Genomic DNA, 101,965 nt, shown 5'->3' with positions numbered 1-101,965 from the left:
CACTTTTGTCATTCCTGCGTAGGCAGGAATCTACCTTCGCTTTTGGATCACTTCGCGTACGTTGTTAAAATACTTTTGAATTCAACATTTATAATTTCAAGCGCAGTCGAGAAATCTCTGAATTATAAAATATGAATCAACTAGAAATGAAGTTTATGTGTGTAAGTGTAGTAATTTACGTTTGTATATAAAATTTTGAAACAGTATTTTCAAGACCCAAGACCCAAGACCCAAGACCCAAAGACCTAAACCTTATACGCTCCAATTTTCCAATACGTTTTTTCTTCGTCGGTTTTCACAACTGTAAAATCGAGTTGTTGTAGTTTTTCAAAATATTCCCAACAGCCAATTCCTTCACGATAAATAGATACAATCAAAATTCCATCAGCATTCAAATGGTGTAACATTCTGTCTAAAACGTTTTGTTTTTCAGAATCATGCACATAATAAAAAGCTTCATTAAAAATAATGACATCAAATTTTTGACTTGGCGTATAGGTGTGAATATCCGCAGTTACAAATTCGGCTTTTGGAAACTTTTTTGCTTTTGCTTTTTCAATCGAAACATCGGAAAAGTCCATTCCTAAAAAGTAACTAAACAAATCAGCATCCATATATTCATTTAGTACGCCTTCGCCAGCACCTAAATCTAACACACTTGGTTGCTGTTTGGCATGTGTTGTAATATAATTGATAATCGTTTTGTAACGATCTGCTTCAATTGGCTTGCGCAAATTGTCCCAACGACCTTTGCGGTATTGTTTATTCCAACGTTGTTTTCTGCGCCAATTATGAAATTTATCTATAATATTCATGTTATTTTTTTAAGTGTAAAGCTAAAAACTGTTCCAATTTTGGAATGATCATTTCTGGCGTTAATTTTTTATATAAATCGTGTGGATTTTCCTCAATTTTTTTGCGCTCTTCAAATGTAAAAGTATCAAATAAATCGGGTTTTTCCTCTAATAAATGTATAGATTCGTGCTGTTTTCTATCTTCAAAACTCGCCCAATGGTCTTTATTAACATATGGCGAAAATATCGTAAACGTTGGTTTGTTCAGCGCTTTTGCAATGTGAACAATTCCACCTTCATTTGCAACCATAACGTCGCATGCATGCATCAGTCGTACAAAACCACGAATACTATCTTCATAAATATCTAAAATGATATTTTCTTTTTGTGAGCACATTTGATAGATTTTGTCAGCTTCCGCTTTTTGCTTTGGCGCATAATTAAATAAAATATGAACCTTGTAATTTGAAGTAATATAATCTACAATTTGAGCAATATATTCGTACGGCATTGATTTTTGCGGCGTACTTCCTAAAATCCCCAACATTACAACAGGATGTTCGTATGCTTTAAGTTTTGGATATACTTTCTCTTCTTCTAGCAGCGTAATTTTTGGTTCGTAATCAGGGTTTCCTAACGGAAAAACAGACGTTATTAAATTGATTCTGTCTTCAATGGCTTTTCCACACGGTTGTGTTTTTTCATCCAATAAATTAATCGGATGTGAGTAGAAGGGAAGCGGTAATTTTTTATGCTTTCGTTTATTTCCAATACGGTATTTCGCTTTTGAAAAATAACAAATCAAGCGACTTTGTAATTTAGAATACGGATCGAAAATAATATCGTAACGTTCTTTTCGTACTTTACGAATCATTTTGATCAAATTTGGAATCTTTTTCAATTCCTTTTCATTAATCGGAATAATCGTATCAATATTCGGATTGTGTTCAATGACGCCTGTCGTAAAATCATACGCCATAAAATCTACACGACTTTCAGGATATAATTTTTTAATATTATTGGCAATTACAGAACTAATCAATACATCTCCAATACGTTTATTCTGTATAATTAATATTTTTTTCATGTAGTTTTCTTATAAATACAGGCGGTTGGTGCAAAATATTATTTTTTCGGCTGTTATTAAAATTTCACTTCATGTATTTGATTTTTTAATGTCAAAAATTAAAAAAATATGTTATTTATCATCATTTCATATATCTTTGAAAAATAATCATCCATCATGCAAGTCGTACACATTAACGCTCACTATGAAGCAAAAAAAGAGGAAATCCTCCATTTTGTAAATGCTTTTGATACTACAGGAGAATATGTAACCCAAGGCGAACGAAACGTGATTAAATCCTTCGATTTAGATGGCGAAACGATTAATATAAAATCGTTCAAAGTGCCAAAAAATGCCAATAGTTTTGTGTATAAATTTCTAAGACCTTCCAAAGCAAAACGCTCTTATGAATACGCCGAACGATTAGCTGTAAATGCCATTCGAACGCCAACGCCAATTGCATATGTGGAAAATCATACAGCACTTGGTCTCAAAGAAAGTTACTACATTAGCAAGCATATTGAGTACGATTTTGATTTTCGTGCGCTCATTCACGATCCGTTATTTGAAGATCGAAGAAACATTTTAGAACAGTTTGCCGAATTTTGCTTTCAATTGCATGAAAACAATGTCAATTTCTTAGACCATTCACCAGGAAATACTTTGATTGTAAAGCGTGACCATCATTACGATTTCTATTTAATTGATCTCAACCGAATGCGTTTTGAACCGTTAAATCTTGATCAACGTATGGAAAACCTAAAACGACTTTGGTTGTCCAAACAAATGATTCACATCATTAGCAAGCGTTATGCAGAATTGGCAAACAAAGAACTGCACGAAGTCCAAGATGTATTGCTAAAACACAGTCAAAACTTCAAGCGAAAAATCAATCGCAAAAAATATTTGAAAAAGAAATACTTGAAAAAGAAGAAGTAATTTTAGTATTCGGTATTCGGTATTCGGTATTCAGTGTTCTACATTGTCATTCCTGCGCAGGCAGGAATCCATAATTTAATAAAAAAAGCGAACCTCGATTTCCTCAGTTCGCCAATTGTATTTATTTTCCAAACATCCAAACATCCAAACATCCAAACATCCAAACATCCAAACATCCAAACATCCAAACATCTAAACATCCAAGTAGTCTAGAAACTAAACCGCTACATCATGTTCGCGTAATGCGTCATTTAACGACGTTTTTTTATTGGTACTTTCTTTACGTTTTCCAATAATCAATGCACATGGAACTTGGTATTCTCCCGCTGGAAACTTTTTTGTATAACTTCCAGGAATTACAACTGATCGTGCAGGAACTCTTCCTTTCATTTCTACAGGAGCATCGCCCGTAATATCTATAATTTTCGTAGAAGCAGTCAACACAACATTTGCGCCCAAAACGGCTTCTTCTTCCACACGAACACCTTCCACAACAATACATCGTGATCCTATAAATGCGTTATCTTCAATAATCACTGGAGCGGCTTGCAAAGGTTCCAAAACGCCACCAATTCCGACACCGCCAGATAAATGTACATTCTTCCCAATTTGCGCACAACTTCCCACAGTTGCCCACGTGTCTACCATCGTACCTTCATCTACATACGCGCCAATATTTACATAACTTGGCATCATGATTACACCTCTTGAAACATACGCTCCGTGACGTGCAATGGCATGTGGTACTACACGAATTCCTTTTTCCTTATAACCGCGTTTTAACGGAATTTTATCATGAAACTCAAAAATTCCAGCTTCTAGTGTTTCCATTTTCTGAATTGGGAAATACAAAACCACTGCTTTTTTTACCCATTCATTCACTTGCCAGCCATCTGTAGTTGGTTCGGCAACGCGCAATTCGCCAACATCTAACAAGTCAATTACTTTCCGAATTGCGGCTTGTGTATCTTCTTTTTTCAATAAATCTCGGTTGTCCCAAGCATTTTCAATAGCTTCTTGTAATGCGATCATGTTTTTATAAATTTTGTAGCTTTTGTATATTTTTTTGGGTGCGTTAACAGGCTATTCACTATATCTCCCGTAAAAAAAACGGGAGGATGCCGTTGCTATCCTTCGCACGAAATGTCTGCATCATTAGACATGTACAAATATAAAATCTTCCAATGGATTATTTATCAAAATTTACACATCTAACATAATTTTATAAATACAACAAAAAACGATACAAATTCTTGAGTAGTGCGATGTGCAAATAGGTCAATTTCAGTTGTAATTAATGAGTTTCCCATCAATTTTGTTGCGGTTCACATTTAGAAAATAGCAACAACGTATTTATAAATACGGTGATACTTAAGTTGCACGTTGTTAAGTATTTACATAATATTGATCAACGTTTAACATATAAAATAGTAGAAATCATGAAAAAAAGAGACATTAAAAAAAATCTAAAATTAAACAAAAGATCAATTTCTGATTTAAGTAAGAAAAACATCAAGGCAGGAGCTGCTGCAAGTGTAACAATAACAGCAATTTCATGTTGGTCATGTTTATCTTGCCCAACTATCGACTGTACAAATGGAGCAATATGCTCATCAATAAAATGTTTGGAAGATGTTATAGGTGGTGCACAATAGTCATACCAATTTAAACATAAAAGCGACTGTTTAAAAAACTAATTAAAATCGTTATCTTGAATCTCATTATCTTGATTTTCAATGATTATGAGAAACCGAATGAAGTTCGGTACTACGAAAAATTAACTTTTTGGACAGTCTCTTTTTTATATGTTTTTTATCTTTTGAAAGATAATGTTGTTATACTTCTTGCATTTTTCGAATGCGTTTCAACATAGTTTTCTTAGGAATAAATGGTAATAACTTCATGAGTATTTTTTGAGAAAATGTAATTCCAGATATGACATCTAAATCGCTTTCTAGCATCGAATTATAACCATCTTCTGCCACTGTTCTTGGACTTGCCGTATTTTCAAACAATTCTGTTTTGTCCATTCCTGAAGTTTTTCCAAAGTCAGTTTCGGTAGCACCAGGCATTAAAGTTGTCACAGAAATGTTTGTATCGTGCAGTTCTTCCGCAATGGCATTGCTAAACGAAGTTACATATGCTTTTGTGGCATAATAAACCGCTTGCATCGGACCAGGCATAAAACTCGCCGTAGAAGAAACATTCAATATTTTCCCTGTATTTCTTGCGACAAAATCTTGTAGAAAATAGTGTGTCAAAGCAGTTAACGCAGTAATGTTTAACTGAATCATTGAAAGGTCTTTCTCCAAATCACGTTTGTCAAAACGACCAATTCCACCAAAACCTGCATTGTTAATCAGATAATCTACTTCAATATTTGCAGCGTTGAGTTCTTCGTATATTTCTTTCGGAGCGTTTGTATCTGTGAGGTCTTTTGCAATAACAATTACCTGCACATTATGCGCTTGTTGAAGTTCATTTTTTAATTCGTTGAGTTTGTCTTCGCTTCGAGCCACAATAATTAAATCGCCGCCTTTTTCTGCATGTATTTTTGCAAATTCTTTTCCAATTCCACTGCTTGCTCCTGTAATTAACGCTGTCTTCTTCATGTATGAGTTATTTATTTTTTACAAAATTACGGGAAGCGTAGAAATTCAGTTTCCTCATATAGAATAATTATTAATCCAAAAGAAAAATGGAAGGAATAAGAGCGATTAACGTTGTGAAGGATATTTTCTTCCATTCAAAAACTTTCCAATAAATGTATTTCGTACACAAAAATGATATGTTACAAAACAAACAATTCCTGTGGCTGTGGTAACGATCAAAAATTTTGGAATTCCACCAATTGGTATGTTTCTCAATAGTATCGGAAACAAAGCTGTCAGTGGCAAATGAATTAAATATACCCAATATGAAGCATCAGAAATGTAACGCATTCGCTTTGAATAGTTGCTTCCATACCGAATAAAAAGGCCTGTAATTCCGAAGATAAACAACCAAACAGTCAGTGAATTAAAAGAAATTAGTAGAAAAGAAAAACTATTCGGTTTCAAACCAAGATTTGTATATTCAAGAATAACTCCTTGACTCATCACTAGTAAAACGGCAAGAATGGTGCTTAACCAATCATATTTTTTAAGTGTTTCCAAATGTTCCTTGGACGTATATAAGATCCATCCGACAAGGTAGAAAGAAGTATAATGTACAAACGTGTTTGTGTCTGGCACTAATGCTGTAGAGGAAGCAATCATTGGCGTTTGTAACAGTGTTAAAAGTATAAAGGTAATTGCTGAAAAGACCAAAATTCGAACAAGCGGTTTTTGAAAAATCCAATTGCCAATTCTTTTTATTTTAGAGGTTACTTTTGGTGTTTGCTTCAATAAAAATGCTAGTACTACTGCAAAAGCTGTCGCGTAGATTAAATAATATAAAAACCACAAATGCGAAGTGCTTTTGGGTATATAAAAGTAGAAATCTGAAAAAGGCGCTAAGCTAGTTGTCAACGCGTTTTCATTTCCTTCAAAAATTTTGCTAGCATAACCAAAAGAAAACTGCACTATAGGAGTAAGGATGATTAAAAATACGATGAATGGAAACACAATACGCGAAATTCTATTGTGAATCATTTTCCATGGTTTTCGTTCATAAAACAGCATTGCGCCAAAAAATCCTGCAATTAAAAAAAAGACGGGCATGCGAAACGAGTGAATCATCAATACTAAAAAATCGGTTACAATAGTTGTGGATGCTGTATCTTTTATACTCCAAACACTTCCATGATACGTTACATTATACGTCAATGCGGAATGCAATACCAAACCAAGCAGCATCATGATGGCGCGTAAAGAATCGAGTGAATGTATGCGAGCAGTTTTTAGCAAGATTTATCGTTAAATATAGAAATACCAAGTTCTTATTTTTATTTGAAATGAATAGTGATTTTAGAAAATAATTTAAATTTTTATTCTCAACTAAAGAAGTACTTACATAAATAGAAAAATATCGCGATATATATCGTATACCAAATAGCAGAATACCAAAGAGGAATGATTTCTTTTCGTTTTCCAAGAATAACATTTTGATCGTAAACTTTGGCAGGATAATTATTTTTTTCAATATAAATAGATTGTAAAATCTCAATATATTTCTTGCTATTAGGAACAACGGATAATTCTACAATTTCATTGGGTTCAAGATTCACAGTACTTCTTGTATACTTATGTTTGGTAATTTCTTTTTGTAAACTTTTAAAATGAAATACTACAGATGATATCTCGTGGTTACTAATATTTTTAATGGTAAATTTCCAATAGTTGCATTCCAGTGGTTTTGGCTCTGTTTTTCTTTTTAGTTCTGTTATGTAAATTACTACTTCTTCTAGTTCTATTGTTTGTACCATAAATATGAAATTATATTTCATCAAAATACTTGATCTGAAATTGATTTCAATACGGTTTTCCGTAACGAAATACATCTAGCAAGTCCTGTGTGTCTAAGCTGTCTAATTAAACCCAATTCCCATCCTTACAGTAATAATTCTTTTAATTTTTATACACATTGAAATATAAACCTTATTTTTGCCAAAATTTTATATGGCTCGCATTCTTGCAATTGATTATGGAAAGAAACGAACGGGAATTGCCGTAACCGATGAAATGCAACTAATTGCATCTGGTTTAACGACAGTTCGAACGCACGATTTGATCAATTTTTTAAAAGAATATGTAGCGAAAGAAAATGTAGAATTGTTCTTAGTAGGAGAACCAAAACAGATGAATTATGAAGCTTCATCAAGTGAAGTGTTAATCAAAGAATTTATACGTTTGCTAACCAAGGCAATTCCGACAATTCCAATAAAACGTGTTGACGAGCGTTTTACATCAAAAATGGCGTTTCAAACCATGATTGATAGCGGACTAAAAAAGAAACAACGTCAAAATAAAGGTTTAATAGATGAAATAAGTGCAACCATAATTTTGCAATCTTATCTATACAAATAATACGAATATGATATTACCAATTGTCGCTTTTGGCGATCCAGTTTTACGAAAAGTAGCAACGGATATTACACCAGATTATCCAAACTTAGATACGTTACTCGAAAATATGTTTGAAACCATGTACAATGCATATGGCGTTGGTTTGGCTGCTCCACAAATAGGTTTACCAATCCGTTTATTTATGGTAGATGCTACTGGTTTTGCAGAAGATGAGGAACTTGATGCTGAACAAAGAAAGCAATTAGAAGGCATGAAAAAAGTGTTTATCAATGCAAAAATTGTAGAGCGCGATGGTGATCCTTGGGTATTTAATGAAGGTTGTTTGAGTATTCCAGATATTCGCGAAGATGTATTCCGTCAGGAAAGTATCAAAATTGAATACATGGATGAAAACTTTGAAAAGCATGTAGAAGAATATGATGGGTTGGCAGCGAGAGTTATTCAACACGAATACGATCATATTGAAGGAATTTTGTTTACAGATAAACTATCTCCGTTAAAACGTCGTTTATTAAAAGGACGCTTGGCAAACATTTCTCGTGGACGCATTAAAGTAGATTACAAAATGCGTTTTCCTGATGCTAAAAAAATACGTTAAGTAAAAAATATAAAAACTAAGTTAAAAAAAGTGATGCAATAGGTACAATATGTATATTTGCCATCCTAAAGTTAGAAAAAATACAGTATGAGTTTAGAAAAAATATTAGCTATCTCTGGGAAACCAGGACTTTATGAATTGAAAACCCAAACCCGAAATGGTTTTGTGGCAGAATCTTTAGCTGACGGAAAAAAGATATCAGTAAGTTTACGTCACAATGTAAGTTTACTATCTGAAATTGCTATTTACACAAATACAGAAGAAATTCCATTAGCAGAAGTATTAGAAAAAGTAAAAGCCAAAGAAAATGGCGCAGCAACTTCAGTAAATCATAAAGAATCTAAAACAGTATTAGCGAATTACTTTGAAGAAGTTTTACCAGATTACGATCAAGATAGAGTATATCCAAGTGATATTAAAAAGGTAATTCAGTGGTACAATTTATTGCATTCTAAAGGAATGACCGATTTTACTGCAGCAGCTTCTAACGAAGAAGAATAAAAACACACCGAATAAGTTTAGTCAAAAAAAATCCAGCAAATTGCTGGATTTTTTTATTGTATTCTATGCGTAGATATTATTTCTTCACTACAGAATTTGCTGCTACTTTAATAGCGTCCGCATACTTTTTATCGGCACCATCTTCTAACATTCCCATAAACATAATACAAGTTTCTGCATCACGTTTTAGGCAATATACAGTACTATTGATGGTAACGCCTTGTGCTTTGCTGCTTCCTTCTAAGTAAACTACATTTACACCATTCATTGTTTTCTCGCCTTTGTCCGATACTTTAAACTCTGGTGGTAAGTTACTTTCTAACTTGTCTTTAGCATTTTGATACGTTTCAGGAACAATCATAGCCATAATTACAGCTTTTGGACTTTCTGATACAAATGTATTAGGCGTCACTTCCATGAAAAGATTAGGGTCAATTGTCATATCTATTTTAATAGACATGAGCTCCATAGCTTTTTTTTGTTTTTCTGCTTCTGTTTCTTGAGAAACAACTTCTTGTGCTTGCACAGTTAATGCTACAAATAGCATACATAGTGCGATAAGTGCTTTTTTCATTATGATTATACGTTTAATAGTTCAAAAATACGGAATAGTTTTAGCAAAATTGCAAATCCGTACCATTTTGTACTCCTAAAGGCATAAAGCGTGCCACTTTTTAATATATGAGATATGTTTTGGGTGTTGGGTGTTGGTTTTTGGGTTTTGGGTGTTTGGTGTTGGGTTTTTGGGTGTTGGCTCTTTGGTCTTAGGTGTTGGGTTTTAGGTTTTGGGTCTTAGGTCTTTGCTCTTGGGTCTTGGGTTTTGGATCTTAGCTCTTTGGTTTTTGGGTCTTTGCTCTTGACTCTTGACTCTTTTCTCTTGGATCTTTTCTCTTTGCTCTTGACTCTTTTCTCTTGGATCTTTACTCTTGACTCTTGACTCTTGACTCTTTACTCTTGATTCTTGGGTCTTTTCTCTTTTCTCTTTTCTCTTGGATCTTAGCTCTTGACTCTTCAATCCAACAATCGTCTGTGGTAATTAATTTGTCCCACATGATAACTCAAATGCCATAATAAATGTAATAACATCAATTCATACGAAGGAATTTCGCCATTTTTTTCTATTGGATATTGTTCTTGTAATTTTTCTTCGGGAAAGTTCTGCAATGCCGCGATCACGATTTCTTTTACTTTGGCTATTTCAGAAAGTAAAGTGGCTTTAGGAACATTTTTAGTGGAAAATTCAGCTTCACGTTGTCTAACATAATTTGTATTTCCCATATGTTTCCCAATAAAATGATTCAGATTTCCAATCAGGTGTAAACATAAATTTCCAGCACAATTAGAAATGTTTTTATCAAGTTTCCACAAAGCGCTTTCATCTTGATATTGTTCAATTTCAGAAGTTAACCGATCAATTTCTCGTATAAATAATTTTGTAATGGAAGTTTTCATTTTAATCGTTTTTGGTTTTCAATAAACGTATACATACATATGTAAAGAACATACAAAAAAGCCAATCATTTACACCGTAAATTGCATAAAAAATTCCTGCCATTGCATCTTCTTGATACACTTCAGCAACACTAGAAGTAGTAATCCATTGCAGCCAAATATATCCATAAATCAATTTTTCAAGGGCAAAAACAGCTACTAACCATTTCACATGTTCATACGTTTTTGCTACTGAAATGTATGCCAATCCCCAAATTAAAATCATCAACAGTCCAAAATTTGACATCACTTCAGGATCATATTTAGGAATGGTAGTGTTGGTAAAAAATCTTGAAAATAGCAATACACTGGCATTCATGAGTCCAGCCATGATAAATCCTTTGGTAATCAACTTTTTTGAAATGGTCATAGGTTATTTTTATAAAATTAGAAGTTTGGCGTAGTTGTATTAAAATCTGATCTAAGTTAGTGAATAGAAAATGAACCGACAGAAAAACGAAATAGTATTTGTGTTCGGCAGTAAAAATAGGAGAGATTGCCGCTAAAATTAGTAGTTTTGTCAATCTTGATACAAAACAGATATGAACTCCAGAAAAGCACAATTAGCCGCCTTTGATCGTTTACTTACCATAATGGATGAATTGCGTGAGCAATGTCCGTGGGACAAAAAACAAACCATGCAAAGTTTACGTCATTTAACTATTGAGGAAACCTACGAATTGGGCGACGCGATTTTGGACAACGATTTGGAAGAAGTCAAAAAAGAATTGGGCGATGTATTGCTACACATTGTTTTTTATGCAAAAATTGGAAGTGAAACCAACGATTTTGACATTGCTGATGTTGCCAATGAAATTTCTGACAAACTCATCAGTCGTCATCCGCATATTTACGGCGATGTTGAGGTAAATGATGAAGAAGATGTAAAACGCAATTGGGAGAACCTAAAACTCAAAGAGGGAAAAAAATCGGTGTTAGAAGGTGTGCCAAAAAGTTTGCCTGCGTTGGTAAAAGCCAATCGTATTCAAGATAAAGTAGCTGGTGTTGGTTTCGATTGGGAAGAACCACAACAAGTTTGGGAGAAGTTGCAAGAAGAATTAGGAGAATTTCAGGAAGAAGTTGCCAAAGGCGATCAAGAAGCTATGGAAGCCGAATTTGGAGATGTGTTATTTTCGATGATTAATTATGCACGCTTTTTAAAGATAAATCCTGAAAATGCTTTAGAACGTACCAATAAGAAATTCATCAAACGCTTTCAATATTTAGAAGAAAAAGCAAAGTCAAAAAATAAAAAACTTGCAGATATGACACTTGCCGAAATGGACGTTTTTTGGGAAGAAGCAAAAAGCTTTGATAACTGTTCGCTTTGATTTACAGAATGTTAGAAACGCTTCGCTTAATTTAAGGTTCAAAGTTTAAAGTTTAAGGTTGTAAAACCTTTACATTTAGCATTTTACATTTAAAATTCAACATTTAAAACCTCACTACCTTTTTGCAATATTCAAAAAAACAAAAAGCCACTTAGTTTCCCAAATGGCTTTGTGTATTATATGTTTGCTTCAATCAAATGAAAGTTTAAAGTTCAAGGTTCAAAGTTTTATGTTCAACGTCAGTAAAAACTTTTACATTTAGTATTTTACATTCAACATTCAACATTCAACATTCAACATTCAACATTCAACATTCAACATTCAACATTCAACATTCAACATTTCTCAATACTAATATCTCACTTCTCAATACTTACTTACAACGATTTCAACTGTTGCAACTTCGCTTTCCAAGTATCTAATGCTCTTTTGTGTTTCTCAATATCTTGATGTACTTTTTTCAACATTGGACTGTTCGAAGATGAATTAGAGAAAAACTGTAAGTTGTTTTCCAATTGGCGAATTTCAGCTTTGATGTCATCAATTTTTCTACGAATAAAAATACGTTCCGAATTGATTTTATGTTCATCTAAGTTTTCTAAACGATTGCTATATTTAATCAATTCAGATTCTTGCTTGTCAATGTTTAGTTTCTTAAATAAACCATCAACAACTTTATTGAATTTCTGATCAATATTTTTCTTGTTAAACGGAACTCTTCCAATACCTTTCCATTCTGCAATTTTCTCTTTGATCGTTTCTACATCTTTTCCAGTATCGCCAGATAATTCAAAGTTTTCCGTAGCTTCCAACAACGCTTGTTTTTTCTCTAAAGCTTCAACTTCGCCTTCATTAGCTTTGTTTTTCTCAGCGTGCATTCTGTCGAAAAAGTGATTACAAGCATTTTTAAACTGCTTCCAAACCTTGTCAGAAATTTTCTTTGGCACATGTCCGATCTTCTTCCAATCTGCTTGTACTTTTTTCATTTGTGGCGTTACAGTTGCCCAATCGTCACTATCTTTTAAAGATTCAGCCAATTCAATTAGCGCCAATTTTTTCGTTAAATTATCTTGCTGCTCTTTCTTTAACGATTTGTAAAATGTATTTTTATTTGCGTTAAATTCACGCACAGCTTGTTTGAATTTTGCCCAAGTAGCTTCATTCACTTTTAACGGCACTTTTCCAGCATTGAAAAACGCTTCACGCAATTTTTCAATCTCTTTAATTTTATTTTGCCATTGATTATGAACGGTGTAAGATCCAGCAGAAATTTCTTTTATTTTTTCAATGATTTCTTCTTTTACGACTAAGTTTTGCTCGTAAATTTTATCAATATTCTTGAAATATTCCTGACGTCTATCATGAATAACTTTCGTTGCCGCACTAAACTGATTCCAGATGTCTTCACGAAGTTCTTTTGCAACAGGACCAATATCTTCTTTCCAGATTCGGTGTAAGTTTTGCAATTCTCTAAAAGCGTGAATTACATCTTCTTCCTGCGCTAATTCTTCTGCATGTGCTACAATTTTTTGCTTTTCAGCGTAATTGTGCTTGAAATCTAAATCGCGTAAATCTCTGTTTAAATGTAAAAAGTCATAAAAACGTTCTACATGATGATGATATGTACGCCAAACATTGTTGTATTGTGTTTTCGGAATAGAACCAGCATTACGCCATTCTTCCTGAATTTGCTTGAAATGTTTATAGGTATTGTTGATGTTTTCTTCCACGTTCAACAAACCTTTGAGTTCTTCAATTAAAGACAATCGCTTTTCTAAATTTGCGTGTAAATCTTTCTCTAAACTCTTGTAATAGTCAGTACGTTTTGTGCGATATGCATTGTACGCAACATTAAATTTTCCTTTGATCGGAAGATGAAATTGAAAGTCAATAATATTTCCGCCTTCTGCTAAAAATTCTTCTTTGCGTTGCTCTAAAACTTCGTTAAACTTTAGGTTGAATTCCGTTTTAATGCCGTCAACATGATCTTTTATCGCTTGAACTTTTTCATTTTGAACCAATTTTTCCAACTCAGCAACTAAGTCGTCCATGGTCATGGAATGATAATCTAGTACAGGAATTTTATGTCGCACATTAGCACTGTCATCTTCTGCTTCTTCGGCAACATTTTCATGAACTTCATTTACAGCTTCTTGGTGTTCCTCAATAGTTTGCTCTGATTCATCTACATCTTCAGTCGCTTCATTTTCAGTTGCTACCGCTTCAACAGTTTCTACGTCACTCTCTATTTCAGCTTCCACTTTCTCAGTTGTTTCTGCTTCAATTTCAACTGCTGCTTCAACTTTTTCAGTCGTTTCCGCCTCAATTTCAGGGTTCGTTTCTGTTTCTGGAGTTGGCTGTGATTCTAAATTTCCTTCTGCTTCTGGCAGGTTATCATTTTTGTCTTCTAACATCATTAAGAAATGTTTGGGTTCGTTCTTTTTCAAGCTTTAAAGTCCGAATATACTAACAACAAACAAAACGACAAAGTTTTACAGATGGGAAACTGCATTAAAATGAGGAAAAAATATAGGTTTTAGTGAGAATTCCAGATTTTCCAAGCTTTTTCTGCTTGAAATTCCAACATTTTGTAACCATTTGCAATTTGCGCACCTTGCAAACGACCGAGTTTTAAAAAGGTAGTTTCAGACGGATTGTAAATCAAATCGAACAATAAAAAGTCTTTAGAAACATACTTGTACGGAATGTCTGGACAGTCTTCAATTTTTGGAAATGTGCCCAATGGTGTGCAATTGACAATTACGGGATGCGATTTCATGATTTTTTCACTTAAATCTTGATACGAAATCGATTGTTCATTTTTTGGCTTTCGCGAAACAAATTTGTACTCAATATTTAATTCTTCAAACACAAAAGCAATTGCTTTAGATGCGCCACCAGTTCCTAAAATTAGTGCTTTTTTATGATGTCTTTTTAAATACGGTTTGATCGATTTTTTGAAACCATAACAATCAGTATTATATCCTTTTAGGCTTCCATCTTTTCGAATTTTGATCGTATTAACAGCGCCAATTTTTTTCGCCTTTTTGTGGACGTCATCAAGAAACGGAATTACGTCTTCTTTGTACGGAATCGTTACGTTCATTCCTCTGAGATTGGGATACTGTTTGATGATTTTTGGGAAATCTTCAATCGTAGGAATATCAAAATTTGTATAATGATAATCGGAAAGCTGTAATGCTTTAAATTTTTCTTTAAAATATCCTCTAGAAAACGAATATGCAATGTGTTTTCCGAGCAATCCGAAAAGAGAATTATATGTTTCGAGTTCGTTTTCCATACCAATCTAAGGCTAATACAATTGAGATTCCAATCAGAATAAAAAAGATGGCAATCCAAGTTTCGCTATTGGCAAAATCTGGAATCATACGTTTGTAATTCTGAATGATTTGTTTATTGTTTGAATCGAGTAAAAATATACCTGCTTCATCAGTTTTATAAATGGTTTCTTTCCATGGCCACACGACTCCAAGTGAACCAGAAATGAACCCAATAATGAGCGCAGTTGTGATGTTTTTATAATGTTTTAAAACGTAGTTTAATAGATGTGAAAGTGTCACCAAACCTACCGTAGAACCAGCTGTAAATACGGCAAGAATTTTTAAATCTCGAATGCGTTCAGGATTGTTTGTAAATGAAAAATCTCCTTGAAACATGTCTGCAAAAGTATCAAACAATGCATTTACAGAATCTACTAAAAGTAATACGTAATTTCCTAAAAGAATTAGTATAAACGAACCTGAAAGTCCAGGTAATGTCATGCCTGAAACACTAATGATTCCGCAAACAAACACAAATGCTAAGTGATCATTTTCTTTGGCAGGATTCATTAAACTGATGGCGATTCCGATGGCAGTTCCGACAACTAAACTTAAAATTGTAGCACGATTCCAATGTTTAAAATCTTTTCCGATGTAATAGATAGAACCTAGAATCATTCCAAAAAAAGCAGACCAAACGTACAATTGAAAGTGTTGTATGAAATAATCTAGGATTTTGGAAACGCTAAAGTAACTGATTAGCATACCTAAGATGAGCAATCCTAAAAATCGTCCGTTTACGTATTGGTAAAAACTTTTAAAACGTCCATTAAATAGTAATTTGAAGGCTTTTCCGTTGATTCGTTGTAGCGAAAAGATAAATTCTTCATAAAAGCCAGCTACAAATGCTACGACGCCACCTGAAACACCAGGCACTTTGTTTGCCGCGCCCATTGCCAATCCTTTGATGATAAGGAAAATTTTGTCTTTGAGCGTTCGAGTGCTTTGCATTTGTTTTACCTATTGAACATTAGTTAGCTTGTTTTTTGGTAGCGAATTTCTCCATCATAAAAATAGTCAGAAATCCGACAACCATCAACACAATTGCCAAAAGAAGTTGCGAATCTTTTTGTGTGAGCGTTTCAAACGTATTTGGTAAAATGCTTCTTTCTAAAAACGGAACTTCAACTCCATGAGAGTTTGTACGTGTTGTTAGTACTTCTTTCCACGGCCAAATTTTGTTTAAAGAACCTAAAATGAAACCTGTTAAGATGGCTAATGTTAGATTTTTATAGTTGTTGAATAACCATTTTAAGAGTTTTGAAAATGATAATAATCCGATGATTGCACCAACGGCAAAAATGGCAATGGTTTTAAAATCTCTGTTGTCAATTGCAGTTAAAACAGGTTCATAAGCGCCCAAAAGTACTAAGATGAACGCGCCAGAAATACCAGGGAGAATCATGGCACAAATTGCCAATGCACCTGCTAAGAATATAAACCATGAAGCGCTTACACTTTCTTCTCCACCAGGTAAGGTGGTAATGTAGTAGGCAACTATTGCGCCAAGCGTGAAGCCAAAAATTGTTTTCCAATTCCAAGCTTTTATTTGTTTTCCGATGAATAGAATACTTGCAACTACCAAACCAAAGAAAAACGCCCAAAGCAATATCGGTTCGCTGTTGAGTAAAGATTTGATGAGTTTTGCTAAGGATAGAATACTGATTCCGATTCCGATGAGTAATGCAAATAAAAAGTTTCCGTTGAGTTGCGTCCAAGCGGCTTTGAAACCATCATTTTTTAATGTTTTTAGCAAGTCTAAATTTACATTGTTTATAGATGTGATGAGTTCTTCGTAAATTCCAGAAATAAAGGCAATTGTACCACCTGAAACGCCAGGAACAACGTCTGCCGCGCCCATGGCGAGTCCTTTAAGCGTAATTATTACGTAATCGAATAGACTTCTATTCATATGTTGCGATGTGTTATGAGTTTTATTCGATTCTTTACTTTGAATTGATTTTCATAGAAAGAATACACACGCAAAAGTATGGAATTTTATGTGGACGATTTTTTAAATTCTGAAATAATATTTTTTACCGAAGTTCTCATGAATACACCTGGAAACAGTTTTTGAAATTGTAAGTGCATTTTAAAGTTATTTCGCAATGCATTTTTTAAGTGAAATGTGCCTTTGTTTTGTTCGCCAAGAATGAAATAGATACCTGCCAATCGGTATTCTATTTTTGCATGATCTGGATAAAACTCCAACGCTTGCAATAGTACATGTGTGGTATTTTCATATTCGCCTAAAAGCTTTAAAATATCTGCCCAAGCAAGCCAAGTATTTAGTTCATAGTTTCCAAGTTCTACTGTTTTTTGATACGCTATGTCTGCTTCTTCATACAATTGTAACGCTCTGTGAATTTCGGCACTGCGTTTCCAATACGAAACATTTTCTGTATCAATATTGATGGCTTTGTTGATATAATATAATGCTTTTTGAAAGTTTTCTTCCTTTACATAAAAATCAGTAATGGCTGTCCAGCCTTTATCTAATAATGGATCTTCATGTACCGTTTTGTAATAGAATTTTACGGCCAAGTCTTTTTGACCTAGTTTTTCGTAGCATTTTCCCATGCGTAAGTAGGCAAATGAAGTTGGATCGTCTAATTCTAACGTGGTTTTATAATTATGGATTGCTTCTTTATATTCTCCTAATTTTTCTAAAACTTTTCCTTTTTCAAGATATGCGCCAATAAAATGATCGTCTGCAATGATAGCAAAGTCAAATGCTGCCAATGCTTCTACATACATTTTTTTGATGTAGTATTGCTTTCCGAGTTGATGCCACGCAACTTCTGAATACGGATTTTTGTCAATATATTCGTTAAGATAACTGATAGCGCCGTCAATATCTTCTAAAAATTCAAAGCAGTAAATAACGTTGTATAACGAAGAATAATCATCAATATCAAGTTCAATACACTTCATAAAGTATTTTTTCGCTTCCTTAAAGTCGTCGATGAAAAGGTATTCCATTCCAATTAACGAGTTTACATCTGCTAAATCATTGCTGTATTCCAGCGCCATTTTTAGCAATTCGATTGCTTTGTAATGCTGATCGCGTTTGGAAAGAATATTAGCTTTCTGAATGTATATTTCTGCATTTGATGTTTCTAGGAGGTACAATGCGTCTAGTAGTTTTTCGGCTTCATCTAGTTTGTTTTCAAACACCATCAATTCGATTTCCATGAGTTTTAAATTCACAGAACTCGGATGTTGTTCCAATCCAATTTTGATGGCTTTTTTTGCCAAACCTACTTTTCCAGTATCGAGATAATGATGAATGATTTCTTCAAATTCAGCAGAATCGAAAAAGAAAACATTATTCGTTTTCAACATCGATTCAAATTTCGATAACGCAAAGTTTTGATCTTCATTAGCGCTAAATAGCATAGGCAATACGCGTTTTTAGTTTTCTATTACTTTAAATGTAGTTGAACATTCTGTTGTTTTGAAATGAAATCATTTTTGTTTTCAACAAAATAATCAACAATAATTATAGTTGCTTGATTGACAACTATTTGATTTTGAATTGGTTGTTTTTTATGGTTGGTTAGATCAGTATATATAACGAATACGGGAGTTGTTTAGTCTTCAATACGCTGTAAAACTTTCATAATAATGGCACAACCTTGTCGTATTTCTTCCTCAGAAATGGTTAAAGGTGGCGTAATTCGAACGGCTTTTGGTTCAAAAAGTAGCCAAAATAGAATTAATCCTTCATCTTGACAACCTAGAATGACTTGATTTGCAATGTCTGAATTTTTCACAATTAGTGAAAGCATGAGTCCTTTTCCACGAATTTCTTCGATGTATTTGTGTTGTAATAAGTTTCTAAATAGTGTTTCTTTTTCTAACGTTTGTACCATTAAATCACTTTCCGTAATTTCTTGTAAGGTTGCTAAACTTGCCGCGGCAATAACTGGATGCCCACCAAATGTGGTGATGTGTCCAAGTTTTGGTTGGTCTTGTAAACGATCCATAAGTTCGGCTGAAGCTGTAAAAGCACCAACGGGCATTCCGCCGCCCATACCTTTTCCCATGACTACAATATCAGGAACAACGTCATAGTTTTGAAAGCCAAATAGTGTTCCTGTGCGACCAAATCCAGGTTGAATTTCATCTAATATGAGTAATGCACCAACTGCTTCACAACGGTGTTTTACTTTTTGTAAATAGTTGTTTGTTGGTTCAATGAATCCTGCGCCACCTTGAATGGTTTCTAAAATGACACCAGCCGTTTTGGAGGTAATTTTTGCTAAATCGGCTTCGTTATTGAATTCAATAAAATTAATATCAGGTAACAAAGGTCTGAAAGCACTTTTGCGCTCTTCAAAACCCATAATGCTCATCGCGCCTTGCGTATTTCCGTGATACGCGTGTTTGGCAGCAATTAATTCTGAGCGACCTGTCGCACGTTTGGCAAGTTTCATGGCGCCTTCAATGGCTTCCGTTCCTGAGTTTGTTAAATATGTTTTTTCTAATGGTTTTGGTAATTGCGAAGCGAGTAACTTTGTAAATTCTACGGCAGTTTTTTGCACATATTCTCCATATACCATTACATGCAAATATTTGTCTAATTGCGCTTTGATTGCATTGACAACTCTCGGATGTTTGTGTCCTAAACTACAGGCAGAAACGCCCGCAACAAAATCTAAATAGGCTTTGTTGTTTGCATCATAAATGTAGCTTCCGTCTGCATGGGAAATTTCCATTGCTAACGGATGCGGCGTGGTTTGTGCTTGATATGTGAAAAAATCTTCTTTCATGTACAATCTCCTTCAAAAAAACTGTTTGCAAAGATACGAAGTTAATTGTTCAATCTAACGTAATAAACACTAAGAATACTTTTCTGAAGCAGTAAGCAATAGCTGTTCAATTTCTTCTATTTTTTTGGAGAGTGATGAGGTATTTATAGCTATTGGAGAGCCATAGTGATTGAAATTATACATTAAACTTTGCCTGATAATACTATTTTTTGCTTTTTTAAGATATGTTTTGGGATTCTTTACATGGATAATTAAAAAGTTATTAGATGCAATTTTGAAAGGTTGAAAATCTGTGACATCTTTCCAAGGAATAAAACCAACATTTGTAAGTGTAGAATTGTCTGTAATTCCTTCTTCATTGATGATTAATGCCGCTTTGGAACTAATTAATTTTACGATCGCTATTACGAGTCCGAGACCAAAAAAAGATACTTAGGCAATACCAAGAACTATAGCAGGAGTATCACTTTTATCGGTTTCATTAGTGAAGATTGAATAAAATATGAATACACCACCAATGACAAACATGAGACAACCGAATGCTAGAAGTATCATTTTTTTCTTGCTGAAATGAATTTCAATTTGATCTTTCATATTTAGACATCAGGAATTAAAATATTGAAACGAAGATTTTAGTGATGCCAACTTCTAAGAATCTATCCATCTAAACCATCAAACTATTGTTTTTCTAACTTCTTTTTTTCATTCACAACAGGCTGTGCAACCAACTTTTTCTTTTGAGATACTTTTTCTTTTTTTGGAGGAATTGCTTTTGCTTTTGAGACAGTTTTGTCTTTTTCTTCGTCAGAATCGTTTTCTTCTTCCAACGGATCCATTGCATTATTGACACCGCGAATTACAGGCAACACAATATTGTTATCATCTTCATCAAAAATGTCATCCTTAGTATACATACGTTCATCGCCACGCCAAATAAAACCGCGCAGTTTACGAGCGTTTTTTGGTAAATCTTTGTCTGGATAAATAACGCCATCAGGTCGTGTAAAAAAGGTAATATCTTCTATTTGATTGTTATTGAGTTTCAAGTTAATGGCACTACAAATGGTTTTGTCAATTCCAATAAATTCATTTGCATCATTGTACATAAAGTAGACAACTTCGGTGTTTTTGACAACATCGACTTCATACAATTTGTTGTCTTCAAACTTTCCATACAAGTTTTTTCCTTTCACTTGATTGTATCCTTCGCCAAGCGTATCTTTTTGTACAATAAAAGAATTATTGATCACCTTTAACGAGTCTAATTTTTCAGTTTTCACATTGGAAATTAAGAAAATAGTATCGCCCGTCATTTGACTGTCGCCATTCCATAGAATAGGTTTACGCAACATTTTGGTAATTCCAGATTTGTTATCTGCAAAAAGTGAATCGCACTTTCCGCTCATATCTGTTTTAAAAAACTTTACATTATTATACGCACGAATTACTCTGCTTTCTGGTGGTCCAGTAACCAACAAACGATCTCCGTGAATGTACATGGAGTCTGTTTCTACCAAACTAATCGCGACGGCTCGTTTGGTAATATATGCGGAATCTTTTGCTTTGTACACTTCGCCATAATGACCTTTTAAGATCATATTATTAATGGTGTCCGTAATTTTTATATTGTTGGTGGCGGAAGCAAATTCGGTACTTTTTTCAAAGTATAAACTATCTCCATTGATAATTCGGTTGTCATAATCAATCCGTGATTCTTTTACAAAATAGCCTTTTTCAGTAATCGTATTGTAAAATCCACGTTTGCAAAATATAGTATATTCTTCCCCTTTTATGGTAGAAGGTCCGTACATATAGGCATGTTTTGAATCTGTGTAATAATCTAATTGTGCCGAATTGACCGTGTATTCAGGATTCACAATTTCTACATCTTTTAGAAACTGATATTTATTTTTTGGCATAAAATAGCGACCTTCAATACTTGTTAGCGTTGTAGCACTATCTTTTACAACTCCTTTGGTGGTAAAATAGGCTTCTTGCAGATTTCTATCAAAATACAACGTATCTGTAGTAAGCGTCATATCTGTATTTTGCAATCGTACATTCCGTTTGGAAACAGCTAATTTTGTATCGCCATCGTATTCAATATATTCGCTTGTCATTTCCACTGAATCGCCCTGTTGAATAAACACATTTCCATAAGCTTTTACCCAGTTTCTATCTTGAAAAAGCACAGCTCTATCACACCACATGTCCATTCCTTCGTGTTCAAAACGAACTTGACCTGTTTTGGTTTTAGAAAATATCTTAGCACCAGGAAATTTATTTTCATCCACTTTCAAATCGCCACCATAAATAATTTTGATGACAGTTTCTCCATTTTTGGAAGTCGGATTTTGCCCAAATGCGATCTGTACTAAGAAAAATAAGATGAATATTTTTTTCATATAAATGTTACGCTAGTATCTGTAATCATAATTATTTTTTAAATATACTATGATTAAAAATTCGCTCAAAAATAAACTTTTTTGCTAGTAATGTTTGAAATTTGTGATTTTTTAACTTCGTAGACGTTGCATGAGTTATAGTTGACAACGAAATTGCATAAAGATTGTGTGAATATATTTTTATGAGGAAACTTCAAAATATTTCTATTTTTTAACTGGTAATTAGTTGTTGTGTTAACTTGAAAATCGAATAGCAAATCACTGAAAATCATGTTGTTTTGTAATTCTTCACTCACAATTTAATGTTAAAACCTTTAAAATTGTAAAATTATGTATGTAACATTATAGGTTGTTTTCAAACATATGAAGTAATCAAAACCAAAATTATGAAAAAATACATTCTTCTCTTTGGACTCGCTTTTATCGTGAGTCTAGGCAGTTCGTATCAAGCAACTGCGCAATCAAAACAAAGTATTCAGAACGATAGTAAAATCACTACGGTAGATGGAAATGAGATTCCAACCGATCCTAATGTGAAAATTGGAAAACTTTCAAATGGATTAACGTATTACATCCGAAATAACGGAAAACCTGAAAACAAAGTTGAATTACGTTTGGTAGTCAATGCAGGTTCTATTTTAGAAGATAACGATCAACTAGGATTGGCGCATTTTATGGAGCATATGAACTTCAACGGAACGAAAAATTTTAAAAAGAACGAACTTGTAGATTACCTACAAAGTATTGGAGTAAAATTTGGCGCACATTTAAACGCGTATACCAGTTTTGATGAAACGGTGTACATTTTACCAATTCCAAGTGATGATCCAGAAAAACTTGAAAAAGGATTTCAAATTATTGAAGATTGGGCGCACAATGCTTTACTAACCGAAGAAGAAATTGACAATGAAAGAGGTGTCGTTTTAGAAGAATATCGTTTAGGAAAAGGAGCTAACGAACGCATGCTTCAAAAATACTTGCCTAAAATAATGTACGGTTCTAAATATGCTGAACGCTTGCCAATTGGAACAAAAGAAAACTTAGAAAACTTTACATACGAAAGCTTACGCAGATTTTACAACGATTGGTATCGTCCAGATTTAATGGCAGTTATTGCTATTGGTGATGTTGATGTTGCTGTGTTAGAAGAAAAAATAAAATCGCACTTTGGCAAGATTCCAGCAGCTGAAAATCCAAGAGAAAGAGTGACACATGATGTAAAAAACCATGATGAAACGTTTGTTGCCATTGAAACCGACAAAGAAGCGTCATTTACGCAAGTACAAGTGATGTTTAAAGATTTGGGAACTTCAAAAAAAATGAAAACTACAGATGATTACAGAAATCAAGTAATCAAAGGATTATTTTCTCAAATGATCAACAATCGTTTGGGCGAATTGGCAGAAGCCGAAAATCCACCATTTGTATTTGGTTCAAGCTTTCATGGCGGAACATGGGCGCGTACCAAAGAAGCATATCAATCGATGGCAATGTCTGCGGCAGATGGACAATTGACAGCTTTATCTACCTTATTAGAAGAAAATGAACGTGTTCGTAAATATGGTTTTGGAAAAGGAGAATTTGAACGTGCTAAAAAAAGTGTCATTGCACGACTTGAAAAAGCATATAAAGATAGAACAAAGGTAGAATCAAGCAGATATGCTGGACAATACATACGAAACTTCTTGTCAGGAAGTCCAATTCCAGGTGTAGAATGGTCGTATAATTTCTATAAAGAAGAATTGCCAAAAATACAATTGGAAGAAGTCAATACACTCATCAACGAATATTTACGCGATACCAATAGAGTAATCGTGTTGACAGGTCCTGAAAAAGAAGACACGCCAAAAATCACAGAAGCGGAAGTTTTAGCTGTAGTGAACAACGTAAAATCTAAAGAAATAAAGCCTTATGAAGACACTGAAGTTGCAAGTTCTTTAATCTCAAATCTTCCGCCAGCAGGAACAATTGTAAGCAGAACAACGAATGATGAAATTGGTGTAACGACTTTAACGCTAAGTAACGGCGCAAAAATCACGTACAAGAAAACAGACTTCAAAAATGATGAAGTATTATTTTCAGCTTTCAGTTTTGGCGGTTCGTCATTATATTCTGATGAAGAATTTAAAGCCATTGGTTTTGCAAATCAAGGATTAGCGCAAGCTGGTGTCAATGGATTTTCAAAAGTAGACATTCAAAAAATGATGTCAGGAAAAATTGCACGTGTAACTCCTTATATTGGTTCGTATCGAGAAGGATTTAACGGAAGTGCTACTCCAAAAGATTTGGAAGAACTATTTCAAATGACACATTTATACTTTACAAAATTGAACAAAGACGAAAAGGCGTACAATTCGTATGTTTCAAAACAAAAAGGATTCTTAACCAACATCATGAAAAGTCCACAATTTTACTTTCAGTTTAAAATGGGAGAATTTATGAATGGCAAAAATCCAAGATATCAAGGTTTTCCAACACCTGAAATGATGGATGCAAGCGATTACGATTTAGCATATGAAAAATACCAAGAACGTTTTGCTGATGCGGGCGATTTCAATTTTTACTTTGTGGGGAATGTTGACGAGGAAAAATTAGAAGCATTTGCAACTAAATATTTGGCAAGTTTACCAGGGAAAAACTCAAACGAGCAACCAAAACTATCTTCATTCCGACCATTAACTGGAAAACATAAAAAAGTAATCGAAAAAGGAGAAGATCCAAAAAGTTCGGTGCAAATTGTATTCAATGGAGAAACTACCTATGATGGGAAAGAAGCAAGAGCCATGCAATTTTTAGGAGAAATTCTAAGCATTAAACTCATTGAAAAATTACGCGAACAAGAAGGTGGCGTTTATGGTGCAGGCGCTAATGGAAGCATGCGTTCGTATCCGTATGGTTGGTACAGTTTGCGAATTTCGTTTCCATGTGGACCTGAAAATGTTGACAAATTAACAACTGCGGCATTGGCAGAATTGCAAGCGATTATTGACAATGGACCTACCGAAAAAGATGTAAACAAAGTAAAAGAATCGAACTTGTTGGAAAACAAAGAAGATATAAAAAAGAACAACTTTTGGTTACGTTACTTATCCAACTCCGATTACATGAACAGAGATGTAAACAGAATTTTAAAATTTGAAGCATCTGTCAATGAAATTACGGCAGCTGACATTCAAAAAGTAGCTAAAAAATACGCAAATGGCGATTATATTTTAGGAATTCATAATCCTGAGAAATAGAAGTCTATAAACCATGAAAACCGCTTGGAAATTTCTAAGCGGTTTTTTTATGCTTCGTTTTAACGAAACATTATCATGTTTGTTAATAATTTTCATTTCATTAACTCAATAATAATTGTATTTTTATCGCTTAAAATCCTCAAACAAAACATGGGCAAAATAATTGCTATAGCAAATCAAAAAGGTGGCGTAGGAAAAACTACAACATCTGTAAATTTAGCAGCATCTTTAGGCGTTCTGGAAAAGAAAGTTTTATTGATTGATGCTGATCCGCAGGCAAACGCAACTTCTGGTTTAGGAATTGACGTGGAAGCTGTAGAAAAAGGAACCTACCAAGTATTAGAGCATACCGCAAACGCAGCCGATGTAGTTGTAGAAACAAGTTCACCAAATTTGAGCATCATTCCAGCACATATCGATTTGGTAGCCATTGAAATAGAATTGGTCGACAAAGATCAACGTGAATATATGTTGCGAAAAGCACTCAAACCCATCAAAGATCAATACGATTATATTTTGATAGATTGTGCGCCGTCGTTAGGATTGCTAACATTAAACGCATTGACAGCCGCTGATGCAGTGATGATTCCGATACAATGTGAATATTTCGCGTTAGAAGGTTTAGGAAAACTATTAAACACTATAAAAAGTGTTCAAAAAATACACAATCCTGCATTAGATATTGAAGGATTATTACTGACCATGTACGATTCGCGCTTACGCTTATCAAATCAAGTGGTAGAAGAAGTACAAAAACATTTCAATGATATGGTTTTTTCAACCATCATTCAACGAAATGTACGATTGAGCGAAGCACCAAGTTATGGCGAAAGTATCATTAACTATGACGCAGGAAGCAAAGGTGCAAGCAATTATTTAAGTTTAGCACACGAAGTGATTAAAAAAAATAGTGGGAAATAAGATTTATGGCGAAGGCAACAAAAAAACAAGCTCTAGGAAGAGGATTGTCCGCATTACTAAAAGATCCTGAAAATGATATTTCATCAGTTTCGGATAAAAATGCTGACAAAGTCGTTGGAAATATAGTAGAATTAGTAATTGATACGATTGAAGTAAATCCGTTTCAACCACGAACCAATTTCAATGAAGAAACATTGCGCGAATTGGCTTCTTCTATCAAAGAATTAGGCGTTATTCAGCCTATAACGGTTCGTAAACTAGGATTTGAAAAATACCAATTGGTTTCTGGAGAGCGCCGTTACAGAGCTTCCAAATTAATAGGTTTAGAAACAATTCCTGCCTACGTGCGAATTGCAAACGATCAAGAATCGTTGGAAATGGCATTGGTAGAAAACATTCAACGTTCTGACCTAGATCCAATAGAAATTGCATTATCATACCAACGTTTAATTGACGAAATTAGCCTAACACAAGAAGAAATGAGTCAGCGTGTTGGAAAAAAACGTTCTACCATTGCAAACTATTTACGTTTACTAAAACTCGATCCTATTGTACAAACAGGCATGCGTGATGGTTTTTTAAGTATGGGACACGGACGTACGTTGGTAAATGTTGAAAATACAAACGATCAATTAGAAATCTATGAGATGATTTTGACCAAATCATTATCTGTTCGTGAAACAGAAGAATTGGTGAAAAATTATAAAAAAGAGCATACCATTGAAGCGCCAAAAAAAGAAACTTCGGATGTTCCAAAATATATCAAAAAAGGAATTCGCGATTTCTCAGAATATTTTGGACACAATGTAGATGTCAAACTAAGCGCTAATGGAAAAGGAAAAATAACCATTCCATTTCATTCCGAACAAGATTTTGCACGAATCAAAAAATTACTGAAAAGTGGGAAATAAAATCATCATATTACTCTGTTGCTTATGTTTTGTAACCAATACATGGTCGCAAACAGAAGAAGAGAAGAAACCTGAAAAAACAGAGGAAAAAACAAATACAGCAGAAGAAGCGCCTTTAAAAATTGAAAATGCAACCGTTGTGGAGGAAAAAAAAGGCATCGATCCGTTGTCACCTTCAAGAGCAGCATTCTATTCGGCAATTTTGCCAGGGTTAGGACAAGCTTACAATAAAAAGTATTGGAAAATTCCTATTGTATATGCAGCGATGGGAACAGGAATTTATTTCTACATCAGCAATAACAAGCAATACAATCGCTATCGAACGGCGTATAAACAGCGTTTGGCTGGTGTGAAAGATGAATTTAGCTTGTTGGTGCCAGATGAAAACGCGCTGATTGACGCACAAGAATTTTACCAACGAAACAGAGATTTATCACTATTACTCACGGTTGTTGCGTATGTGTTAAATATTGTAGATGCCAATGTTGACGCGCATTTATTACAATTTAACGTAAGTGACGATTTATCGTTTCGTCCACACATTGATCAAAATGAAATTGATTTCAATCGAAATTTAGGTTTGACATTAAATTTCAAATTTTAGCGCACTTCACGTAGATTCAAAAAAGTATACTTATGAATATTGCATTGCTCGGTTATGGTAGAATGGGGAAGGAGATTGAAAAAATCGCACTACAGCGTGGACATACAATCATTCATAAAATAGCGAAAGACATTGAAAACTATGACTTCACTACGGTAGATGTTGCCATAGATTTTAGCATTCCATCTGCGGCTTTTCAAAATATATCACATTGTATTTTACATCAAATTCCTGTCATTTCAGGAACGACAGGTTGGTTAGATCGTTATGAAGAAATTGTTTCGCTGTGTAAAACTGAAAAAGGAGCATTCATATATGCATCAAATTTTAGTTTAGGTGTCAATATTTTCTTTGAGATGAATGCCTACTTGGCAAAAATGATGTCGCAATTGGAAGATTATAAGGTGAATATTGAAGAAATTCATCATACCAAAAAGCTTGATGCACCAAGTGGTACGGCAATTACATTGGCAGAAGGAATCATTCAAAATACACACTATACCGATTGGAAACTTGCAGAAACGACAAAGGAAACTGAAATTCCAATCGTAGCAAAACGAATTCCTGAAGTACCTGGAACACATCAAATTACCTATAGTTCTTCCATTGATACGATTGCTATTCAGCACGAAGCGCACAATCGTCAAGGATTTGCTTTGGGTGCAGTTGTAGCAGCAGAATGGATTCAACATAAAGAAGGTGTTTACACAATGAAAGACGTGTTAAACATTTAATAAACATAAAAATAGATTAATTTTCACAGTATATATTTGTGAATAACCAACAAGATTCAGTATTTATGCACTACTGAATTACAAAAAATACAACAAATGACCTTTACGCAAGCATTATTACTATTTTTCTTATTCGTTCAAGTTGTTCATTTCTTAGGAACGTGGAAGCTCTACATTAAAGCAGGAAGAAAAGCTTGGGAAGCAGCAGTTCCAATATACAACGCGTATGTATTGATGCAAATTATCAACAGACCAAAAGAATGGTATTGGGTAATTTTGTTATTCATTCCGATCATTAACTTGATTGTATTTCCAGTACTTTGGGTAGAAACAATTCGTAGTTTCGGACGTACAGAACGTTATGAAACTATTGCAGTTGTCGTCACTTTAGGTTTTTATATTTATTATGTAAACTACATGTTAGATGTGGAATATGTAGAAGATAGAAGCTTAAAGCCAAGAACTTCAGCAGGCGAGTGGATTGCCTCTATACTTTTTGCAGTTGTTGCAGCAACATTAGTACATACGTATGTGATGCAACCATTTGTAATTCCATCTTCATCTTTAGAAAAAACCTTATTAGTGGGCGATTTCTTATTTGTGAGTAAAATACATTACGGAGCAAGAACGCCAATGACAGCTGTTGCCGCGCCAATGGTACACGATGCCATTCCATTTATAGGATTAAAATCATACATGTCTAAACCACAATTGCCATACTTTAGATTCCCAGGATTTGAAGCGATTGAGCGAAATGATATCGTGGTATTCAACTGGCCGGCGGATACGTTAAGTGTTATAGATGATGCAAATAGTCCAACATTATACAAACCGTTAGACAAACGATCGAACTATGTAAAACGTTGTGTAGGTTTACCAGGCGATAAGTTAGAAGTGCGTGATGGATTTGTGTATACAAACGGAATTCAAAACGATTTGCCAGATAGAGCCAAGTTGCAGTTTAAATATATTGTACGTACAAAGGGACAAGGTTTTAATGCGCAATATCTACACGATCGTTATGATATTACAGATGCATTTGGACCGTCTTCTGATAATCCAAATGTATATATATTCTTTGGTTTAACGGAAACCACTGCGGAAGAACTTAAAAATCATCCAAATGTAAGGACTGTCGAAAAATATCTTGAACCAAAAGATTTGAGAGATGTATCTGTATTTCCTCATGCTAAAAATTATGAGTGGAATAATTACAACTTTGGTCCACTAAACATTCCTGCAAAAGGTACTACAGTTAACTTAACAAAGGAAAACTTACCATTATACAAACGCGCGATTTCTGAATACGAAGGACAAAATCTGAAAGTAGAAGGCGATCAAATTTTAATTGACGGAAAAGTGGTAACTTCATATACCTTCAATCAAGATTATTACTGGATGATGGGAGACAACAGAGGAAATTCGCAAGATTCTAGAAGTTGGGGATTTGTACCGTTTGATCACGTTTTAGGAAAGCCAGTATTCGTTTGGTTTAGTTGGGATACAAAAGCTACTGGACTTAACAAAATACGTTGGAATCGACTATTTACAACTGTTAGTGGAGAAGGCGCGCCCGTTTCATACTTTAAATATTTCTTAATCTTATTAGCTGGTTGGTTTGTGTTCAATCACTTTAGAAAGAAAAAGAAAGCAGCAGCTAAATAAATATTTAATGTGAAAATATAGCAATGTAGCAATGTGTTAATTTGATAATTTGACGATTTGTTAATATAGTTCATTTGATACTTTATTACTGAAAAAGAATCTTCATAATTCATAATTCATAATTCATAATTCATAATTCATAATTCATAATTCATAATTCATAATTCATAATTCATAATTCATAATTCATAATTCAAAAATTGAAAACCATTCTCCATCCAACATATTTCCCAAGTATTTCGCATTATGTAGTTTTTGCGAAAGCGGAAGCGATTGTATTTGAAATGGAAGACAATTTTCAGAAACAAACCTACCGAAATCGTACATATATATATGGCGCAAACGGAAAACTAATGTTGAATGTTCCGGTGCGACATTCTAAAAAAGACAAGAATCAAAAGTATAAAGATATCAGAATTGCAAATGAAACAGCTTGGCAACGTTTGCATTGGAAATCGTTAGAATCGGCATACAGAACCTCTCCCTTTTTTGAATATTACGAAGATGAATTGCGCTCATTATTCGAAAAGCGTTATGAGTTTTTAATGGATGTAAATTTGGAAAGCTTTCAATTGATCAACGATTGTTTGCAGTTAGCTGTTAAAACGTCTAAAACCGATGCATATCTTCGGAATATTGTACAAATGAAAGATCATAGAAAATTAGTTGATGTAAAAAAAGAACCTGATTTTGGTTTTGAAACATATACCCAAGTATTTGAAGACAAACATGGTTACATTCCAAATTTGAGCATTTTAGACTTACTCTTCAATGAAGGCACCAACGCACTTAGCTATTTAGAGCAACAAACCATTTTATAATGCTTCGGACGATTGTACATTACGGATTGCATTTTATTTTCCCGTTACTCATTGCGTTATTTATCTACCGTAAGCAATGGAAAACTACGTATTTTATATTTGTATTAGTCATGCTTATTGATCTTGATCATTTGTTGGTAACTCCAATATTTGATCCAAATCGTTGTAGTATCAACTTTCATCCATTGCATACCTATTATGCTATGGCTGTGTATGTAGGATTTTTATTTTTCAACAAAACACGTGTTTTAGGCATAGGTTTGTTACTTCACATTTTAGCAGATACGGTAGATTGTTGGATGATGTAGATTGAAAATAGATCGCTACGCTGTTAGATGTTAGATCGCTGGCGCTGTTAGATGTTAGATCGCTGACGCTGTTAGATGTTAGATCGCTGACGCTGTTAGATGTTAGACTTTTGTTAGGTATTAATTACACCATTCTGAACTTGATTCATATTTTAGTAGAAAAATGGAGATAGCTACGCTGTTAGATGTTAGACCGCTTACGCTGTTAGAATTTAGACTTTTATTTGGTACTATTTACGTCATTCTGAACTTGATTCAGAATCTCACAAACAAAAAAAATATCGATCAAACCTTTAAAAGATTTGATCGATAGTATGTTACACAAATTTAAATTATACCAATTTTATAATTTAATTGGTATTAACGATTAATGATAAGTACTTCCGCAACACGTGTTGCCCTGAGTGCAACATTTTGATTTACAATAGCGGAAGCTCGTAACCAATTCGTTTGTGTAATAAGCGCCTCCTAAAGCAGCTTCATTTTGAAACTTCGAAATTGATTTTTTGTTTAGTGCTAGTAATGTAGCTTTCTTTTTCATAATGTGATTATTTAATTGTTTATACAACGAAAGAATGAAATAATAGCAAACAGTAAGTAAACCCCGATAAATGATTACTTAAGAGAAAATGTATAGGGTAACAAGAAAATTAGTGCAGATATACATTGTACATGATTTTGTCTACCTTTCTAGGTACGATGCTTATTTTCAATCAGTATAGAAAATTGAATCCAGTCCGATTTATCGGGCATATTACTTTGTACGTAGTCTTATTTCTTAAAACATGCCACAAAATCTTGGTTCTGTAATGCACGCTTCGTACGTAACAGTACAATCTTGATAGTATTTAGATGAGCAGCATCTTGTTTTACAATAGCCTATACTTGTTAAATACCCGAAATTTTCAGCATTTCCACCTGAAATAGCAGTGTTTTGAAGTTTTGAAATAGACTTTTTGTTTAGCGGTAATAATGTAGTTTTTTTCTTTTTCATAACAGTGGTTTTAATTGTTTATGAGTCAAAAGAATGAAAAAGAAATAGGCACAAAGTGAAATCCGATAAAAGATTACTTGCCTGATTTTACAAACGTTGTAAGAAAAATAAGTGCTTAATTACGTGTTTGGAATGCTACGTTGTACAGTATAAAAGTAAGAACTAGTAAAATCCGATAAAACGTTACTAGCGTTTATAATTAGTAAATAGCGTATCTTTTTTTTGAATAAAAAGCAGAATGAATTGACAAATCCATAAAAAGTTATTTAACGTCAGTTCGATATAAAAGTCAAGAGTATTTTTTAACTTTTCCGCAGTATAGCAGAGATTTTTCGTTAAAAATTTTCGAATCCTTGGAGAAAATTTAGAAAAATCTATGCGGTTTTAGTTTTTTTCCAAAAAGAAAAACTAAAAATACCTCTGGAAATGTTTACATTCATGAATACCATAATTTAAAATATAAATGACATGAGCTAAAAGCGCACTTTCTTTTGTTACTTTTCTTTGTGCGAGCAAAGACATCGAAGATTCACGAATTCTTATTTAATAAAATAGAAAACATATGAGCTAAATAGTAAATAATTAAATGAAAATCAAGTGTTTATTGATATTTCTAAATATGAGTTAGAAATTTTACTATAATAAACTTATATCTAACTCACGTTATTCACTTAAAGAAATGACACTTTTTATAGGAAAGTGATCAGAATAGTGTTGTGAGAAGGTTTGAAATTTATGAATGGTAAAATTTTCATCAGTCAAAATGAAATCAATTCGCATTGGAAAGAAAGGATAATCCAATGTTTTTCCAAAACCGCTTCCAGCTTCTACAAAAGCATCTTTCATAGTTCCTTTGATGGTTTTATATACGTTTGAGAATTGTGTATTGTTAAAATCGCCTAAAATAATTTTCTTGTACGGACAGTTTTTCCGATTCAACTCAAATAATTCCGCCTGCGATTGCTGCATTTTAAAAGTATTAGCCATACGTTTCAGCAAACGTTCTGAATTTTCTTGTGAAAACTCTTCTTCTTTCGGATTGATACGTAACGATTCCAAATGTAAGTTGTACACGCGAACAGTATCTTGTTGCAGTACAATATCAATATAAATTGCATTGTTTGGCGTATTTGGAAACTGCAAAGAACCTTTATGTATGATTGGAATTTTTGAGAAAATAGCTTGTCCCGTATTTTTATTTTTTCCTTTTAATGAAACATGTTTGTACGGATACGCTGTAAAATCGGCTTCTTGTTTCTTGTGAAATTCTTGAAACGCAATAACATCAGGCGATTCCGTTTGAACCAAATCTACAATTTTATCGTCTACATGCGCCTCTTTTATCCAATCGTAAATATTAAACAAGCGTACATTATAACTCATTACAGAGATTGAATGTTCCGCAGCTTCTGTTGTATTTCCTGAAAATTTATATAAAGAAGTCACATGCGAATAGCCAATAACCAACACGAAAAGTGAAAGGAGAAATTGTTTTCGCACATTCAAAATCCAATAAATCAAAAAGATAAAATTGATAATGATAAATACAGGCACTAACAAACTCAGTACTGAAAGAATTGGAAAACTTTTAGGAACAGCATAAGGTAAAATATACGAAAGTAGGAGTAATGCGGCGAATACCGAATTGAAGAAGAAGACAATTCTACCAAAAAAACCTAATTTTTTTTGCTGCTCAGCCATATATTAATTTTCCTTTCCTGCTTTGAACAGAAAATCTTTTTCTTCTTTGGTCAGACTTTCGTAACCCGACTTGCTAATTTTGTCTAAAATTCCATCAATTTTACGTTGTTTTTCGGTTGGCGATGAAACAGACGTTTGTGTAGAACGGCTTTTTTGCTTGTTTTTGTATACCGTTTTTAGCGGAGATTTCTTTTTTGGTGTAAAATAACTCACGAACATGTCCATAATTTTTTCAAATCCGCTACCAATATCGCTTCCTTTTTGCAGTCGCTTAGCATATATATATCCCAACAATGCACCGCCCAAATGCGAAATGAATCCACCTGCATTGGCGCCATCATTCATCGGAATTCTGATCAAATCTAAAATGACAAAAAATGCTCCGAGTTTCCATAATTCTAATCGGAATGTAAAAACTTGAATCATCATATTGGCACGAATCGTAGCAATAAAAATTAAGATTGCCATAATTGCGGCAGAAGCTCCAACCAAAGGCGGCGTACGTTCTATAAACGCTGGAAAAATGTTATAACTCAACAGGAAAAAACAACCACCAACAATAGCACCTAAAAAGTAGACATTTAGGAAACGTTTGGTGTTGTAAACGGATAAAAATAAACGTCCAATATAGTACAGCGCAATCATGTTAAACGCTAAATGTAGCAAATTGCCATGCAAAAATGAATAGCTCAGAATAGACCAAGGTTGCAAAAAGAAATCGCCAAATGTCTTTGGAAGATACAACCATCGTGAAATTAAATTACTCTTAAATAAGTATTCAAGTATATACAAACTTAAAAATATCGTCACGTTAATCGCAATCAACTTTCCGATAAATCCGAGTCGTGCATATCTATATTTTATATCATCCAATAATCCCATAGTTATCTATCCCAACGATTTTGATTAAATTGTGTTTTGTTCCAATACCACATCAATAAGAAGCCAAACAATGCGCCTCCTAAGTGAGCAAAATGGGCAATATTTCCACCGCCAAATAGTCCTGTACTTCCTGCAATTCCTGAAATAAAGTCATATACTAACAATCCTGGAATAAAGTATTTTGCTTTTATCGGAATAGGTATAAAAAGCATCATTAGTTCCATATTTGGATACAACATACCAAAGGCAACCAACACACCATACAACGCTCCTGAAGCTCCTAAAGCGGGAACTAAAAAGGATTCTACCATAGTATTAAATTGCGCATCGGTAAGTACATTTTTCCAATTGGGATTGTACATGCCTTCTTTAAGCAAATCTAAAATTTCTGTTTGACTAAATCCAGCTTCTACTAAAATATTCATGTTGCTGTACAAACCGTAATAATTTACCAATGTATGAACTAAAGCTGCGCCAACGCCTGTAATCATGTAAAAACATAGGAATTTTACTTTTCCCCAACGCATTTCTAGCGCCGAACCAAACATCCACAAACCAATCATATTGAAAAGAATGTGCATTGGACTCGAAACCGAATGCATAAACATGCTACTTACAGGCTGCCAAAATTTAAAGGTCGGATTTTCTGGAAAATACAGCGCAAAAAGTGAAACCAAGTCAATATTTCTTTCGGCTAACGCTAATGTAGCGATCCAAAATATAACATTGATGATAATTAAATGTTTTACCGTTTCCGTAATTCGCATCATAACTTATATAAATTTTTTGTCTAAATCATCTACGCTAAGAGTGATGAAAATGGTTCGTTGAAAAGGTGAAATCATAGGTTCTTTGCACGCAAAAAGATTATTTACCAATGCTTCTTGTTCTGCTATTTCTAATTTTTTTCCGGTGCGAATTGCCATGCTTTTTGCCAATGATTTTACCAAAACATCTGTTTGACTGAATCCTGTATCTGGAATTTCTCCCTGAAAATCGTTTAGCATTTGCTCAATGATAATTTGCAACTCACTTTCCGAAATATTTGATGGAATTCCAGAAAGTTCAATCGTTTCATCTGTGATCGCACTAAACATAAAGCCAATGTTTTCTAAACTTTCTTTGACTTCTTTTAGCAATGCAATTTCACTCGTTGAAAACGTAAACGTCACGGGAAATAACAATTGTTGACTTACGGCTTCGCTTACGGTTATATTTTTTAATAATTGCTCATACAATACACGTTGATGTGCTCGGTGTTGATCTATAATTACAATGCCTGATTTTATAGAACTTACAATGTATTTTCTGTGTAATTGATACGTTAAGGTTTCTCTTGGTTCATCATTTGTAAACAGTGAACTCGTTACTTCTTCCGATTCAAATTCGATATGTTCTCCAGAATATCGAGTTGTATCATTTTTAGAAGATTCTAAACCAACATACAAACTTTCCCAACCTTCTGTAGATTCTTTTTTAAAGTTCGTATATCGTGGTGCAGTTGCAGTATTTCCTGTACTTTTCTTTTCGTCTGCGAACGGATTAAAACTACGATCGACTTGAATATTTGGAACAGCCGCTTGTTTGTTTTTGTAATTGTATGGTGTGTCTAAATTTGCATCACGTTCAAAATCGAGCACAGGCGCAATATTAAATTGCCCCAAACTATGTTTTACCGTTGCGCGCAACATGGCGTACAACGAATGTTCATCGTCAAATTTTATTTCTGTTTTTGTAGGATGAATGTTGATATCAATCGTTTCAGGATTTACTTCTAAGTAGATAAAATAACTCGGTTGCATCTTTTCTTTCAGTAACCCTTCAAACGCTGCGTTAATGGCGTGATGTAAGTACGGACTTTTGATAAATCGGTTGTTGACAAAGAAAAATTGTTCGTTTCTGCTCTTCTTTGCAAATTCTGGCTTTCCGACAAAACCACTAATTTTTACAATGTCTGTATCTTCTTCAACAGGAACCAACTTTTCATTGGTTTTTCCTCCTAAAATATTAACGATCCGTTGTCGTACATTACTTTTCGGAAGATTAAAGAGTTCATTTCCATTATGATACAACACAAATGAAATATCTGGATGAGCTAAAGCCACACGTTGAAACTCATCAATAATGTGACGTAGTTCTACTGTGTCTGACTTTAAAAAGTTTCGTCGTGCGGGAATGTTATAAAACAGATTTTTTACTGCGATGGAAGTTCCTGTTGGTGTTGTTACTACTTCTTGCGTTACGACAGTACTTCCTTCAATTTTGATGCGTGTGCCAAGTTCGGCAGCTGCTTTTTTTGTTTGTAATTCTACATGGGCAATTGCGGCAATAGACGCCAAAGCTTCCCCACGGAATCCTTTCGTGCTTAAATTGAATAAATCTTCTGCGGCTTGAATTTTGGATGTTGCATGACGTTCAAAGGAAAGTCGCGCATCTGTTTCGCTCATTCCAAAGCCATTGTCAATCACATGTATAAGAGTTTTTCCAGCTTCTTTTACAATAAGTTTTAGTTCTGAAGCTTTTGCATCAATCGCGTTTTCAAGTAGTTCTTTTACCACTGATGCAGGGCGCTGTACTACTTCTCCTGCGGCAATTTGGTTTGCAACATGATCGGGTAAAAGCCTTATTATGTCTGCCATGTATTATTTTCTAGTAAAAATTGATAGGTCGAAATCAAGAAAATAGAGGGCGATAAAAACGAGTACTGCAAATATGATCACTAAACGTATAGATACTTCTGCATTTTTTTTAGTTCTACTTGCTTTTCCTGCCTCTTCCCAAGCTTTTCTATACTTAGCAAAATTATTTTCAGGTAATTGACGTTCTGCCTCACGTTCGTAATATTGAGGTATGTAATTGAATGTTCTATTTTTTCGAGATTTAAAGAAGCCACCTAACATAATAATTGCTATTTTAAGTTTATATCAAAGTTACCTAAAAAGTAAACAAAAACCATTCCTAAAGCTATAAAAATTGTTAAAATGATGTTGAGGAAAATTAAAAAAAGCTCCCATTTGGAAGCTTTTTTCGTGATTATCTGTGTATTGTTTGTGTTCTATCGGGTCCGACAGACACAATTTTAATCGGTATTTCGAGTGCTTTTTCTAAGAAATCAATGTAATCGTTGAGTTCTTTTGGAAATTGTGAAGGATCTGTCATTTTCGTCAAATCTTCTTTCCATCCTTTGAAATCTGTATAGATTGGCTCTATATTTTCAGGTTCAATATTGTATGGAAGATGTGAAATTGTTTCTCCTTTGTATTTATATGCGGTACATACTTTTAGCGTTTTAAACCCTGAAAGTACATCGCCTTTCATCATCATTAATTGTGTGACACCATTTACTTGTGCGGTGTATTTTAAGGCAACTAAATCTAACCATCCGCAACGTCTTGGTCTTCCAGTTACGGCACCAAATTCGTGTCCAATACGCGCCATATCGGCACCAACTTCATCAAATAATTCTGTTGGAAACGGACCTGAACCTACGCGAGTCGTATAGGCTTTGAAAATTCCGAAAACTTCTTTTATCTTGTTAGGTGCAACGCCTAAACCTGTACATGCGCCAGCCGCTGTTGTGGTAGAAGAAGTTACAAACGGATACGTTCCGAAATCGATATCTAGTAACGAACCTTGCGCACCTTCGGCTAAAATAGTTTTTCCACCTTTTTGTGCTTGGTGTAAATATTCTTCACTATCAATGAATTGCAATGATTTCAAGACTTCTACCGCTTCAAAGAATTCAGCTTCCATTTCTTTTAAATCGTACTGAACATCTACGTTGTAGAAATTAATCATGGCTTCGTGCTTGTTTGTCAGCGCACGATATTTTTCTTTCCAATTATCTAATTCTAAGTCTCCAACGCGAATTCCGTTTCTTCCCGTTTTATCCATATATGTGGGTCCAATACCTTTTAGTGTAGAACCAATTTTAGCTTTTCCTTTGGATGCTTCCGAAGCTGCATCTAATAAGCGATGTGTTGGAAGAATAAGGTGCGCTTTTCTAGAAATGATCAATTTGGTTTTAATATCCATATTAAACTGTGCCAAACCGTCTAATTCTTTTTTAAAGACTACAGGATCGATCACGACGCCATTTCCGATAACGTTTGTGGCATTTTCATGAAAAATTCCTGAAGGAATGGTGCGGAGTACGTGTTTAATTCCGTCAAATTCTAATGTATGTCCTGCGTTTGGTCCACCTTGAAAACGAGCAATAATATCGTAGTTGGCGGTAAGAACGTCAACAATTTTTCCTTTGCCTTCGTCTCCCCATTGAAGTCCGAGTAGTAAATCTACTGCCATTGTAGTTGTATAATTGAGTTAGTGTGTTGTTTGTTATTTGTCTTTTTTGGTAGCGTAGAAATAGAGTGAATGATTGTGTATGTCAATGTCAAATATTTCTTCGATGGTTTTTTTGATAATTTGAATTCGCGGGTCGCAAAATTCCATCACTTCTCCTGAATCTGTGAGGATGATATGATCGTGTTGTTTATCAAAATATGATTTTTCATAGTGCGCTTGGTTTTGTCCAAACTGATGTTTACGAACTAAGTTGCTTTCCAATAAAAGTTCTATAGTGTTGTACAGTGTTGCTCTGCTGACTCTATAGTTTTTATTTTTCATTTTAATGTACAAAGACTCGATATCGAAGTGTTCTTCGCTTTCGTATATTTCTTGAAGTATGGCAAAGCGTTCTGGAGTTTTTCGATGTCCGTTATCTTCTAAAAACTTTGTAAAAACGTTTTTTACAATATCTTGGTTATTTTCCTCCGTTTGTTGTTGCATCTTAGCTGAAGATTTAAGTGACAAAGTTACACTTATTTTTGAAATTTTTGGATACAAAAACGTATCGGAATGTAAAACCATGTGAAATGTTTCACAATTTTAACAACTGTTCATAAGATTAGTTTTGTTTTTTTATATTTAAAAGTGTACATTTATTCAATATGTTTTTGATTATCAGAAATATATACTCTCCTGAATATGATATAAATAGTATTGCGATGAACGCCTTTTTGGTGTAGGTTTGAACGCATTTTAACGTAACTATTTTATATATCATGAAAAAAAAAGACTTCACTCATAGACTTAATTTAGGGAAGAAAGTAATTTCCAATTTACAGCAACGCACCCTTTTTGGTGGAACCGATGCAGTGTCTGATCCTATTCAAATTACAACCATTAAATGGACAGATAAACGTATTTGTACAGGCGGCGATACAGAAGATGTTTGTCCTATAGATACCACTAGAGTTACTACTATTCCGCCAACATGTATGGACGCTTGTCATACGGAAGCTTGTTCAAATTAAACCTTTAAAAAACCAATAGATCATGAAAAAAAGAGACTTTAGCAACAATCTTAAATTAAGAAAACAAGTCATTTCCAATTTACAAGAACAACACATTCAAGGTGGTACGGATTCTGTCGGAACTACTACATATGTTATTATTACAACGGTTAAGATTCTTACAGAATACGTTACAGATCCGCGTATTTGTAGAACGACAGATGCTACAGAATGTACGATGACTGGTGTTACAACATCGACGCCTGTACCTGCCACTACTACAGAATAATTTAAGTTACTACTAGTTATTGTAACTCGAAAGCTGCCTAGATATTTTTAATGATATCGTACAGGCAGCTTTCTTTTTTTGTGGATACTTTAAAATTTTATCTTAAGCACGCGTTACTTTTTCAATTCCATTGATTTTTGTAAGATTGGTAATCAAGCGTTTTAAAATATTGTTGTTTTTTACAATTACCGTAATGCGTCCTGTAAATATGCCGTCATTGGTTTCAAAACTGATGTTTCTAATATTAACGTGCATATTATTGGAAATGACTTTAGTAACATCATTTACGAGTCCCATATTATCAATTCCTGTAAGTTCGAGCAATGCGGTAAATTCCTCCTGAGAAGAATCAATCCATTTTGCTGTCATAATTCGGTATGCATAGTTTGCTTGTAAACTCACAGCATTTGGACAATCTTTTTTATGCACTTTTATACCTTCATTCACCGTTACAAATCCAAAAACAGCATCGCCAGGAATTGGGTTGCAACAGTTGGCTAGTTTGTAATTGAGCTTTTCTTCTTCTTTCCCAAAAACAATTAAATCGTAGCGATTGGAAACTTCTGGTTGATTGATTTCTTCCGTAGGAATGCTTGGCGCTCTACGAATTTTATTTTTAAAGAATTTAAAGATACTATTGCTTCGTTGTGATGCAAATTCTTTTAATTTTTGATTGTCAATGGTGCCAATTCCTACACGATAGAAAAGATCTAAACTTGTTTTCAATTTGAAATGATTGACCATTTCATTGATTGATTTTTCATCAAGTGTGATTTTTAACTGCTTTAGTTTTCGGCGTAAAATTTCTTTTCCATCTTCGGCAATACTTTTCTTTTCCTCGCGTAATGAAGATTTTATCCGAGAACGTGCGCGGGAAGTTGTGGCATAATCCAACCAGTTTGCATTTGGTTTCGATTTCTCAGACGTAATAATTTCTACCTGATCGCCGCTTTTTAGTTCGTGACTCAGCGGTACTAATTTTCCGTTTACTTTGGCGCCACGTGTATGATATCCTACTTGTGTATGAATGCTAAATGCAAAATCGAGTGGAGTGGCTCCTTTTGGCAACGACCGTAAATCGCCCGTTGGTGTAAATACGAATATTTCTTTCGCATACAAATTCAATTTGAATTGCTCAACAAAATCTACCGCATTGGCTTCTTGATTTTCGAGTGCTTCTTGTAGTTTATTCAACCACGGTTCTAAACCTTGCTCTTTTTGTTCTCCTTGCTTGTATTTAAAATGTGCCGCATAGCCTTTTTCTGCAATTTCATGCATACGATGCGATCGAATTTGCACTTCAACCCAACGACCTTTTGGTCCCATAACGGTAATGTGCAAAGCTTCGTAACCTGTAGATTTTGGAGAGGAAATCCAATCGCGCAATCGTACCGGATTTGGTCTAAAGTGGTCAGTTACGATGGAATATATTTTCCAAGCGATAAATTTTTCGTTTTCAGGGATCGCCGTTTCATAAATGATTCTGATGGCAAACTTATCATACACTTCATCAAATGTAACGCCTTGTTTGACCATTTTTCTACGAATAGAAAATATAGATTTAAAACGGCCTTTGATATCATATTTAAAATCTTCTTTGTCTAACGAATTTTTTATAATGGCAGCAAAGTTGTCAATATATACTTGTTGTTCTTCTTTGCTTTCTTCAATTTTATTTTGAATATCATTAAAAACTTCTGGTTCTGTGTATTTTAAGCCTAAATCTTCCAGTTCTGTTTTAATATTATACAGTCCAATACGATGTGCCAACGGCGCATAAATGTATAGTGTTTCAGAAGCAATTTTGACTTGTTTGTGCGCAGGCATGGAACCCATGGTTTGCATATTGTGCAAACGATCGGCAATTTTTATGATGATTACGCGCACATCATCATGAATAGTTAGCAGCATTTTACGGAAATTTTCCGCTTGCATCGACACATCTTTGTCTTTCTTAAGATGTGAAATTTTGGTCAAGCCATCTACAATTTTAGCAACCGTAATGCCAAACATACGCTCAATATCTTCCAACGTATATTCGGTATCTTCAACGACATCATGAAGTAGTGCTGCAACAATAGACGTCGCGTCTAGTCCAATTTCAGAAGCTACAATTTTGGCAACAGCAATCGGATGAAAAATGTATGCTTCGCCACTTTTTCTTCGCTGAGTTTTGTGCGCATCAACAGCTACATCAAAAGCTTTTCGGATGATTTTTTTATCGTCATCGGAAAGGATTTGATAGCTAATTCGCAACAGTTCTTTGTACTGCCTTGCTATCGCTGCATTTTCTTTTTCAATATCAATTTCTGCCATAGAATTAAAATTAAGCTAAAGAAATGGAAGAAACAAGTATGTCGAATGAATTTAAAAAAATAAGTGAAACTTACGATAGTAATGTATTCCCGTAGTAATCGTATGTGTTTGTTTTACAGTGAATACGCTTGAATTTGTTATATTATAATTGAACCTTTAAATTATACATCATGAAAACGATTTTAAACATTTCAGAAATTCAAATTTTAAGTAAAAACGAGCAACGAGGAATTACAGGAGGTGGATTTGGTCCTTGTTCGCAAACTTCAGATTGCGGAACGCCAGATTGTTGGGTTTGTGTACCATTTGCAAATGGAGGCGGCAGATGTTTGCTTTTATTTAGTTGTCCGCAATAGTATTATTTAAAATCTCTTTGTCGTTTGGCTTCAAAGATTAAAACAGCGGCTGCTACAGAAACATTCATGGAATCTATTTTTCCTTGCATCGGAATGATGATATTTTGGGTAGCATTTTGCAACCATTCATCACGCAATCCTGTGGCTTCTGTACCAACAACAATGGCTGTTGCTTTTTTGAAATTTTGTGTGTGATAATTTTCAGAAGCAGTCAACGCCGCACAATAAATGCCGATTTGGTTTTCTTGCAAGAAACAGATGATTTCTGTTGTACTTCCCATAGCAACTTGTGTAGTAAAAACGCATCCTACACTTGATCGTACAATATTAGGGTTGTACAAATCGGTTTTCGGATTGGCGATAAAAACAGCATCTACATTGGCGGCATCTGCTGTACGAAGCAATGCACCAATATTGCCAGGTTTTTCAGGAGCTTCCGCTACTAAAATTAAGGGATTTTGGTTGTGAAACGTGATGTTTTTTAACGAATGTGCTTTGGTTTGCATAATTGCCAAAACACCTTCTGTACTTTCGCGATAGGCTATTTTTTGGTAGACTTCTTTTGAAATTTCTATACATTCAGGCGCGTTTGTAGTGTTTTTTAACAACTCTTGCACGCGTTCGTGTGAACAAATTTCAGGATAAAATAATAAGGTGTTTATGATGTAATTTCCATCTAGCGCAAGCGTTAACTCGCGAAAACCTTCTAAAATGCATTTTCCTTCTTTTTTGCGAATTCTTGATTTTTCTTGCAGTTGAAGAACATGTTTTACGGTAGCATTTTGCGTGCTGGAAATCTGTTTGTACATGTTGCAAATATAGTAAAGCAATATGATACAAAATGACGGTTTTTTAAAGCGGTTTGTAATTTTTATTCAATTTTGACGCAACTATTTGACAATCTTTACATCTGTAATTAGTAACTTACACAATCAAAACCGAAAACTATGAAGAAATTTTTACTATGTACCTTCCTTTTAATTGCTCATACTTCTCTTGCATACCAACTAACAGATATTGTTCTTTGCGATGACGACAATGACGGATCAGTTTGTGTTGATTTAACATCAAAACTCCCAGAAATTCTGGCAGGATTAGATCCAACGGAGCATGTTGTCACATTTCACGAAAGCTTCACTAATGCAAACAATGGTACAAATGCCATTGCAAATACATCAAACTTTTGTTCAAGTTCTCAAATTGATACAATATATGTACGACTTGAAAATACTGTGAATAGCACAATAACACAGTTAGATTTTATAATTTACGCAATCAATACGCCAGCCAATCAGCCAACGCCTTTAATGGGATGTGATGATAATGTAGATGGCTTTGGAGTGTTTTATTTGGCTACCAAAATAGATGAAATAACAGGTGGTCCATACACCAACAGAATTGTTACTTTTCATGAAACGCAAGCAGATGCAGATACAGGAAATTCGCCTGTAAATCTTGTCTATGGAAATATATCGCCGTTTGCACAAATACTTTACGTAAGAGCCGCAAGAGTTGGCAATAATCCTATAACAGGTTGCTATGAAACCACAACACTAGAATTATTTACTTCAACAGCTGCATGCAACAATCCTCCACCTGTAGATTCTTATGAAGTTGAAGCCATCCCATTTAATTTGTATACTATAAATGCAACGAATACAGGAAACTTGGACGATGTTTTTACAGATGTAATCAACTTACCTTTTGATTTTGACTTTTTTGAATATACATACAATCAATTTACTATAGGAACGAATGGATTAATTTCCTTTGATCTTACAAATGCTAATGGATATTGTGCTTGGGCGATCAATAGCACTGATTTTATCCCAGATGCTAGTTTATATGAAAATTCAATTTTTGGAGTATACCACGATCTTCTGAATACGGAATCAGGAGCACTTGGTTATGGAGTGATAGGAGAAGCGCCTTTTCGAAAAATGGTTGTTTTCTTTGACGATATCAATCAATTTGGAGGCTCTTGCGATGATCATTCTACCTCACAAATTATTTTATATGAAACTTTTAATATTATAGATGTGCAAATAGCACAGAAGATTTCTTGTATTGATTGGAATGGTGGCTTTGGAATATTAGGTATTCAAAATATCACGGCAACAGAAGGATATGCTCCCGTAGGAAGAAACACTGGAATGTGGGATGCTTTTGATGAAGGACATCGTTTTAGACCGACAAACGACTATGAAAATATATTTTCTGTGTTGTGTGATTCAGATTTAGACGGATTTGTGGAGTTCGATTTGCAAAGTATCAATCCTGACCTTTTAGATGGTGTCACTGGGACCGTATCGTATTTCGCTTCTGAAAATGATGCAATTAACAATACAAATGCATTGCCTCAATTATATACCAATATCACGAATGCGCAAAAAATATATGCTAGTATTATAAATACGACAACCAACGAAGTGACGATAAAAACGGTAACACTTGCAGGAATATCATGTGCGGAAGATTATGATTTAGATGGTGTAGCTACGCTAGATGAAGATGTAAATCAAGATGGAAATTTAGGAAACGATGATACCGACGGTGACGGAATTCCTGATTTTATTGATGAAGATGATGACGGCGATTATGTGTTGACGAATTTAGAACTAGTTAATACTGCAACAGGTTTGCCAGAAAATGGTTTCTTAGATACTGATAACGATCAAATTCCGAATCACAGAGACAATGATGATGACGGCGATGGAACATTGACTGTTGATGAAGATTACAACGGAAACAACAATCCTGAAGATGACGATACCAACAATAATAACATTCCTGATTATTTAGACAATACGGTTTTCCTCAGTGTAACGGAGTTTACAACCAATAATATACGCATGTATCCAAATCCTGTAAAAGACAAATTTACTATTGAAACCAATGCAAGCGTACGTATTCAACATATAGAAATATATAGTGTTGAAGGACGTTTGGTACATGCACAAAAAATGACTTCACAAAGTGACACGATCACAGTGGATGTTAGTGAATTTGCATCAGGTTTCTATGTATTACGCATAAAATCAACAGAAAATACAGTTGTTACGAAACAGTTTATTGTAGAGTAAACGCTAACCTGCAAACTAAAAAAATCCAATAACCGACATCATTCTGTTATTGGATTTTTTATTTTGAATACTTTGTAATTTTAAAGCGTTCTGTTCGACAGAAATACAACTAAAACAAACTAATTCATGAAAAAAATTACGCTAATCCTATTAGGATTGTTCTTAATGGTTGCTTGTAAAAGCGAAAAAAAAGATGCGAAAACAGCAGATATACCGCAAGAAGAAGTAAAAAAAGAAACTAAAAAATATCCTGAAAAGCTACAAAAAGTGTTTGATGCTCATGGCGGAATCGACAACTGGAATGCTGCACAAACCTTAATTTACGAAATGGTAAAACCGAAGCAAACGGAAAAGCATATTACCGATTTGCATTCACGTAAAACTCGATTGGAAGGAGAAAACTTCACCATTGGTTATGATGGAAAAGATGTTTGGTTAGCTCAAAAAGATACAACTGCCTTCAAAGGAAATGCCCGTTTTTATCATAATTTATACTTTTATTTCTATGCGATGCCTTTTGTATTAGGCGATGATGGAATTACATATGATGAGGTTGAAAGTTTATCGTTTGAAGATGTACAATATCCTGGATATAAAATTTCATATGGAGATGGAGTAGGAGACTCGCCAGAAGACAATTACTTCATTTATTACAATCCCGAAAACTATCAAATGGAATGGTTGGGATATACAGTAACGTATTTTAACGGTGCGCCAAGTACAAAAATTAGCTACATCCGTTACAGCGATTGGCAAAAAGTTAATGGAGTCGTATTACCTAAAACATTAACATGGTATAAAAGTGAAGATAACAAAGTAACCGAAGTGCGCAATTCAGTAGAATTTATAAATGTAGTCTTGACCAATAAACCAATGGAAACTAAAATGTATTCACGTCCAGAAGGAGCTGTCATTGTTCCAAAAGGATAAGAGATATGAGTAAGAATTATATGGAAAAGAAAAATCCTCTTCAACACGAAGAGGATTTTTTTGTATGTAAATATTTACGTTTTTAATTTCCTGTTGCTCTAAAAGCATTATTACAATGTAACTGTGTAATATCAAAACCAGTAAACATAATAGTGTTTAAACTATTTCGTAATTCAAACCGTTTTGGACTGATATTCGGAAGTATTGAATTTGGCTCTGTAAAGTTTCGAACCGTATATACAGTACTATTTTCATCAATAAAAGATCGTCTTAATTCTTTATCAACAAAAGGTCCAATAGTCGTCAAATTTGGTAATGACTCTACAACTGATACGTATTCGCTTGCAATATCAGCAGATAATTTTGAAAATGTCGGCAGTTCGAAATCTTCAATATCATTGAAAACAATAGGTGTTTCTTGTGTGACTTCTTGTGCAGAAATCTGTAACGTAACACCCAAAAATAATAAGAACGCGAATTGTGTTATATTTTTCATAATAAATCTGTTTAATATGCTATGAGTAGCAAACTTCTATCTAAAGTTACTATTTTCCTTCGAATTTATTCATATAGCGCTTCCATAATTTAGTTTGATGCGTCTCTAAACTCAGCATTCGCCCTTGAATGAAGGCATATGTTAAAATATTTGTACGCATGTCTAAAGCGTCGCCTTCACTAATAAAAAGTGTGGCATCTTTTCCAACTTCTAACGTTCCAAGTTGATCGTCAATTCCTAAAATTTTAGCCGTGTTAGACGTAATTAATTGCAATGCTTTTTCTTTGTCTAAACCTTGTGCAGCAACAGTTCCTGCCAAGAAAGGCAAATTACGCGTGTTCATACGTTCCATTTGTCCGCTATTCTCTAAACCTACCAAAACACCAGCATCTGTTAAGATTTTTGCTTTCTTATACGACAAATCATAATCTTCGTCGTCCGTTTTTGGTACCGAATGTGTTCTGTGCAACAACACAGGAACATTGTTTTGACGTAATGTCGTTGCAACTTTGTGTGCAGAATAACCTCCGACAATCACTAATTTCAAATTGTTTTTCTTGGCAAATGAAATTGCATCTAAAATTCCTTTTTCCGAATCGACATGAACAAACAGTTTTTGAGTTCCGTTTAGTAAACCTGCCATTGCTTCAAAAGGTAAATGTTTTGGACTTTTAGTGCCATTCAAATAGCTTACAGCATTATTAAATACATCTTGAATGTCTTGTAGTTGCTTTGCGTAATTTTTATTAGGACGCAAACCTCTTGGTTCTCCCAGCCACCAACGACCACGACTTGAACTTCTTGGCCAGTTCATGTGAATTCCGTCATCTTCTTTAATAACTGCATCTTCCCAATTCCAAGCGTCTAATTGTACAATAGATGACGTTCCTGAAACGCGTCCACCTCTAGGTGTAACTTGCGCCGTTAGAATACCATTTGGTCTACAACTTTCAATTACTTTCGATTCTGTATTGTACGCAATTAAACTACGTACATGCGGATTGATACTTCCTGTTTCTTGTTGATCGCGTGAAGCACGTACCGCATCAACTTCTACCAAACCTAATGTAGAATTTGGTGCAATAAATCCTGGATATACATGTTTTCCTTTGGCGTCAATTACTTTTCCTGCGGTTTGTGTAGTTCCAGCAGCGCCAATTCGTATAATTTTTCCGTTTTCAAATACAATGACTGCATTTTCAATTACTTGCCCATTTCCAATATGTGCCGTAGCACCAACAATAGAAATTGTTTCCTTTTGTTCGGACGCAGGCGTTTGTTGTGCAAAACTTAAACTGCTACACAAAACAGTTAAGCATAATGTATAGATATAAATATGTTTTTTCATGTCTGTTTTGTTTAAAAGTTTACGGTATCACAGTGATTATGTACTTTATCTTTCTTCTTTGCGGGTTGTGTTTTCATGCCTTTGTTCTTTTCTAACAGCATCATATTTATCAACTCGTTTCGTTCTTCTTTAATTTGTCTTCGCAATGCTACATCACGTTCTATATCAAAATAAAATGTTCCTTCAATCATTGTTTTTTCTGCTTTTGCATATACTGACATTGGATGTGTATTCCACAAAACTAAATCTGCCTGTTTTCCAGTTTTGATACTTCCTACTTTATCATCAATATGTAATAATTTTGCAGGATTCAAGGTCACAAACTTCCATGCTTCTTCTTCTGAAACACCTCCGTATTTTACTGCTTTTGCCGCTTCTTGATTCAATCTACGAGACATTTCAGCATCATCCGAGTTGAACGCTACAACAACACCTTGACTATGCATAATAGCGCCATTGTACGGAATTGCATCATTTACTTCATATTTGTAAGCCCACCAATCTGAGAATGTTGATCCACCAGCACCATGTTCTTTCATTTTATCAGCCACTTTATAACCTTCTAAAATATGCGTAAACGTGTTGATTGTAAATCCAAACTTGTTTGCCACTTTCATCAACATATTTATTTCACTTTGAACATATGAATGACAGGAAACAAAACGCTTACTGTTTATAATTTCAAGAATCGTTTCCATTTCTATATCATAACGATACTTTCCTGTTTTCTTTTGTGCTTCGTATTCTTTTGCTCTCTGGAAATAATCGGTAAATACTTGCTCAACTCCCATACGCGTTTGTGGAAAACGTGTCGTTTCGGTATCGCCCCAGTTGCTTTGTTTTACATTTTCTCCTAAAGCAAATTTGATGAATCCATCTGCATTTTTGAACAGCATTTCGTCAGCTGTGCGTCCCCAACGTAAGCTTAAAATTGCGGAGCGTCCACCAATCGGATTGGCAGAACCGTGCAATAATTGAATTGTAGTAACACCACCAGCTAAGTTTCTATAAATGTCTACATCTTCCGGATCAACTACATCTGCCATATTTACTTCGGCAGTTGAGTTGTGTCCTGCTTCATTAATAGCAAAAGCCGCGATATGCGAATGTTCGTCAATAACTCCAGCTGTTAAGTGTTTTCCAGTAGCATCAATCACTTTAGCATTTCCTGCGCTGAGGTTTTTGCCAATGCGAACTATTTTACCATCTTTTACCAATACATCTGTATTTTGCAGAATACCATCTTTTTCATTCGTCCAAACGGTTGCATTTCTAAACAATACATCTTCTTGTTGCGGTAGTGTTTTTGAGCCAAATGCGCCATTAGGATAGGAGATAGGCATTACAGTTGGTGTATTTTCCTTTTTATCATCCTTGGCTTTTGTGGTAGATACTTCTTTTTGTGTTGCCGTAAATGTAGTTTCAACTCCATTGGCTAAAATGGCTTTTCCAGAAAAATAAGTAGCAGTATTAACACGAGAAATCAAACGAATAAACTCAGTTTTTGTCGTGTCAGGTGTTGTAAATTGCAATTGCAACCAGTTGTCTTTGTATGAAATTTTAGAACCTAGTTTTAAAGCATTTTTTTGTACTTGTGCTTTAAGTTTTTCTGGTGTGCCTGAAATTGTAACATTGTACGTATCTCCAGCAACTGTAACATCATATTTTCCGCGAACGTCTTTCATAGATTTATCGTTAAAAACCGTCGGATTCCCTTGAACCCAATTTTCATAAATGATGGTTTTCTTTTCGAAGATATCACCAGAAGTAATTAAAAAGTTAGCTTGTTTTCCTTTTTGAAGCGTTCCAATTTTATCATTTTGCTTCAATAATTTTGCAGGAATTGTCGTTAAAGCCTCCAAAGCTTTTGTTTTATCTAAGCCATACGAAATTGCCTTTAGTAGATTGTTTTTAAAATCCTTAGGTGTTTTTGTATCATGCATTGTAAAGCTAAACATAATTCCTTTATCCGCCAATGCTTTCGGATTTGAAGGCGATTGATTCCAGTGTTTCATCGCTTCTAATTCTACAAGATCTGCCGCATACGGATCAGAAACATCGTAGGCTTTTGGAAAGTTAATCGGAATAATAAAAGCCGCATTTGTAGCTTTCATTGCATTTATATTTTCGTATTCAGTTCCATCGCCAACTAATACATATTGAATTCCAAAATCGTCTCCAATAGCATCCGTTTTAATACTATTATGTTTATTTCCAGAATGGAATATTTGTACTAAGTTTTTATTGGCTATCAGTGCTTCTAGCGCTAAATCTTGTCGTTTAGCATTTCCTTTTGCGTACCAATCTGCATCGTGATACATTTGACGAATTAATGCCATGCTTCCCATAAGCGACGTAGGATACGATTGTTTTGAAGCATTACTTTTTTGATATGATAAGTATTGCGCTGAGCGATTGTCTAAAATTCGAATACTGTTGTCATCTTTAGTATTTAGTGCAACGAGCATTCCGTTTCCGCGGACAATTCCATCTTGTAAATGTGTGTTTACAGTTCCAAAACCAGCTTTTAATAAGTTGGTTGCTTTTTTGGTGTCAAACACGAAACTTTGTATTGGATTTGTTTCTGGACGAATATGATCGTTCCAGTAATATCCTTCACGACCAGCGTCGTATTGTGGAGCAGCTCTCCAATTTCCGTTTCTTTTGGGTTTCTTAAGTCCAAAATCTGAAAACGGATCTATAAAAGAAGGATACACACTTTTTCCTGTCAAATCTACTACAGTAGCATTTTTTGGAATAGAAATGTTGGCTCCCGATTGTAATACTTTACCATCTTGTATTAAAAGAGTTCCATTGTCAATCACTTGAGTGGGCGTGACGTAAATTTTAGCGTTTGTGAATGCTGTTATGGTATGTTGTTCTGTTTTTACACCATCATTTTTAGGAAAGTAATCCTGAGCAAATGTTGGTAGGCTACATAAAACTAATAACAGCAGCAAATACGATTTTCTCATTGCTTTTAGTGTTAAATTTAGGTTGATCTAGTTTTAACTCTAAAGATAAGGTATCAATGGACTTTATTGGTTTTGTTGTGGATTTTTTAACGTTTATTTATGAATTGGAATTGGTGTTTTTTGAATCCATTTCTGAATGAGCTTCCGATTCGTAGTAATTTCTGCAAAGACATATATATCGCTTTGAAAACAAGGAGAAATTTCTGCTTTTTCAATGAGTACTTTGTCATCGTAATAGCTCGAATGTAAAAAGTAGAGTTCTTTATTTTTGATGAGCACGTAGCCAACATGATTGCTCAATCCAACAAAATAAATGCCATCTGTATACGTTTTGGTCAACGCTGTTTTAAGTTCACTTTGCGAAATGTTTCGGAAAATTTTTAACTCCGAACGCGGTTGTAATGTTATGGCTTCGTTCATGCCACCTTCTTGCGCCATTTTGTAACGATTGAGTTGAAAACCAAGATGTTTTAAGGTTGTGGAAACAAAATAACCACAGGCAATTTCGCCATTATTTGGAATGTCGGTATGTCCATTAAAATCCCAAGGTGTTCCATACCAATGTGGCACTAATTCGTTGATGAGTTTGTCGTAAATATATTTTGAAGCCGAATCCAGCGCTTTTTCTTCGTTTCGCAGTAATTGTCTTGCAAAGTATTCCCGATCATGTCGAATAGTTTGTTTGATGGTATTGTAATTTCCTTTGGGTATAAAGTTGATCGCTAACTTTAATGAATCAAGCACGTTCGGATGGGGAGAAATGGTCGTTGGTTGCTCAGCACTTTGCGAGGAAGTTACAGATTTTGAAGTAGTTCTGTGTTCTTTCGCGCAAGCGATACAACCTAAAAACGCGAACATAAGTATTGCTTTATTCATGTAGTACAAACGAAAAAATGACTGCTTTCGTATTTAGAAATCCATACGATATTTTTTGTCATAATTGACCAATAAAGAAACCACGTAGCTGTAACTCTGAATTCCACTTGCTTGATTGTTTGCCTTTAAAAACTGATCAAACGTAAACTTAAACATCGGTTTCAATGGGTTTTTATGTGCATTCCAAAACGCACGAACTTCATCATAATTTTTCTGAATTCCAGGATGTAAAGTTGCTTTTAGGCGTTCGTATTCCTCAGGATTTCGGTTGTAAACCTCTTTCAAACAGTGCCACGCCATAAAGTTGTACGCGCCATATTTAAAATACATATCGTCATTGTGTAAGGCAGCCATACAACCAATGAAATTCGCTTCATTTTCAGCAGAAAACCCAATTTGATGCGCTTCTTCATGACTTGCCGTTACTGGAAATTTGTACATAGGAATTTTACTGTTGACTTGTGCTTCATTGGTAAACGGATTGAGATATCCGCTAAATCCCATAATTGTTAAAAAACCACTGTAGATAGACTTTTTTAGGCTTCGATGCGTAAATGCAAATTGTGGTTGTGTTGCGCTAAAATTATCATATCCGTTGTATGTTTTCTCGAAAATTTCACTCGTTTTGTATGGAATTTCAACTTTTACCGTATCATTTTGTGTAATTTGATATTGAATTTTGTTTGCTTTCGCGATGACTCTTTCGGTAAAATCTACAAGTTCTTCTGTGGTGTATTTTCGATCTAAATCAAGTGATTTATAAAGTGGCAATCGGTAATAATTCATTCCCCAAAGTAAGTGAAAAGTAAAATACGTCAGTGTAATGACAATATAGGTATCCAACAAAATTCGCTTATATTCTGTTTTAACTAAACGAAAGTTTTTGTAAATGTATCGAATGATTAAAATTCCAGCAATTGTATAGAAAATATCTCCGATAGAAAACGGAATCCAACCAAAAATTACTCTAAAAATTTTTGAAATTATAGGATAAAAACCGTTGCTGTAATAGGTTTCTACAAATTCAGGATATCTTGCAAGTATCTTAATAGCAATAAATTGTATAGGAAAAGATACTGCAATCAATAGTTTTGTTCTCTTGGTCATAGGCAATACATTTGAACATCATTCGGGAAAATGATACTGAGCTAATGTAAAAAAACTATAGCATTATTTCTAAAATGCAACCATATTTTTATTGTATGTCATAGTTTAGAAGCTATTTCGTAAAAAAGAGCGCGCAATTTTGCCGTCAAACATTTACCTTTGCAAACAATTAATTCAATCCATAAATAAAATAGAATGAGTCAAGAAATAAGAACTTTAGAGCCTAACGGACTTTGGAATAAATTTGCAGATTTAAACGCAGTACCACGACCTTCCAAAAAGGAAGAACGCGTCATCGCTTTTATGAAGAAATTTGGAGAAGATTTAGGCTTGGAAACTGTGATAGATGAAGTTGGAAATGTGATTATTAAAAAGCCAGCTACGGCAGGAATGGAAGATAGAAAACCGATCGTAATGCAATCGCATTTAGATATGGTACACCAAAAAAATGCAGATACAGATTTTGACTTTGATACGCAAGGAATTGAAATGTTTGTGGATGGCGATTGGGTAAAAGCTAAAGGCACGACACTTGGAGCCGATAATGGACTTGGAGTAGCCACCATTATGGCAGTTTTAGAAAGTAATGACATTGCGCATCCTGCTTTGGAAGCATTGTTTACAATTGACGAAGAAACAGGTATGACAGGCGCTATGGGACTCAAAGGCGGTTTGCTAAAAGGCGAAATTCTGTTGAATCTTGATACGGAAGAAGATGACGAAATCGGAATTGGTTGTGCAGGAGGAATTGATGTAACGGCGCGACGTTCGTATGTTGTTGAAGAAACTCCAGAAGCCGTTGTAGCCTACAAAATTGTGGTTAATGGATTGCAAGGTGGACACAGTGGAATGGATATTCATAAAGGATTTGGAAATGCCAATGTGTTGATGAATCGTTTGTTATTTGATGGATTTGAAAATTACGGATTACGCATTGCTGAAATCGATGGCGGAAGTTTGCGAAATGCAATTCCACGTGAAAGTGTAGCAACCGTTGTGGTTGATAAAGTACACAAAGAAGCGTTTGAGTTTGAAATGAACATACAGATTGATACAATCAAAAAAGAATTTGCAAGCATAGAAGCTGATTTAGCTATTGAATGTACGCCTACTGAAATGCCAGAAGGTGTAGTAGAGTTAGGTGTGCAAGAAGGTATTACACGTTCTATATATGCTGCGCACAACGGTGTATTTCGTATGAGTCCAGATATTGAAGATTTGGTAGAAACATCAAATAATATTGCGCGAGTGATTGTAAAAGATGGTGAAATTAAGATTGGATGTTTAACGCGTTCTTCTGTTGAAAGTGGAAAAATGGACTTGGCTACAAAGTTGAGAGCAAGTTTTGAGCTTTCAGGTTGCGAGGTAGAATTTTCTGGTTCGTATCCAGGTTGGGCACCAAATATGAATGCTTCAATATTGCCTGTTATGGTCGATTTGTATAAGAAATTAAACAATGGAGAAGAACCACATGTTGCCGCTTGTCACGCAGGATTGGAATGTGGGATTTTAGGAACCAACTATCCAGAAATGGAAATGATTAGTTTTGGACCAAATATTCGTGGAGCACATTCGCCAGACGAGCGTGCAGGAATTTCTTCTACTCAAAAATATTGGAAATACGTATTGGAAATCTTAAAGAACATTCCAAAGAAATAATTTTTGAACATATTTCAAAAAAACACAAAAGCTCTTCATTTTCTGAAGAGCTTTTTTTTGTATTAAAATGGCGTTTACTAACAAACCAATCTTGAAAGTTCGCAGCATCCTGTTTGATTTGTCAATAGTGTTGTCTGACATTCAATTCCACAATACGTTTGTAATGTAACACATTGATACGGATTGTTTGTTTGATAGTTTCTTCCACCGGAAGCTGTTTTTTGAGCAACTAACGAAATTTTCTGTTTCCCTAATTGTAATGAGATTTTTTGTTTTTTCATGATACGATTAATTTTTAGGTTATATTCTTATCATAAAGATACATTAAGAAGCTGTCACAGAATTACGGTAAAGCCGTCAAAAATGCTTCTTTTTTTTGAAAAAAATCTTTCTCAAAATCAGATTAGCACAACATAAGTCTGCTCTGAAAGCATACTTTAGAAATGTCGTTAGTGAGGTCTGTTGTTGTAATAATCACTGTATTACAGGTTATTTGTCCGCATTGTGTAATTTCAGTAATTCTGCATCTTTCTATTACGCGTGTATACGTATACACACTCCTCCTTGTGTTTGGTTTGAAGCTAATGAAGAAATTTTCTGCTTGCGCAATTGCAAAGAGATTTTTTGTTTTTTCATGATATTGTTTTATTGGTTTATGATGGTGCAAATATCATAGAATATTGATAGTGAAGATACCGTGAAAGCAATAGAATTCTTACCGTGTTTTCCCTAAAAGAAAAGCCCCTACATTGAGGAGCTTTTCATTGTTTTTAGTATTATTTTTTACAACCAAGTTCCACATTTAATGCAGACAGAAGTTCCAGTTTGTGGTCTTGGATCTTGCGGTACTGGATTACAGCCTTGCTGACTTACGCAACCTGCGTGCATCGTAATTAAACTATGTGTTGTTGGCGCGCCACCTTTCAATAATGTTTCCTCTAACGAAGAAATGGTGTGCTTTTTTAATCCTAAAGTTTTCAATTGTTTTTTCATGATATGTGTTTTTTGTTTCGATGCAAATATCTTTCATGTATGAATTTTTCAAAACGGGAAAATAGATGAAAAGGATAAGGTGTTTTTCCTAGTGTAAATGCCCCTTTTTGATAAAATCGTTAAAGTGTGTACTACTTCGTTTGGTTTTACGATCATAAAAAAAGCTCATTACAAATCTGTAATGAGCTTTTATATATGTTAGTGCAATTGGTTTCTTATTTCTCTGCAACAACTACTATTTCAAAAACTAAATCTGTTTTTGGTGGAATTCCACGTGAACCTCTTTCTCCATAGGCTAAGTGATATGGTAAAAATAATGTTGCTTCATCGCCAACACTTAATTGCTGAATTCCTTCTTTAAAGCCAGGAATCATTGCAGCATCAGGACTTAAGTCTGCAGGCATAGGCGCATAACGTCCAGCAGCTTTCATTTGTGGATTCACAGCATCTAACGCTTCTGCAGTTTTTAAATTGTTTGTCTGCAATAAATTTCCATCAGCAAAGTAAACAGCATAATACACATCAACTTTAGAGTTTGCCGTTAACTTTTTTCCGTCTCCTTTTTTAGTCACAATATACTTTAAACCAGAAGGTAAATCAGTAGCTTTTGCCTTCAACTCAGTGAATTTTTGTAAGGTTGCAGCGGTGATTTCATTTCTCTTCTGCTCAGCAGCTTCTTTCGCTAATCTTGCTTCTGTTGTTTTTTCTTCAAAAACTTTAGGCGCATCAAAAGCGCGCGCTTCAGAACCTTGACGAATAATTTGAACTTTATTCATTTTGATCGTATCTACAGGTCGATTCATCGCTTGTGGCGTTTTTGTAACAGGCGTTTTTGCAATCAAATCAACAGTTACCATCTTTACAGAATCAATCGCTTTTTGCATTGCTTTTTCGTCTAAGTTTTTAGCCATCAATGCTTTTTTATCTTCAGGATGAATGACAACTTTACCAAAAACAGTATATCCACCATTTAATGAAGGATAAGGTACGTGCGTAATGTAAAATTGACTTCCATTGGTATTTTTACCTGAATTTGCCATCGCTAACGTTCCTGCCTGATTATGATTTAATGATTCTACAATTTCGTCATCAAACTTATAACCAGCATCTCCCATTCCACTTCCTAATGGATCTCCTGTTTGAATCATAAAGTTTTCCATAACTCTGTGGAAAATAATACCGTCATAAAATGGTTTTCCTTTTTTATCGTCAGCTAATAACGGATGTGTTCCTTCTGCTAAACCAACAAAGTTTGCAGCAGTTGTAGGCGTATTTTTATAATCTAATTCTAAAAATATGTTTCCTTTTGTAGTTTCTATTTCAGCGTAGAGTCCATCTGCCAAATCTGGATATTTTGAACTGTTACAAGATGTAAATCCAATTGCTATGATTGCAATAAGTATCGTGATTTTCTTCATGATAAAATGTATTTTAATTTTTTGTTTCTAGATTTTTTTGATTTGTTTTAATTGAAAGTAATGTTATTGTAGATTGAATAGGAACATTGGATCCTATTTTTTTTGTATCTCCGTGATATCCAAAGGCAACATGTGATGGAAACAAAAACGTTGCCGTTTCTCCTTTTTTCATCAATTGTAAAGCGTATCGAAATCCAGGAATCATTTTTTGTTTATCCACAACATATTCTTGGATGCCAATTTCTTCTTTTGTGTAAATAGTTTCGCCAGTAATTTTTGCTACATTATATTCAAAACGTAGCGTATCTCCTTTTTTTGGCGTGTATGTTTCTGCTGGAGAAGTACTATTATAAAAATACCAAAATCCATTTTCTGAAGCAGTATATTCATGTACAGAATCTTTTTTTATAAGCTCTTGAATTTGAGCTTCTTCTTGTGCAATTAAGGCTTTATTTCTATCAACTGATTCTTTGATAAAAGTACCCGAACTTTGTGTAATAGGTCTCCGCGCTTCTTGTTGCGAACACGAAACGATCAATATAAGAATATTACTAAAAAGAATTATTTTTCTGTACATCATTTAGTTCAATTCGTTTTTGTACGCAGTTAAAATTTCTTTAAATTTTTTAACAGTATCTTCCATAGAATCATCACTTCTTCCGCCGGCAGCATTTGTATGTCCGCCACCATTAAAATGTGTTCGTGCAAATTCGTTTACCGAAAAATCGCCTTTTGAACGCAATGACATTTTAATATAAGGTTCTTGTAAATTTTCTATAAAAATTGCCGCAAATTTAATGCCTTTTAATGATAAACCATAATTTACAAAACCTTCTGTGTCTCCTTTTCTAAAATCGTATTGTAAAAGTTCTTGTTTAGATAGCGTAATATATACCGTATTATATGCTTCCAAAACAACCATGTTTTTTAACGCACAACCTAATAATTGTAATTTGGTTGGACTATTGGTATCATAAATTGCATTGTGAATTTCTGAGTTGTTTGCACCTTTATCCATCAAGTTGGCAATAACGCGATGTGTAGTACTTGTAGTTGCCGAAAAACGAAACGATCCTGTATCAGTCATAATTCCAGAATACAAACAAGAAGCCATTTCAGGTGTAATGTCATCTTCATCTTCTAAAAAACAAATAAAATTATACACCATTTCACATGTTGAACTCATGCTGGTGTCAGAATACGTATAGGTAGCGTATTCGGCAGGTTGTTGATGATGATCAATCATAATGAATGTAGCATCACTTTTTGAAACTGTACTTGCCATTTCGCCAATTCGACTCAAATCGTTAAAATCTAACGTAAAAATAACATTGGCAGCTTCAATATATTTTTCAGCTTCTTCTTTTTGGGTATCAAACTTTACAATTTCGGTTTCGCCAGGCATCCATTTTAAAAAATCAGGATAATCATTTGGTGCCACAATAATTGCTTCTTGTCCTTTATTTTTCAAGTAATGCCATAGTGCCAATGTAGAACCAATAGCATCGCTATCTGGATTTTTGTGCGGAATAATAACAATATTCTTAGGCGTTTGAAGTAAGGTTTTAATGGCTTTTATATCAACTTCGTTCATTCGTTTGGGTTCTCTTATATGTATCTAACAACTATAAAAATAGCGTTGAAATAGCTACTTCTTTTTTCATAGGTGGCTAATATACTAAAATAGAGTTGCAAATAAATTGTATTTGTGTACTTTTGCACCGAAAATCAACATTGATTTTACAAAACACGAACTTATAATTATTTATACATACCACAAATGGCTGGAAAAAGAACTTTTACCATGATTAAGCCTGATGCTGTTGAAAACGGACACATCGGTGCTATTTTAGAAAAAATTACTGCTTCAGGATTCAAAATTGTTGCAATGAAGTTAACACAATTAAGTAAGCGTGATGCAGAAGAATTTTATGCAGTTCATAACGAAAGACCTTTCTTTGGTGAGTTAGTAGAATTCATGACAAGAGGACAAATTGTTGCAGCAATCTTAGAAAAAGACAATGCAGTTAGCGATTTCAGAACATTAATTGGAGCTACAAATCCTGCAGAAGCAGCAGAAGGAACTATTAGAAATTTATATGCAACTTCTATTGGAGAAAATGCAGTTCACGGTTCTGATAGTGACGAAAATGCAGCTATTGAAGGTGCTTTCCATTTTGCAGGAAGAGAGATTTTCTAAGGGAAATTTTCAATAATACTATATAAGAAAGCTTCAATCAACCGATTGAAGCTTTTTTTATGTCAAAAGTATGGTAGTATTGTCGTTAGCGAAGTAACAACTTAGTGTTCGTTTAGTCTAAAATCTGCATATGCCTGCATTCCATGTTCGTGAATGTCTAATCCTTCAATTTCTTCTCGTTTTGAAACTCTAATGCCCATCGTTTTCTTGATGAGAAAAAGAATTCCGAATGAAGTCGCACAGCAAAATGCCGCAACAATTAAAATTCCATATACTTGATGTAAGAACTGTGACCAACTTGCCAAAGCTCCAAAAAGTCCAACGGCTAGCGTTCCCCAAATTCCACAAACTAAATGTACAGAAATGGCGCCTACAGGATCATCAAGTTTTAATTTATCGAGCCAAACAACGGCGAATACAATTAAAATTCCTGCAAAGAAACCGATGACAATAGCACTTAAAACGCCCATTTGGTCAGCACCAGCAGTTATAGCAACCAATCCTCCTAAAATTCCATTTAGCAGCATTGATAAATCATTTTCTTTATACTTTATGTATGAAAACGTAAATGCGCCCAATCCGCCAGCCGCAGCCGCCAAACATGTAGTAACTAAGACTAACGATGTTGCGCCAGGTTCCGCGGAAAGTACAGAGCCACCATTAAATCCAAACCATCCAAACCAAAGTAAAAATACACCAGCTGTAGCTAGCGGTAAGTTATGACCAGGAATTACACCTGAAATACCTTTCTTGAATTTGCCAATTCGTGGACCTAATAAAATTACCGCCATCAATGCTGCCCAACCGCCTACAGAATGCACAATGGTAGAACCAGCAAAATCATAAAAACCTAAGGTTTCTAAAAATCCGCCTCCCCATTTCCACATGCCAACAATTGGATATATCAATCCAACATAGACCAAAGAAAACAGAATGAAACTTCCTAATTTTATACGTTCTGCGACAGCGCCCGAAACAATAGTAGCAGCCGTAGCGGCAAACATAGCTTGAAATAAAAACTCTGTCCAATATGTATATTTTCCTTCGGCGTAACTAATTGCCAATCCATCTTCAGGAAGTACCAGTCCAAATGATTTGAAACCAATCCAGCTGCCTTCAAAAGCTTCGCCAGGATACATGATACTAAATCCGATGACTGTATATGTTAGCAATCCGATGATGATAATGATGATGTTTTTGAATAATATATTAATGGTGTTTTTTGCACGTGTCAATCCAATTTCTAAAAAAGAAAATCCTAAGTGCATAATGAAAACCAAGGCGATGCAAAGCATCATCCATAAATTGTTTGCGGTAAATAATGAAGTGTCCATGTCCGTTTATTGAAGTGATGAGGTTCCTTTTTCTTTCGTTCTAATTCTGTATGTTTCTTCTATAGTAGAAACAAATATTTTTCCATCACCGACTTCTCCAGTGTATGCATGTTTTAGAATCACATCAATGGTTTTTTGTAAAAAGTGATCAGAAACCACAATAGAAATATGACGACGAGCAATATCGCGTGTGCTATAACTGACACCGCGATATACATGTCCTTTTTTTTCGTTTCCGATTCCTGTGACGTCCCAATATGTAAAAAAGTTTACTTCAATTTCATGAAGAGCATCTTTGACATCTTCAAATGTAGATTTGCGAATGATTGCTTCTATCTTTTTCATCTAAAAAAAATATTTTATAGGCTAAAGATAGTTAGGTGTGTTTTAAAATAGGGTAGAAGGATTTATTTTTGTGAAAATCTATATTTTACCCCTATTTTTTTAAGGGTATAATTTTTAAAAGGTACTTTTTTTGAAATTCTTCTAATGATTTTTAAGGGTAAATGTAAAAATTAGAAATATTTTACAAGATACATTCCTAAAAATACGGCTGAGAAACCGATGATAAAACTGGCAATCGTGTACAGGAAGAAGGTCATGAAATCTCCTGACTTTAAAAAGACATGGTTTTCGTAGGCAAACGTAGAAAAGGTAGTGAATCCGCCACAAAAACCGGTAGCAAGTAGTAATGTGTGTTGCTGACTGATGGCTTCATTCTTGGCTGCCATTCCTAAAATGATTCCAATTAGTAAACTTCCTAAAATATTGGCAGCAAAGGTTCCATAGGGAATTCCTGTTGTTGCGCTGTTTAGGTATTTCCCTAAGAGAAATCGCAAAGCACTTCCAAATCCGCCACCAATAAAAACGAGAAAGAGTTGTTTCATGTGTAATTTATAAAAATAAAAGATTGTCTAAAAGTAATCATTCTTACTGTTCAGACAATCTTCTTTAAAAGTTTTATACTGTTTACTCCGCAGCTTTTACTGCATAATATATATCAGTTTGTATGTCTTCAGGTTTTACGTTTGCTGGATCGTTTACATATAATTCCCAAACAGGACCTGCTTGTACCAGTTTGTTTTTAGCCATAAATTCTGCAATTTTTCCGTGTGCTTCCATATCTCCAACGCCATATGCGCCAAATTTTGAAATTTTGACAACTGTTCCTGCTGGCATAGGAGTTGTAACCATTCCGTCTGATTTTGGGAGTGCTTCGGTACTGTTTACCATCAATCCGATATAGAATTCGGCTTCTTTAGTTTCTTCATCCCATTTCATATATAAAGAACTTGGAACATAGTTTTCTAGCGCATTTACGGCGGCATATTGACCTGCTTTTGGCATGTACTGCATAAAAAGCTGTGTCATTTCTTGCATAGCTGCATCCGTACTTGTTTTTTGGAAATATCCAATGAATTGTTTCGCTTCTTGGTCATGTTGAGAAACGTCTCCTAAACGGAATTTTCCTGGCGGATTCTTCTCCAAATCGGCTAACACTTCACGTTCTATATTATTTAGTCCTTTTTCTTCCATATCGCCCAACATTTTATCCATTCCGCCACCGATGGCAGCAAAAAGTTTAAAAATAAATGCTGTATCATCACTTTTCATACGCCAAGTTACCTTTGTACCTTCAGGAACTTTCTCAAAAGTCCAATAAATGTCTGTTGGTTCATAATCTCCAAACTGCATTTCTTGCTGTATAGATGTGTTCGGTACTATAGCAACGGTTTTCATCTTTCCAGGACCATCTTTACTAGTCCATGAATAATTGGCACCTACTCCAGAAGTTTGTTCATTATACGTAACCACTATTGTAGAATCTTCATCATGCCAAGGTCCCCAAGCTTCCCAATTTTTAAATTCATTGATGTTATTAAACACGCTTTCTACGGGAGCATTGATAACTTTGCTTCGTGCCACATCATAGTCATTAGGTCGTGTGGCAACATAAATGGCGCCTGCTACAAGTACTACTAAGAGTAGTAAAAGTAAATACTTTAAGATTTTCATATTGTTTCGGTTAATTAAGTTAGTAATGCTAATGTACAAATTTTTAATGTTTTAGTGAATTGTTTACATTTGTGGCAAAAGAATAGCGATTTTACATAAAAAGATGCTTTATTTTTTAGATTTCTAAAAATCGAATGAATTACACACGAAGCATTCAACATTTAAAAAAGATGATGAATGTATCAACGGACCAAACAAAAACAATAAAATCAAACAAATGAAATTAAAATCAATTGCAGGATTAGCGTTAGCCGCAGGAATGCTATTTTCTTGTGCAGAACAAAAAGAAGAAGTTAAAATTGATCCATATGAAGCTCAATATATAGAAGTAGCTGAAGATGGAAAAATGGATTTCAAAGTAGAAGAATTTGGTGATGTAGATATTCTACGTTATGAGATTCCTGGATTTGATGAACTGACATTGAAAGAGCAAAAATTAGTGTATTATCTAACACAAGCTGGACTTTCTGGAAGAGATATTATGTGGGATCAAAATTATCGCCACAACTTAACTATCCGAGAAGCGTTAGAAAATATTTATGTCAATTATGAAGGAGATAAAGCATCTGACGATTGGAAAGCATTTGAAGAATATTTGAAAATGGTTTGGGTTTCAAACGGAATTCATCATCACAATTCAAACGATAAGTTAAAGCCTGAATTCTCAAAAGAGTATTTGCAAACGTTATTAACTGATACAAATACTTCACTAACAGGAGAAGCGCTCGAAGTAATCTTTAATGATAAAGACAACAAGAAAGTAAATAAAAAAGATGGAGTAGACAATGTACTAGCGTCAGCTGTCAACTTCTATGGTCCAGATATTACAAGTGCTGATGTAGAAGAATTTTACAAAACAGCCTACAAAGGACCAGAAGGTCAGCCAATAGAAGCAGGATTGAACTCAAAATTGGTTCGTGAAGATGGAAAACTCGTTGAAAAAGTTTGGAAATCTGGCGGAATGTACGGAGCTGCCATTGATAAAATTATCTATTGGTTAGAAAAAGCAAAAGGTGTTGCCGAAAACGAAAAGCAAGCGGAAACCTTAGGATTACTAATTGAATATTACAAAACAGGAAGTCTTGATACTTGGGATCAATACTGTATTTCTTGGGCAACTGCTACGGAAGGAAATATTGACTGGATCAATGGATTTATAGAAGTATACAACGATCCAAAAGGATACAGAGGCTCGTATGAAACTATTGTTCAAATTACAGACTTAGACATGTCTAAAAAAATGGCAGTATTATCCGAAAATGCGCAATGGTTTGAAGACAATTCTCCTTTAATCGACAGTCACAAAAAGAAAGATGTCGTTGGTGTTTCTTATAAATCAATAAATGTCGCAGGAGAAGCAGGAGACGCTTCACCAAAAACACCAATCGGTGTAAACTTACCAAACAACAATTGGATTCGTCAAGAACACGGTTCAAAATCAGTTTCGTTAGCAAATATTATCAACGCGTATGCACAAAATGGCGGTTCTGGAAGATTGAAGGAGTTTGTACATGATGATGAAGAATACGAGTTAGAAGAAAAATATGGGAAATTAGCTGACAAATTACACACTTCTTTACACGAAGTAATTGGTCATGCTTCTGGTCAAATCAACCCTGGTGTTGGGCAACCAAAAGAAACATTAAAAAACTATGCTTCTACGATGGAAGAAGGTAGAGCAGATTTAGTAGGATTGTACTATTTAATGGATCCGAAATTAAAAGAACTTGGATTGGTTGAAGATACAGAAGGTGTTGGAAAAGCAGCGTATGATGGTTATATCAGAAATGGTTTAATGACACAATTGATTCGTTTAAATCTTGGTGATGATGTTGAAGAAGATCACATGGTAAACAGACAATGGGTTTCTGCGTGGGTTTTTGAAAAAGGACAAAAAGATAATGTAATTGAAAAAGTTACACGCGATGGTAAAACATATTTTAATATTAAAGATTATGCAAAGCTTCGCGAGTTATTTGGCGAATTACTACGTGAAACACAACGTATCAAATCGGAAGGAGATTTTGAAGCAGCACGTGCTTTGGTTGAAGGATATGGAATTAAAGTAGATCAAAAAATACATGCGGAAGTATTAAAGCGTAACGATCAGTTTAAAGCAAATCCTAACGGAGGATTTGTAAACCCTTATTTGGTTGCCGAAACAGATGATAAAGGAGAAATTACTGCAATTAAAATTGAGCAACCAGCAGCATTTGACAATCAAATGTTATACTATGCTAAGAATTATAGTTTTTTATTAAAGTAACGTTAGAAATCATATCATAATTAAATAATAGGCAATCTGATTTATTAGATTGCCTATTTGTTTTTTAACAGAAAATACAAGTAATATTTTGACTATATGTACAGAGAAGACCAGAACCTCCTGGATTTGGATCAATAATTGGACAACCTTCTGTAGGACATGCATTAGAACCAGTAGGAGGACAAAGGTTACAATTTGTCTCATGTATTGATTTTTCTTTTCCCCCAATAATTTTATTAGAATTATTCAACTCAGAAATAGTACTCTTTTTTAAGCTTAATTTACTTAAATTCTTTTTTTTCATAATTTAAAAGTTTTACATTCGTTGATACTATCAATGAAACGTAAGAAAAAACTTTATATTGTAGGTTTTTACATTAATTCAACATTATAATGATCAAACAAGGAAACATCGTAGACATTCTAAATAAAAGAATCTACAAAGGAGAAATTCACGTGGAAAACGGTAAGATTGTAAATATTCTTGAAAAAGAACACAACATTGAAAATTACATCATTCCTGGTTTTGTTGATGCACATATTCATATTGAAAGTTCAATGTTAGTTCCTTCTGAGTTTGCACGTTTGGCAGTATTGCATGGAACCGTTGCTACCGTTTCTGATCCGCACGAAATTGCCAATGTATTAGGAAAAGCAGGTGTTGAGTTTATGATTGAAAATGGTAAAAAAGTGCCGTTTAAGTTCAACTTTGGCGCGCCATCTTGTGTGCCAGCAACCAGTTTTGAATCTGCTGGAGCAATCATTGATTCAGATGATATCAAAGAATTGTTAGCAAAGCCAGAAATAAAATATTTGGCTGAAATGATGAACTATCCAGGTGTATTGTTTGATGATGCCGAAGTAATGAAAAAAATAGCTTGGGCAAAACATTTCAACAAACCAGTTGATGGACATGCGCCAGGTTTACGAGGCGACGACATTTCAACATACATTGCTGCAGGAATTTCTACCGATCATGAATGTTTTACCTATGATGAAGCCTTAGAAAAGTTGCAAAAAGGAATGAAAGTCATCATCCGTGAAGGAAGTGCCGCTAAAAACTTTGAAGCGTTAATTCCTTTGTTAGATGAGCATTACAATGAAATGATGTTTTGTTCAGATGACAAACATCCGGATGATTTAGTGGTTGGACATATTAACGACTTGTGCGCACGTGCTGTTGCAAAAGGGAACGATGTGTTTAAAGTATTGCAATCGGCTTGTATAAATCCTGTGAAGCATTACAATCTAGCTGTTGGACAATTACAATTGAATGATGTTGCCGATTTTGTAGTGTTAGAAGATTTGAAAAATTTCAACGTATTGGAAACGTACATCAACGGAATTTGTGTGGCTTCACATGGAAATTCACACATTGAAAGTGTTCCATTCGAAATTCTGAATAATTTTAATACATCTAAAAAAGAAGTTGCTGATTTTCAGGTACAAGCGACTAAGAATCAAATTCGTGTTATAGAAGCGTTGGATGGTGAATTGGTTACCAACGAACTAATTCTTGACAATTTAATTCAAGATGGAAATTTAGTTTCAAACACAAAAGAAGATATTCTAAAAATGACGGTTGTTAATCGTTACAATAACGATTCGCCAGCAATGGCATTTATCAAAAATTTCGGATTGAAAGAAGGCGCGATTGCTTCTTCTGTCGGACACGATTCACATAATATAATTGCCGTTGGAGTTTCCGATGAAGCCATTTGCAAAGCCGTCAATCTCTTGATTGAAAACAAAGGTGGAATTTGTGCCGTTTCCAACGCATCTCAAAAAGTTGTTTCTTTACCAGTTGCAGGAATTATGAGTGCAAAAACAGGTTGGGAAATAGGTAAGGATTACGCTGAGTTAGACAAATTAGCCAAAGCAATGGGAAGCACTTTATGCGCACCGTATATGACTTTATCATTTATGGCATTGTTGGTAATTCCGTCACTGAAACTAAGTGATAAGGGATTATTCAACGGAACTACTTTTGAATTTACTTCATTGGAAGTGTAATGTTCAAATGTTCACGATTGTACTCGAATTGACGATTTTTATCAAAATGCAAACGGATTAATCCATATCAAACTTACATTAATATAGATTTCTGCCTTCACAGGAAATGAAAACGATGTTAGCGAGCTTTTACCGCGCCAATACCGAGCGTAAAACGGTAACCAACTTGTAGTTGGAAAAACGAGTCGCTTCCTGAGCTAATATCTCTGATACTTTTCATCCGAAGAAATACAGATTGCGATCGGTCTAATCCTGGATAATAGAAAATTTCGGCTTTTACAGCTTGTGTTTTCAATCGACTTGGATCAACCAAATTAAATTCTTGATAATCGCCAATATAACTGTAAAGTTTCACTTCATATCCTAGATTTAAACCAAAATTGTTGAAACGTCGCAATTCAATTTCGGCACCCAAACCATAGCCAAGTGTTTTAAAATTTATTTGTTCCAATGCTGGATCAGCTTGTACATTGGTCACATTATAACTGAACGGAATGTATAGCGATGTCCAAAAAGGCGATTCTTTAAACAACCTAAAATTTAGGGTATTGATATCCAAGCCCATTTCAAGAGTAGAACGTTCTAAAAGGTCTAACTTTTTAGTGTCAAACTCGTATTCGCTGGTTCCTGTATTTAGCGTTGCTGCGATAAAATCTTCGTTTTCGTCAAATCGTGAATACCGTACGTATGGAGATATTTTCTTGAAATAATAAATGGCAGTTCGAGGAAAATTGAACGGATGAATAAAGAAATCTGCTTTTCCTTCTATTTGAAACAATCCATTAGCTTCATCGCCAAACAAACCTAAAAAATCTGTGTACGTTCGGATGTCCAAAACGTGTTGTAAATTATTATTATTGATAATTTGATAGCTTCTGCGTCCAGCTTTATTAAGTTCTTCCGTACTTCCAGAAGGAAACGTATATGAAACATCATCAGGCACATAGTTGCTTCCTACACTTGGATGATAATCAAGTACATCGGTATATTTTACTAACAAATGTTTTAGCGCACTTTCATTGTATATTGCCTGTCCGTCCTTGCTTACGTAATGCGAATATTCTAAAAAAGCTCTTTGGGAAGCTTTGCGCGTATAATGCAGAATGCTCACGGGTTTTGTACCTTCAAAATAAAAATGGGTATTGCCGTCTAATGATTCTAAAATTAAGCGTGTATCTACAATACCACCTTCGCGTAATTCAATTTGAATTGATTGAAACTTCGCGCCATCGGGAATTCTTTTAATCAATGAATCTTTGATCGTTTTGACCGTCTTTTTTTTAGTGTCAGAGCCCGTTACTTTCTTTGTTTCTGTTGCCCGAATTTGTCTTAACGTCAATGCGTAACTTTCATCGTCTAAATTGCTGTTGGAATCGGTTAATAATTCTTTGAACGTTTCATTTTCTTTATCAGATTTATGTCTTTCTGAATAATAAAAGTTGATGTAAGCATCATTCCCTGGTACTTCAAACTTTCCGAGATTTGTTTTACTTTCAATGCTAAATACATTTGCCAATACTTGTGTTGCGGCACTATTACTAAATAAACTATCGACAGGAACTGGATCGTTGTTGCCAATAATGATGAAGTCATTCGGATTGCGTTCAGTTTTTTCTGGAATGTACAATTTGCATTCACGTGCTTTGTATTTATTTAAGACAGAATCATGCACTTTTTCGTATGTTTTTAAATAATCTTTATACGTTGTAAAATCTGTACATTGCTTATAAATACTATCATTCCATTTTTTTGAAGAAGCTTCCAATTTCGTTTTTTGTGCTGTTTTCGCTTTGATGATAGAATCGTTGATGGTTTTGCCAATGGCATCTTTCAATTCGGCAATTTTTAAATCGATCAAATCCTTTTCATCAATTAATGTAAAAATAGCCTTTTGTTTAGCTTCCAATTTTGGTACAAAAAGACTATCAGGAATATTTTGTGCACTAAGTATCGTTACGCTGAAAAAACATAACAGTGAAAATAAAAATGGTTTCATGATAATTTGGTTGTAGTTAATGAATTAAAAATAATACTTTTTGTAAAATATAAAATACCCAATGATAAGTATTTTATTAACTTAAAGGTACATCTATCAAAAATGTCGCTCCTTTTCCAAGAGTACTGTCAATAGAAAGTGAACCATTTAGGTGTTTGATTCGTTTTTTGATATTTTCGAGTCCAATTCCGACATCTTTGCTATTGGTATAATCAAAGCCTTTTCCGTTGTCTTCTACAATAATGTTGAGGTTTTTTTCATGTTGTGTGAGCTGAATTGTCGCTTTGGTAGCTTCTGCATGTTTGATCATGTTGGTAATTAACTCCTGAATCATTCGGAAAAGTGACAATTCAAGAGAGTTTTCCAACCGATTTTCTAATCCGTATGCTATGACTTCGATATCGATTTTATTGGCGCTTTTTATCTTTGAAGTCATGTTGTTTACGGCAACTAATAATCCTTGATTGGCAATGACACCAGCGTTTTTAACGTGCGACATATTCCGTATTTTTTCATATGCTTCGCCTAGTAAAACCTTAGTTTTATCCAATGCATTTGGATTATTTTCAGAACCAATATTTTCTAAATGTAAGTTGATTGTTGCCATTAATGCACCGAGATCGTCGTGTAAATCTTCTGCGATCCGCTTGCGTTCTTTTTCTTGACCTTCAATCATAGCGTCAATACTCGCAAGTTCTTGCTCTTTGAGTAATGTAGACACTTTTTGTGCTTCTAAATCTTTGGCTTGTTCGGCAAGCAATTGTTTTTTACGTGTATTTTTTTGGATGAAATATGCGGAGATGATGACGAGGGCGAGAACTATTAAAGAAATTATGAGTTGGCTGTTTTTTCTATTTTTTTCTGCTTCATTAATAATATTAAGTTCTTCTAATCGATTTTTATCAGCAGTTAATTCTTCTGTTTTAAACTTTTTATCAATCTCAGAAATAGCAATAGACTTTTCGTATTCATTAAGAAGATCAAGATATTTTATTTTACGATTTAAGTAAAAATACGCACTGTCATACTTTTTCTGTTTTTGATAAATCTCTCCTATGAGCTCATTTATTTTTACTTTTTCAATAACGCGATCTTCAGTTACATCAATCAAATCTAATTTTTTTAATATAGATAAAGCTTTCTGATACTCTCCATTTTCTTTAAATAAAATAGCGAGATTTCCTTGATTAGATATAAGTTCTTTTTTGATGAATTTATAAGGACTTTTTTTTATTAGATTTCCAGCTATTTTATAATATTTTACGGCACTATCTTTATTTACAATGAAAAAATTATAATTTACACCTATAATATTTAGGTATTTAATTTTTAAATATTCGTTCTTACTATCTTCTATTAGACTAAATCCTTGTTTGAGTTCTTCTATATATTCTTTTTGATTTTCCCCAGCTAAATAATAGTACTTATAAAATAAATAAGTAGCTTTTTCATTTACATCATACACATAATTACTATAATCTTCTATATATTCAAGATATAAATTAGAGGAAGTTCTACTCTTATATAGAGATCTAAAAACCTTTTTATAGCTTTCACAAATAAAAATAGTATCATTTGTTTTCTTAGCAAGTGAAACAGCGTTTAAATAATTTTTTAAAACTAAAGTATCATTTATGATAGTTTTTTTTCGATATAAATCACCTAAAGTAATATGTGATAAAATACTATCTATAGAATTTTGATGATCAAATTTGATAATTTCTTTTTCAATTGAATCGATTTGTTCTTTATTTTCATCCATTAATAAATCAAGTTGCCATCTTAAATATTTAGAAGCAACCTGATTTGAGTCAAGTAATTGAATTTTTTCTTTAGAAGATACTATATCAAATACTTTCATATTTAATACTACATCATCAATCTCTTGCGAAAATATAGTTTGAGATATAGTTATTAATAGGAACGAAAGTAATTTTTTCATATTTTATTACAAATGCTATATGATATAAAATTTGCAAAAATGAGTGCCGAATCTTACAAAGTCATCGAATGATAGTTTTAATTCATTTATCGGATGATTTTTGAAGTTTTTTGGTTTGTCAAACTTAACATCTATGATATGTTCCATACTTAATTTTTCTCCACTTTTTTTTATTTGAAATTCAGTGTTTTCAGGTTTATGATTAAGCTCTGCATCAGAAGGTCTTGGATCATATTCAATATTTACTTTTATCTGATATTTATAGTTTGGATCTTTTTGGTGCTGTTGTTGATGTTGTTGTCTACAAACTGAATCACATTCTTTTGTAGTTGAGATACTTTTATACCCTGTAGCACATGTTGTACCATCTGGACAAGTGTAAACAAGTTTTGTGTGAGTAATAATAAATTTAGTTTTATTATCAAAAAAATGAAATTTACATGCAATCCCAAATTTTCTATCTAAATCTAGATGGATAAATTGATAATTAGAGTTTTCTGAATCAATAGGAAGTAAATAATCAAAATTCATAATTCAATAGTTTTTATTAAAAGTTTTTTTAAAAATCATAAGAAATCATAAAGAATTTGATACCCAATCATAGGTATTCTCAAAAACCACAATCCTAAAAAGCATATTTCTGTTCAATGGCATAACCCAATAACTCATTAGCACCTTTTAAACTGAGCTTCTGAATCATGTTTTTTCGATGTGTATCTATGGTCGATTTTGAAATAAATAGTAAATCTGCAATTTCCTGAGAAGTCTTTCGCTGTGCAATGAGTGCCAAAATTTCCTTTTCACGTCGCGATAAAATTGACTTAGAACTATTCTTAGAAACCTGTTCAATATTCAACTTGGCATCATAATACGACTTGTTGTCATACAAGGTACGAATGGCTTCCAAAACCACTTTCAAAGGCGAATTTTTCAAAATATAACCAGTCGCGCCAGCTTCTAACATTTGCCGAATGGCTTCTGCCTGATCGTACATGGTAAACGCTAAGACTTTAATATGTGGAAATTCTTTTTTGAGTTGCCGCGTTGCGATAATACCATCCATTTTTGGCATTCTAATATCGCAAATTACGACTTTGGGTTGCTTATGTCGGACAATTTTAAGCAATGATGCTCCGTCATTGGCATGTCCAACAATACGAATATCTTCTTCGTATTCCAAATACGAAATGATGCCATCAATCAATGCTTGATGATCTTCTGCAATAGCGACTGTAATCATATTTTCGGGTTCTAAAAATTTCAAACAAACTATATGCGCCGAATATAAATTATAACGATCTGGGAATCCTATTACTGTAAAAATGTGTAATAAACGTATTTATATTTTTGTAGTTTGTGATTGGTTTTCTTACAATTTACAAAAAAATGTGATAATGAAAAATAGCGGTGTTTATGAAACTATAAATTTCTTTATAATAACAATCGTAATAATGAAGAGAATAAAAACAGCTAAAATGCCCAAACTACCTTTGTAATAGCGTCTGTGAAGCTTAATGTCTTTTCTATATGCATAGATCATAATTACAGTAAAAACGATCACAAAAAAAGCGGCAAAAATTAACTGACCTGAACTAAACATAGCGTACATTTATTTTTAGCAAAATTACGAATTAAACCGCAAAACTTGTTAATAAAAGTTTCAAAATAAAATACAAATCATTCAAAATGATGCTAAATAATCAAGTATATTTCGTTTTAAAATTTACATTATCAAACCTCTAAAAAACGAATACATTGAAAAGAAGAATAGAAGCCGTTACAGAATTTCATGAAGCATTTGGTTTAGGAATCAAACACGCGCCAACAGCAGATATTGGTGAAGACAGAAATATGTTGCGTTTTAACCTTATGAAAGAAGAAAATGAAGAATATTTAGAAGCTGCACAAAATAATGACTTAGTAGAAGTCGCCGATGCATTAGGCGATATGCTATATATTTTATGTGGAACCATCATAGAACACGGAATGCAAGATAAAATCACAGAAGTCTTTGAAGAAATTCAACGTAGTAATATGAGTAAACTTGGCGCAGACGGAAAACCAATCTATCGAGAAGATGGAAAAGTCCTCAAAGGACCAAACTATTTCAAACCAAACATCGGAGGAATCTTAGAAAAATAATAGTAAAGAGAATTGAGAATTCTGAATTTGACAAAACTAACACACAAAAAAAGTGATTCAATTATGAATCACTTTTTTAATATATATTTTTAAATACGAATAAATTAATAGGTAAGTGTAACGAATAAGCAACTAAACAAAAAACAAATTGCCTTTTTCTAGCAACTAGCAACTAGCAACTAAACTTTATATCTCCAACCGTGTGGATCTTCAGAAACATTATACTGAATATTCGTTAATTTCTCCTTAAACAAAGAAGCATATGAGTTTTCCAATTTTGGTAACTCAAACTCATCACCAGCATGTTCAAATCCTGCAATCGGATTAATCACGGCAGCAGTTCCTGCTCCAAAAATTTCTTTCAAAGTTCCGTTCTTGGCAGCTTCCTTAATCTCCGCAACAGTTACACGACGAACTTCAATATCTATATCATTATCTTTTGCTAACTGTATCACACACTTACGTGTAATTCCATCCAAAATTCGATCATTATTGGGTGCGGTCAGCAACGTATCGCCAACTCTAAAGAAAATATTCATCGTTCCAGCTTCTTCCAAATACTCATGCGAATTTGCGTCTGTCCAGATAATTTGCTGATATCCTTTAGCATGTGCTAAACTTGTTGGGTAAAACTGCGCTCCATAATTTCCAGCAGCTTTTGCAAATCCAACACCACCATCCGCAGCTCTACTAAACTTTTCAGCAAACAAAACTTTCACTTCTCCTGCATAATACGATTGTGCAGGCGAGCAAATAATCATAAACTTATACGAATTTGATGGCGAAGCAGAAATAGCTTCTTCAGTAGCGATTACAAAAGGACGAATATACAATGAATTCCCTTTTCCTTTCTGAATCCACTCTTTCTCTAACTGTAACAACTGTGTCAATCCTGCAAAGAAAAAATCCTTTGGAAAATCAGGAATTGCCATACGATGTGATGACTTATTAATACGATTAAAATTATCTTCCGGACGAAACAACCAAATCTGATCGTCTTCATCTTTAAAAGCTTTCATTCCTTCAAAAACAGCTTGACCATAATGAAAAACACGTGCAGAAGGCGCAATTGTAAGTGGTTGGTAAGGCATAATTTCAGGTGTTTGCCAAACGCCATCCACATAATCGCAAACAAACATATGATCGGTGAATACTTTTCCAAATGTCAAATCATTAAAATCTACATTTTTTATGTTTGACTCAGAAACTTTAGAAATTTTTATATCAATTGAAAGGTCACTCATCATATAATTGTTAATTTTGTGCAAAGTTACAAATAATTAGTTTTAAAAAAATCTTAATTTTGAACAAAATATTGTTGATAAAATCAAGAATTCATAATAAAACACTGATAATTTTAAGAAAAATTTAATAAAAATGAAGAAACTAGCACTTTTAGGATTTGCTTTATTAGCATTCGTTGCATGTAAAGACGCAAAAAATAACGAGAAAACAACCGAAAAAACGGAAGAAGTAAAAAGTCAAGACATGGCATATGCTTCTTTTGGAGATAAAATTGACGCCAAAAATGTATTGACCACTGCGGAAATCAATGAAAAATACAGCGGTATGAAAGTTGGCGATACATTAGATGTAAAATTTGCCTCAAAAATCAACTCTGTATGTTCTAAAAAAGGATGCTGGATGCGTTTAGACCTTGGCGAAGAAAAAGAAGTCATGGTAAAATTTAAAGACTACGGATTCTTTATGCCGCTTGACGCAGAAGGAGAAGTAATTGTAAATGGAAAAGCATTTGTTCAAGAAACTTCTGTTGACGAATTAAAACACTATGCAGAAGACGCTGGAAAATCAGCCGAAGAAATAGCTGCCATCACAGCGCCAAAAAAGACACTCTCGTTTGTAGCTGATGGAGTTTTGCTGAAAAACTAAGCTTGAAACGAAAAATAATTTTGACCAAAGATGGATCTACAACGATTCATCTAGAAGATTGGAATGAACAATATCATTCCACCAATGGTGCCATTCAAGAAGCCATGCACGTTTTCATAAAAACTGGCTTACAGCACACAAAAAATACATTCAATCCTGATCAAATTCACATTCTCGAAATTGGATTTGGTACAGGATTGAATGCTTTTGTAACCTATTTAGAAGCAAAAAAACACAACTTTCACATCAACTATCACGGTGTGGAAGCCTATCCTGTCGCTTCCGCAGAAATAACTCAGCTCAATTACACACAAGAACTCAAAGCAGAAAATGAGCGCGATACGTTTGAACAAATGCATGCTTGCGAATGGGGAAAAGAAACGATACTTGCGGACAACTTCAAACTTACCAAAAGACAGCAGTTTTTTTCTGAAATAAACGATCAAGAACAATTCAATCTTATCTACTTTGATGCGTTTGGCGCTCGCGTACAACCTGAATTATGGTCAGTTGAAATCTTCAAAAAAATGTATGAAGCATTACAAAAAAACGGTGTTTTAGTAACCTATGCAGCAAAAGGAAGTGTCCGACGTGCCATGCAAGAAGTCGGCTTCAATGTAGAACGCTTACCAGGTCCGCCAGGCAAACGCGAAATGCTGCGCGCCACAAAAATTAACTAATATTTAGGATTCTAAATACTGCTTAACTCCTTAAATCTGTTCTTTTTAACGTATTTTTACAACGAAGAAGAAAACTAAAATCCCATGAAAATACTCATCTGTGGCGCAACAGGATTAATTGGTTCGGCATTAACTGAATTGTGTATTCAAAAAAACCATACGATTCATTACCTCACAACACGTAAAAACAAAATCGAGCAATCAGCACACAAAAAAGGATTTCATTGGAATCCCGCTGAAGGCGAAATTGACACTGATTGTTTTGAAGGAGTAGAAGCCATCATAAACCTTTCGGGAGCCAACATTGCCAAACGTTGGACAGAAACTTACAAAGAAGAAATTCTCAATAGTCGTGTGGATACGGCAAACATTTTGTTCAAATCGCTTCGGAATATGGAGCACAATACGGTAAAACACTACATTTCGGCTTCTGGAACAGCAATCTATCCGAGTTCTCTTGAAAAACTATATACCGAAGACATCGAAAACGGAGCAACAGATTTCTTAGGAAAAGTCGTAAAACAATGGGAATTGCACGCAAATCAATTCAAATCGCTTGAAATTCCAGTAACAATCTTACGTACAGGATTGGTCTTCTCAGAAAAAGGAGGCGTTTTAGTAGAAATGGCAAAACCTGTTAAATATGGAGTTGGCGCTGCAATTGGTTCTGGGAAGCAATGGCAATCGTGGATTCATATAGACGATATTGCACGTGCATATCTTCATGTAGTCACAGAAAAAATCACAGGAGTTTTCAATGCTGTTGCGCCAAATCCGACCACAAACAAACTACTTACAAAAGAAATTGCCTCAGTATTAGGAAAACCATTCTTCTTGCCAAACGTACCTAAATTTATGCTAAAACTAATTTTGGGCGAAATGAGTACGTTGCTATTTTCAAGTCAGCAAGTTAGTTCAGAAAAAATACAAGAAACAGGTTTCAAATTTAGCTATCCGATACTCAATCCTGCGTTGGAAAATTTACTCAAAAAATAAACCGACACGAAGTCGGTTTATCTTACTAAAATATATGTTGTTTACAATTACTTTTTCGTAGCTGTCAAGCTTACAGATAATTCCACATCATCACTAATAGCTCTATCTTTTACCGTATCAGCTAATGAAGAAGATCCGTATGTCATTCCAAAATCAGCTCTGTTGATTGTAAATACTTCACTCTTAATCATTGCTGTATCGCCGTTTTGAGAAACCGTTGCAGGAAAAGAAATATTCTTCTTTACACCTTTTAAGGTCAAATTTCCTTCAATCATAGTTTTTCCATCTTGCTCACTTACGCCAGTAACTGAAAAAGCAGCACTTCCATGTTGTTCGGCATCAAAAAAGTCTCCAGACAATAAATGTCCTTTCAACTTTCCGTTTCCTTCATCCTCAGCAGGAATATCCAAAACTTTCAAAGAAGAAATATCAATAATGAAATTTCCACTTTCAAGTGCGCCATCTTTCATAGCAAATGTTCCTGAAGATACATCCATCGTTCCATTATGACTTCCGCCAATAACTTTTGAACCTTTCCAAGTTACGGTTGTATTTGCAGTATCAACCTTGTACTTTACAGCTTCTGAAGTAGTAGTTTTCTCTGTTTTTGCCGCTTCAGCATCTGTTTCATTCTTCTTTTCTCCTTTACAAGAAATAGCAAACGTAGTAACAGTTGCTATTAAAATCATACTTAAAAATCTCTTTTTCATCAATATTGGTTTTTATAGATTAAAAATTGAAATGTAAATTTACTAAATGTTTAGGTTTATTTTAGAAAAAGTAAACAAAAATATTTTTGATGACATTTTGACATTTTTCCATAAATGGCAGTACTTTTGCAAACTATTAATAGAAATAATTAAAATTTTTTGGACATATCATCATGAGCAAAAAAAAGGACAATACAGTAGAAAAAGAGCAAGAAGTTGTACAACCAGAAGCTGCTAAAGCGGAAGAAACAACTGTTGAAGAAACTACAGAAACAACAGCAGAAGTAACTGTTGAAGAACAATTAAAAGAAGATTTAGCTAAAGAAAAAGACAAATTTTTACGTCTATTTGCTGAATTTGAAAATTATAAAAAAAGAACGAGCAAAGAACGTCTTGAATTATTCAAAACGGCAAGTAAAGATGTGGTTGTTGCCATGTTGCCAGTTTTAGACGATTTTGACAGAGCTTTGGCAGAAATAGCCAAAACAGATGCCGAAGATGTGAAAAAAGGTGTGGAATTGATTAGCAACAAGCTAAGAGAAACACTAAAAGCAAAAGGTTTAGGAGAAGTTGAAGTAAAAGCTGGAGACAAATTTGATGCGGAAGATCATGAAGCCGTAACACAAATTCCTGCGCCAACTGACGACATGAAAGGAAAAATCATTGATGTTCTTGAAAAAGGATACACGTTAGGCGAAAAAATAATTCGATATCCTAAAGTAGTTGTTGGACAATAACTTAAAAAAAGACCTTAAGTTGTTGACCACAACGCACAATCTTTTTGAAACAAGCAAAGTAAAATGAAACAAGATTATTACGAAATATTAGGAATAAGCAAAGGAGCTTCCGCTGCGGAGATAAAAAAAGCATATCGTAAAAAAGCTATTCAATACCATCCTGATAAAAATCCAGATGACAAAGAAGCTGAGGAAATGTTTAAAAAAGCAGCCGAAGCATATGAGGTTTTGAGTGATGACAACAAAAAAGCACGCTATGACCAGTATGGACATGCAGCCTTTGATGGCGCTGGCGGTTTTGGCGGTGGCGGCTTTGGTGGCGGCATGAATATGGACGACATCTTTAGTCAGTTTGGAGATATCTTTGGCGGTGCTTTCGGTGGCGGCGGTGGCGGATTTAGCGGCTTTGGCGGCGGCGGAAGACAACGACGCGTAAAAGGAGGTAACCTAAGAATTCGTGTAAAACTTTCGTTGGAAGAAATTGCAAATGGTGTTGAAAAGAAAGTAAAAGTTAGAAGAAAAGTTCAAGCACCTGGCGTAAGCTACAAAACCTGTGAAACGTGTAATGGTTCTGGTCAAATGACCCGAATTACAAACACAATACTCGGTAGAATGCAAACGTCGACAACATGTAGTACATGTGGCGGCGCAGGACAAACAATAAGCAAAAAACCTGCGGATGCAGATGCACATGGTTTAAAAGTTTCAGAAGAAACTGTAGCAATTCAAATTCCAGCAGGAGTTGAAGAAGGAATGCAGCTAAAAGTTGCAGGAAAAGGAAACGAAGCACCTGGTAATGGAATCTCAGGAGATTTACTGGTTGCTATTGAAGAAAAAGAACACGAATTCTTAAAACGAGAAGGCGATAATTTACACTACGACTTATACATTAGTTTCTCAGAAGCTGCCTTAGGAAGCTCAAAAGAGATCGATACGGTGACAGGAAAAGTGAGAATTAAAGTTGAATCAGGAGTACAGTCTGGAAAAATATTACGACTGCGCGGAAAAGGAATTCCAAGTATAAACGGATACGGAAAAGGAGATTTATTAGTTCATATCAACGTCTGGACCCCGAAAACATTGACAAAAGAGCAAAAGAGCTTCTTTGAAAAAATGGCAGGAGAGGAAAATTTTGTACCGAGTCCAGAGAAAAGTGACAAATCATTTTTTGAAAAAGTCAAAGACATGTTTTCGTAATTCTTTTGGTATTACGAAAAAAAAACTATCTTTGATAAGTTACTGACCGTAACAGGTCGGTAATTTTTTCTTTTTCATAGCAATTTTTTCCCATCCTTGATACCTATTAAGGGTGGGTTTTGTATTTTATACACTACTGTTTTTTGAAATAAACACAAGAAAATTCAAAATAAACTGTTGTGTCCACAATGCTAAAAATTGAAATTCCAAACCAATATTCTTTTATTTAACACCTAATTGTAACAAAATATACAAGTACGTTACTTATATAAAAAAACTTTCATGAGTTCAATTTTACAAGCCAAAGATGTCATAAAAAAGTATGGCGACTACACTGCTTTAAACAAAGTTTCTATTGATGTCCCAAAAGGAAGTATTTTTGGACTTCTTGGTCCAAATGGCGCTGGAAAAACATCATTAATTCGAATCATAAACCAAATTACCGCACCTGACGCTGGCGAAGTGTTACTAGACGGAGAAGCCTTGCAACAATTTCATATCAAAGATATTGGATATATGCCCGAAGAACGCGGTTTGTATAAATCTATGAAAGTTGGAGAACAAGCATTGTACTTAGCACAATTAAAAGGATTGAGTAAATCTGAAGCAAAAATGCGTTTGCAATACTGGTTTGAAAAATTTGAAATTACCGATTGGTGGAACAAAAAAATTCAAGAACTTTCCAAAGGAATGGCGCAAAAAATACAATTTGTCGTAACCGTTTTGCATCAACCGAAACTCTTAATTTTCGACGAACCGTTTAGTGGTTTCGATCCAATCAATGCCAACATTATAAAAGACGAAATTTTACAACTGCGCGATGAAGGCGCTACCGTAATTTTTTCGACACATCGAATGGAATCTGTAGAGGAAATGTGCGATCATATTGCGTTAATTCACAAATCGAACAAAGTACTAGACGGAAAACTCATAGACGTGAAGCGTCAATACAAAAGCAATACGTATCAAGTTGGGATCGCTTCCGCAGATAATAGCACGCTCAGACAAACACTTAACGATAAGTTTGAATTATCAGATGCAAACTTCAAATCTATTGATGACGATTTAAAAGTAAACATCAAACTGAAAAATGGAGATACATCCAACGATTTATTATCCTATTTAACTTCCAAAGGAAACGTCAATCATTTTGTAGAAGTTATTCCAAGTGTAAACGATATTTTTATTCAAACTGTAGAAAACAATAATTAGGCTATGAATCACTTACCACTAATTATCAAAAGAGAATATTTAACGAAAGTTAGAAACAAATCATTCATCATAATGACATTTTTAAGTCCATTAATCATGATTGGTTTAGGAACCTTAATTTTCTACCTAACACAGTTAAACAGTAGCAAAGAACGTACAATTTCTATCTTGGATGAAACTGGAAAAGTTGCGAGTATATTTACAAATAGCGAAGATTCTAATACAAAATACAATATCCTAACGGGAATTACGCTTGAAGAAGCCAAAAAGCTGGTAGAAGCTAAGGAAGAATATGGTTTACTGCACATTGCGCCGCAAGCGGATATCAAAGACATTTCTACACATATAAAATTCTTTTCAGAAGATTCTCCATCGGTTACTTTTATATCACGGCTGGAACGAAAACTTGGAAAAAAACTCACAGATGAAGCTTTTCTGAATAATGGCGTCGACATTGCTTTGGTCAACGATTCAAAGATGGACGTAACAATTATGCAAGAAAGTTTTACAGGCGAACGTTCCTCAAAATACGTCAACTATTCCAAATTAGGTTTCGGATTGGCCGCAGGTTATCTACTTTTCATGTTCATCATTATCTATGGAAATATGATTATGAGAAGTGTCATTGAAGAAAAAACAAACCGAATTATTGAGGTCATTATTTCTTCTGTAAAACCTGTACAATTGCTCATGGGAAAAATCATTGGGACTTCACTAGCAGGCGTTACTCAATTTATCATGTGGGTTATTTTAGGAGGAATTGCTATTGTTGTTTTTTCTGCAATCTTTGGAGTTGATCTAATGGCCGCACAAGCACAAGTGATGGAACAACAAGGCACTTTGCAACAAGCTTCTGAGTTATCTGCGGAGGTAAAAATTGCAGAAATCTTTCAAAGTTTACCGCTTGGAAACTTAGTCGTAGCTTTCTTTATCTTTTTCATTGGTGGATATTTACTATATAGTTCGTTATACGCAGCCATTGGCGCAGCGGTAGATAACGAAACTGATACGCAACAATTTATGATGCCAATCATTATGCCGCTAGTATTAGCCGTATATGTTGGAGGATTTACCGTATTAGAAGATCCACATGGCGTAGTTGCTACCGTATTTTCATATATTCCGTTTACATCGCCTGTAGTAATGTTGATGCGAATTCCGTTTGGAGTACCAATTTGGCAACAATTACTTTCAGTTGCCATATTATATATTACCTTTACAGGAACTGTTTGGTTTGCTTCAAAAATATACCGTGTTGGAATTTTAATGTACGGTAAAAAACCAAGCTACAAGGAAATATTTAAGTGGCTAAAATACTAAATGGAAGAACTCAATAACATACTTAACCAATCTTTTGAACTCACCAAAGAGATTGAAATTAGCGTTAAAAGTATTTTAATTCTTTTATCTGTTCTATTCATTGCGAATGTAATCATAAAGCTGTTTCAACGTTTGGTAACGAAAAAGCTAAACGAAGACGGAAAATTAAAATTCAGAGCCGTCTTTTCATATACAAGATGGTTTACTTATGTAGTGATTGTCCTAATTACGTTAAATGCAGTTGGTGTCAATGTTACAGGAATTTTTGCCGCTTCCGCCGCTTTACTAATCGGAATTGGTTTAGCACTACAAACCTTATTTCAAGACATCATTTCAGGAATTTTTATTCTCATAGATCAAACGGTATTTGTAGGTGACATCATTGAAATAGAAGGTAAAGTTGGTCGTGTAGAAGAAATAAAACTCAGAACGACAAGAGCTGTCACTATTGACAACAAAGTACTGATCATTCCGAATCATTTATACCTGACCAATAGTTTGTACAATTGGACACAAAATGGCGTAACTACACGCGAAAGTATTACGGTTGGTGTTGCGTATGGAAGTGATGTAAACTTGGTAAAGAAACTACTAATTCAAGCCGCAACAAATCATAAAGAAGTAATAAAAAATCCAGAACCCACAGTGCTTTTTACTAACTTTGGAGATAGCTCTCTTGATTTCAAATTGGTATTTACTGTCATGGATAGTTTTAAAGCATTTGTAGTGGAAAGCGACTTGCGATTTGAAGTTGATACATTATTTAGAGAGAATGATATAAAAATTCCATTTCCACAAAGAGATATTCATATTATAGAAAATAAGAAATAAATATGCCTAAAATATTAGTAATAGAAGATGAATCGGCAATCCGAAGAGTATTGGTAAAAATCTTGTCGGAAGAAAATGATACGTATGAAGTTTCAGAAGCAGAAGACGGATTGGTCGGTATAGAATTGGTCAAAAAAGAAGATTATGATTTGGTATTATGTGACATTAAAATGCCAAAAATGGATGGAGTTGAAGTTTTAGAAGCTGCTAAAAAGATAAAACCCGAAACACCTTTTGTGATGATTTCTGGTCATGGCGACTTGGATACGGCTGTAAATACGATGCGTTTAGGTGCATTTGACTATATTTCAAAACCGCCCGATTTAAACAGATTACTAAATACGGTACGAAATGCGCTCGACAAAAAAGAATTGGTTGTTGAAAACAAACGACTCAAAAAGAAAGTCAGCAAAAACTATGAAATGATTGGCGATTCGGATGCAATTCAGCAAATCAAAGACATGATTGAAAAAGTTGCGCCAACGGATGCTCGTGTATTAATTACAGGTCCAAACGGAACTGGGAAAGAATTAGTTTCCCATTGGTTACACCAAAAAAGTGACCGCAGTAAAGGTCCGATGATCGAAGTCAATTGTGCAGCAATTCCAAGCGAGTTGATAGAAAGTGAACTTTTTGGACATGTAAAAGGTGCATTTACAAGCGCAAACAAAGACAGAGCAGGAAAGTTTGAAGCAGCAAATGGTGGAACAATTTTCTTAGATGAAATTGGAGATATGAGTCTTTCAGCGCAAGCAAAAGTATTACGAGCATTACAAGAAAGTAAAGTACAGCGCGTAGGAAGCGACAAAGACATCAAAGTGAATGTGCGTGTCGTTGCAGCAACCAATAAAGACTTAAAAAAGGAAATTGCAGACGGAAAATTTCGTGAAGATTTATACCACAGATTAGCAGTTATCTTAATCAAAGTTCCAGCGTTAAATGATAGGAGAGAAGACATTCCGTTATTGATAAACTACTTTGCTAAGAAAATTTCAACAGAACAAGGAACTGCAGCCAAGAAATTTTCCGACAAAGCAATCAAATTGTTACAAGAATACGATTGGACAGGAAACATTAGAGAACTTCGAAACGTTGTAGAACGACTCATCATTCTCGGTGGAAAAGAAGTCACAGAAGAAGATGTCAAGTTATTTGCATCGAAATAAAACACAAGAGCCAACTTTATGAGTTGGTTTTTTTTATAAAAAGATTGAAAGATTGAAAGATTAAAAGATTAAAAGATTGAAGAATTGAAATTTATCATTAGAAAAACAGATCTAATGGCAAAGCGGTCCAACATCTAAAAGCGAAGCAATCAAATCGTCTAAATTCCAAACTTCACACTAATTCCTGTTTGTAAATCAGGATTGTTATTTACGGTAAAATCTTGTTGAATATAAAAAGAAGTCGAAACCTTTCGTGTAAATGTGTATAGCAACGTCCAATAATTATTATTCTTATACAAATGACGCGTTCCATGTCCCCAAGAATTAAACGCTTCATCATCTCGGATATAAATATTATACTCATCTTCCGCTTTTTTGTGTAAACTTGTCTGAACATAAAAACTCAAACCAAAAGAATGGAACGTTTTTCCCTTCGATAAAAAGGTATATTCAACAGTTGTTTCCAAACTTCCGATAAAATCATTCGTTCCAAAATCGAGATTGTCGTTTTGTAAATCAACAGCATTTTTACGAAGTACATTCGTTCCTAAACCAAACAATACAAAATTACGATCATTAATATCAAATTGTTTTACACCAGCGGCAGACAATCCAACATCCATAGACATATTATACTTGGAAAGATTTGTGCCTAAATGCGCTCCAAAATTTAAGAAAACCTTCTTATCATTTAAAAATTCTGGATAATAATAATAATGCGTTTCAATTCCAGCGGTTAAAAAATCGCCATTTCCAGCATTCAAACGACGTCCGTTTCTATCTGTATATTTAATACTTGCTTTGTCCAAACCAAACACTTTTCGGTCAAACGGATCGCTTCCACCAGCAATATTATCATGAAAAAACTCAATAAAAGAATCATTGGTAAAGGTTGAAAATGGAAACTTTCCATTCGTTAGCATAAAAGCTCTCAATCCAACAACCAATTCTTGATTCTTTGCGGTCGGAACTGTCAAATCAACACGCAAACCTTTAATAACTCCGTCGGTTTCAATTTCATACATTTCGGCATCAATTTGTTCTTCGTTTACAAACGATTGACGGCTAAACCAAGGAATTCCTCGCATTTGTTCGCGCAACGCTTCATCAGTAGGAATAAAGGTTTTTACATTCGGTCCCCAAACATTTCCACTTTCTAAATTAATACTCAAGGTTGTACGTCGCGCAGCTTTCAATTTAAAATTATGGTTCAAACGGGAAATAAAAATTCCAAATGGATTGGTAGAAACAATACTTGGTTTTGAAATTCCATTTTTAGTAAATGCAGGAATCGAATCTTGGTCGTTTTGTGCAAAACCAATGAAATTCAAACACATACATACTATAAAAAATAACTTTTTACACTTCATAATGCAATACTCATAATTTGAAGCGGCTAAACTACAAAAAAAGTGAGCGACAATCCGTATATTTAGCCTTCAAAGAAAAATAGTAACGCATGGAGCATTTTGACACAAATACGTTTAAAGTCACAAAACCTATAAAACTTAGTGAAACAAGCACCAAATTTGATCTTGGAGCATCTAAAAAAGAAATCAAAAAAGAACTAGAAGACGTTCGTGAAGATTTAGGGAAACTGCAAGATACCTTGTACGCACACGGAAAATATGCGGTGTTGATTTGTTTGCAAGGAATGGATACTGCGGGAAAAGATAGTTTGATTCGTGAAGTTTTTAAAGACTTCAATACACGCGGAATTGTGGTGCATAGTTTCAAAGTTCCTACCGAATTAGAACGCAAACACGATTATTTGTGGAGACATTATATCGCATTGCCCGCTAGAGGGAAATTTTCTATTTTCAACAGAACACATTACGAAAATGTATTAGTGACACGTGTACATCCTTATTATATTATGGGAGAAAATATTCCTGGTATCGAAAGTGTAGATGATATAAATGATGAATTTTGGGCAAAACGTTTTGAGCAAATCAACAACTTTGAAAAGCACATTGCTGACAATGGAACGATTATTTTCAAATTTTTCTTAAATCTCTCCAAGGAGGAACAAAAAAATCGTTTGTTACGTCGTTTAGAACTCAAAGAAAAAAACTGGAAATTTTCACCAGGCGATCTAAAAGAGCGCAAACTTTGGGACAAATACCAAGAATGTTACGAAGATGCAGTCAACAAAACCAGCAAGCCACATGCACCTTGGTTTACCATTCCTGCGGACGACAAGCCAACGGCGCGTTACATCGTAGCAAAAATAATTTATGATACGTTAAAAGAATATTCAGACATTGAAGAACCTGAATTGGACGATGATATCAAAGCAAATCTTGAATTGTACAAACAACAACTTGAATCTGAATAAACCTAATATTACTTAAAATGAAGAAACTTACCATGTTATTTCTGTTAGCTTGTGCCATTAGTTTTGCACAAAATGCAGATGAAAAACAACTCAAAAGTGTATACTCCACTTCTTTAGTAAATGGAAAAAGCTATGTATGGCTCGATCATTTATCTAATGAAATTGGCGGAAGATTGTCAGGTTCAAAAAACGCTGCAAAAGCTGTACAATACACAAAAGCAGAACTTGAAAAATTAGGCTTGGATAAAGTTTGGTTACAAGAAGTCATGGTGCCAAAGTGGGAACGTGGCGACGCGGAAGAAGGATACATTGTAATAAATAGTGAAAAAGTAGAAGTTCCTATTTGTGCTTTGGGCGGTTCTGTGGCAACTAAAGAAGGTGGCATTGAAGCAAACGTGATCGAAGTACAAGGATTGGACGATTTAGAAAAGTTAGGAAAAGATAAAATTCAAGGGAAAATTGTTTTTTACAACCGACCGATGCAAGCGGACTTGATCAGTACATTTGAAGCGTACGGCGGTTGTGTAGATCAACGTTATTCTGGCGCAAAAGAAGCCTTAAAATATGGCGCTGTTGGTGTTATTGTACGTTCTATGAATTTGCGTATGGACGATTATCCACATACAGGAAGCATGGGATATGAAGATGTTGCGGTAAAAGACAGAATTCCTGCGGCGGCAATTAGTACCAATGCTGCGGAGCAATTGAGCAAACAATTACAAAAAGATCCAAGTACAAAATTTGCATTTACAATGCATTGCAAACAATTTGACGATGTAAAATCACATAATGTTATTGGAGAAATTACGGGAAGCGAATTTCCAAATGAAATCATTATTGTTGGCGGACATTTAGATTCGTGGGATTTAGGAGACGGTTCGCACGATGATGGCGCTGGCGTAGTACAAAGCATGGAAGTATTGCGTTTGATGAAAGAAACAGGATATAAACCAAAACGTACCATCAGAGTTGTTTTGTTTATGAATGAAGAAAACGGATTGCGTGGTGGACGAAAATATGCCGAAGTAGCCAAAAAGAAAGGCGAAAAGCATGTATTTGCGTTGGAAAGTGACGCAGGCGGATTTACACCGAGAGGATTTTCATTTGACTGTTCGGATGAAAACTTTGCACAAGTGGAAAGCTGGAAAGCATTATTCAAGCCGTATTTGATTCACTATTTTGAAAAAGGCGGAAGTGGCGCAGACATTGGTCCGTTAAAAGACGATCAAATTGTATTGGCTGGTTTACGACCAGATTCGCAACGTTATTTTGATCATCATCATGCTTCCAATGATACGTTTGATGCGGTTAACAAGCGTGAATTGGAATTGGGCGCAGCTACGATGACTTCTTTGGTATATTTATTTGACAAATACGGAACCGTAACATCGAAGAAGATAAAAGGATAGAGGTATTTATTTTTAGATAAAAATTCTGAAAAACTACAATTATAACAGTTGTCACATTGAGCGCAGTCGAAATGCTTTGATAGTTAGAGTTTAGTAGTTCTCGACTGCGCTCGAAATGAACAATGATTAAAAGTTTTAGAATGCGTCATTCTGAACTTGATTCATGACGAAATTTTTGACTAACAACTTTTTATGGTTAAAAAAAGCACACATTTACATGAACAGACTCGTACTTCTTGGAAACGGATTTGACTTAGCGCACGGTTTGCCAACGCGTTATGAAGATTTTATGTTGCAGTATTTAAAGGATGTTTTTAAGAAAAAGCATGATGCGTCAGGATTAATATATGTCAAAAGGGAATATATTTATAGATTTGACTCTAAAAGCGAACACGCTTGGGGAAAAGGAATTGATGATGCTACTAATATTAATGAATTATTAAAACATTTGTATTCTAATAATAAAATTGTTACATACAATATTAAAAGTAATTTTTTAAGTGGTCTACTAAATAATCTTGATAAAAACAATTGGGTAGATATTGAATCTGAATATTATCGCTTGTTAAAAATATGCTATCGAAGTCCGAATTCACATAAAATAGCACAACTCAACAAAGACTTTGAAACCTTAAAGTCAATTTTAGAATCGTATTTAAAGAAAGAAGTAGAAGAAACATACTATTTCAAACCAAGTAAAGAGTTTCTAAATATTTTTCTAACTAAAAAAAAGGACATTCCAGAAACGAGCGCATTTTCTGTACCCAATGCGTATCCTGAAAAAACACTTTTCTTAAATTTTAATTACACAACTTTACTAGAAGATTATTTAATAGAACCTGAAGTCATTCATCATTTAAGAGATCATGAAGTGAATTATATTCATGGAGAATTGGAAAGTGCTGAAAATCCTATCATTTTTGGTTTTGGAGACGAAATGGACAAGAGTTATCAGGAAATTGAAGAGTTAAACAACAATGCTTATTTTGAACATATCAAATCGTTTCAATACCTAAAAACATCGAATTATCAAGATTTAATTCGTTTCTTAGATGGAAGTGTAGAAGGTTATGAAATTTACATTATTGGGCATTCCTGCGGACTTTCTGATCGTACTTTATTGAACCATGTTTTTGAACACGACCATTGCAAATCGATTAAAATATTCTATCACAATGGCATAAAAGGCTACACGAACACCGTGTATGAAATATCGCGTCATTTTAACGACAAAGCGAGTATGCGAACCAAGATTGTTCCTTTTGAAAAATCAATACCAACACCGCAAGTGCAATTAGAAAAAAGCATATAAAAAGCGAACTTTTTACAGTTCGCTTTGTTATTTCTATTGTTCTCACTACACAGTTTCATGAGCAACCTCGCGTGCACCAATGACATGTTTTCCAACAGGTAAAATCATCGCAATCGCAATTCGTCTCGTGTACATCTAGTGGTGCGTTTGTGCCACCTTGAAGCTTTTCAGTTCCCAATTCTGAAATTGATTTCTTGTTAAGTTGTAAACTTTTTAAATTCTTTTTTTTCATATTACTTGTTTTATAGAACTCGTTTAAACTTTTTTAATTTGCTAAAAAATTGCTCTTTTCTGTCCTGTTTTTACCTTTTTTTCGTTCCGTAGCGCTGCTATGAAACTCTAAAAAGCTGTCAACAGAACTTAAAACTGCTAATTTTCGCCTAAATCCGAAAAGTTTAAACGAGTTCAATGTTAAAAATAGTTGTTGATGAGCTCATGACTAAAATTCATGAATCAAATGTAACTGAGTTTTATGCATCAAAACAATTGAAGTGTTGTCAATTTTATAAAATTGATTATAGTTAAATAAGAAGTAAGTAACTGATTTTAAATGCGTTAATCTAGTTTTCAATATACTGAAATCTAGAAGTATTGACAGTCTATAAAAATGATCGTTAATAGTTTCTTTTTAATTCTTTTAGGTATTGTGAAGGTGTTACTTTTAAAAGTTTTTTAAAATTCGTATTAAAAGAACCAATACTTTTATAACCAGCTTCTTTAGCTAAAGCTTCTATGGTATAATTTCTTAGATTCTTTTGTTCTTTCAGTCGTTGTACAATGGTGTGAATTCTAAGTTTATTACTATACTCGGCAAATGTTACATTCAAATAATTGTTTACAGTTTGCGATAAGTAAGTAGAATTTGTGTTGAGTTTTTTTGCAGCTAGTGCCAACGTGTAATTTGGTTGTAAAAACAACTCTTCTTTTTCTAACTTTTTGAGTTTTTCAATAAGTTTAAAAGCATTTTCGTCAGATAGCGAATGTGTAACTTTTGTTGTGTTTTGCTTGCTGAGATCTTCTTGTAATTGTACGATTCTCGAATGTAGCAAGCCAATATTTTTTTTCGTATTTCTTTTCGCTCTAAAAAAGTAAACCATGAATGTTCCCAAAATCGCAACAGCACCGAGAAGTAAATACAAATACACATACTTTTGTGTTTTTTGTGATGCATTCTCTTGTAAATAGGTATCTATTTCTTCCTTTCTTTTTTTGTGCGCTACAATGTCTTTGATAGAAACATCGGATGCGTTTTTTGTTTTAAGATGTGCTTCAATTTTCTGCGCATACGTATTGGCGTATTCGAGCGCTTTTTTAGGTTGTTGCTTTTGCTCATAAATTTTAAATAGATAATAGTAGCACAATGCTTCAAAATCTAAAAGTTGATACTCAGTCCACGTATTATTTTCTATTTGCTTTACGAATGTAGCTTCTGCTTGATCCCAGTTTTTTAAGAGATAATTGCATTCGGCAATAACAAAAAGAAGTTGCGCAGTCCTTTTTTTACGATTCCTGTTTTGGTAATATTCCAACGCTTTTTCGGCATATTCTTTGGCAACTTTATAGTTATGTCGATAAAAATTGATGTCACTATTTAGTATAATGAGATTGGCATTATAATTCGAAATTTGATTTTTTTCAGCATACTTTTCAGCCAATGTGGTGTATTGTTGCGCTGAATCAATATATACGTTATAGTTTTCTTCCGCTACATGAAAAATATGAACACTATTGTATGTAAAAGCCAAACTAACCAATTGTCTTAGGTATTCTTTTTTTAATTGATAATCAGTTGAATAAGTTGGCACTTCTTTAATTTTTTGTAAGCATAGTTTTTTTATTTCAATGGCTTTAAAAAGCTTGTCAGATAATGAATAAAGTCTGCCCAATGCCGATTGTAATTTAATTTCTAACAACGGAGAACAACTTCCTGTACAGGTATTTATGGCTTTGTGTAAAATACGTATGGCGGTTTCTAATTCTTGACTTTCCAAATACCGTAAACTTTGAAAATACAAAATGTAGCATTCAATTTCTGCTTTTTCTTTAGCAACGAATTCTAATTGTTGCATGGCTTTTTGAAAAGAAGCATCTGCCAAATCGAAATCTGATTGTAACGCATGTACATATGCTTTGCCTGCATAGCCAAAGGTTCTTTTTTCAGCTTCTTTAGCAAGAATCAATTCATCACAAAACGACATGGCATTCGCTGGATTTGTTAAGTATAACTGGTTGTATTTGTCAATAAATGAAGTTGAATTGCTCTGCGAATATGAAACAATGGTAAAAAATAGCAAAAATAGGATGTGATAGCTATGTAGATAAAAACGGTTCAAATATCTTTTTTGGGAAAGTTACTAAAAATGTACTAATGAAAACCGAACATACATTGAACTTATAAACTAAAAAATCTGTTACGTTTACCTTCTCATTTTGATGTATTTCTAGCATTTTAGTAATTACGAAACCTATTTAAAAATATAAATTCTAGTAGTTTTCTTTTCTTATTGAGAATATATACATAAAAAAAAGTTTTTAAAGATAATAACCAATTTAACACAATAATAACAAGAAAAAGCAACTATTTTCCTCTCATATTTCATAATCAAAAAGGTAAAACTTTATCGGGAGATACCTGAACACGGCTGTTTTTAGGAATAAAGTTGTATATTTAAGTAAACCGTATTGCTATGAAAGAACTAAATCAAATGACACGTTTGATGGTATTTGTTCTTGTTTTTTTCAACCCTATTATATGTGTGTACGGGCACAATTTAAACAATGCTAACCATCAAACGGAGTTTACAACAGTACAAAAAGTAGTATCAGAAGAATCCCTTAATTCTAATGATAATACCAATTTAAAACCAATTGCAAGTCTTACAGATAGTATTCCTATCTATAAAGCACTTGCGGTACAACATGCGCAAAATCGTGAAGCGGAAAAAGCTGCTTTATATGCTCAAAAGTATATAAAAGCAAGTTATGAGTTTAACTTTATCCACGATAGTGAATTTGCCGCAATTAAACAGGCTGCGCCCTTTCAAAAAATAGTAAATAAGTATCGATTGCATTTTACTTGGTACAATTTATTCTATCTATTTTCTGCGTTGGTCGGTTTTTTTATTGCGATAATTATGAACTTTAAGCGTAATAAAAATAAAAGTGCCATTATATTTATAAGCATTTTTATTTTGATACGTTCCTTGTTTATATTTCACTTATTTCTCTACGATTGCAATTTGAAATACAGATTTCCACACGTATTATTCATGTCAACTATATTTGTATTTGTTGATGGACCATTGTTGTATTTCTACTTTAAAAGTATTACCAATACTTATGTATTTAAGAAAAAACACCTATTACATCTGATACCAACGATTGTAATTATGATGGTGTTGCTTCCTATAATGGCGCTTCCAGAAGAGGAGAAACTAAAAATCATGTTAGGAACGAGTAGCATAAATTATTCATCATTTTTGCGACCAATGATTTATACAAAATTCGTGTTACTTTTCAGTTATGGGTATTTTGTATTTAGAATGTACAACAGAGATATTCGAAAGAATCCTAAAATTAGTGAGCGTGTCAAAAAATGGCAGCGAAACTTAGTTGGACTCATATCATTGTACATTTTAAGTTTTACGGTGTACTGTTTAGTCATCATGAGAATCATTCCTAAAAGTGAATTTTTATACCATTTTCAAATTTGGACAATGACTTCCATGGTATTATACATAGGTTTTATGGCGTTTATTCAGCCAAAAATCATAACCAATAGTTACATCATACGTATTAAGGATAAATATAAAAATTCAGGTTTAACGAAAAGTTTATCACACGAATTAAAAGAAGAATTACTATACCTTTTAAACGATCAAAAAATATACAAGCAAAATGATATCAATTTGGACACACTTTCTAAAATGTTGAACACGACTCGACACAATACATCGCAAGTGATCAATGAGCATTTCCAATTGAACTTCTTTGAATTAATGAATCAATATCGAATTACAGAAGCTTCAGAAATATTGAAAAATGACATACATCACAACCTAAATATTATTGATGTTGCTTATGAAGTTGGATTTAATAACAAAGTAACGTTCAACAAATCGTTTAAAAAGTACTTTTCGCAGACGCCTTCACAATTTCAAAAAGCGGTGCGCGTGGCGTAGTGAAAATAGACTTGAAATAATCAGCTCAAAGACTTTCATATAATTTGAAGGTCTTTCTTTATATCTTAAATAAAGTTTTCATTCGTTTCCACAACGAATTATGAACATCATTAATTGATTCCGCAATTTTTTTGGTGGTTTTAGTTTGATGATTCCATAGATAAATCGTGTCTGTTAAATTTCCGTTTCCTTCATGAATTAATACAACTTGATTTCCAAATCCGTCAGTACCTATAGCAATTGCATTCGCTGGAAATCCAGTCCATTCACGAGCATTTTTTGTTTCGAGAGCAATATGATTACACGTGCGACTGATTCTTTTTCGATTAGACGTATCAAAAAAAGGATACAATTCAATTTCATAGTTCTTTAAAATTAGCTCGCCACCATTCATTTGCATCATTCGTTTGATAAATTCAACAGGAAACGTCACATTCAGTTCTGATGCTGTATTTAGTATGTATTTTTCTTCTACGGGAAAAGGCATCTTTTACAATTCATTAGTAAATTATTCACTTTTGCAAACTACAAAAAATCAAAATCATCTTCAAAGAATCTTCATTTTGTTCCACTGACCACAAAAAAAGCATATAAAAATCAACTACTACATGGTAAGTCTGCCAGAAACAGATAAGAATTTACATATAATATCGAAGTAAGCTTCTGAGCATATTAAATCTCGATTATCGAGTAAATGCAAAGGAAACATGCTTCGGAAAGGTTAATTTTTATAAGTATTCCCCAAAAAAGCAACTACTTGTAATTCCTTTACAACAGCAAAAAAATAGTCTGAATCCTTTATATGTGCTCTAAAACTGTATTGCTAGCTGTTTTAAAAAAATCTATTTCGTACGTGTAAACTTCATCATCATTTTTTTAGCAATAAAACGAGTATGAACTAAAAAAGTTATTTCAATGAAAAAGAGATACATCAAAATGTTGCTATTACTGCTGTTTAATATCAGTATTGCATTAGCACAAGAAAAAAATGTTACAGGTAACATTGTAGATGACAAAGGAACACCATTGCTTGGCGTTACCATTATTGTCAAAGGAACAACGAACGGAACACAAACAGATTTTGATGGAAACTACACAATTAGTTGTCAAAAAGGCGATGTATTAGTGTTTTCGTATGTAGGATTTAAAAATCAGGAAAAAACAGTTGCAGATGCGCTGATTATAAATATTACCATGGAAGAAGATGCTACTTTACTAAACGAAGTGTTAATAGTTGGATATGGGAAATCCAGTAAAGTAGACAACACCGGAGCGATTACCAAGATAAAATCGGACGAACTAGACAATGTTCCCGTGGCTTCTGTACAAGAAGCGTTAGCTGGGAAAGCTTCTGGTGTTTTTATAGAAAGTCAAAGTGGTAAAATTGACGGCGCCATCAAAGTCCGCATCCGTGGAACAAACTCCATTGGCGGAAACAACGAACCTTTATACGTCGTTGATGGTTTGGTCATTGCTGGCGGAACACGTGATATAAATTTCAATAACATAGAATCGCTAGAAGTCTTAAAAGATGCTGCGGCAACTGCAATATATGGTTCGCGTGGTGCAAATGGAGTCATCTTAATCACAACAAAAAAAGGAAAAGAAGGAAAAACGCAATTCAGAGTCGATTTTCAAAACGGTTTTAGCGAACCAACAAATCTCAGAGAATATATGAATGCTGCACAATACAGAGATTTCTTTAGAGTAGCAGCAGTCAACTCTTTTGGAGATGACACAGGAAACTTTTTCGCAGACACTATTTTAGACGATTTGTCGCAAGGACAAGATGTGGATACCGATTGGCAAGATTTGGCCTTTAGAAATGCACAATTTGTACAATTTAATATTGGCGCTTCTGGCGGAAACAAAAAAAATCGATTCTACACCAACTTATCATACGATCATCAAGAAGGAATTCTCATTGGAAACGATTTAAAAAAACTCAACGGAATTCTAAATTTTGAACACGAAGTAAACGATCGAATGCGCTTAGGATTGAGCACTACAATTAGTAGGTTAGAAACCAACAGTGTTGCTGGAGATAATGCATTTGCAACTCCAATTCAGTTGGTGGCACAAGCGCCAATCTCGCCCGTTAGAGATGAAGCTGGAAACCTAATTCGATATGATGAGGTTGGAAGTATTATAAGTGGATATTACAGTGCAGTAATAGAAGATGCAAATTCGACACGAAATACAGTATCAGATCGAATATTAGCGAACCTATATACTGAATATAAATTTGCCGATTGGGTTACTGTTCGAGGAGAATTAGGCTTGGATAGAGGTTCGTCAAGAGTTTTTGCATTTCAAAATTCCAACACACAAGGAAATGAAATCACTGGAGGATTTGGTTCAACGGTTACAACACGATTTCAAACCTTCTCCCCAAAAATCTATGCAACTATTGATAAAAAAATCAATGAAAAGCACGATATCAACCTTGTTATAGGAACGGAAGCACAAAAAACTAGAACTGAAAATGCTGGTGGAACGGCTACTGGTTTTATCTCAGGATTAGATCAAACAGGAACTGGCGCAGTACCAACAAGTGTGACAGGTTCTACAACAGAAAATGGTTTCTATTCGTATTTTGGACGATTGACGTATAAACTCAACAACAAATACATCGTTGGATTCACAGGACGATATGACAAAAGTTCGGCATTTGATCAAGGTGTTTTTTTTCCAGCCATCTCTGGAGCATGGAAGATTTCTGAGGAAGACTTCTTGAAAGATTCAAAAGTAATCAGTTTCATGAAATTAAGAAGCAGTTACGGAATTAGCGGAAACAACTTCAATGGTTTTCCTAGTCTGGCTTTATTCTCGCCTGTAGCGTACAACAAACTTGCAGGATTATCGCCAACACAATTGGCAAACAACGATTTATCTTGGGAAACCACGTCTACATTTGATATTGGATTGGAGCTTGGTTTTTTAGACAATAAAATCAATTTAGAATTAAATTATTACAAAAAACAAACGGAAGATTTAATTCAAAGACGACCAATTGATGCAACTTCTGGGTTTACAGGATTTTCCGCAAATGTTGGAAACATTGAAAACTCAGGGTTTGAAGTAACGCTAAATACGGTAAATGTTGATACGAAAGATTTTAAATGGGAAACGAATATCAACTTTGCGACCAATAAAAATAAAGTGACCAAACTCATTAATGGACAACCGATTTTGAGTACAAATGATGCATACATGAATGCGTTGATAGAAGGCGAGCCAATTGGTGTTTTCTACGGAAGAGAATATGCAGGTGTTGATCCAGCTAATGGAGATGCATTGTATTTCTTAAACGATGGAACTGACGGAACGACAAACAATCCGAATGCGGCAAACTTTACCGTATTAGGAGATCCAAATCCAGATTGGATTGCAGGAATTACGAATCAATTTCGATACAAAAACGTCGATTTGAGCTTTCTGTTCGGTTTTGTGCAAGGAAACGAAATTCACAAAGCAGCTGACGGATTCATGGTTGGTGGTGATTTTATTGACAATCAATTGGCAAGTGAATTGAACTATTGGACACCAGACAATCCAAATACAGACATTCCGCAACCACGATTGGTTGGTGGAAACGGAACGGCGGCTTCCAGCAGATTTTTACAAGATGGTTCATACATTAGACTTAGAAACATTTCGCTTGGATACAATTTCAGTCCAACACTACTTGAAAAAATAAAACTTACGGATTTACGAATCTTTATCACAGGACAAAACCTCTTAACATTTACAAACTATGACGGATGGGATCCTGAAGTAAGTACGGACTTTTTAGCAAATGGAAGCAACATATTTCAAGGTGTAGATTTCTATTCGGCACCACAAGCAAAAACAGTAACGCTAGGATTAAAAGTTGGATTTTAAAAATTTAAACAGATGAAAAACAAATATATACACTATATCATAATCATCATTGCATATCTGTCATTTTCATGTGAAGACTATGTAGATGTTGAACCGCTAAACACATTAAGCGCAAGCAGCGCATTAAACAGTAGCGAAAAAGTAATTGGAGCGCTCAATGGCGTATACAATACGATGTCAAGCACACGATTGCTTGGAGGCGATTTAATTTTTGTATCTGAATTATTAGGATCAGATGGAAAAATCAATTTTGGAGGAACATTTAATGATCCACGACAAATTATAAACAAGCAAATACTTACCACAAATAGTAGAGTCAATAACATATTCAATACAGGTTACAGTACAATTAACCAAGCAAACTTAGTATTAGAAGCCATTGACATTGTAAACGATGCCGACAGAGATAGCGTAGAAGGCGAAGCACTTTTTGCACGTGCATTGATGCATTTCGAGTTGGTAAAACTATTTGCAAAGCCATACAGCGACGGCAATGCAAGTTCCAATTTAGGAATTGTATTAAAAACAACAGCAAGTCCTTTTAATGGAGGTGATATTGCAGACGAATGTAATACAAGAAGCACGGTGCAACAAGTATATGACAGCGTTGTTACGGATTTAATTAGAGCAACAGCTTTAGTGCCATCAAGCAATGGAATCTACACAAACAAAGCTACAGTAAATGCGGTGTTGGCAAGAGTATATTTACAAATGGGAAACTACGCAGGTGCGCGTGATGCTGCTAATGAAGCCATTAACGAAGCAGGCGCGAGTTTAGTACCTACATACCGATTTGCTTTTGCACAAGATGCAAATACATCGGAAGATATCTTTTCCATACAAGTATCAGAAATTGATGGAACCAATGGCATGAATACCTTTTGGGCACCAAGTGGACAAGGTGGAAGAGGCGATGTACGAATCACGGATGGTTTCATTGGTTTTTTAACCTCACAAAACAGAGGAGTTAATGCAAATCCGAATGTTGCTATGATTATAGGAAGCTATACGACAAAATGGTACAATCAATTTGGAAACATTCAAATGGTGCGTTTGCCAGAATTACTACTCATACGCGCAGAAGCAAACTTAGAACTTGGAACTGCAGTTGGAGCCACACCACAACAAGATCTAAATACGGTAAGAAACAGAGTTGGATTGCCCAATATTACAGCAACTGTAAATAGTGTATTAGCGGAAAGAATTGCCGAATTAGCTTTTGAAGGACAATACTTGCACGATTTTAAAAGGAGACAATTTACCATAGAAGGTTTTGCCTTTGATGCGGATGAATTGGTATTTCCTATTCCACAAAATCAAATCAATGCCTGTCCAGATACGCAACAAAATCCAGGATACTAAACTCTAAGCACGTGTCGGTAGTTTGGTAAAAGATTAGTGAGTTTAATAAAAGTACATTTTTACAATTTCATGAAAAATTATGGTGCAATCATAATGAAATGTAAAATGATTAACGATCTGTCTTGAATAAATTTACGGTTAAATAGTAGAATTGCCGATGCGTAACTTAGGGTAAAGAAACATTATTTAGTTTTTTTAGTTGGAACTTCTCTTATGTAGCTATGCATGGAGAAGTTCTTTTTTTGAAAAAAAAGTAAGGCTGTCTGAAAAGTTTTAAAAAACGTCATTCTGAATTCAATTCAGAATCTCATTACACTGACTCTCAATGATTATGAGAAACCGAATCAAGTTCGGCTTGACGGACATTTAGCTTTTCAGACAGCCTCATTATAATATAATATATTGTAATTTTCAATACTCAATACTCAATACTCAATACTCAATACTCAATACTCAATACTCGTTACAATTTAGTCAAAATAACTAAACGTTTCGCCATCTTTAATGGTCAACAATGTTTCGTAAATCAAACGAATCACATTTTCTACATCATTCTTATGTACCGTTTCTACAGTAGTATGCATATATCGAAGCGGAAGCGAAATCAACGCAGAAGGAACACCACCATTACTATATGCAAAAGCATCTGTATCTGTTCCCGTAGAACGACTTGACGCCATACGTTGAAAAGGAATCTTTTTCTTCTCGGCAGTTTCAATAATACGTTCTCTCAATCTATTCTGAACGGCTGGAGCGTATGAAATCACAGGTCCGTCGCCCATTTTAGTTTCTCCTTGTGTCTTCTTATTAATCATAGGAGTTGTAGTATCGTGGCAAACATCAGTTACAATAGCAACATCTGGTTGAATTGTTTGAGTGATCATTTCTGCTCCGCGCAAACCGATTTCTTCCTGTACAGAATTTGTAACGTACAATCCAAATGGAAGTTTTACGTTATTTTCGTGTAGCAAACGTGCAACTTCAGCAATCATAAATCCACCAGCTCTATTATCAATAGCTCTACATACAAACTTATCCTTATTCAATACATGAAACTCATCAGGATACGTAATCACACAACCAACATGCACGCCAAGTGCTTCAACTTCTTTCTTAGTGGTACAACCAACATCAATAAAAATATTATCTAATTTTGGTGGCTCTTCTTTTCCTTTATTTCTTGTGTGAATCGCTGGCCATCCAAAAACACCTTTTACAATACCTTTATCAGTATGAATATTTACCCACTTCGATGGTGCAATCTGATGATCACTTCCTCCATTTCGAATCACGTACAACAATCCATTATCTGTAATATAATTTACATACCATGAAATCTCATCTGCATGTCCTTCAATAACAACTTTATACTTAGCTTTTGGATTAATAACGCCGACCGCAGTTCCGTATGAATCTGTAATAAACTCGTCAACATAAGGTTTCAAATAATCCATCCAAATCTTCTGCCCATTCCACTCATATCCTGTTGGAGCTGCATTATTCAAATATTTTTCTAAAAAAGCCATCGACTTTTTATTGATAATCTTCTTTTTTGCCATAATTTTAATTTAATTCAAACGAAAATAATAATATTAAAATAGATTTTATAGTTATAACGGAACGAATTATTATTTTTGGAACAAAATTTGAAAGAATTTTAATAGAATATGAAAAAAATCTACCTCATAGCACTAGTACTTCTGTCGTACGTAGCAAATGCGCAAATTATGACGCAGGACACAACGGCTACAAAAAAGTTTCTAATAGAAGGAGATACCATTCCGCGATCGCATATTGACTTAAAAGAAGTTATCATATTCAACAAACTAAAATTTACATCAAAAGAAGAGCGTATTCGTTACCTTATATTAAGGAGAAAAACTCTAAAAGTATATCCATATGCAAAAATGGCGGCAGAAAGGTTAGTGGTGCTTAATGAACGACTCAACTCTATTGACTCTAAATCCAAACGTAGAAAATATACCAGAAGGGTTCAGAAATTCATAGAAGAAGAACTCTCTGCAAAGCTCAAAAAACTAACAAAAACAGAAGGGCAAATACTCATAAAACTAATTCATCGTCAAACGGGCGATACAGCGTTCAATCTAATAAAGCGTTTACGAAGCGGTTGGAAAGCTTTCTGGTACAATACAACGGCGAACTTATTCGACATCTCTCTCAAAAGAGAATTTCATCCAGAATCAAATCACGAAGATTACCTCATAGAAGACATACTTCAGCGCGCTTTCTACAAAAAACAATTAGAAGAACAAGCTTCAGCATTGCCATTCACATATCTCGAATTAACAGATCAATGGTCGTCCAAAGATCAAAAAAAGAAATAATCTCACTTTTAGTTAGTCATTAATAAATAAAGAGCATCTAATCTTCATCTAAAAAAATTAAAGATAATAATGGGGTTCCCATCTTTCCTTTCGTTAAAAAAGGAAAGATAGTCACGCTTTCGCCAGTCGCTCTCCCAATAAATTTGTGAGGAGCTCCAACAATGGCTCTATCGTTAACCCACTTTTGGGAAAGACTTCAAACGTACAAACAAAGATTCGGATAATAGACATTCAGTCTTACAATCCCCAAAGAAGAATAATTTCAAAAAAAAGAAAGTATCTAAATGGCTGTAAAATAAAGCGTTAAAAACATTCGTA

At 34.3% G+C, this 101,965-nt stretch carries 94 protein-coding genes; 40 read left to right on the top strand and 54 right to left on the bottom strand.

Translation table 11 applies throughout. From position 1 onward, the window contains the following. Positions 1–245 precede the first annotated feature (245 nt). The gene (locus AA089_RS13235; protein WP_046757433.1) at positions 246–815 is read right to left on the bottom strand and encodes a class I SAM-dependent methyltransferase; all 570 of its coding nucleotides are present in this window, start codon (positions 813–815) and stop codon (positions 246–248) included. Between the two features lies 1 nt (position 816). After that, positions 817–1,881 carry a glycosyltransferase family 9 protein gene (locus AA089_RS13230; protein ID WP_046757432.1) on the bottom strand — a complete coding sequence of 355 codons (1,065 nt, stop codon included), beginning with the start codon at positions 1,879–1,881 and terminating at the stop codon, positions 817–819. Between the two features lie 156 nt (positions 1,882–2,037). Between AA089_RS13230 and AA089_RS13225 the strand changes: the two genes are divergently transcribed. Continuing rightward, on the top strand, positions 2,038–2,799 hold the full coding sequence (locus tag AA089_RS13225; RefSeq protein ID WP_046757431.1) for a lipopolysaccharide kinase InaA family protein: 762 nt from the start codon (positions 2,038–2,040) through the stop codon (positions 2,797–2,799). 216 nt (positions 2,800–3,015) lie between these two features. On the opposite strand, the gene AA089_RS13220 is transcribed toward AA089_RS13225, so the two are convergent. Next, a complete protein-coding gene (locus AA089_RS13220) occupies positions 3,016–3,831 on the bottom strand; it encodes a 2,3,4,5-tetrahydropyridine-2,6-dicarboxylate N-succinyltransferase (protein WP_046757430.1) in 816 nt (271 codons plus the stop codon). Between the two features lie 407 nt (positions 3,832–4,238). On the opposite strand from AA089_RS13220, the gene AA089_RS13215 reads away from it, so the two are divergent. Further along, complete coding sequence (locus AA089_RS13215; protein WP_156169007.1) at positions 4,239–4,454, top strand: hypothetical protein; 216 nt, start codon at positions 4,239–4,241, stop codon at positions 4,452–4,454. Between the two features lie 180 nt (positions 4,455–4,634). Here AA089_RS13215 and AA089_RS13210 read toward each other — a convergent pair whose 3' ends face one another. The 3 genes from AA089_RS13210 to AA089_RS13200 all read right to left on the bottom strand — a co-directional run bounded on the left by AA089_RS13210 (position 4,635) and on the right by AA089_RS13200 (position 7,204). After that, positions 4,635–5,411, bottom strand: a complete 777-nt coding sequence (locus AA089_RS13210) for an SDR family NAD(P)-dependent oxidoreductase (RefSeq protein ID WP_046757428.1) — start codon at positions 5,409–5,411, stop codon at positions 4,635–4,637. A 105-nt stretch (positions 5,412–5,516) separates the two neighbouring features. Continuing rightward, a complete protein-coding gene (locus AA089_RS13205) occupies positions 5,517–6,686 on the bottom strand; it encodes an acyltransferase family protein (protein WP_241479998.1) in 1,170 nt (389 codons plus the stop codon). Positions 6,687–6,772: 86 nt separating this feature from the next. Then, positions 6,773–7,204, bottom strand: a complete 432-nt coding sequence (locus AA089_RS13200) for a hypothetical protein (protein WP_156169005.1) — start codon at positions 7,202–7,204, stop codon at positions 6,773–6,775. A gap of 193 nt (positions 7,205–7,397) precedes the next feature. Between AA089_RS13200 and ruvX the strand changes: the two genes are divergently transcribed. The 3 genes from ruvX to AA089_RS13185 all read left to right on the top strand — a co-directional run bounded on the left by ruvX (position 7,398) and on the right by AA089_RS13185 (position 8,904). Next, entirely contained in the window at positions 7,398–7,805 is a 408-nt protein-coding gene (ruvX, locus tag AA089_RS13195) for a Holliday junction resolvase RuvX (RefSeq protein WP_046757426.1), read from the top strand. 7 nt (positions 7,806–7,812) lie between these two features. Then, positions 7,813–8,403 carry a peptide deformylase gene (def, locus tag AA089_RS13190; RefSeq protein WP_046757425.1) on the top strand — a complete coding sequence of 197 codons (591 nt, stop codon included), beginning with the start codon at positions 7,813–7,815 and terminating at the stop codon, positions 8,401–8,403. Between the two features lie 87 nt (positions 8,404–8,490). Next, a complete protein-coding gene (locus tag AA089_RS13185; protein ID WP_046757424.1) occupies positions 8,491–8,904 on the top strand; it encodes a DUF5606 family protein in 414 nt (137 codons plus the stop codon). A gap of 76 nt (positions 8,905–8,980) precedes the next feature. On the opposite strand, the gene AA089_RS13180 is transcribed toward AA089_RS13185, so the two are convergent. The 3 genes from AA089_RS13180 to AA089_RS13165 form a co-directional block, all read right to left on the bottom strand. Next, positions 8,981–9,478, bottom strand: a complete 498-nt coding sequence (locus AA089_RS13180) for a hypothetical protein (RefSeq protein ID WP_241479997.1) — start codon at positions 9,476–9,478, stop codon at positions 8,981–8,983. Positions 9,479–9,915: 437 nt separating this feature from the next. Beyond that, a complete protein-coding gene (locus AA089_RS13170; RefSeq protein WP_046757421.1) occupies positions 9,916–10,356 on the bottom strand; it encodes a DUF1572 family protein in 441 nt (146 codons plus the stop codon). Between the two features lies 1 nt (position 10,357). Next, positions 10,358–10,765 carry a hypothetical protein gene (locus AA089_RS13165; RefSeq protein ID WP_046757420.1) on the bottom strand — a complete coding sequence of 136 codons (408 nt, stop codon included), beginning with the start codon at positions 10,763–10,765 and terminating at the stop codon, positions 10,358–10,360. Positions 10,766–10,937: 172 nt separating this feature from the next. On the opposite strand from AA089_RS13165, the gene mazG reads away from it, so the two are divergent. Beyond that, positions 10,938–11,726 (top strand): nucleoside triphosphate pyrophosphohydrolase, encoded by a 789-nt coding sequence (gene mazG / locus AA089_RS13160; RefSeq protein ID WP_046757419.1) that lies wholly within the window; start codon positions 10,938–10,940, stop codon positions 11,724–11,726. Positions 11,727–12,103: 377 nt separating this feature from the next. Here mazG and AA089_RS13155 read toward each other — a convergent pair whose 3' ends face one another. The 8 genes from AA089_RS13155 to AA089_RS13125 form a co-directional block, all read right to left on the bottom strand. Continuing rightward, positions 12,104–14,143 carry a DUF349 domain-containing protein gene (locus AA089_RS13155; RefSeq protein ID WP_241479996.1) on the bottom strand — a complete coding sequence of 680 codons (2,040 nt, stop codon included), beginning with the start codon at positions 14,141–14,143 and terminating at the stop codon, positions 12,104–12,106. 119 nt (positions 14,144–14,262) lie between these two features. After that, the gene (locus AA089_RS13150; protein ID WP_046757417.1) at positions 14,263–15,027 is read right to left on the bottom strand and encodes a shikimate dehydrogenase family protein; all 765 of its coding nucleotides are present in this window, start codon (positions 15,025–15,027) and stop codon (positions 14,263–14,265) included. Beyond that, positions 15,002–16,018: a DUF368 domain-containing protein gene (locus AA089_RS13145; protein WP_046757416.1), complete on the bottom strand. Its 1,017-nt coding sequence runs from the start codon at positions 16,016–16,018 to the stop codon at positions 15,002–15,004. The genes AA089_RS13150 and AA089_RS13145 overlap by 26 nt, the downstream gene beginning before the upstream one ends. 19 nt (positions 16,019–16,037) lie before the next feature. Beyond that, positions 16,038–16,979, bottom strand: coding sequence for a DUF368 domain-containing protein (locus AA089_RS13140; protein ID WP_046757415.1), 942 nt, complete (start codon positions 16,977–16,979; stop codon positions 16,038–16,040). A gap of 86 nt (positions 16,980–17,065) precedes the next feature. After that, positions 17,066–18,466 (bottom strand): tetratricopeptide repeat protein, encoded by a 1,401-nt coding sequence (locus AA089_RS13135; RefSeq protein ID WP_046757414.1) that lies wholly within the window; start codon positions 18,464–18,466, stop codon positions 17,066–17,068. Positions 18,467–18,660: 194 nt separating this feature from the next. Next, a complete protein-coding gene (locus AA089_RS13130; protein WP_046757413.1) occupies positions 18,661–19,842 on the bottom strand; it encodes an aspartate aminotransferase family protein in 1,182 nt (393 codons plus the stop codon). Positions 19,843–19,911: 69 nt separating this feature from the next. Continuing rightward, positions 19,912–20,229: an STM3941 family protein gene (locus AA089_RS25820; protein ID WP_394334128.1), complete on the bottom strand. Its 318-nt coding sequence runs from the start codon at positions 20,227–20,229 to the stop codon at positions 19,912–19,914. Between the two features lie 290 nt (positions 20,230–20,519). Next, positions 20,520–22,247, bottom strand: a complete 1,728-nt coding sequence (locus AA089_RS13125; RefSeq protein WP_046757412.1) for an OstA-like protein — start codon at positions 22,245–22,247, stop codon at positions 20,520–20,522. 386 nt (positions 22,248–22,633) lie between these two features. Here AA089_RS13125 and AA089_RS13120 point away from each other — a divergent pair, with 386 nt between their 5' ends. The 8 genes from AA089_RS13120 to AA089_RS13085 all read left to right on the top strand — a co-directional run bounded on the left by AA089_RS13120 (position 22,634) and on the right by AA089_RS13085 (position 31,450). Beyond that, complete coding sequence (locus AA089_RS13120) at positions 22,634–25,486, top strand: M16 family metallopeptidase (protein ID WP_053002395.1); 2,853 nt, start codon at positions 22,634–22,636, stop codon at positions 25,484–25,486. A gap of 150 nt (positions 25,487–25,636) precedes the next feature. After that, positions 25,637–26,407 (top strand): ParA family protein, encoded by a 771-nt coding sequence (locus tag AA089_RS13115; RefSeq protein WP_046757411.1) that lies wholly within the window; start codon positions 25,637–25,639, stop codon positions 26,405–26,407. A 5-nt stretch (positions 26,408–26,412) separates the two neighbouring features. After that, positions 26,413–27,318, top strand: a complete 906-nt coding sequence (locus AA089_RS13110) for a ParB/RepB/Spo0J family partition protein (RefSeq protein ID WP_046757410.1) — start codon at positions 26,413–26,415, stop codon at positions 27,316–27,318. Beyond that, entirely contained in the window at positions 27,308–27,922 is a 615-nt protein-coding gene (locus tag AA089_RS13105) for a DUF5683 domain-containing protein (protein WP_046757409.1), read from the top strand. Before AA089_RS13110 ends, AA089_RS13105 begins: the two co-directional genes overlap by 11 nt. A gap of 32 nt (positions 27,923–27,954) precedes the next feature. Further along, entirely contained in the window at positions 27,955–28,656 is a 702-nt protein-coding gene (gene dapB / locus AA089_RS13100) for a 4-hydroxy-tetrahydrodipicolinate reductase (protein ID WP_046757408.1), read from the top strand. 96 nt (positions 28,657–28,752) lie between these two features. Then, complete coding sequence (lepB, locus tag AA089_RS13095) at positions 28,753–30,321, top strand: signal peptidase I (protein WP_046757407.1); 1,569 nt, start codon at positions 28,753–28,755, stop codon at positions 30,319–30,321. 200 nt (positions 30,322–30,521) lie between these two features. After that, entirely contained in the window at positions 30,522–31,142 is a 621-nt protein-coding gene (locus AA089_RS13090) for a WbqC family protein (RefSeq protein ID WP_046757406.1), read from the top strand. Continuing rightward, positions 31,142–31,450 (top strand): DUF6122 family protein, encoded by a 309-nt coding sequence (locus AA089_RS13085; RefSeq protein WP_046757405.1) that lies wholly within the window; start codon positions 31,142–31,144, stop codon positions 31,448–31,450. Before AA089_RS13090 ends, AA089_RS13085 begins: the two co-directional genes overlap by 1 nt. Positions 31,451–31,817: 367 nt before the next feature. On the opposite strand, the gene AA089_RS24770 is transcribed toward AA089_RS13085, so the two are convergent. From AA089_RS24770 to AA089_RS13045, 9 genes are all read right to left on the bottom strand, one after another. After that, positions 31,818–31,991, bottom strand: coding sequence for a hypothetical protein (locus AA089_RS24770; protein WP_156169003.1), 174 nt, complete (start codon positions 31,989–31,991; stop codon positions 31,818–31,820). 237 nt (positions 31,992–32,228) lie between these two features. Next, complete coding sequence (locus AA089_RS13080) at positions 32,229–32,444, bottom strand: hypothetical protein (RefSeq protein ID WP_046757404.1); 216 nt, start codon at positions 32,442–32,444, stop codon at positions 32,229–32,231. Between the two features lie 663 nt (positions 32,445–33,107). Further along, on the bottom strand, positions 33,108–34,145 hold the full coding sequence (locus AA089_RS13075; protein ID WP_046757403.1) for an endonuclease/exonuclease/phosphatase family protein: 1,038 nt from the start codon (positions 34,143–34,145) through the stop codon (positions 33,108–33,110). Positions 34,146–34,148: 3 nt separating this feature from the next. Next, positions 34,149–35,027: a rhomboid family intramembrane serine protease gene (locus AA089_RS13070; RefSeq protein ID WP_046757402.1), complete on the bottom strand. Its 879-nt coding sequence runs from the start codon at positions 35,025–35,027 to the stop codon at positions 34,149–34,151. Positions 35,028–35,029: 2 nt separating this feature from the next. Beyond that, entirely contained in the window at positions 35,030–35,797 is a 768-nt protein-coding gene (locus AA089_RS13065) for a rhomboid family intramembrane serine protease (RefSeq protein WP_173427058.1), read from the bottom strand. Positions 35,798–35,800: 3 nt separating this feature from the next. Further along, positions 35,801–37,666: a DNA mismatch repair endonuclease MutL gene (gene mutL, locus AA089_RS13060; RefSeq protein ID WP_046757400.1), complete on the bottom strand. Its 1,866-nt coding sequence runs from the start codon at positions 37,664–37,666 to the stop codon at positions 35,801–35,803. 3 nt (positions 37,667–37,669) lie between these two features. Beyond that, positions 37,670–37,927, bottom strand: a complete 258-nt coding sequence (locus tag AA089_RS13055) for a hypothetical protein (protein WP_046757399.1) — start codon at positions 37,925–37,927, stop codon at positions 37,670–37,672. 133 nt (positions 37,928–38,060) lie between these two features. Continuing rightward, entirely contained in the window at positions 38,061–39,332 is a 1,272-nt protein-coding gene (locus AA089_RS13050) for an adenylosuccinate synthase (RefSeq protein WP_046757398.1), read from the bottom strand. Between the two features lie 33 nt (positions 39,333–39,365). After that, a complete protein-coding gene (locus AA089_RS13045) occupies positions 39,366–39,815 on the bottom strand; it encodes a Fur family transcriptional regulator (RefSeq protein WP_046757442.1) in 450 nt (149 codons plus the stop codon). 275 nt (positions 39,816–40,090) lie between these two features. On the opposite strand from AA089_RS13045, the gene AA089_RS13040 reads away from it, so the two are divergent. After that, positions 40,091–40,342, top strand: a complete 252-nt coding sequence (locus AA089_RS13040) for a hypothetical protein (RefSeq protein WP_046757397.1) — start codon at positions 40,091–40,093, stop codon at positions 40,340–40,342. A 22-nt stretch (positions 40,343–40,364) separates the two neighbouring features. Then, positions 40,365–40,610, top strand: coding sequence for a class I lanthipeptide (locus tag AA089_RS13035; protein WP_046757396.1), 246 nt, complete (start codon positions 40,365–40,367; stop codon positions 40,608–40,610). Between the two features lie 102 nt (positions 40,611–40,712). Here the strand turns inward: AA089_RS13035 and AA089_RS13030 are convergent, their stop codons facing one another. After that, a complete protein-coding gene (locus tag AA089_RS13030) occupies positions 40,713–42,926 on the bottom strand; it encodes a RelA/SpoT family protein (RefSeq protein ID WP_046757395.1) in 2,214 nt (737 codons plus the stop codon). Positions 42,927–43,096: 170 nt separating this feature from the next. Here AA089_RS13030 and AA089_RS13025 point away from each other — a divergent pair, with 170 nt between their 5' ends. Then, positions 43,097–43,282, top strand: a complete 186-nt coding sequence (locus AA089_RS13025; RefSeq protein WP_046757394.1) for a hypothetical protein — start codon at positions 43,097–43,099, stop codon at positions 43,280–43,282. A gap of 2 nt (positions 43,283–43,284) precedes the next feature. Here AA089_RS13025 and AA089_RS13020 read toward each other — a convergent pair whose 3' ends face one another. Next, complete coding sequence (locus tag AA089_RS13020; RefSeq protein ID WP_046757441.1) at positions 43,285–44,091, bottom strand: TrmH family RNA methyltransferase; 807 nt, start codon at positions 44,089–44,091, stop codon at positions 43,285–43,287. Between the two features lie 138 nt (positions 44,092–44,229). Between AA089_RS13020 and AA089_RS23710 the strand changes: the two genes are divergently transcribed. Both AA089_RS23710 and AA089_RS13010 read left to right on the top strand, forming a co-directional pair. Further along, on the top strand, positions 44,230–46,365 hold the full coding sequence (locus AA089_RS23710; RefSeq protein WP_053002394.1) for a T9SS type A sorting domain-containing protein: 2,136 nt from the start codon (positions 44,230–44,232) through the stop codon (positions 46,363–46,365). 126 nt (positions 46,366–46,491) lie between these two features. After that, positions 46,492–47,295, top strand: a complete 804-nt coding sequence (locus tag AA089_RS13010) for a DUF6503 family protein (RefSeq protein ID WP_046757393.1) — start codon at positions 46,492–46,494, stop codon at positions 47,293–47,295. An 82-nt stretch (positions 47,296–47,377) separates the two neighbouring features. Here the strand turns inward: AA089_RS13010 and AA089_RS13005 are convergent, their stop codons facing one another. The 5 genes from AA089_RS13005 to AA089_RS12985 all read right to left on the bottom strand — a co-directional run bounded on the left by AA089_RS13005 (position 47,378) and on the right by AA089_RS12985 (position 54,097). Next, entirely contained in the window at positions 47,378–47,791 is a 414-nt protein-coding gene (locus AA089_RS13005) for a hypothetical protein (RefSeq protein WP_046757392.1), read from the bottom strand. Positions 47,792–47,840: 49 nt separating this feature from the next. Continuing rightward, entirely contained in the window at positions 47,841–49,139 is a 1,299-nt protein-coding gene (locus AA089_RS13000) for an amidohydrolase family protein (protein WP_046757391.1), read from the bottom strand. Positions 49,140–49,150: 11 nt separating this feature from the next. After that, positions 49,151–52,114, bottom strand: coding sequence for an amidohydrolase family protein (locus AA089_RS12995; RefSeq protein WP_046757390.1), 2,964 nt, complete (start codon positions 52,112–52,114; stop codon positions 49,151–49,153). 93 nt (positions 52,115–52,207) lie between these two features. Then, complete coding sequence (locus AA089_RS12990) at positions 52,208–52,972, bottom strand: hypothetical protein (RefSeq protein ID WP_156169001.1); 765 nt, start codon at positions 52,970–52,972, stop codon at positions 52,208–52,210. 51 nt (positions 52,973–53,023) lie between these two features. Then, entirely contained in the window at positions 53,024–54,097 is a 1,074-nt protein-coding gene (locus AA089_RS12985; protein ID WP_046757389.1) for a DUF3810 domain-containing protein, read from the bottom strand. A gap of 195 nt (positions 54,098–54,292) precedes the next feature. Here AA089_RS12985 and AA089_RS12980 point away from each other — a divergent pair, with 195 nt between their 5' ends. Next, positions 54,293–55,756 carry an aminoacyl-histidine dipeptidase gene (locus AA089_RS12980; RefSeq protein WP_046757388.1) on the top strand — a complete coding sequence of 488 codons (1,464 nt, stop codon included), beginning with the start codon at positions 54,293–54,295 and terminating at the stop codon, positions 55,754–55,756. A 77-nt stretch (positions 55,757–55,833) separates the two neighbouring features. Here the strand turns inward: AA089_RS12980 and AA089_RS12975 are convergent, their stop codons facing one another. The 5 genes from AA089_RS12975 to AA089_RS12955 form a co-directional block, all read right to left on the bottom strand. Beyond that, entirely contained in the window at positions 55,834–56,037 is a 204-nt protein-coding gene (locus AA089_RS12975; RefSeq protein WP_046757387.1) for a hypothetical protein, read from the bottom strand. A gap of 502 nt (positions 56,038–56,539) precedes the next feature. After that, entirely contained in the window at positions 56,540–56,749 is a 210-nt protein-coding gene (locus AA089_RS12970; protein ID WP_046757386.1) for a hypothetical protein, read from the bottom strand. A gap of 215 nt (positions 56,750–56,964) precedes the next feature. Next, positions 56,965–58,167, bottom strand: a complete 1,203-nt coding sequence (locus tag AA089_RS12965; RefSeq protein ID WP_046757385.1) for a peptidylprolyl isomerase — start codon at positions 58,165–58,167, stop codon at positions 56,965–56,967. A gap of 13 nt (positions 58,168–58,180) precedes the next feature. After that, positions 58,181–58,747, bottom strand: a complete 567-nt coding sequence (gene gldI / locus AA089_RS12960; protein ID WP_316936950.1) for a gliding motility-associated peptidyl-prolyl isomerase GldI — start codon at positions 58,745–58,747, stop codon at positions 58,181–58,183. Then, on the bottom strand, positions 58,748–59,761 hold the full coding sequence (locus AA089_RS12955) for a DHH family phosphoesterase (protein WP_046757384.1): 1,014 nt from the start codon (positions 59,759–59,761) through the stop codon (positions 58,748–58,750). A 186-nt stretch (positions 59,762–59,947) separates the two neighbouring features. On the opposite strand from AA089_RS12955, the gene AA089_RS12950 reads away from it, so the two are divergent. Continuing rightward, positions 59,948–60,367, top strand: coding sequence for a nucleoside-diphosphate kinase (locus AA089_RS12950; RefSeq protein ID WP_046757383.1), 420 nt, complete (start codon positions 59,948–59,950; stop codon positions 60,365–60,367). A 101-nt stretch (positions 60,368–60,468) separates the two neighbouring features. Here the strand turns inward: AA089_RS12950 and AA089_RS12945 are convergent, their stop codons facing one another. From AA089_RS12945 to AA089_RS23705, 4 genes are all read right to left on the bottom strand, one after another. Continuing rightward, positions 60,469–61,701 (bottom strand): ammonium transporter, encoded by a 1,233-nt coding sequence (locus tag AA089_RS12945; protein WP_046757382.1) that lies wholly within the window; start codon positions 61,699–61,701, stop codon positions 60,469–60,471. Positions 61,702–61,707: 6 nt separating this feature from the next. Further along, on the bottom strand, positions 61,708–62,046 hold the full coding sequence (locus AA089_RS12940) for a P-II family nitrogen regulator (RefSeq protein WP_046757381.1): 339 nt from the start codon (positions 62,044–62,046) through the stop codon (positions 61,708–61,710). 170 nt (positions 62,047–62,216) lie between these two features. Beyond that, complete coding sequence (gene crcB / locus AA089_RS12935; protein WP_046757380.1) at positions 62,217–62,588, bottom strand: fluoride efflux transporter CrcB; 372 nt, start codon at positions 62,586–62,588, stop codon at positions 62,217–62,219. A gap of 82 nt (positions 62,589–62,670) precedes the next feature. Then, on the bottom strand, positions 62,671–63,717 hold the full coding sequence (locus AA089_RS23705; protein WP_053002387.1) for an SRPBCC family protein: 1,047 nt from the start codon (positions 63,715–63,717) through the stop codon (positions 62,671–62,673). Positions 63,718–63,934: 217 nt separating this feature from the next. Between AA089_RS23705 and AA089_RS12925 the strand changes: the two genes are divergently transcribed. Beyond that, on the top strand, positions 63,935–65,983 hold the full coding sequence (locus AA089_RS12925) for a dipeptidyl-peptidase 3 family protein (protein WP_046757379.1): 2,049 nt from the start codon (positions 63,935–63,937) through the stop codon (positions 65,981–65,983). A gap of 64 nt (positions 65,984–66,047) precedes the next feature. Here the strand turns inward: AA089_RS12925 and AA089_RS12920 are convergent, their stop codons facing one another. Further along, positions 66,048–66,287, bottom strand: coding sequence for a class I lanthipeptide (locus AA089_RS12920; protein ID WP_046757378.1), 240 nt, complete (start codon positions 66,285–66,287; stop codon positions 66,048–66,050). Between the two features lie 89 nt (positions 66,288–66,376). Here AA089_RS12920 and ade point away from each other — a divergent pair, with 89 nt between their 5' ends. Then, positions 66,377–67,996, top strand: a complete 1,620-nt coding sequence (ade, locus tag AA089_RS12915) for an adenine deaminase (protein WP_046757377.1) — start codon at positions 66,377–66,379, stop codon at positions 67,994–67,996. A 118-nt stretch (positions 67,997–68,114) separates the two neighbouring features. Here the strand turns inward: ade and AA089_RS12910 are convergent, their stop codons facing one another. The 4 genes from AA089_RS12910 to AA089_RS12895 all read right to left on the bottom strand — a co-directional run bounded on the left by AA089_RS12910 (position 68,115) and on the right by AA089_RS12895 (position 73,174). Next, positions 68,115–69,992, bottom strand: a complete 1,878-nt coding sequence (locus AA089_RS12910; protein ID WP_046757376.1) for a hypothetical protein — start codon at positions 69,990–69,992, stop codon at positions 68,115–68,117. A 76-nt stretch (positions 69,993–70,068) separates the two neighbouring features. After that, positions 70,069–71,934 (bottom strand): sensor histidine kinase, encoded by a 1,866-nt coding sequence (locus tag AA089_RS12905; protein WP_046757375.1) that lies wholly within the window; start codon positions 71,932–71,934, stop codon positions 70,069–70,071. A gap of 15 nt (positions 71,935–71,949) precedes the next feature. Then, entirely contained in the window at positions 71,950–72,465 is a 516-nt protein-coding gene (locus AA089_RS12900; RefSeq protein WP_046757374.1) for a hypothetical protein, read from the bottom strand. A gap of 94 nt (positions 72,466–72,559) precedes the next feature. Then, complete coding sequence (locus AA089_RS12895; RefSeq protein WP_046757373.1) at positions 72,560–73,174, bottom strand: response regulator; 615 nt, start codon at positions 73,172–73,174, stop codon at positions 72,560–72,562. A 515-nt stretch (positions 73,175–73,689) separates the two neighbouring features. On the opposite strand from AA089_RS12895, the gene AA089_RS12885 reads away from it, so the two are divergent. Then, positions 73,690–74,076, top strand: coding sequence for a pyrophosphohydrolase domain-containing protein (locus AA089_RS12885; RefSeq protein ID WP_046757372.1), 387 nt, complete (start codon positions 73,690–73,692; stop codon positions 74,074–74,076). Positions 74,077–74,255: 179 nt separating this feature from the next. On the opposite strand, the gene AA089_RS12880 is transcribed toward AA089_RS12885, so the two are convergent. Continuing rightward, entirely contained in the window at positions 74,256–75,320 is a 1,065-nt protein-coding gene (locus tag AA089_RS12880; protein ID WP_082113274.1) for a branched-chain amino acid aminotransferase, read from the bottom strand. A 133-nt stretch (positions 75,321–75,453) separates the two neighbouring features. On the opposite strand from AA089_RS12880, the gene AA089_RS12875 reads away from it, so the two are divergent. The 3 genes from AA089_RS12875 to AA089_RS12865 all read left to right on the top strand — a co-directional run bounded on the left by AA089_RS12875 (position 75,454) and on the right by AA089_RS12865 (position 77,642). After that, complete coding sequence (locus AA089_RS12875) at positions 75,454–75,966, top strand: DUF4920 domain-containing protein (RefSeq protein ID WP_046757370.1); 513 nt, start codon at positions 75,454–75,456, stop codon at positions 75,964–75,966. A 2-nt stretch (positions 75,967–75,968) separates the two neighbouring features. Continuing rightward, on the top strand, positions 75,969–76,646 hold the full coding sequence (gene mnmD / locus AA089_RS12870; protein ID WP_046757369.1) for a tRNA (5-methylaminomethyl-2-thiouridine)(34)-methyltransferase MnmD: 678 nt from the start codon (positions 75,969–75,971) through the stop codon (positions 76,644–76,646). A gap of 84 nt (positions 76,647–76,730) precedes the next feature. Beyond that, the gene (locus AA089_RS12865) at positions 76,731–77,642 is read left to right on the top strand and encodes a TIGR01777 family oxidoreductase (RefSeq protein ID WP_046757368.1); all 912 of its coding nucleotides are present in this window, start codon (positions 76,731–76,733) and stop codon (positions 77,640–77,642) included. Between the two features lie 47 nt (positions 77,643–77,689). Here the strand turns inward: AA089_RS12865 and AA089_RS12860 are convergent, their stop codons facing one another. Beyond that, positions 77,690–78,352 carry a YceI family protein gene (locus AA089_RS12860; RefSeq protein ID WP_046757367.1) on the bottom strand — a complete coding sequence of 221 codons (663 nt, stop codon included), beginning with the start codon at positions 78,350–78,352 and terminating at the stop codon, positions 77,690–77,692. 173 nt (positions 78,353–78,525) lie between these two features. Between AA089_RS12860 and AA089_RS12855 the strand changes: the two genes are divergently transcribed. The 6 genes from AA089_RS12855 to AA089_RS12830 all read left to right on the top strand — a co-directional run bounded on the left by AA089_RS12855 (position 78,526) and on the right by AA089_RS12830 (position 84,815). Next, entirely contained in the window at positions 78,526–79,089 is a 564-nt protein-coding gene (locus AA089_RS12855; protein ID WP_046757366.1) for a nucleotide exchange factor GrpE, read from the top strand. Positions 79,090–79,152: 63 nt separating this feature from the next. Next, complete coding sequence (gene dnaJ / locus AA089_RS12850) at positions 79,153–80,286, top strand: molecular chaperone DnaJ (RefSeq protein ID WP_046757365.1); 1,134 nt, start codon at positions 79,153–79,155, stop codon at positions 80,284–80,286. A 282-nt stretch (positions 80,287–80,568) separates the two neighbouring features. Beyond that, positions 80,569–81,498, top strand: coding sequence for an ABC transporter ATP-binding protein (locus AA089_RS12845; RefSeq protein WP_046757364.1), 930 nt, complete (start codon positions 80,569–80,571; stop codon positions 81,496–81,498). 3 nt (positions 81,499–81,501) lie between these two features. Further along, complete coding sequence (locus AA089_RS24765; RefSeq protein ID WP_046757363.1) at positions 81,502–82,818, top strand: ABC transporter permease; 1,317 nt, start codon at positions 81,502–81,504, stop codon at positions 82,816–82,818. Continuing rightward, positions 82,819–83,649, top strand: coding sequence for a mechanosensitive ion channel family protein (locus AA089_RS24760; protein ID WP_046757362.1), 831 nt, complete (start codon positions 82,819–82,821; stop codon positions 83,647–83,649). A 2-nt stretch (positions 83,650–83,651) separates the two neighbouring features. Next, positions 83,652–84,815, top strand: coding sequence for a sigma-54-dependent transcriptional regulator (locus AA089_RS12830; protein WP_046757361.1), 1,164 nt, complete (start codon positions 83,652–83,654; stop codon positions 84,813–84,815). Between the two features lie 158 nt (positions 84,816–84,973). Here AA089_RS12830 and AA089_RS12825 read toward each other — a convergent pair whose 3' ends face one another. After that, positions 84,974–86,152 (bottom strand): hypothetical protein, encoded by a 1,179-nt coding sequence (locus AA089_RS12825; RefSeq protein ID WP_046757360.1) that lies wholly within the window; start codon positions 86,150–86,152, stop codon positions 84,974–84,976. A gap of 122 nt (positions 86,153–86,274) precedes the next feature. Here AA089_RS12825 and AA089_RS12820 point away from each other — a divergent pair, with 122 nt between their 5' ends. The 3 genes from AA089_RS12820 (at position 86,275) to AA089_RS24265 (ending at position 89,874) form a co-directional block, all read left to right on the top strand. Beyond that, positions 86,275–87,153, top strand: coding sequence for a PPK2 family polyphosphate kinase (locus tag AA089_RS12820; protein ID WP_046757359.1), 879 nt, complete (start codon positions 86,275–86,277; stop codon positions 87,151–87,153). Between the two features lie 17 nt (positions 87,154–87,170). After that, entirely contained in the window at positions 87,171–88,562 is a 1,392-nt protein-coding gene (locus tag AA089_RS12815) for a M20/M25/M40 family metallo-hydrolase (RefSeq protein WP_046757358.1), read from the top strand. A gap of 217 nt (positions 88,563–88,779) precedes the next feature. Next, positions 88,780–89,874 (top strand): AbiH family protein, encoded by a 1,095-nt coding sequence (locus tag AA089_RS24265; RefSeq protein WP_082113273.1) that lies wholly within the window; start codon positions 88,780–88,782, stop codon positions 89,872–89,874. A 55-nt stretch (positions 89,875–89,929) separates the two neighbouring features. Here AA089_RS24265 and AA089_RS24755 read toward each other — a convergent pair whose 3' ends face one another. Continuing rightward, positions 89,930–90,106 carry a hypothetical protein gene (locus AA089_RS24755; protein WP_156168999.1) on the bottom strand — a complete coding sequence of 59 codons (177 nt, stop codon included), beginning with the start codon at positions 90,104–90,106 and terminating at the stop codon, positions 89,930–89,932. A gap of 382 nt (positions 90,107–90,488) precedes the next feature. Continuing rightward, positions 90,489–92,168, bottom strand: coding sequence for a helix-turn-helix domain-containing protein (locus tag AA089_RS12805; protein ID WP_156168998.1), 1,680 nt, complete (start codon positions 92,166–92,168; stop codon positions 90,489–90,491). Between the two features lie 393 nt (positions 92,169–92,561). Between AA089_RS12805 and AA089_RS12800 the strand changes: the two genes are divergently transcribed. Next, entirely contained in the window at positions 92,562–94,055 is a 1,494-nt protein-coding gene (locus AA089_RS12800; protein ID WP_053002381.1) for a helix-turn-helix domain-containing protein, read from the top strand. Positions 94,056–94,113: 58 nt separating this feature from the next. Here AA089_RS12800 and AA089_RS12795 read toward each other — a convergent pair whose 3' ends face one another. After that, positions 94,114–94,542, bottom strand: coding sequence for an SMI1/KNR4 family protein (locus AA089_RS12795; protein ID WP_046757356.1), 429 nt, complete (start codon positions 94,540–94,542; stop codon positions 94,114–94,116). 428 nt (positions 94,543–94,970) lie between these two features. On the opposite strand from AA089_RS12795, the gene AA089_RS12790 reads away from it, so the two are divergent. Next, positions 94,971–97,940: a SusC/RagA family TonB-linked outer membrane protein gene (locus AA089_RS12790; RefSeq protein ID WP_046757355.1), complete on the top strand. Its 2,970-nt coding sequence runs from the start codon at positions 94,971–94,973 to the stop codon at positions 97,938–97,940. A gap of 12 nt (positions 97,941–97,952) precedes the next feature. Continuing rightward, positions 97,953–99,302, top strand: a complete 1,350-nt coding sequence (locus AA089_RS12785; RefSeq protein WP_046757354.1) for a RagB/SusD family nutrient uptake outer membrane protein — start codon at positions 97,953–97,955, stop codon at positions 99,300–99,302. A 470-nt stretch (positions 99,303–99,772) separates the two neighbouring features. On the opposite strand, the gene AA089_RS12780 is transcribed toward AA089_RS12785, so the two are convergent. Then, entirely contained in the window at positions 99,773–100,861 is a 1,089-nt protein-coding gene (locus tag AA089_RS12780; protein WP_046757353.1) for a M42 family metallopeptidase, read from the bottom strand. A gap of 108 nt (positions 100,862–100,969) precedes the next feature. Between AA089_RS12780 and AA089_RS12775 the strand changes: the two genes are divergently transcribed. Beyond that, complete coding sequence (locus AA089_RS12775) at positions 100,970–101,647, top strand: DUF4294 domain-containing protein (protein WP_046757352.1); 678 nt, start codon at positions 100,970–100,972, stop codon at positions 101,645–101,647. The last annotated feature ends 318 nt before the right edge of the window (positions 101,648–101,965 follow it).

Source organism: Kordia jejudonensis (assembly GCF_001005315.1).
GTDB lineage: Bacteria > Bacteroidota > Bacteroidia > Flavobacteriales > Flavobacteriaceae > Kordia > Kordia jejudonensis.
Note: the sequence above shows the minus strand (reverse complement) of the source record. Positions and strands in the feature narration are given on the sequence as shown.

Coding starts and splice junctions, on each gene's coding strand:
- AA089_RS23710 (WP_053002394.1), top strand. CDS start 44,230: ATGAAGAAATTTTTACTATGTACCTTCCTTTTAATTGCTCATACTTCT.
- AA089_RS12995 (WP_046757390.1), bottom strand. CDS start 52,114: ATGAGAAAATCGTATTTGCTGCTGTTATTAGTTTTATGTAGCCTACCA.
- def (WP_046757425.1), top strand. CDS start 7,813: ATGATATTACCAATTGTCGCTTTTGGCGATCCAGTTTTACGAAAAGTA.
- AA089_RS24265 (WP_082113273.1), top strand. CDS start 88,780: ATGAACAGACTCGTACTTCTTGGAAACGGATTTGACTTAGCGCACGGT.
- AA089_RS13035 (WP_046757396.1), top strand. CDS start 40,365: ATGAAAAAAAGAGACTTTAGCAACAATCTTAAATTAAGAAAACAAGTC.
- AA089_RS13200 (WP_156169005.1), bottom strand. CDS start 7,204: ATGGTACAAACAATAGAACTAGAAGAAGTAGTAATTTACATAACAGAA.
- AA089_RS13075 (WP_046757403.1), bottom strand. CDS start 34,145: ATGGCTGAGCAGCAAAAAAAATTAGGTTTTTTTGGTAGAATTGTCTTC.
- AA089_RS12865 (WP_046757368.1), top strand. CDS start 76,731: ATGAAAATACTCATCTGTGGCGCAACAGGATTAATTGGTTCGGCATTA.
- AA089_RS12945 (WP_046757382.1), bottom strand. CDS start 61,701: ATGGACACTTCATTATTTACCGCAAACAATTTATGGATGATGCTTTGC.
- AA089_RS13150 (WP_046757417.1), bottom strand. CDS start 15,027: ATGGAAAACGAACTCGAAACATATAATTCTCTTTTCGGATTGCTCGGA.
- crcB (WP_046757380.1), bottom strand. CDS start 62,588: ATGAAACAACTCTTTCTCGTTTTTATTGGTGGCGGATTTGGAAGTGCT.
- mazG (WP_046757419.1), top strand. CDS start 10,938: ATGAACTCCAGAAAAGCACAATTAGCCGCCTTTGATCGTTTACTTACC.
- AA089_RS13125 (WP_046757412.1), bottom strand. CDS start 22,247: ATGAAAAAAATATTCATCTTATTTTTCTTAGTACAGATCGCATTTGGG.
- AA089_RS12790 (WP_046757355.1), top strand. CDS start 94,971: ATGAAAAAGAGATACATCAAAATGTTGCTATTACTGCTGTTTAATATC.
- AA089_RS13040 (WP_046757397.1), top strand. CDS start 40,091: ATGAAAAAAAAAGACTTCACTCATAGACTTAATTTAGGGAAGAAAGTA.
- AA089_RS13005 (WP_046757392.1), bottom strand. CDS start 47,791: ATGAAAAATATAACACAATTCGCGTTCTTATTATTTTTGGGTGTTACG.
- AA089_RS24770 (WP_156169003.1), bottom strand. CDS start 31,991: ATGAAAAAGAAAGCTACATTACTAGCACTAAACAAAAAATCAATTTCG.
- AA089_RS13065 (WP_173427058.1), bottom strand. CDS start 35,797: ATGATGCGAATTACGGAAACGGTAAAACATTTAATTATCATCAATGTT.
- AA089_RS12900 (WP_046757374.1), bottom strand. CDS start 72,465: ATGAATTTTGATTATTTACTTCCTATTGATTCAGAAAACTCTAATTAT.
- AA089_RS12795 (WP_046757356.1), bottom strand. CDS start 94,542: ATGCCTTTTCCCGTAGAAGAAAAATACATACTAAATACAGCATCAGAA.
- lepB (WP_046757407.1), top strand. CDS start 28,753: ATGACCTTTACGCAAGCATTATTACTATTTTTCTTATTCGTTCAAGTT.
- AA089_RS13130 (WP_046757413.1), bottom strand. CDS start 19,842: ATGAAAGAAGATTTTTTCACATATCAAGCACAAACCACGCCGCATCCG.
- AA089_RS12855 (WP_046757366.1), top strand. CDS start 78,526: ATGAGCAAAAAAAAGGACAATACAGTAGAAAAAGAGCAAGAAGTTGTA.
- AA089_RS13170 (WP_046757421.1), bottom strand. CDS start 10,356: ATGAAAACTTCCATTACAAAATTATTTATACGAGAAATTGATCGGTTA.
- AA089_RS12830 (WP_046757361.1), top strand. CDS start 83,652: ATGCCTAAAATATTAGTAATAGAAGATGAATCGGCAATCCGAAGAGTA.
- AA089_RS12820 (WP_046757359.1), top strand. CDS start 86,275: ATGGAGCATTTTGACACAAATACGTTTAAAGTCACAAAACCTATAAAA.
- AA089_RS24760 (WP_046757362.1), top strand. CDS start 82,819: ATGGAAGAACTCAATAACATACTTAACCAATCTTTTGAACTCACCAAA.
- AA089_RS12940 (WP_046757381.1), bottom strand. CDS start 62,046: ATGAAAAAGATAGAAGCAATCATTCGCAAATCTACATTTGAAGATGTC.
- AA089_RS13235 (WP_046757433.1), bottom strand. CDS start 815: ATGAATATTATAGATAAATTTCATAATTGGCGCAGAAAACAACGTTGG.
- AA089_RS13120 (WP_053002395.1), top strand. CDS start 22,634: ATGAAAAAATACATTCTTCTCTTTGGACTCGCTTTTATCGTGAGTCTA.
- AA089_RS13070 (WP_046757402.1), bottom strand. CDS start 35,027: ATGGGATTATTGGATGATATAAAATATAGATATGCACGACTCGGATTT.
- AA089_RS13085 (WP_046757405.1), top strand. CDS start 31,142: ATGCTTCGGACGATTGTACATTACGGATTGCATTTTATTTTCCCGTTA.
- AA089_RS12845 (WP_046757364.1), top strand. CDS start 80,569: ATGAGTTCAATTTTACAAGCCAAAGATGTCATAAAAAAGTATGGCGAC.
- AA089_RS24765 (WP_046757363.1), top strand. CDS start 81,502: ATGAATCACTTACCACTAATTATCAAAAGAGAATATTTAACGAAAGTT.
- AA089_RS13030 (WP_046757395.1), bottom strand. CDS start 42,926: ATGGCAGAAATTGATATTGAAAAAGAAAATGCAGCGATAGCAAGGCAG.
- AA089_RS12860 (WP_046757367.1), bottom strand. CDS start 78,352: ATGAAAAAGAGATTTTTAAGTATGATTTTAATAGCAACTGTTACTACG.
- AA089_RS13145 (WP_046757416.1), bottom strand. CDS start 16,018: ATGCAAAGCACTCGAACGCTCAAAGACAAAATTTTCCTTATCATCAAA.
- AA089_RS13050 (WP_046757398.1), bottom strand. CDS start 39,332: ATGGCAGTAGATTTACTACTCGGACTTCAATGGGGAGACGAAGGCAAA.
- AA089_RS12925 (WP_046757379.1), top strand. CDS start 63,935: ATGAAATTAAAATCAATTGCAGGATTAGCGTTAGCCGCAGGAATGCTA.
- AA089_RS12970 (WP_046757386.1), bottom strand. CDS start 56,749: ATGAAAAAACAATTGAAAACTTTAGGATTAAAAAAGCACACCATTTCT.
- AA089_RS12990 (WP_156169001.1), bottom strand. CDS start 52,972: ATGTTCGCGTTTTTAGGTTGTATCGCTTGCGCGAAAGAACACAGAACT.
- gldI (WP_316936950.1), bottom strand. CDS start 58,747: ATGATGTACAGAAAAATAATTCTTTTTAGTAATATTCTTATATTGATC.
- AA089_RS13055 (WP_046757399.1), bottom strand. CDS start 37,927: ATGTTAGGTGGCTTCTTTAAATCTCGAAAAAATAGAACATTCAATTAC.
- AA089_RS12880 (WP_082113274.1), bottom strand. CDS start 75,320: ATGAGTGACCTTTCAATTGATATAAAAATTTCTAAAGTTTCTGAGTCA.
- AA089_RS13140 (WP_046757415.1), bottom strand. CDS start 16,979: ATGAATAGAAGTCTATTCGATTACGTAATAATTACGCTTAAAGGACTC.
- AA089_RS12965 (WP_046757385.1), bottom strand. CDS start 58,167: ATGAAGAAAATCACGATACTTATTGCAATCATAGCAATTGGATTTACA.
- AA089_RS12975 (WP_046757387.1), bottom strand. CDS start 56,037: ATGAAAAAACAAAAAATCTCATTACAATTAGGGAAACAGAAAATTTCG.
- AA089_RS12815 (WP_046757358.1), top strand. CDS start 87,171: ATGAAGAAACTTACCATGTTATTTCTGTTAGCTTGTGCCATTAGTTTT.
- ruvX (WP_046757426.1), top strand. CDS start 7,398: ATGGCTCGCATTCTTGCAATTGATTATGGAAAGAAACGAACGGGAATT.
- AA089_RS13220 (WP_046757430.1), bottom strand. CDS start 3,831: ATGATCGCATTACAAGAAGCTATTGAAAATGCTTGGGACAACCGAGAT.
- AA089_RS12800 (WP_053002381.1), top strand. CDS start 92,562: ATGAAAGAACTAAATCAAATGACACGTTTGATGGTATTTGTTCTTGTT.
- mutL (WP_046757400.1), bottom strand. CDS start 37,666: ATGGCAGACATAATAAGGCTTTTACCCGATCATGTTGCAAACCAAATT.
- AA089_RS13080 (WP_046757404.1), bottom strand. CDS start 32,444: ATGAAAAAGAAAAAAACTACATTATTACCGCTAAACAAAAAGTCTATT.
- AA089_RS13010 (WP_046757393.1), top strand. CDS start 46,492: ATGAAAAAAATTACGCTAATCCTATTAGGATTGTTCTTAATGGTTGCT.
- AA089_RS12920 (WP_046757378.1), bottom strand. CDS start 66,287: ATGAAAAAAAAGAATTTAAGTAAATTAAGCTTAAAAAAGAGTACTATT.
- AA089_RS13185 (WP_046757424.1), top strand. CDS start 8,491: ATGAGTTTAGAAAAAATATTAGCTATCTCTGGGAAACCAGGACTTTAT.
- AA089_RS23705 (WP_053002387.1), bottom strand. CDS start 63,717: ATGAAAATCTTAAAGTATTTACTTTTACTACTCTTAGTAGTACTTGTA.
- AA089_RS12905 (WP_046757375.1), bottom strand. CDS start 71,934: ATGAAAAAATTACTTTCGTTCCTATTAATAACTATATCTCAAACTATA.
- AA089_RS13025 (WP_046757394.1), top strand. CDS start 43,097: ATGAAAACGATTTTAAACATTTCAGAAATTCAAATTTTAAGTAAAAAC.
- dapB (WP_046757408.1), top strand. CDS start 27,955: ATGAATATTGCATTGCTCGGTTATGGTAGAATGGGGAAGGAGATTGAA.
- ade (WP_046757377.1), top strand. CDS start 66,377: ATGATCAAACAAGGAAACATCGTAGACATTCTAAATAAAAGAATCTAC.
- AA089_RS24755 (WP_156168999.1), bottom strand. CDS start 90,106: ATGAAAAAAAAGAATTTAAAAAGTTTACAACTTAACAAGAAATCAATT.
- AA089_RS13165 (WP_046757420.1), bottom strand. CDS start 10,765: ATGACCATTTCAAAAAAGTTGATTACCAAAGGATTTATCATGGCTGGA.
- AA089_RS12875 (WP_046757370.1), top strand. CDS start 75,454: ATGAAGAAACTAGCACTTTTAGGATTTGCTTTATTAGCATTCGTTGCA.
- AA089_RS13045 (WP_046757442.1), bottom strand. CDS start 39,815: ATGCAACAACAAACGGAGGAAAATAACCAAGATATTGTAAAAAACGTT.
- AA089_RS13180 (WP_241479997.1), bottom strand. CDS start 9,478: ATGAAAAAAGCACTTATCGCACTATGTATGCTATTTGTAGCATTAACT.
- AA089_RS13210 (WP_046757428.1), bottom strand. CDS start 5,411: ATGAAGAAGACAGCGTTAATTACAGGAGCAAGCAGTGGAATTGGAAAA.
- AA089_RS13155 (WP_241479996.1), bottom strand. CDS start 14,143: ATGATGTTAGAAGACAAAAATGATAACCTGCCAGAAGCAGAAGGAAAT.
- AA089_RS12950 (WP_046757383.1), top strand. CDS start 59,948: ATGGCTGGAAAAAGAACTTTTACCATGATTAAGCCTGATGCTGTTGAA.
- AA089_RS13020 (WP_046757441.1), bottom strand. CDS start 44,091: ATGTACAAACAGATTTCCAGCACGCAAAATGCTACCGTAAAACATGTT.
- AA089_RS12775 (WP_046757352.1), top strand. CDS start 100,970: ATGAAAAAAATCTACCTCATAGCACTAGTACTTCTGTCGTACGTAGCA.
- AA089_RS12895 (WP_046757373.1), bottom strand. CDS start 73,174: ATGATTACAGTCGCTATTGCAGAAGATCATCAAGCATTGATTGATGGC.
- AA089_RS12825 (WP_046757360.1), bottom strand. CDS start 86,152: ATGTGTTTGAATTTCATTGGTTTTGCACAAAACGACCAAGATTCGATT.
- AA089_RS12985 (WP_046757389.1), bottom strand. CDS start 54,097: ATGACCAAGAGAACAAAACTATTGATTGCAGTATCTTTTCCTATACAA.
- AA089_RS12780 (WP_046757353.1), bottom strand. CDS start 100,861: ATGGCAAAAAAGAAGATTATCAATAAAAAGTCGATGGCTTTTTTAGAA.
- AA089_RS13115 (WP_046757411.1), top strand. CDS start 25,637: ATGGGCAAAATAATTGCTATAGCAAATCAAAAAGGTGGCGTAGGAAAA.
- AA089_RS13110 (WP_046757410.1), top strand. CDS start 26,413: ATGGCGAAGGCAACAAAAAAACAAGCTCTAGGAAGAGGATTGTCCGCA.
- AA089_RS12910 (WP_046757376.1), bottom strand. CDS start 69,992: ATGAAACCATTTTTATTTTCACTGTTATGTTTTTTCAGCGTAACGATA.
- AA089_RS12955 (WP_046757384.1), bottom strand. CDS start 59,761: ATGAACGAAGTTGATATAAAAGCCATTAAAACCTTACTTCAAACGCCT.
- AA089_RS13215 (WP_156169007.1), top strand. CDS start 4,239: ATGAAAAAAAGAGACATTAAAAAAAATCTAAAATTAAACAAAAGATCA.
- AA089_RS13135 (WP_046757414.1), bottom strand. CDS start 18,466: ATGCTATTTAGCGCTAATGAAGATCAAAACTTTGCGTTATCGAAATTT.
- AA089_RS13225 (WP_046757431.1), top strand. CDS start 2,038: ATGCAAGTCGTACACATTAACGCTCACTATGAAGCAAAAAAAGAGGAA.
- AA089_RS12785 (WP_046757354.1), top strand. CDS start 97,953: ATGAAAAACAAATATATACACTATATCATAATCATCATTGCATATCTG.
- AA089_RS12980 (WP_046757388.1), top strand. CDS start 54,293: ATGAGTCAAGAAATAAGAACTTTAGAGCCTAACGGACTTTGGAATAAA.
- AA089_RS13230 (WP_046757432.1), bottom strand. CDS start 1,881: ATGAAAAAAATATTAATTATACAGAATAAACGTATTGGAGATGTATTG.
- AA089_RS13000 (WP_046757391.1), bottom strand. CDS start 49,139: ATGAAAAAACATATTTATATCTATACATTATGCTTAACTGTTTTGTGT.
- dnaJ (WP_046757365.1), top strand. CDS start 79,153: ATGAAACAAGATTATTACGAAATATTAGGAATAAGCAAAGGAGCTTCC.